Source organism: Streptomyces sp. NPDC048523, assembly GCF_043199815.1.
In the GTDB taxonomy this organism is placed as follows: Bacteria; Actinomycetota; Actinomycetes; order Streptomycetales; family Streptomycetaceae; genus Streptomyces.
In genome coordinates this window covers 57,672-172,440 of the sequence record NZ_JBICWQ010000001.1, presented here as the reverse complement: position 1 = coordinate 172,440, position 114,769 = coordinate 57,672, and the positions used below count along the sequence as shown (strand labels likewise).

The 114,769-nt window shown below is 69.9% G+C and carries 96 protein-coding genes and 8 pseudogenes (2 of these 104 only partly in view); 73 read left to right on the top strand and 31 right to left on the bottom strand.

Going from position 1 to position 114,769, the window contains the following annotated elements:
• Together ACGFWE_RS00735 and ACGFWE_RS00730 are read right to left on the bottom strand one after the other, a co-directional pair.
• A protein-coding gene (locus ACGFWE_RS00735; protein ID WP_352385542.1) for an amidohydrolase family protein crosses the window boundary here: on the bottom strand, window positions 1-139 show its 5' portion. 1,043 nt of this gene lie to the left of the window's left edge; the window shows 139 of its 1,182 coding nt (coding positions 1-139); it begins with the start codon at window positions 137-139; its stop codon lies off the left edge, out of view.
• 124 nt (window positions 140-263) lie between these two features.
• Entirely contained in the window at window positions 264-1,067 is an 804-nt protein-coding gene (locus tag ACGFWE_RS00730) for an FCD domain-containing protein (RefSeq protein WP_352385544.1), read from the bottom strand.
• 178 nt (window positions 1,068-1,245) lie between these two features.
• Here ACGFWE_RS00730 and ACGFWE_RS00725 point away from each other — a divergent pair, with 178 nt between their 5' ends.
• Together ACGFWE_RS00725 and ACGFWE_RS00720 are read left to right on the top strand one after the other, a co-directional pair.
• Entirely contained in the window at window positions 1,246-2,085 is an 840-nt protein-coding gene (locus tag ACGFWE_RS00725; RefSeq protein ID WP_393596880.1) for an enoyl-CoA hydratase-related protein, read from the top strand.
• On the top strand, window positions 2,082-2,672 hold the full coding sequence (locus tag ACGFWE_RS00720; protein ID WP_393596878.1) for a DUF2889 domain-containing protein: 591 nt from the start codon (window positions 2,082-2,084) through the stop codon (window positions 2,670-2,672). The genes ACGFWE_RS00725 and ACGFWE_RS00720 overlap by 4 nt, the downstream gene beginning before the upstream one ends.
• 153 nt (window positions 2,673-2,825) lie before the next feature.
• On the opposite strand, the gene ACGFWE_RS00715 is transcribed toward ACGFWE_RS00720, so the two are convergent.
• Window positions 2,826-3,578 carry a DeoR/GlpR family DNA-binding transcription regulator gene (locus tag ACGFWE_RS00715; RefSeq protein ID WP_352385551.1) on the bottom strand — a complete coding sequence of 251 codons (753 nt, stop codon included), beginning with the start codon at window positions 3,576-3,578 and terminating at the stop codon, window positions 2,826-2,828.
• A 364-nt stretch (window positions 3,579-3,942) separates the two neighbouring features.
• Between ACGFWE_RS00715 and ACGFWE_RS00710 the strand changes: the two genes are divergently transcribed.
• The 4 genes from ACGFWE_RS00710 (at window position 3,943) to ACGFWE_RS00695 (ending at window position 8,085) form a co-directional block, all read left to right on the top strand.
• The gene (locus ACGFWE_RS00710; protein ID WP_393596876.1) at window positions 3,943-5,220 is read left to right on the top strand and encodes an ABC transporter substrate-binding protein; all 1,278 of its coding nucleotides are present in this window, start codon (window positions 3,943-3,945) and stop codon (window positions 5,218-5,220) included.
• A gap of 124 nt (window positions 5,221-5,344) precedes the next feature.
• Window positions 5,345-6,229 (top strand): carbohydrate ABC transporter permease, encoded by an 885-nt coding sequence (locus tag ACGFWE_RS00705; protein WP_393598877.1) that lies wholly within the window; start codon window positions 5,345-5,347, stop codon window positions 6,227-6,229.
• Entirely contained in the window at window positions 6,226-7,095 is an 870-nt protein-coding gene (locus ACGFWE_RS00700) for a carbohydrate ABC transporter permease (RefSeq protein WP_352385554.1), read from the top strand. Before ACGFWE_RS00705 ends, ACGFWE_RS00700 begins: the two co-directional genes overlap by 4 nt.
• A gap of 99 nt (window positions 7,096-7,194) precedes the next feature.
• Window positions 7,195-8,085, top strand: a complete 891-nt coding sequence (locus tag ACGFWE_RS00695) for an alkaline phosphatase family protein (RefSeq protein ID WP_393596874.1) — start codon at window positions 7,195-7,197, stop codon at window positions 8,083-8,085.
• Between the two features lie 23 nt (window positions 8,086-8,108).
• Here ACGFWE_RS00695 and ACGFWE_RS00690 read toward each other — a convergent pair whose 3' ends face one another.
• The 3 genes from ACGFWE_RS00690 to ACGFWE_RS00680 form a co-directional block, all read right to left on the bottom strand.
• Window positions 8,109-9,308, bottom strand: coding sequence for an SPFH domain-containing protein (locus tag ACGFWE_RS00690; RefSeq protein WP_352385558.1), 1,200 nt, complete (start codon window positions 9,306-9,308; stop codon window positions 8,109-8,111).
• Between the two features lie 13 nt (window positions 9,309-9,321).
• Entirely contained in the window at window positions 9,322-9,573 is a 252-nt protein-coding gene (locus ACGFWE_RS00685; RefSeq protein ID WP_069760059.1) for a hypothetical protein, read from the bottom strand.
• Between the two features lie 467 nt (window positions 9,574-10,040).
• Entirely contained in the window at window positions 10,041-11,300 is a 1,260-nt protein-coding gene (locus ACGFWE_RS00680; RefSeq protein ID WP_393596871.1) for an acyl-CoA dehydrogenase family protein, read from the bottom strand.
• An 80-nt stretch (window positions 11,301-11,380) separates the two neighbouring features.
• Here ACGFWE_RS00680 and fabG point away from each other — a divergent pair, with 80 nt between their 5' ends.
• Genes fabG through ACGFWE_RS00655 form a run of 5 tightly spaced genes read left to right on the top strand, consistent with a single transcriptional unit; the run spans window position 11,381 to window position 16,856 of the window.
• Window positions 11,381-12,127, top strand: coding sequence for a 3-oxoacyl-ACP reductase FabG (gene fabG, locus ACGFWE_RS00675; RefSeq protein WP_352385563.1), 747 nt, complete (start codon window positions 11,381-11,383; stop codon window positions 12,125-12,127).
• Between the two features lie 22 nt (window positions 12,128-12,149).
• Entirely contained in the window at window positions 12,150-13,400 is a 1,251-nt protein-coding gene (locus ACGFWE_RS00670) for an acetyl-CoA C-acetyltransferase (protein ID WP_393596868.1), read from the top strand.
• Window position 13,401: 1 nt separating this feature from the next.
• Window positions 13,402-14,838: an OB-fold domain-containing protein gene (locus ACGFWE_RS00665; protein ID WP_393596866.1), complete on the top strand. Its 1,437-nt coding sequence runs from the start codon at window positions 13,402-13,404 to the stop codon at window positions 14,836-14,838.
• A complete protein-coding gene (locus tag ACGFWE_RS00660; RefSeq protein ID WP_393596865.1) occupies window positions 14,838-16,046 on the top strand; it encodes an acetyl-CoA acetyltransferase in 1,209 nt (402 codons plus the stop codon). The genes ACGFWE_RS00665 and ACGFWE_RS00660 overlap by 1 nt, the downstream gene beginning before the upstream one ends.
• Window positions 16,047-16,061: 15 nt before the next feature.
• On the top strand, window positions 16,062-16,856 hold the full coding sequence (locus ACGFWE_RS00655; RefSeq protein ID WP_393596864.1) for an SDR family NAD(P)-dependent oxidoreductase: 795 nt from the start codon (window positions 16,062-16,064) through the stop codon (window positions 16,854-16,856).
• Window positions 16,857-16,925: 69 nt separating this feature from the next.
• On the opposite strand, the gene ACGFWE_RS00650 is transcribed toward ACGFWE_RS00655, so the two are convergent.
• Window positions 16,926-19,610 (bottom strand): ATP-binding cassette domain-containing protein, encoded by a 2,685-nt coding sequence (locus tag ACGFWE_RS00650; protein ID WP_393596862.1) that lies wholly within the window; start codon window positions 19,608-19,610, stop codon window positions 16,926-16,928.
• Between the two features lie 128 nt (window positions 19,611-19,738).
• On the opposite strand from ACGFWE_RS00650, the gene ACGFWE_RS00645 reads away from it, so the two are divergent.
• From ACGFWE_RS00645 to ACGFWE_RS00630, 4 genes are read left to right on the top strand one after another with little or no spacing between them, the layout of a single operon-like run.
• Window positions 19,739-20,983: an ABC transporter substrate-binding protein gene (locus ACGFWE_RS00645; protein WP_393596860.1), complete on the top strand. Its 1,245-nt coding sequence runs from the start codon at window positions 19,739-19,741 to the stop codon at window positions 20,981-20,983.
• Window positions 20,984-20,994: 11 nt separating this feature from the next.
• Window positions 20,995-21,720 (top strand): ABC transporter ATP-binding protein, encoded by a 726-nt coding sequence (locus ACGFWE_RS00640; RefSeq protein WP_393596858.1) that lies wholly within the window; start codon window positions 20,995-20,997, stop codon window positions 21,718-21,720.
• A gap of 10 nt (window positions 21,721-21,730) precedes the next feature.
• Complete coding sequence (locus tag ACGFWE_RS00635) at window positions 21,731-23,071, top strand: hypothetical protein (protein WP_393596856.1); 1,341 nt, start codon at window positions 21,731-21,733, stop codon at window positions 23,069-23,071.
• Window positions 23,071-24,447, top strand: coding sequence for an acyl-CoA reductase (locus tag ACGFWE_RS00630; protein ID WP_393596854.1), 1,377 nt, complete (start codon window positions 23,071-23,073; stop codon window positions 24,445-24,447). Before ACGFWE_RS00635 ends, ACGFWE_RS00630 begins: the two co-directional genes overlap by 1 nt.
• Before the next feature lie 350 nt (window positions 24,448-24,797).
• Here ACGFWE_RS00630 and ACGFWE_RS00625 read toward each other — a convergent pair whose 3' ends face one another.
• Window positions 24,798-25,847, bottom strand: a complete 1,050-nt coding sequence (locus ACGFWE_RS00625; RefSeq protein ID WP_352385582.1) for a LacI family DNA-binding transcriptional regulator — start codon at window positions 25,845-25,847, stop codon at window positions 24,798-24,800.
• Window positions 25,848-25,946: 99 nt separating this feature from the next.
• Here ACGFWE_RS00625 and ACGFWE_RS00620 point away from each other — a divergent pair, with 99 nt between their 5' ends.
• Genes ACGFWE_RS00620 through ACGFWE_RS00600 form a run of 5 tightly spaced genes read left to right on the top strand, consistent with a single transcriptional unit; the run spans window position 25,947 to window position 33,508 of the window.
• Window positions 25,947-27,254, top strand: a complete 1,308-nt coding sequence (locus tag ACGFWE_RS00620; RefSeq protein WP_393596852.1) for an ABC transporter substrate-binding protein — start codon at window positions 25,947-25,949, stop codon at window positions 27,252-27,254.
• The gene (locus tag ACGFWE_RS00615; RefSeq protein ID WP_352385586.1) at window positions 27,251-28,195 is read left to right on the top strand and encodes a sugar ABC transporter permease; all 945 of its coding nucleotides are present in this window, start codon (window positions 27,251-27,253) and stop codon (window positions 28,193-28,195) included. The genes ACGFWE_RS00620 and ACGFWE_RS00615 overlap by 4 nt, the downstream gene beginning before the upstream one ends.
• 8 nt (window positions 28,196-28,203) lie before the next feature.
• Window positions 28,204-29,070, top strand: coding sequence for a carbohydrate ABC transporter permease (locus tag ACGFWE_RS00610; RefSeq protein WP_352385587.1), 867 nt, complete (start codon window positions 28,204-28,206; stop codon window positions 29,068-29,070).
• A complete protein-coding gene (locus tag ACGFWE_RS00605; protein ID WP_393596849.1) occupies window positions 29,070-30,854 on the top strand; it encodes a DUF2264 domain-containing protein in 1,785 nt (594 codons plus the stop codon). The genes ACGFWE_RS00610 and ACGFWE_RS00605 overlap by 1 nt, the downstream gene beginning before the upstream one ends.
• The gene (locus ACGFWE_RS00600) at window positions 30,851-33,508 is read left to right on the top strand and encodes a discoidin domain-containing protein (RefSeq protein ID WP_393596847.1); all 2,658 of its coding nucleotides are present in this window, start codon (window positions 30,851-30,853) and stop codon (window positions 33,506-33,508) included. Before ACGFWE_RS00605 ends, ACGFWE_RS00600 begins: the two co-directional genes overlap by 4 nt.
• A 60-nt stretch (window positions 33,509-33,568) precedes the next feature.
• Here ACGFWE_RS00600 and ACGFWE_RS00595 read toward each other — a convergent pair whose 3' ends face one another.
• From ACGFWE_RS00595 to ACGFWE_RS00575, 5 genes are all read right to left on the bottom strand, one after another.
• Window positions 33,569-34,159 carry a TetR/AcrR family transcriptional regulator gene (locus ACGFWE_RS00595; RefSeq protein WP_393598875.1) on the bottom strand — a complete coding sequence of 197 codons (591 nt, stop codon included), beginning with the start codon at window positions 34,157-34,159 and terminating at the stop codon, window positions 33,569-33,571.
• A gap of 69 nt (window positions 34,160-34,228) precedes the next feature.
• A complete protein-coding gene (locus tag ACGFWE_RS00590) occupies window positions 34,229-35,044 on the bottom strand; it encodes an oxidoreductase (protein ID WP_393596845.1) in 816 nt (271 codons plus the stop codon).
• Between the two features lie 238 nt (window positions 35,045-35,282).
• Window positions 35,283-36,440 (bottom strand): oxygenase MpaB family protein, encoded by a 1,158-nt coding sequence (locus tag ACGFWE_RS00585; protein WP_393596844.1) that lies wholly within the window; start codon window positions 36,438-36,440, stop codon window positions 35,283-35,285.
• A 93-nt stretch (window positions 36,441-36,533) separates the two neighbouring features.
• The gene (locus ACGFWE_RS00580) at window positions 36,534-37,589 is read right to left on the bottom strand and encodes a polyprenyl synthetase family protein (protein WP_393596842.1); all 1,056 of its coding nucleotides are present in this window, start codon (window positions 37,587-37,589) and stop codon (window positions 36,534-36,536) included.
• A complete protein-coding gene (locus ACGFWE_RS00575; protein WP_352385600.1) occupies window positions 37,579-37,863 on the bottom strand; it encodes a polyprenyl synthetase in 285 nt (94 codons plus the stop codon). Before ACGFWE_RS00575 ends, ACGFWE_RS00580 begins: the two co-directional genes overlap by 11 nt.
• Before the next feature lie 246 nt (window positions 37,864-38,109).
• Here ACGFWE_RS00575 and ACGFWE_RS00570 point away from each other — a divergent pair, with 246 nt between their 5' ends.
• Window positions 38,110-38,349 carry a hypothetical protein gene (locus ACGFWE_RS00570; RefSeq protein WP_352385602.1) on the top strand — a complete coding sequence of 80 codons (240 nt, stop codon included), beginning with the start codon at window positions 38,110-38,112 and terminating at the stop codon, window positions 38,347-38,349.
• On the top strand, window positions 38,349-38,726 hold the full coding sequence (locus ACGFWE_RS00565) for a toxin Doc (RefSeq protein ID WP_393596839.1): 378 nt from the start codon (window positions 38,349-38,351) through the stop codon (window positions 38,724-38,726). Before ACGFWE_RS00570 ends, ACGFWE_RS00565 begins: the two co-directional genes overlap by 1 nt.
• 26 nt (window positions 38,727-38,752) lie before the next feature.
• On the opposite strand, the gene ACGFWE_RS00560 is transcribed toward ACGFWE_RS00565, so the two are convergent.
• Complete coding sequence (locus ACGFWE_RS00560; RefSeq protein ID WP_352385605.1) at window positions 38,753-39,220, bottom strand: MarR family transcriptional regulator; 468 nt, start codon at window positions 39,218-39,220, stop codon at window positions 38,753-38,755.
• Window positions 39,221-39,283: 63 nt separating this feature from the next.
• On the opposite strand from ACGFWE_RS00560, the gene ACGFWE_RS00555 reads away from it, so the two are divergent.
• Entirely contained in the window at window positions 39,284-39,652 is a 369-nt protein-coding gene (locus tag ACGFWE_RS00555; protein ID WP_393596837.1) for a VOC family protein, read from the top strand.
• Window positions 39,653-41,015: 1,363 nt separating this feature from the next.
• On the top strand, window positions 41,016-41,351 hold the full coding sequence (locus ACGFWE_RS00550) for a hypothetical protein (protein WP_393596835.1): 336 nt from the start codon (window positions 41,016-41,018) through the stop codon (window positions 41,349-41,351).
• Window positions 41,352-41,457: 106 nt separating this feature from the next.
• On the opposite strand, the gene ACGFWE_RS00545 is transcribed toward ACGFWE_RS00550, so the two are convergent.
• A complete protein-coding gene (locus ACGFWE_RS00545; RefSeq protein WP_393596833.1) occupies window positions 41,458-42,165 on the bottom strand; it encodes a TetR/AcrR family transcriptional regulator in 708 nt (235 codons plus the stop codon).
• Window positions 42,166-42,314: 149 nt separating this feature from the next.
• Here ACGFWE_RS00545 and ACGFWE_RS00540 point away from each other — a divergent pair, with 149 nt between their 5' ends.
• The 3 genes from ACGFWE_RS00540 to ACGFWE_RS00530 all read left to right on the top strand — a co-directional run bounded on the left by ACGFWE_RS00540 (window position 42,315) and on the right by ACGFWE_RS00530 (window position 45,020).
• Window positions 42,315-43,388, top strand: a complete 1,074-nt coding sequence (locus ACGFWE_RS00540) for a medium chain dehydrogenase/reductase family protein (RefSeq protein ID WP_352385613.1) — start codon at window positions 42,315-42,317, stop codon at window positions 43,386-43,388.
• A gap of 116 nt (window positions 43,389-43,504) precedes the next feature.
• A complete protein-coding gene (locus ACGFWE_RS00535) occupies window positions 43,505-44,074 on the top strand; it encodes a nuclear transport factor 2 family protein (RefSeq protein WP_352385614.1) in 570 nt (189 codons plus the stop codon).
• 46 nt (window positions 44,075-44,120) lie between these two features.
• Window positions 44,121-45,020: an alpha/beta hydrolase gene (locus ACGFWE_RS00530; RefSeq protein WP_352385616.1), complete on the top strand. Its 900-nt coding sequence runs from the start codon at window positions 44,121-44,123 to the stop codon at window positions 45,018-45,020.
• A 108-nt stretch (window positions 45,021-45,128) separates the two neighbouring features.
• Here ACGFWE_RS00530 and ACGFWE_RS00525 read toward each other — a convergent pair.
• Together ACGFWE_RS00525 and ACGFWE_RS00520 are read right to left on the bottom strand one after the other, a co-directional pair.
• Window positions 45,129-45,254, bottom strand: a pseudogene (locus ACGFWE_RS00525) (XRE family transcriptional regulator); the annotation flags it as partial.
• A gap of 58 nt (window positions 45,255-45,312) precedes the next feature.
• Complete coding sequence (locus ACGFWE_RS00520) at window positions 45,313-46,584, bottom strand: MFS transporter (RefSeq protein ID WP_393596830.1); 1,272 nt, start codon at window positions 46,582-46,584, stop codon at window positions 45,313-45,315.
• Window positions 46,585-47,076: 492 nt separating this feature from the next.
• On the opposite strand from ACGFWE_RS00520, the gene ACGFWE_RS00515 reads away from it, so the two are divergent.
• Window positions 47,077-47,619, top strand: coding sequence for a dihydrofolate reductase family protein (locus ACGFWE_RS00515; protein WP_393596828.1), 543 nt, complete (start codon window positions 47,077-47,079; stop codon window positions 47,617-47,619).
• A 151-nt stretch (window positions 47,620-47,770) separates the two neighbouring features.
• On the opposite strand, the gene ACGFWE_RS00510 is transcribed toward ACGFWE_RS00515, so the two are convergent.
• From ACGFWE_RS00510 to ACGFWE_RS00500, 3 genes are all read right to left on the bottom strand, one after another.
• Window positions 47,771-48,058: a hypothetical protein gene (locus ACGFWE_RS00510; protein ID WP_393596826.1), complete on the bottom strand. Its 288-nt coding sequence runs from the start codon at window positions 48,056-48,058 to the stop codon at window positions 47,771-47,773.
• A 400-nt stretch (window positions 48,059-48,458) separates the two neighbouring features.
• The gene (locus ACGFWE_RS00505; protein ID WP_393596824.1) at window positions 48,459-49,577 is read right to left on the bottom strand and encodes a fatty acid desaturase family protein; all 1,119 of its coding nucleotides are present in this window, start codon (window positions 49,575-49,577) and stop codon (window positions 48,459-48,461) included.
• A gap of 7 nt (window positions 49,578-49,584) precedes the next feature.
• Window positions 49,585-50,640: a ferredoxin reductase gene (locus ACGFWE_RS00500; RefSeq protein ID WP_393596822.1), complete on the bottom strand. Its 1,056-nt coding sequence runs from the start codon at window positions 50,638-50,640 to the stop codon at window positions 49,585-49,587.
• Window positions 50,641-50,727: 87 nt separating this feature from the next.
• Between ACGFWE_RS00500 and ACGFWE_RS00495 the strand changes: the two genes are divergently transcribed.
• Together ACGFWE_RS00495 and ACGFWE_RS00490 are read left to right on the top strand one after the other, a co-directional pair.
• Window positions 50,728-51,867: a PucR family transcriptional regulator gene (locus ACGFWE_RS00495; protein ID WP_393596820.1), complete on the top strand. Its 1,140-nt coding sequence runs from the start codon at window positions 50,728-50,730 to the stop codon at window positions 51,865-51,867.
• A gap of 143 nt (window positions 51,868-52,010) precedes the next feature.
• Complete coding sequence (locus ACGFWE_RS00490; protein ID WP_352385630.1) at window positions 52,011-52,349, top strand: thioredoxin domain-containing protein; 339 nt, start codon at window positions 52,011-52,013, stop codon at window positions 52,347-52,349.
• 61 nt (window positions 52,350-52,410) lie between these two features.
• Here the strand turns inward: ACGFWE_RS00490 and ACGFWE_RS00485 are convergent, their stop codons facing one another.
• Window positions 52,411-53,172: a hypothetical protein gene (locus ACGFWE_RS00485; protein ID WP_393596818.1), complete on the bottom strand. Its 762-nt coding sequence runs from the start codon at window positions 53,170-53,172 to the stop codon at window positions 52,411-52,413.
• A 298-nt stretch (window positions 53,173-53,470) separates the two neighbouring features.
• On the opposite strand from ACGFWE_RS00485, the gene ACGFWE_RS00480 reads away from it, so the two are divergent.
• Complete coding sequence (locus ACGFWE_RS00480) at window positions 53,471-54,640, top strand: MFS transporter (protein WP_393596816.1); 1,170 nt, start codon at window positions 53,471-53,473, stop codon at window positions 54,638-54,640.
• 183 nt (window positions 54,641-54,823) lie between these two features.
• Here ACGFWE_RS00480 and ACGFWE_RS00475 read toward each other — a convergent pair whose 3' ends face one another.
• Window positions 54,824-55,234 (bottom strand): cupin, encoded by a 411-nt coding sequence (locus ACGFWE_RS00475; RefSeq protein WP_352385636.1) that lies wholly within the window; start codon window positions 55,232-55,234, stop codon window positions 54,824-54,826.
• Between the two features lie 218 nt (window positions 55,235-55,452).
• Between ACGFWE_RS00475 and ACGFWE_RS00470 the strand changes: the two genes are divergently transcribed.
• The 5 genes and pseudogenes from ACGFWE_RS00470 to ACGFWE_RS00450 form a co-directional block, all read left to right on the top strand.
• A complete protein-coding gene (locus ACGFWE_RS00470; RefSeq protein ID WP_352385638.1) occupies window positions 55,453-55,956 on the top strand; it encodes a MarR family transcriptional regulator in 504 nt (167 codons plus the stop codon).
• Between the two features lie 258 nt (window positions 55,957-56,214).
• Window positions 56,215-58,230, top strand: coding sequence for an AAA family ATPase (locus ACGFWE_RS00465; protein WP_393598873.1), 2,016 nt, complete (start codon window positions 56,215-56,217; stop codon window positions 58,228-58,230).
• A gap of 40 nt (window positions 58,231-58,270) precedes the next feature.
• Window positions 58,271-58,393, top strand: a complete 123-nt coding sequence (locus tag ACGFWE_RS00460; protein ID WP_393596813.1) for a hypothetical protein — start codon at window positions 58,271-58,273, stop codon at window positions 58,391-58,393.
• A 507-nt stretch (window positions 58,394-58,900) separates the two neighbouring features.
• Window positions 58,901-59,332, top strand: a complete 432-nt coding sequence (locus ACGFWE_RS00455) for an ATP-binding protein (protein WP_352385640.1) — start codon at window positions 58,901-58,903, stop codon at window positions 59,330-59,332.
• A gap of 82 nt (window positions 59,333-59,414) precedes the next feature.
• Window positions 59,415-59,513, top strand: a pseudogene (locus ACGFWE_RS00450) (transposase); the annotation flags it as partial.
• A 134-nt stretch (window positions 59,514-59,647) separates the two neighbouring features.
• Here ACGFWE_RS00450 and ACGFWE_RS00445 read toward each other — a convergent pair.
• Window positions 59,648-59,755: pseudogene (locus ACGFWE_RS00445) on the bottom strand (IS5/IS1182 family transposase); the annotation flags it as partial.
• 209 nt (window positions 59,756-59,964) lie between these two features.
• On the opposite strand from ACGFWE_RS00445, the gene ACGFWE_RS00440 reads away from it, so the two are divergent.
• Together ACGFWE_RS00440 and ACGFWE_RS00435 are read left to right on the top strand one after the other, a co-directional pair.
• Window positions 59,965-60,636: a class I SAM-dependent methyltransferase gene (locus ACGFWE_RS00440; RefSeq protein WP_393596811.1), complete on the top strand. Its 672-nt coding sequence runs from the start codon at window positions 59,965-59,967 to the stop codon at window positions 60,634-60,636.
• A 233-nt stretch (window positions 60,637-60,869) separates the two neighbouring features.
• Window positions 60,870-61,379 carry a hypothetical protein gene (locus tag ACGFWE_RS00435; RefSeq protein ID WP_393596809.1) on the top strand — a complete coding sequence of 170 codons (510 nt, stop codon included), beginning with the start codon at window positions 60,870-60,872 and terminating at the stop codon, window positions 61,377-61,379.
• A gap of 13 nt (window positions 61,380-61,392) precedes the next feature.
• Here the strand turns inward: ACGFWE_RS00435 and ACGFWE_RS00430 are convergent, their stop codons facing one another.
• A complete protein-coding gene (locus ACGFWE_RS00430) occupies window positions 61,393-64,002 on the bottom strand; it encodes an alpha-L-arabinofuranosidase C-terminal domain-containing protein (protein ID WP_393596807.1) in 2,610 nt (869 codons plus the stop codon).
• Window positions 64,003-64,119: 117 nt separating this feature from the next.
• Window positions 64,120-65,628, bottom strand: coding sequence for an arabinofuranosidase catalytic domain-containing protein (locus tag ACGFWE_RS00425; protein ID WP_393596805.1), 1,509 nt, complete (start codon window positions 65,626-65,628; stop codon window positions 64,120-64,122).
• A 630-nt stretch (window positions 65,629-66,258) separates the two neighbouring features.
• Between ACGFWE_RS00425 and ACGFWE_RS00420 the strand changes: the two genes are divergently transcribed.
• The 15 genes and pseudogenes from ACGFWE_RS00420 (at window position 66,259) to ACGFWE_RS00350 (ending at window position 81,316) form a co-directional block, all read left to right on the top strand.
• Entirely contained in the window at window positions 66,259-67,308 is a 1,050-nt protein-coding gene (locus ACGFWE_RS00420) for a substrate-binding domain-containing protein (RefSeq protein ID WP_393596803.1), read from the top strand.
• Window positions 67,309-67,714: 406 nt separating this feature from the next.
• Window positions 67,715-68,857, top strand: a complete 1,143-nt coding sequence (locus ACGFWE_RS00415; RefSeq protein ID WP_352385650.1) for a substrate-binding domain-containing protein — start codon at window positions 67,715-67,717, stop codon at window positions 68,855-68,857.
• A 2-nt stretch (window positions 68,858-68,859) separates the two neighbouring features.
• Window positions 68,860-70,461 (top strand): sugar ABC transporter ATP-binding protein, encoded by a 1,602-nt coding sequence (locus ACGFWE_RS00410; RefSeq protein ID WP_393596800.1) that lies wholly within the window; start codon window positions 68,860-68,862, stop codon window positions 70,459-70,461.
• Window positions 70,458-71,477: an ABC transporter permease gene (locus ACGFWE_RS00405; protein WP_393596798.1), complete on the top strand. Its 1,020-nt coding sequence runs from the start codon at window positions 70,458-70,460 to the stop codon at window positions 71,475-71,477. Before ACGFWE_RS00410 ends, ACGFWE_RS00405 begins: the two co-directional genes overlap by 4 nt.
• 60 nt (window positions 71,478-71,537) lie before the next feature.
• A complete protein-coding gene (gene araB, locus ACGFWE_RS00400; RefSeq protein WP_393596796.1) occupies window positions 71,538-73,250 on the top strand; it encodes a ribulokinase in 1,713 nt (570 codons plus the stop codon).
• Window positions 73,251-73,300: 50 nt separating this feature from the next.
• Window positions 73,301-74,818, top strand: coding sequence for an L-arabinose isomerase (gene araA / locus ACGFWE_RS00395; RefSeq protein ID WP_393596794.1), 1,518 nt, complete (start codon window positions 73,301-73,303; stop codon window positions 74,816-74,818).
• 34 nt (window positions 74,819-74,852) lie between these two features.
• Window positions 74,853-75,581 carry an L-ribulose-5-phosphate 4-epimerase AraD gene (gene araD / locus ACGFWE_RS00390; protein ID WP_352385659.1) on the top strand — a complete coding sequence of 243 codons (729 nt, stop codon included), beginning with the start codon at window positions 74,853-74,855 and terminating at the stop codon, window positions 75,579-75,581.
• A gap of 57 nt (window positions 75,582-75,638) precedes the next feature.
• Window positions 75,639-75,743, top strand: a pseudogene (locus ACGFWE_RS00385) (IS5/IS1182 family transposase); the annotation flags it as partial.
• A gap of 557 nt (window positions 75,744-76,300) precedes the next feature.
• Window positions 76,301-77,281, top strand: a complete 981-nt coding sequence (locus tag ACGFWE_RS00380) for a hypothetical protein (protein ID WP_393596792.1) — start codon at window positions 76,301-76,303, stop codon at window positions 77,279-77,281.
• 71 nt (window positions 77,282-77,352) lie between these two features.
• Window positions 77,353-77,844 carry a hypothetical protein gene (locus tag ACGFWE_RS00375; protein ID WP_352385660.1) on the top strand — a complete coding sequence of 164 codons (492 nt, stop codon included), beginning with the start codon at window positions 77,353-77,355 and terminating at the stop codon, window positions 77,842-77,844.
• 813 nt (window positions 77,845-78,657) lie between these two features.
• Window positions 78,658-79,716 carry a YihY/virulence factor BrkB family protein gene (locus tag ACGFWE_RS00370; RefSeq protein WP_393596790.1) on the top strand — a complete coding sequence of 353 codons (1,059 nt, stop codon included), beginning with the start codon at window positions 78,658-78,660 and terminating at the stop codon, window positions 79,714-79,716.
• 175 nt (window positions 79,717-79,891) lie between these two features.
• Entirely contained in the window at window positions 79,892-80,038 is a 147-nt protein-coding gene (locus ACGFWE_RS00365; protein WP_393596788.1) for a hypothetical protein, read from the top strand.
• A gap of 125 nt (window positions 80,039-80,163) precedes the next feature.
• A complete protein-coding gene (locus ACGFWE_RS00360; protein WP_352385666.1) occupies window positions 80,164-80,586 on the top strand; it encodes a phage holin family protein in 423 nt (140 codons plus the stop codon).
• Window positions 80,583-81,050, top strand: a complete 468-nt coding sequence (locus tag ACGFWE_RS00355) for a DUF3618 domain-containing protein (RefSeq protein WP_352385668.1) — start codon at window positions 80,583-80,585, stop codon at window positions 81,048-81,050. Before ACGFWE_RS00360 ends, ACGFWE_RS00355 begins: the two co-directional genes overlap by 4 nt.
• A complete protein-coding gene (locus ACGFWE_RS00350) occupies window positions 81,050-81,316 on the top strand; it encodes a DUF4235 domain-containing protein (RefSeq protein WP_352385670.1) in 267 nt (88 codons plus the stop codon). Before ACGFWE_RS00355 ends, ACGFWE_RS00350 begins: the two co-directional genes overlap by 1 nt.
• A 162-nt stretch (window positions 81,317-81,478) precedes the next feature.
• On the opposite strand, the gene ACGFWE_RS00345 is transcribed toward ACGFWE_RS00350, so the two are convergent.
• The gene (locus ACGFWE_RS00345) at window positions 81,479-82,843 is read right to left on the bottom strand and encodes an MFS transporter (RefSeq protein ID WP_393596785.1); all 1,365 of its coding nucleotides are present in this window, start codon (window positions 82,841-82,843) and stop codon (window positions 81,479-81,481) included.
• Window positions 82,844-82,930: 87 nt separating this feature from the next.
• On the opposite strand from ACGFWE_RS00345, the gene ACGFWE_RS00340 reads away from it, so the two are divergent.
• Window positions 82,931-83,911 (top strand): ArsR/SmtB family transcription factor, encoded by a 981-nt coding sequence (locus tag ACGFWE_RS00340; RefSeq protein WP_393596783.1) that lies wholly within the window; start codon window positions 82,931-82,933, stop codon window positions 83,909-83,911.
• A gap of 138 nt (window positions 83,912-84,049) precedes the next feature.
• Here ACGFWE_RS00340 and ACGFWE_RS00335 read toward each other — a convergent pair.
• Window positions 84,050-84,292 (bottom strand): annotated as a pseudogene (locus tag ACGFWE_RS00335) (hypothetical protein); the annotation flags it as partial.
• Between the two features lie 319 nt (window positions 84,293-84,611).
• On the opposite strand from ACGFWE_RS00335, the gene ACGFWE_RS00330 reads away from it, so the two are divergent.
• Complete coding sequence (locus ACGFWE_RS00330) at window positions 84,612-86,042, top strand: family 43 glycosylhydrolase (RefSeq protein WP_393598871.1); 1,431 nt, start codon at window positions 84,612-84,614, stop codon at window positions 86,040-86,042.
• A gap of 58 nt (window positions 86,043-86,100) precedes the next feature.
• Window positions 86,101-87,552, top strand: a complete 1,452-nt coding sequence (locus ACGFWE_RS00325; RefSeq protein WP_393596781.1) for a family 43 glycosylhydrolase — start codon at window positions 86,101-86,103, stop codon at window positions 87,550-87,552.
• Between the two features lie 16 nt (window positions 87,553-87,568).
• On the opposite strand, the gene ACGFWE_RS00320 is transcribed toward ACGFWE_RS00325, so the two are convergent.
• Entirely contained in the window at window positions 87,569-87,709 is a 141-nt protein-coding gene (locus ACGFWE_RS00320; protein ID WP_393596779.1) for a hypothetical protein, read from the bottom strand.
• 566 nt (window positions 87,710-88,275) lie between these two features.
• On the opposite strand from ACGFWE_RS00320, the gene ACGFWE_RS00315 reads away from it, so the two are divergent.
• From ACGFWE_RS00315 to ykgO, 5 genes and pseudogenes are all read left to right on the top strand, one after another.
• A complete protein-coding gene (locus tag ACGFWE_RS00315; protein ID WP_393596777.1) occupies window positions 88,276-89,916 on the top strand; it encodes a serine hydrolase in 1,641 nt (546 codons plus the stop codon).
• A gap of 136 nt (window positions 89,917-90,052) precedes the next feature.
• Entirely contained in the window at window positions 90,053-90,580 is a 528-nt protein-coding gene (locus tag ACGFWE_RS00310) for a winged helix-turn-helix domain-containing protein (protein ID WP_393596775.1), read from the top strand.
• A 77-nt stretch (window positions 90,581-90,657) separates the two neighbouring features.
• Window positions 90,658-90,820, top strand: a pseudogene (gene rpmG / locus ACGFWE_RS00305) (50S ribosomal protein L33).
• 46 nt (window positions 90,821-90,866) lie between these two features.
• The gene (locus ACGFWE_RS00300) at window positions 90,867-91,127 is read left to right on the top strand and encodes a type B 50S ribosomal protein L31 (RefSeq protein ID WP_393596773.1); all 261 of its coding nucleotides are present in this window, start codon (window positions 90,867-90,869) and stop codon (window positions 91,125-91,127) included.
• A gap of 45 nt (window positions 91,128-91,172) precedes the next feature.
• Window positions 91,173-91,295, top strand: coding sequence for a type B 50S ribosomal protein L36 (gene ykgO / locus ACGFWE_RS00295; RefSeq protein ID WP_352385688.1), 123 nt, complete (start codon window positions 91,173-91,175; stop codon window positions 91,293-91,295).
• A gap of 128 nt (window positions 91,296-91,423) precedes the next feature.
• Here ykgO and ACGFWE_RS00290 read toward each other — a convergent pair whose 3' ends face one another.
• Window positions 91,424-91,603 (bottom strand): hypothetical protein, encoded by a 180-nt coding sequence (locus ACGFWE_RS00290; RefSeq protein ID WP_393596771.1) that lies wholly within the window; start codon window positions 91,601-91,603, stop codon window positions 91,424-91,426.
• 107 nt (window positions 91,604-91,710) lie between these two features.
• Between ACGFWE_RS00290 and ACGFWE_RS00285 the strand changes: the two genes are divergently transcribed.
• The 4 genes from ACGFWE_RS00285 (at window position 91,711) to ACGFWE_RS00270 (ending at window position 98,564) form a co-directional block, all read left to right on the top strand.
• The gene (locus ACGFWE_RS00285; RefSeq protein WP_393596769.1) at window positions 91,711-94,569 is read left to right on the top strand and encodes a SpoIIE family protein phosphatase; all 2,859 of its coding nucleotides are present in this window, start codon (window positions 91,711-91,713) and stop codon (window positions 94,567-94,569) included.
• Between the two features lie 64 nt (window positions 94,570-94,633).
• Window positions 94,634-96,199 carry a sugar ABC transporter ATP-binding protein gene (locus ACGFWE_RS00280; RefSeq protein WP_393596767.1) on the top strand — a complete coding sequence of 522 codons (1,566 nt, stop codon included), beginning with the start codon at window positions 94,634-94,636 and terminating at the stop codon, window positions 96,197-96,199.
• Complete coding sequence (locus ACGFWE_RS00275) at window positions 96,196-97,323, top strand: ABC transporter permease (protein WP_393596765.1); 1,128 nt, start codon at window positions 96,196-96,198, stop codon at window positions 97,321-97,323. The genes ACGFWE_RS00280 and ACGFWE_RS00275 overlap by 4 nt, the downstream gene beginning before the upstream one ends.
• 68 nt (window positions 97,324-97,391) lie before the next feature.
• Window positions 97,392-98,564, top strand: coding sequence for a substrate-binding domain-containing protein (locus ACGFWE_RS00270; protein ID WP_393596763.1), 1,173 nt, complete (start codon window positions 97,392-97,394; stop codon window positions 98,562-98,564).
• Window positions 98,565-98,604: 40 nt separating this feature from the next.
• Here ACGFWE_RS00270 and ACGFWE_RS00265 read toward each other — a convergent pair whose 3' ends face one another.
• Both ACGFWE_RS00265 and ACGFWE_RS00260 read right to left on the bottom strand, forming a co-directional pair.
• Complete coding sequence (locus tag ACGFWE_RS00265; RefSeq protein WP_393596761.1) at window positions 98,605-101,181, bottom strand: SpoIIE family protein phosphatase; 2,577 nt, start codon at window positions 101,179-101,181, stop codon at window positions 98,605-98,607.
• A gap of 147 nt (window positions 101,182-101,328) precedes the next feature.
• On the bottom strand, window positions 101,329-102,267 hold the full coding sequence (locus ACGFWE_RS00260; protein ID WP_393596759.1) for an Ig-like domain-containing protein: 939 nt from the start codon (window positions 102,265-102,267) through the stop codon (window positions 101,329-101,331).
• Between the two features lie 239 nt (window positions 102,268-102,506).
• Here ACGFWE_RS00260 and ACGFWE_RS00255 point away from each other — a divergent pair.
• The 8 genes and pseudogenes from ACGFWE_RS00255 to ACGFWE_RS00220 form a co-directional block, all read left to right on the top strand.
• Window positions 102,507-103,076: pseudogene (locus ACGFWE_RS00255) on the top strand (metallophosphoesterase); the annotation flags it as partial.
• An 858-nt stretch (window positions 103,077-103,934) separates the two neighbouring features.
• The gene (locus ACGFWE_RS00250) at window positions 103,935-105,530 is read left to right on the top strand and encodes an arabinofuranosidase catalytic domain-containing protein (protein WP_393596757.1); all 1,596 of its coding nucleotides are present in this window, start codon (window positions 103,935-103,937) and stop codon (window positions 105,528-105,530) included.
• 94 nt (window positions 105,531-105,624) lie between these two features.
• On the top strand, window positions 105,625-108,072 hold the full coding sequence (locus ACGFWE_RS00245) for an RICIN domain-containing protein (RefSeq protein WP_393596755.1): 2,448 nt from the start codon (window positions 105,625-105,627) through the stop codon (window positions 108,070-108,072).
• 55 nt (window positions 108,073-108,127) lie between these two features.
• Entirely contained in the window at window positions 108,128-109,264 is a 1,137-nt protein-coding gene (locus ACGFWE_RS00240; protein WP_393596753.1) for a ricin-type beta-trefoil lectin domain protein, read from the top strand.
• A 154-nt stretch (window positions 109,265-109,418) separates the two neighbouring features.
• Window positions 109,419-110,822, top strand: a pseudogene (locus ACGFWE_RS00235) (endo-1,4-beta-xylanase); the annotation flags it as partial.
• Between the two features lie 457 nt (window positions 110,823-111,279).
• Window positions 111,280-112,722, top strand: a complete 1,443-nt coding sequence (locus tag ACGFWE_RS00230) for an arabinofuranosidase catalytic domain-containing protein (RefSeq protein ID WP_393596751.1) — start codon at window positions 111,280-111,282, stop codon at window positions 112,720-112,722.
• 118 nt (window positions 112,723-112,840) lie between these two features.
• On the top strand, window positions 112,841-114,331 hold the full coding sequence (locus ACGFWE_RS00225; RefSeq protein WP_393596749.1) for a glycoside hydrolase family 27 protein: 1,491 nt from the start codon (window positions 112,841-112,843) through the stop codon (window positions 114,329-114,331).
• Between the two features lie 30 nt (window positions 114,332-114,361).
• Window positions 114,362-114,769: the beginning of an arabinofuranosidase catalytic domain-containing protein gene (locus tag ACGFWE_RS00220; protein ID WP_393596747.1), read on the top strand. Its footprint extends 1,119 nt past the window's final position; the window shows 408 of its 1,527 coding nt (coding positions 1-408); its start codon is at window positions 114,362-114,364; the stop codon falls past the right edge of the window.

Below are 114,769 nucleotides of genomic sequence, written 5' to 3'. Positions count from 1 at the left end.
TCACCTCCCGCCCGTCCGGCAGGGTCACCGGGGCGACCGCCGAACCGAGAAACTCCTTCGGAAGGTAGCGGGTGAAGGAGTCCCGCTCCTCGTACATGTGCTGGTCGCAGTCGAAGATGGGCTTGCGCTGTTCGGCCATGGCGTCGCCTCCGGGCCCCGGGAACTATTCAGTACGCCTTCTATAATTATCTAACTGATTAGAGAGCGCAAGGGGGAGTGGAGGCGGACCCGCCGTGAGGCGGTCTGCGGCGATGCGGGGCCGGTCAGTCGAGGAGTTCGAGCACCGTCATGGGTCCCGCGGCGTTCACGACGTCGTCCGCGCCGGCGATGTGGCGCTGCCACAGCTTCTCGGCCTCGTCCGCCTTGCCGGCCTCGATCAGGCCGACCATCCGCACATGCGCCCGGTGCCCCTTGAGGGCCTGCGTCTTCTGTGCCTCGGCATCGGCCGCGCCGGCCGTGTACGAGGCGTTGGCCCGGTCGATGATGTTGCGCAGCATGCCGCACAGCAGGATCAGGGTCTGGTTGCCGGTGAGTTCGATCAGCAGGGCGTGGAAGGCGTCCTGCGCGTCGACCAGGGCGAGCGGGTCGTCGAGGACGGCTTTCTCGGCCGCCACCGCGTCGCGCAGCTGCTTGATGTCGTCCGGCGTGTGCTTGGTGGCGAGCTGTCGGGCACAGGGCGGCTCGATGAGGGCCGCGGCACGATAGATGTCGCCCAGCGTGGCGCCCCGGTACTCGAGGATCAGACCGGCGAAGCGGGCGGCGACGTCCGAGTCCGGAGCGCTCACCCGGGCCCCGCCGTGGGCGCCGCGGCGCACCGTGATCAGGGACTCCGACTCCAGGACCCGGAACGCCTCGCGCAGCGTGGGCCGCGAGATGCCGAACTGCTCCATCAGGCCCGACTCGGGGGGCAGCGCGTCGCCGGGCTTCAGCTCGCCGCGTACGATCTGGCGACGCAGGTGTCCGGCGACCAGCTCGGCGGTCTTCGGCACCCGCACCTGACGTCCGACACGGCTGCGGGCGGGGACGGGCACGGTCGCCGTTTCTGCGGTGCGGGCTGCCTCGGCCACGGTGGGCTCCTCGTATAGCTAAATGAATCGTCTTAGTGCATCGAGGGTACCAGGTCAAGCCGTCGGTGATCTTCTTTGTGCGCCATCTGATCTGGTGCATTCGCGGTCCGTTGGTATATAGATGATTCATCTATCTATAAAGCCGGTCCAGCCGACGGATACCGCGGGAGTGACCTCGATGACCGAGAACCCGGCCCCGGAGATCCTCACCGATCTCACCGATGACGGGGTCATGCTGCTGACCCTGAACCGGCCCGAGCGGCACAACGCCTGGACGCTCGAGATGGAACTGCTCTACAACGAACTGTTCGACCGGGCGGAGCACGATCCACGGGTGCGGGCCGTGGTGCTCACCGGGGCGGGGCGCAGCTTCTGCCCGGGCATGGACATGAGCGTCCTGGACGCCGCCTCGTCGGGCGCCCGCCCCTGGCCGACCGGCCAACTGCCCCCGCGCACGCGGCCCATGTCCTTCCCGAAGCCCGTGGTGGCGGCCGTCAACGGCGCCTGCGCCGGCATCGGGTTCAACCAGGCGCTGATGTGCGACGTCCGGTTCGCCGTACCGCACGCCAAGTTCGCCGCCGCCTTCAGCGCGCGCGGACTGGTGGCCGAGGACGGCGTGTCCTGGATCCTGCCCCGGCTGATCGGCTACGGCAACGCCGCCGACCTGCTGCTGTCCTCGCGCCGGATCACCGGCACGGAGGCCCTGGCGATGGGGCTGGTCAACCGCCTGGTCGAACCGGCGGAACTGCTCCCCGCGGCACTCGCGTACGCGACCGAACTGGCCCGCTCGGCCAGCCCGTACGCGATGTCCCTCATCAAACGGCAGCTCGCCGACGACCAGGCGAGGACCTTCACCGACAGCCGCGACCACGCGGCCGCTCTGCTGGCCACGGCGAAACGCGCCCCGGACTACCGCGAGGGCGTGCGCAGCTTCATCGAACGCAGGCAGCCGGAGTTCGCGGGGCTGGGGGAGACTCCGGCCGTGGCCCCGGCGCTGTCGCAGGAGGCGTCGTCATGACACGCTCCGAACTCCCGCTGCACCGCCGCACGATCACCGTCACCGCCTACGCGGAGGGCGGCGACGAGATCTCGGTCGAGGCGGAACTGAGTGATGTGCGCCCCTGGGCGGAGCCGTCGGCCGACGTCGTCCACCGGATGACGCTGGCCGTGCGCGTACGTCTGGCCGACATGGTGATCGTGCACGCCGAGGCACAGATGGGGACCTTCCCGCACGCCGAGTGCCCGTTGATCACCCCGGCGTTCGACGGCCTGACCGGGCTCAGTGTCGCCGCCGGATACAACAGGGCGATCCAGGAGCGGTTCCGCGGGGTGCTGGGCTGCTCGCACCTGCATGAGCTGGCCCGGGTCCTGGGCCCCGCGGTCGTGCAGGCGGCCATCTCGGCGAACGCGGGCCTGCGGTACGCCGGTGAGCAGTCCCAGGGCCCGCGTTCCACGGCGGGCGTGCTGAACAGCTGCCACGTCTGGGCGCCGAACGGAGTGGGCCTGCGCAAGCTGGACGCGGGCTGGGTCCCGGGCATCGGGCCGCGTCCGGTGCCGCCGCTCAGGACCTTCGAGCACCGTGGGCCGGGGACGCCCGGCGCCTGAATGCCCGGGAAGGCCTGCGGTCGTCCCGCCCACCGTGGCGCGCTGACGACTCGGGTGACGGGGAAGCCAGGGACCGGGGGGCGCGGATCTCCGCTCCGGCCGGACCCGGCGGGCACACTGCTGCTCGGTACCCGCCCGCAGGGCGCGGCAGTCTCATACCTCGACCACCTCGACTCCCGCCTCCCGCAGACGGCTACCGGTCTTCTCGTCCACCGGGGCGTTGGTCACCACGACGTCGAGTTCCTCGGGACCGCACACGCGGGCCATTCCGGTGCCGGGGAACTTGCCCGCGTCCGCCACCAGGACCACCTGGGCGCTGGCAGCGATCATCGCCCGCTTGACGGGCACCTCGACGGCGGTGGTGTCCAGCACCTGGCCGTCCGGGCGGACCCCGCTGGTGCCGAGGAACAACCGGTCTGCGTGGACCTGCCGCAGATTGTCCTCGGTGAGGAAGCCGACCAGCGAGCGGTAGTCCCGCCGGACCACGCCGCCCAGCAGGATCAGCTGGACGTCCTTGTCGTCCTGGAGTTCCTCGTAGACGGCGAGGTTGCTGGTGATCACGGTCAGCGAGCGGCCGTGCAGATGGCGGGCCACCCGGTGGGCCGTGGTGCCGATGTCGAGCAGCACGGTCTCGCCGTCCCTGACGAGGTCCGCGCACCAGGCGGCCAGCGCGTCCTTCGCCTCGACCCGGACGCCGGCCACGTCGGCGAACGGGTCGTCCTCGCCCATCACGGGCGCGGCGCCGCCGTACACCCGTTTGAGCAGTCCCTCGTCCTCCAGTTGTACGAGGTCCCGTCGGATCGTGGCCTGACTCGCCCCGACCTTCTCGGCCAGGGCGACCACTGAGAGGGGCCCGTCCGCGCGCAGGGCGCGAAGGATCAGCTGGTGTCTCCGGTCAGCGAGCATGCCGCTGACCATACTCGCGAACTCTTCAAACTCAAGCAAAGTCACGCATGAATGTCTCGATAGTCGCTTGACCCTTGTCAAAGTCGCGCACCGGGTGCACTCTCTTGCGTAATTCAAGCGAGGTCCGGACCCCACTCCGGTCGGCCGAAGCGGATGAAGGCGTACTCCGCCGTCACGGACGCGTCGGCACCGTCTGAGAGGACCAGCTCACACGCCCCGGGTGGCTGAAGGGTTCCCACCACGCCGATGCTCTTCAGCCACCCGGCCCTCCCGTCGCACTCCCTCCATGGCTCATGACTCACAGCGTGCCGGGCATGCCCGGCATGGCCGACGCGCAGAACCCGCCCAGAACTAGGAGAAGATCGTGGATCTTTCCCGCAGACGATTCCTGCAGGCCGCCGCCCTGACGGCCGCCGCGGCCGGCGCCACCGCGGCATGCGGCGGCTCAGGGTCGAGCGGCACCAAGGACGGCAAGGACCTGACCCTCTGGTACTGGGGAGGCGCGCTCAGCGACAAGGTGGTCGCCGAAGCCAAGACGCACTTCAGCAGCCGGATCAAGCTGACCACCGACTCCATCGGCGGCGACTTCAAGCAGAAGCTCACCACCACCCTCGCGGCGGGTGCCGCCGTCCCGGACATCACCGGCATCAAGGGGGAGGACATCGCCTCCTTCCTGCCCAACGGCAACCGTTTCCTGGACCTGAACGACCTGGGCTTCAAGAGCCTCGCTCCCCAGTACCTGGGGTGGAAGACCGAGCTCGCGAAGACCACCGACGGCAAGCAGATCGGTTTCCCGATCGACATCGGCCCCACCGCGCTCTACTACCGCGCGGACCTGTTCGACAAGGCAGGTCTGCCCTCCGACCCGGCCAAGGTCGCTGCCGCGACCAAGACGTGGGACGACTACTTCGCGCTCGGCGCCGAGCTGAAGAAGGCGCTGCCGGGCACCTACCTGATCAACAACCTCGGCACGGTGTTCAACATCGCGGTCGGGCAGGGGACCAAGCGGTTCATCGACAAGAACAACCACTTCGTCGGCGACCAGGACCACATACGCGCCGCCTGGGATCTCGCCGTCCGCCCCTACCAGCTCGGTCTCGACGGCAAGATCAACGACAACACCCACAACGCCGCCCTCAGCAAGGGCACGCTCACCACCGAACTCGGGGCGGCCTGGCACGCGTTGGACATCGAGCAGGCGGCCCCCAACACCAAGGGCAAGTGGCATGTCAGCCCGAACCCGGGAGGACCGGCCAACCAGGGCGGCTCCTACCTGGCCCTGCCCAAGCAGTGCCGCAACCCCGAAGAGGCATTCAAGATCATCAGCTGGATCCTGAGCCCGGCCAACGTCGCCCGCGGCTTCACCGACGCCGCCATCTTCCCGGCCTGTCCTGCCGCTTACGCGATGCCGGCCATGACGGGTCCGGACGCCTTCTTCGGCGGACAGAAGATCATCGAGGTCTTCGGCCCGGCCGCCAAGGCCATCCCGGACAGCTACGAGGCACCCGCCGACGCCGCCGTCATGGCCCCCTACCTGACCGAGCTGACCAACATCGAGGCCAAGGGCAAGAAGCCCGACGACGCCTGGAAGGACGCGGTCAGCCAGGCCAAGCAGATCGGCCAGCGGCAGGGAGTGAGCTGACATGTCGTCACCTCCGGTCACCGGCCCCGCCGCGGTGCCCACACACCGCGGCGGACCGGGCCCGAACCGGTTCCGCCCGCGGCGCACCCCGCCCCCGGGCGCCGTACGGGTCAGACGTCGCGGAGTGCTGTCCCACTGGCGGCAGTACCTGGCGATCTCGCCCTTCTACCTGGTCTTCCTCGCCTTCTCGTTCTTCCCGGTCCTCTACTCGCTGTATCTGGCCTTCCAGCGCTGGGACGGCATCGGCACCATGCACTTCGTGGGCCTGCAGGAGTTCCGCTTCCTATGGAAGGACCCCGTCTTCTGGCTGTCGATCCGCAACACCCTGGTGATCTGGGTCCTGTCCACCGTGCCCACGCTCGTCGGCGCCCTGGTGCTGGCGACGCTGCTGCACTCGGTGCGCCGGTTCAAGGGCTTCTACCGCATCGCCCTCTACGTGCCGAACGTCACCTCGATCGTCGCCGTGGCGATCTTCTTCGGCGCGGTCTTCAGCAACAACTTCGGCCTGGTCAACGCGATCCTGGACACGGTCGGCATCTCACCCGTCCCGTGGCTGAGCGACCCGTGGCTGATCAAAGCGGTCATCGCGCTGCTGATGACCTGGATGTGGACCGGCTACAACATGATCATCTACCTGGCGGGGCTCCAGACCATCCCGAAGGAGATCTACGAGGCCGCCAAGCTGGACGGCGCCGGCGCCGTCCGCACCTTCTTCCAGATCACCATGCCGATCATGCGGCCCATCATTCTGTTCACCGTCATCATCTCGACCATCAACGGCCTGCAGAGCTTCAGCGAACCCCAGATCCTCTTCGCCAGCGAGGCCGCCAACCCCAGCCTCGGCGGCCCCGGCCAGGCGGGCCTGACCACGCTGCTGTACTTCTACCAGTCGGCCTTCGTCAACAACGACTACGGCTACGGCGCGGCCATCGTATGGGCCTTCTTCGTGCTGATCATCGTGCTGGTCCTCATCAACTGGCGCATCGTGCAACGAGGGAGGAAGCCATGACGGCAGCGGGTACGACGCCGAGGGCGACGGAGACGAGACGGTCCCGGCGCCCCAGGGGCCTGAGCGCGCACATCATCCTGATCCTGGCGGTCCTGATCTCGGTCTTCCCGTTCGTGTGGACGATCATCATGGCGACCAACACCACCCAGGACATCTACAAGAGTCCGCCGAAGCTGAGCTTCGGCTCCCATCTGCTGGAGAACATCCGGCACATGCTCAAGACCATCGACTTCTTCGGGTCGATGCTCAACACCGTCGTCGTCGCGTCCGTCACCACCGTCCTGGTGCTGCTCGTCGACTCCCTGGCGGCTTTCGCCTTCGCCAAGTTCGACTTCCCCGGACGCAGGGTGCTCTTCGCCGCGCTGCTCGGGTTCATGATGCTGCCGTTGCAGCTGGGCATCCTCCCGCAGTTCATCCTCGTCTCCAAGATCGGCTGGGTCGGCACACTCAGGGCACTCGCCCCGCCCGCCCTCGCCAACGCCTTCGGCATCTTCTGGCTGCGCCAGTACATCCAGAGCGGCGTACCCGACGAACTCCTCGACGCCGCGCGCATCGACGGCGCCGGGTTCCTCCGCCAGTACTGGAACATCACGTTGCCCATGATCAAGCCGGGATTGTCGTTCCTCGCCATCTACGCCTTCGTCAACGCCTGGAACGACTACATCTGGCCGCTCGTCGTGCTCACCAAGCCCGGCCACGTCACCCTCCAGGTGGCGCTCGCCCAGCTCAATGTCGCCCACAACACCGACTACAGCATGGTCATGGCCGGAGTGCTCATGGCCTCCGTCCCGATGCTCGTCGTCTTCTCGATCTTCGCCCGGGGCTTCATCGCGGGCGCGACCGAAGGTGCCGTGCAGGGCAGTTGAAGCCGTTGCAGGCATCGAGAGAGGTGAGGAATGACGGATGTACATCCCCCGCAGCGGCCGGTGCCCGGTCACAGCACTGATGAGGGAAGGGCGGACGGAGTGAAGCGGGGCAAGGTGCTCGTGGTGGGCCTGGACGGAGTGCGCTTCGACCGGCTGACTCGCTCGCCCTCCACGGCCCCCGTGCTGCACCGACTCATGGCGGCGGGCGCCCACGGCACCAGTCTCCTCCCCTACGGCGAGGTGGACGGGCAGGCGGAGGACGGTCCGTCGACCAGCATGGCCTACACCGACTCCGGGCCCGGCTGGTCGAGCGTACTGACCGGGGTGTGGCCCGACCGCCACGGAGTGACCGGCAACGACTTCACCGGCGCCGACTACTCCCGCTACCCCGACTTCCTCAGCCGCGCCGTCACCGCCCGGCCCGGTCTGCGTACGGCGGCCGTGGTGTCGTGGCCCGACCTGCTCCACCGCGGCACGCTCGGCCCGGCCATCGCCCGGCGGGTACTAAACGACGGCGAGGCGCAGGGCTACGAAGCCGCGGACCGCCTCGCCGCCGACACCGCCATGCGCTGGCTCACGGACGGCGACCCGGACGTGGTGTTCGTGTACTTCGGCGCCGCCGACGAAGCCGGCCATGCCACGGGCCCCCTCAGCACCGCCTACGACCACGCCCTCCTTGCCGTGGACGCCCACCTCGGGCGGCTGCTGGACGCGATCGACTCCCGACGCTCCCACCCCGGCCGCGGTGACGAGCACTGGACGGTGCTCGTCACCACGGACCACGGCCACCTCGACACCGGCGGCCACGGCGGCGACACCCGTGCCGAGCGAGAGGTCTTCGTCATCCTCACCGAACTCGGCGTACCGGGCGGCACCCCGCTCGACACCCCGCGCCTCATCGACCTGGCCCCCACCGTCCTGGACCGCCTCGGGATCCCGATGGACCCCGCATGGGGACTGCAGGGCCGCGTCCTGCCTGGGCCCTGTTAGGGGCTTCTGATCGAGAAACCCACTCAGTCGACGTCGACCCGGCCGTCGTCGCCCTTGTCGTCCTTCCGGGCGTGCAACTGGAGCAGGCCGTTGCCGCTGCCGTTGGCGCTGCTGTCCGTGGGGCGTCGGCCGTCGGGGGAGTCCTGGCCGTTCAGGTTCTGCCGGACCGAGTCCAGGATCGTCAGGCCCTGGGACACCAGGCCGGCGGCGATCTCGCCGAGACCGTCCGCGCCGTTGAGGACGTTGACGTTGGCGCCCGCGAGGCCGCCGGCGGCCTCCTTCACGATCTGCGGGAGCTGGTCGATCAGCATCCGGTCGAGCGCGACCCGGTCGTAGGAGGCCGCGGCCTCCGCCTGGATCTTCATCCGCTGGGCGTCGGCGGCGGCGAGCACCCTGATCCGCTCGGCCTCGGCCTCGGCGGGCTTCACGATCTCGGCCACCAGCTGCTGCTGGCGAAGTTTGGCCTGGCGCAGGGCCAGTTCCGTCTGGGCGTCGAGGACCTCCTGCTGGGCGTGGGCCTGCGCCAGCGGTCCGGCCTGCGAGGCCTTGGCCTGTGCCCGTTCCACCTCGGCCGAGTACTCAGCCTTGACGATGGCGGTCTGCCGGGCGTACTCGGCCTGGTTGCGGGCCGCCACCTGCTCCGCCTCGACCGAGGCCTGGGTGGCCTGGGCCTGGGCGATCTGGGCCTGCCGCTGGATGGCCGCCTTGTGCGGCGCGGACATCGCGTCGATGTAGCCGGTGTCGCCGTCGTCGATCGACTGGATCTGCAGCGAGTCCACGATCAGGCCGATCTTCGCCATCTCGGTCTTCGAGGTGTCCAGGACCTCGGCGGCGAGCTTCTGCCGCTCGGTGACGATCTCCTCGACGGTCATCGAGCCGATGATGGCCCGCAGGTGACCGGCGAAGATCCGGCCGGTCAGCACGGACATCTGGTCCTGGTCGGAGAGGAACCGCTGACCGGCGTTGATGATGCTCTCGTGGTCGTTGCCGACCTTGAAGGCGATGACGGCACGCACGTGCAGCGAGATGCCCTGCCGGGTCACACAGGTCTCGGTGACCTCGGACTCGCACATCGACAGGGTCAGGAAACGGGTCTTTCGGAAGATCGGGAGCACGAACTTGCCGTGCCCCGTCACCACTCGGAACGGCGCGCCCCCCAGTCCCCGCCGGCCCCCCGAGATCAGCATTGCCTCGTCGGGAGCGGGAACGCGGTAACCGAACATGGTCTACTACTCCTCAATCGGCGCCGGCAGGGTCGCCGCCGAGCGCGTCCAATGGATCCGCCCACTCGATGACACCGACCTCGCGACAGCCACGCGACTCGATGACGAGCACGGTCGCTCCGGTGGGCAGGGGATCCTCGGACCAGGCGAGGAAGGTCTCGGATCCGCCTCTGACGCGCACGAGGATCTCGCCGGGACCCGCGGATCCGCGGGTTCCGATGAGTACTGTCCCCGTGCAGCCGATCACGGCCTCGTCCTGCGGCATCACGGCCGTCCTCCATCGTCTGGCCCCAGGATTCAGACGATAGCCCCCCTGGGGCCGGGGGCCCAACGGGCATGACGAACCGGCCCACCACGCTCCGCTTGCCCGGCCTCGGACGCGGTCCACCGCCGGCAGCGGAGGCAGTCCCTGACGCGGTCCGCGGTCGGCGGCGGAGGCAGTCCCTGGCGCGGTCCGCGGTCGGCGGCGGAGGCAGTCCCTGGCGCGGTCCGCGGTCGGCAGCGGAGGCAGTCCCTGGCGCGGTACGAGGTCGCAGCGGGGACAGTCCCCGACGCGTCGACCGCCGGTAGCCGGCACAGCCTCCGTCGCGGTCCACCGCCGGCACCGGGGACAGTCCCCGACGCGTCGACCGCCGGCAGTCGGCACAATCCCCAGCGCGGTCCACCGCCGGCAGTCGGCACAGCCCCCAGCGCGGTCCACCGCCGCAGCCAGGACAGCCCCCCGCCCGGGCCCTAACCCGCCGCTCCCCGCGGCTCGCGCGGCAGCCCCAGGACCTTCTCCGCGAGGATGTTCCGCTGCACCTGGGACGTGCCCGCGTAGATCGTGCCGGAGCGGGCGATCAGGTACGTCGCCGACCAGGACGCCGAGGAGTTCGCGGCGCCGGGGTCGTCGGTGCGGTAGGTGCGCAGGGGCGGGCGGCCGATCGGCACCTGGCCGTGCAGGCCCATGATGTCCATCGCGAGGTCGGTGACCTTGGTGTGGTACTCGCTCCAGTACAGCTTGGCGATCGACGACTCGGGCCCGGGCTCGGCGCCCTTGAGCCAGCCGGTGAGGATCCGGTAGCCGAGATAGCGCATGATCTCGACCTTGGACCAGCACCAGGCGATGCGCTGCCGGATCACCGGGTCCTGGTCCTTGCCGTAGAGCCGGGCCAGTTCGACGAGGCGTTCCACCTCCGCCTTGAAGAGGATCGGGTTGGTCGCCGCCTCCTCCCCGCGCTCCACGCCGAGCAGGCTCTGGGCGACGGTCCAGCCGTTGTCGACGCCGCCCACGACGAGGTCGGAGCGGGTGCGGGCGCCGTTGAAGAAGACCTCGTTGAAGTGCATCTGTCCGCTCATCATGCGGAAGGGCCGCACCTCGACGCCGGGCTGGTCGAGCGGGACGAGCAGGAAGGAGATGCCCCGATGCCGGGAAGCGTCGGGGTTCGTGCGGGCCAGGACGAAGATCCAGTCACAGTGATGGGCACCCGAGGTCCACACCTTCTGGCCGTCGATCACCCACTCCTCGCCGTCCCGCACCGCACGCGTCCGCAGGGAGGCGAGGTCCGAGCCCGCGTCCGGCTCCGAGTACCCCTGGCACCAGGTGTCCTCGCCGCTGAGGATGCGGGGCAGGAAGTGGGCCTTCTGCTCGTCCGTGCCCCAGCGCAGCAGCGTGTTGGCCAGCATCTTCACGCCGAAGGTGTCCTGCGGCAGTCCGAACGGCACTCCGGCCAGTGCCAGTTCCTCCATCAGCACCACCTGGTGGAGCTTGGTGAGGCCGCGGCCGCCGTACTCCTCGGGCCAGGTCAGCGAGAGGTAGCGCCGCTCGGCGAGCAGCCGGCGCCAGGTGCGGGCGAATGCCCAGGCCGGCTCCTCGTCGAGGGCGCCGATGCCCTTCCAGTCCGGCGGCAGTGTCTCGGCGAGGAACGCCCTGACCTCGGTGCGGAACGCCTCGGTCTCCGGGGGATAGCTGATGTCCACCTGCGTACTCTCCTCGTCCGGTCCCGTGCGCACAGCACCTTCGCTGTATTGATTGTTTCAGCATAATAGGTTATCTATTTAAGAGGAATAGCGTCGAGCCAGGGCGGGCTGACATGGGACTGCTGGACGGCCGCAACGCGGTGATTACCGGCGGCGCACAGGGCATCGGCTTCGAGATCGCCGGAGTCCTCGGCGCCGAGGGGGCGTCCGTCGTCCTCGGTGACATCAACGAGGACGCGGCGGCGGAAGCCGCCGAACGCCTCGCCAAGAACGGCGTGGCAGCCACCTCGCTGCGCTGTGACGTCACAGACGAGGGCGAGGTCGCCGCCCTCGTCGCCCACGGCACGGAAATCTTCGGACCGGTCGGCGTCATGGTCAACAACGCCGGGATCACCCGGGACGCGACCCTGCGCAAGATGGCTCTCGCCGACTTCCGCGCCGTCGTCGACGTGCACCTGACCGGCGCATGGAACGGCACCCGGTACGCCGCCGAGGCGATGCGCGCGCACGGCCGGGGCGGCAGCATCGTCAACATCTCCTCCATCGCCGGCAAGGTCGGCAACTTCGGCCAGACCAACTACAGCGCGGCCAAGGCCGGACTCGTCGGCCTCACCAAGGCCTCCGCCAAGGAACTGGCGAAAGCGGGCATCCGCGTCAACGCCGTCCAGCCCGGCCTGATCCGCACCGCCATGACCGAGGCGATGCCTCCGGCCGCCTGGGACGCGAAGCTCGCGGAGATCCCCATGGGACGTGCCGGAGAGCCCGCCGAGGTCGCCCAGGTCGTCCTCTTCCTCGCCTCCGACCTGGCGAGCTACGTCACCGGAGCCGTGGTCGAGGTCACCGGCGGCCGGTACATGTGACCCCTCATGAAAGGCAGTGCTGATGCCCGCCCTCCTGCGTGACGCGGTGATCTGCGAGCCCCTGCGTACCCCCGTCGGCGGCTACGGCGGCGTCTTCCGCGACGTGACGGCGGCCGAGCTCGCCGCCACGGTCGTACGCGCCGTGCTGGAACGTACCGGCATACCGCCCGCAGCCGTGGACGACGTCCTGCTGGGCCAGTGCTATCCCAACGGCGAGGCCCCGGCGATCGGCCGTGTGGCCGCCCTGGACGCCGGTCTGCCCGTGGAGGTCCCTGGACTGCAGATCGACCGGCGCTGCGGCTCCGGACTGCAGGCGATCATCACCGCGGCGATGCAGGTCCAGACCGGCGCGAGCGACCTCGTGCTGGCCGGCGGCGTCGAGTCCATGAGCCAGGCCGAGTTCTACACGACCGGGGTGCGCTGGGGCGTACGCGGTGCGGGCACCACCCTGCACGACCGGCTGGCGCGCGGGCGCGTCACGTCCGGAGGGGCCAACCACCCCGTCCCTGGAGGCATGTTGGAGACGGCCGAGAACCTCCGGCGCGAGTACGCCATCCCCCGCGAGGAACAGGACGAACTCGCCCTGCGCTCCCACGAGAAGGCCGTCGCGGCCCAGCGGGAGGGCCGGTTCACCGACGAGATCGTGCCCGTCACCGTACGGTCCCGGAAGGGCGAGACGGTCGTCGACACCGACGAACACCCGCGCCCCGGCTCCTCGTTGGAGAAGCTCGCGTCGCTGCGCCCCGTGCTCGGCCGCCAGGACCCCGAGGCGACCGTCACGGCCGGCAACGCCAGCGGCCAGAACGACGGCGCCGCGCTCTGCGTCGTGACCCACCCCGAGCGCGCCGCCGAACTCGGCCTGCGCCCGCTCGGCCGCCTGGTCTCCTGGTCCGTCGTCGGCGTACCGCCCGTGACGATGGGCATCGGCCCGGTACCCGCCACCACCCGGGCTCTGGAGCGAGCGGGACTGAAGCTCGCCGACATCGACCTGATCGAACTCAACGAGGCCTTCGCCGCCCAGGTACTGGCCTGCACCCGCGAATGGGGCCTGACCGAGACCGACTTCGAGCGGTTCAACGTCAACGGCTCCGGCATCTCGCTGGGCCACCCCGTCGGCGCCACCGGCGGCCGCATCCTGGCCACCCTGCTGCGCGAACTGGACCGCCGTCAGGCCCGCTACGGCCTGGAGACCATGTGCCTCGGCGGGGGCCAGGGCCTGGCCGCGGTCTTCGAACGGCCGACCGACGCAACCCACGCTCATGGAGGACGCTGACATGCCCGGACTGATCGCATACGGCGCCTACGTGCCGTACCACCGCCTCGCGAGGACGGATGTCGCAGCCGCCCTGGGCGGCAAGGGGGGCAAGGGAACCCGCGCGGTCGCGGGCTATGACGAGGACACCACGTCCATGGCCGTCGAGGCGGCCCGCGGCGCCCTGGACCGTGACGGCCTGCGTGCCCGCGTCAGCCAGCTCTTCCTCGCCACCGCCGCTCCCGCCTACCTCGACAAGACCAACGCCACCGCCGTCCACGCAGCCCTCGGCCTCGACCGGCACGTGCTGGCCGCCGACATGGCCGGCTCCGTGCGCTCCGGCCTCGGCGCCCTGGTCACGGCCGCCCGCTCCCCGGTACCGACCCTGACGGTCCTGTCGGACCTGCGCACCGGCCTGCCCGGCGGCAGCGACGAGGTCGCGGGCGGCGACGGCGCGGCGGCGTTCGTCTTCGGCGGACACCGCAACGGCGCCCCGGTCATCGCGGAGCTGCTCGCCCACGACACGGTCAGCGACGAGATCCTCGACCGCTGGCGGCTGCCGAGCACGCCCGTCTCCCGGGTCTGGGAGGAGCGCTTCGCCGAGGAGATCTACGTGTCCCTCGCCGACAAGGCGCTCACCGCGGCCCTCGACCACGCGGCGGTCGACATCAGCTCGATCGACCACTTCGTGGTCGCCGGGCTGCATGCGCGCGCGTGCGCGGCGGTCCGGCGCACCGCCGGGGTCCGTCCCGAGGCGGTGACCGCGGACCTGGCCGGAGTGATCGGCAACGCCGGTACCGCGCAGCCCGGCCTGCTCCTCGCCGACGTCCTCGACCGGGCCCGGCCCGGCGAGCTCATCGCCCTCGTCGTGCTCGGAGACGGCGCCGGAGTCCTCCTGCTGCGCACCACCGACGCGCTCCCGGCCCACCGCGCGGCCCGCCCGGTCGCCGCCCAGATCGCCCAGGGCAGCGCCCCCATGCCGTACGCCACCTACCTCTCCTGGCGCGGTCTCCTCGACCGCGAACCACCCCGCCGACCGGACCCCGAGCCGCCCTACGCCCCGCCCGCACACCGCCGCACCGCCTGGAAGTACGGCTTCGTCGCCTCCCGTTGCGAGAAGTGCGCCACCCGGCATCTGCCACCGGACCGGGTGTGCACCTCCTGCCACAGCGTGGACGCCATGACCGACGAGCCGATGGCACACGTGCAGGGCACGGTCGCCACGTTCACCGTCGACCGGCTGGCGGCCACGCCGAGTCCGCCGATGCTCGTCGTGGTCGTCGACTACGACGGCGGCGGCCGGTTCCGCTGCCAGCTCACCGACGCCACCGAGGCCGACGCCGTGATCGGGGCCCGGGTGGAGATGACGTTCCGGCGCACGGTCACGGCGTCCGGCGTCCACAACTACTTCTGGAAGGCCCGGCCGGTACGGACGGGCGAGGCTGAGGAGACACGCTGATGGGCTCGCACGGAATACGGGACCGGGTCGCGATCGTCGGCATGGGCTGCACGCCCTTCGGCGAGCACTGGACCCGCTCGGCGGACGACCTGCTGATCGACGCCGTCGGTGAGGCGGTCACCTCGGCCGGCATCACCCTCGACGACATCGACGCCTACTGGTTCGGGACCCAGGCCTCCGGCGTGTCCGGGCTGACCCTGAGCCGGGCGCTGCACCTGCCCCACAAGCCGGTCACCCGCGTCGAGAACATGTGCGCGACCGGCTCCGAGGCGCTGCGCAACGCCTGTTACGCCGTCGCCTCCGGGGCGTACGACGTCGCGATGGCCGTCGGCGTGGAGAAGCTCAAGGACTCCGGCATGTCCGGGCTTTCCGGTACGGCCATCCCGGGCGCGGGTGACGACAGCCGCGGGGAGATCACCGCCCCGGCGAACTTCTCCCTCCTGGCCCCTGCCTACGCCGCCAAGTACGGCCTGGCGGAGGAGGACATGAAGGACGTCATCACCCGCATCGCCTGGAAGAACCACGTCAACGGGGCCCGCAACCCGCGCGCCCAGTTCCGCAAGGAGGTGTCGCTGGAGCGCATCCGGTCGGCCCCGATCGTCGCGGGCATGCTGGGCGTGTTCGACTGCTCGGGCGTCTCCGACGGCTCGGCGGCGGCGATCGTCGTACGTGCCGAGGACGCCTACAAGTACACCGACAAGCCGATCTTCGTGAAGGCGCTGTCCTTCGTCGCCGGTCCGGCGGACGGGCTCCTCGACCCGGAGTACGACTTCACCACCTTCCCCGAGGTCGTCGCCTCCGCACGGGAGGCCTACCGGCAGGCGGGCATCACCGACCCGCGCGCCGAGCTCGCCCTCGCCGAGGTCCACGACTGCTTCACGCCAACGGAGTTGGTGCTGATGGAGGACCTGGGCTTCTCCGAGCGCGGTCAGGGCTGGAAGGACGTCACCAGTGGGGCGTTCGACCTGGACGGCTCGCTGCCGGTCAACCCGGACGGTGGCCTGAAGGCCTTCGGCCACCCCATCGGCGCCTCCGGCCTGCGCATGATGTTCGAGGCATGGCTCCAACTGCGCGGTGAGGCACCGGCCGAGCGGACGGTGAAGTCCGTGGCGGAAGGACGCTCGCTCGCCCTGACCCACAACCTCGGCGGCGGACCGGGCGAGTGCGTCTCGTTCGTGTCGGTCGTCGGCAGTCAACTCACCGAATAGAGAAGGCGGTTCGCCATGGCGCGACTCCAGGACAAGATCGCCGTCGTCACCGGGGCCGCGTCCGGCATCGGCGCGGCCACCGCACGGCGCCTTGCGGCCGAGGGGGCCCACACGGTCGTGGCCGACCTGAACCTCGAGGGTGCCAAGGCGGTGACGGAGCAGATCCGCGCCGCCGGCGGCTCCGCTACGGCGGTCCCGGTCGACCTCGGCGACATCGAGAGCGTACGGGCCATGGTGGCCGCGGCGGTCGAGACGTACGGCGGTCTCGACGTCCTGCACAACAACGCGGCGGCCACCCACCTGGCCGCCCGTCAGGACCTCGCCGTCGCGGAGGCCGATCCGGCGGTCTGGGACGACACGATGCGCATCAACCTGCGCGGGACCATGGTCGCCATCCAGGCCGCCGTCCCGCACATGATCGCGCGCGGCGGCGGCTCGATCATCAACACCTCGTCCGGAGCCGGGCTTTCGGGCGATCTGCGCAACCCGGCGTACGGCGCCTCGAAGGCCGCCCTCATCAACCTGACGCAGTACGTCGCCACCCAGTACGGCAAGCAGGGCGTGCGCTGCAACGCCATCGCGCCCGGGTTCATCGTCACCCCGGCCAGCGCCGGTTCGGCGCACGGGGCGATCCGGGACGCGATGCTGCGCCATCACCTCACCCCGCGCCTGGGGCGCCCCGAGGACGTCGCCTCGGCGGTCGTCTTCCTCGCCTCGGACGAGTCGGCCTTCATCACCGGGCACACCCTGCGCGTGGACGGCGGACTGCTGTCCCACCAGCCGTACGTCGCGGATCTGCGCGACGCCTGACACGACCCCTGCCGCTGCCACCGGAGGCGCTGAGACCAGCGCCTCCGGTTCTCGGCGTCCCGGGGACGCTCAGGCCAGCGCCTCCGGCTCCAGGTCGCCCAGGTAGGCCGCCCGTACCGCCGGATCGCGCCGGACCTCCTCGGGCGTACCGGCGCAGATCCGGCGGCCGAAGTCCAGGACGACGACCTGGTCGCAGACGCTCATCACCATGTCGACGTCGTGTTCGACGAGCAGCACGCCCATGCCCCAGTCCTCGGCGAGCCGCCGTACCAGGTGGGCCAACTCCCGGGTCTCGTCGTCCGACAGGCCCGCTGCCGGTTCGTCGAGGAGCAGTACGGACGGCGAGGCCGCCACCGCGCGGGCGATGGCCAGCAGCCGGCGCTCGCCGTACGACAGGTCGCCCACCGGCCGGTCCAGACTGTCCTGGAGACCGAACTCCCGTACCGCCACTAGGACATGGGCGGGCAGCGGGCGGCTGCCGGGGCGGACCAGGTCGGTGAGGTAGGCCCACCGGCCGGGCCGGTCGCAGGCCGCGTACAGGTTGTCCAGGACGGTCATGTCCTCGAACAGCTCCAGGGACTGGAAGGACCGGCTCAGACCGGCGGCGGCCCGCCGGTGGACCGGCAGCCGGGTCGCGTCCCGGTCCCCGAGGCGCACACTGCCCGACGCGGCCCGGGTGAAGCCGGTGACCGCGTCGATGGCGGAGGTCTTGCCGGCGCCGTTGGGACCGATGAGCCCCACGACCTGGCCCGGCCCGACGTCGAATGAGAGCCCGTCGACGGCGACGACACCGCCGTAGCGGACGGTGAGGTCCCGCACCTGGAGGGGGAGCGGGGCGGCGCGGGTCACGGTCGGGGCAGCCAGGGGCACGTCCTTCGGGACGGTCTCAGGCCGCTTCGGGGGCAGCTTGCGCCCCCGTGTGCCGAGCCCCTTCGCGATGCCGTCCTGGTTGCCCACCAGCGTCAGCACCAGGATGATCCCGCCGATCAGCGGCATCCAGTCGCTGAGGCCGGGCAGCACGAGGTCCCCGAACCGGGCGCCCACCGTGCCCGCGGCGAAGGTCGCGCCGAACAGCGGGCCGACGAGGAAACCGACACCGCCGATGACCGCGAGTCCGAGCGCGGTGATGGAGTTGAAGCTCGCGAAGTCGGACAGGACGACCGAGGTCGAGCGGAAGCCGGTGAGCACTCCGGCGAGCGCGGCGATGGCCGCGGACAGGCCGAAGGCGTAGAGCTTGGCGGCACGGACGTCGATGCCGAGGGCGGCGGCGGCCCGTTCGTTCGCCCGTACGGCGATCAGCCGGCGGCCGGTCCGGCTGCGCCGCACATTGGCGACCACGAGCGTCGCGGCGACGAACAGCACGAGCACCACGGCGGCGTACCGCTGCGGATGGTCGACGCCGGAGATGCTGATCCCGAAGAGGGTCTGCTTGCCCACCGCGATGCCGTCGCTGCCGGGGGTCGTCGACAGGTCGGTGTTCTGGAAGACCATCGCCTCCAGCGTGGTGCCGAGGCCTAGCGTGATGATCGCGAGATTGACGCCGCGGGTGCGGACCGCGGGGAGTGCGAACAGCAGGCCGATCGGCACGGTGCCCAACACCCCGGCCAGCAGGGCGAGTTCGAAGGGCCATCCCCAGTCGGCCGCCGCGTGTCCGGCGAGGAAGGCGCCGGTTCCGGCCAGGGCGTAGGCGGCGAGGGAGACCTGTCCCGCGTATCCGGTGACCACGATGATCGACAGGATGATCAGGGACAGCACCAGGGTGGTGGTGATCGCGTCGGCCCACAGCGGCGTCGCCAGGCTCACCAGGGACAGTCCGGCCACGACGGCGATCGCCAGCGGCAGGGGGCGGACCTTTCCGGTGCCGAGACCCGGCAGCCGGTCCAGGAACGTGCCACGCAGGGGCAGCGCCCGGCCTCGCGCGACCAGCACCAGGGCGATGAAGAGGAAGGGCACCGAGGCGGCGAGCCCGGTGACGTCGGAGCCGAAGCGGGTCAGCTCGGACTGCACGACGCCGATGATCAGGCCGCCCGCCAGCGTGACGGGGAACGAGGAGAATCTGCCGACCAGGGCGGCGGCCAGGGCGCTGAGCAGGAGCGTGGTCAGTCCGGTCACCGACAGGCCGATGACCGGCACGATCAGGATGGCCGTCAGGCCCGCGAGGGCCGAGCCCAGGGCCCAGTTGCCGGTGGCGATGAGGTCCGGCGACCAGCCGAGCGAGGCGGCCGCGCCCTCGTTCTCCGCGACGGCGCTGGTGCCCAGGCCGAACAGGGTGCGCTTGTAGAGCAGATGGAGGAGCACGGTCGCGGCGACCGCGATGCCGATCAGCCACACGCGGTCCTCGGAGACCGTCGCCCCGGCGATCGTGAGCAGCTTGGTGGGCAGCTTGCCCGGCACCAGTTCCAGACCGTCGCCGTAGCGCTTGACGGCGATGGCGGTGAGCACGATGAAGACCGCCAGGGTGCCGACCAGGCGGGCCAGTGAGGACGCGGTGCGCAGCGGGCGCAGCACCAGCAGATGGGTGAGCACGCCCAGTACGGCGGAGGTGAGCACGCCGCACGCGGTGGCGGGCCAGTACGGCACGCCGTGCTGGGCGGCGAGCTCCCACTGGACATAGGCCCCGGCCATACCGATCGCGCCGTGCGCGAAGTTCAGGACGCCGGAGCCCCGGTAGACCAGCACGATGCCGTGCGCGGTGAGTGCGTAGAGGGCGCCGAGCCCGAGGCCGAGCAGCGCGAAACGCAGGACGTCGTCCATCGAGAAACCTCCCAAGGCAGGGGCGAGACAGTGTATTCATTTAAATAATTATGCCGAGAGTACTTCACTAACCACAAAACAGACCCCATGCTGTTCGCCATCTCGACGACGAGCCCAGCGGAGGAACCATGAACCACTCACGCCGACGCAGAACCGCCGCAGCGAGCTGCCTCGCGGTCACCGGAGTACTGCTCGCCGCCGGTTGCGGGGGAGAGGCGTCCGGCAGTTCGAAGGAGGAGACCTCCACCCTGAAGGGCGCACCGGTCAAGGTGATGGTCTGGGCGCCGGAGGACACCCAGGGCAGCGCCCAGCCCGGAGTCCGGCTCACCGCCCAGGCGTACGAGAAGTGGATCAACGCCAACGGCGGCATCAAGGGAGCCCCCCTGAAGGTCCTCACCTGCAACGAGAAGGGCAACCCCGACGAGGCCGAGAAGTGCGCCCAGCAGGCGGTCGCCGAGAAGGTGGCCGCGGTGGTGGGCTCCTACAGCCTCGCCGGCGATCGCTACATGCCCATCCTGCAGAAGGCCGGCATCCCGTACATCGGCGGCACCGGCGTCTCGGCGGCCGAGTTCTCCAACCCGCTGTCGTTCCCGGTCAACGGCGGCACCCCGGTGATCTTCGCGGCCCACGGCCGGCAACTGGTGGAGAACGGCTGCAAGAAGATCTCCGGCGTGCGCTACGACGTGGCCGCCGCCGCCGTCGTCTCGCAGTTCCTCACCGTCGGCGCGGTCTCCGCCGGAGCGCCGGCGCCCAAGGACATCAAGGTGCCGCTCACCGCCACCGACCTCGCCCCGCAGGTCGCCGCCGCGACCAAGGGCAGCGACTGTGTGAGCGTCATCATGGGCACCGCCTCGGGCCTGTTCGTGAAGTCGTACGTCCAGTCGGGCGCCAAGACGAAGCTCGGCAGCGTCGTCGGCAACCTGACCCCGCAGCTCGCCGAGAGCACCGGCGGAGCCGGCGGCCCGCTGGAGGGCGCCGCGATCACCGGCTACTTCCCGCCGACCTCCGACGCCGCCTGGAAGGACTTCCTCGCGGCCACCAAGGGCGACAAGGACATCGACACCAGCAACGGCGCCAACGAGACGACCTGGGTGGCCTTCAAGGTCTTCACCGAGGCCGCCAAGAAGCTTCCGACGATCACGGCGAAGGCCCTGGTCCAGGAGCTCGACACCGCCCCGGCCATCGACACCGGCGGCTTGACCCCTCCGCTGAGCTGGAAGGCGTCCACGGCCCTGCCGATCAAGGGCCTCAACCGCATCCACAACACCACCGCCACCGAACTGACCATCCGCGACGGGAAGATCGAGTGGGCCAAGCCCGGATCGACCTTCGTCGACGTCCGCAAGGTCCTCACGGCCCTGCCGTCCAGCTGAGGAGCAGGCCCGTGCCGGACACCGACGCACCCCTGATCGAAGCACGCTCCCTGTCCGCCGGGTACGGCAGCCAGCCGGTCGTACGCGACCTCGATCTGGAGGTCAGGCCCGGCGAGGTCGTCGCCCTGCTCGGCCCCAACGGTGCGGGCAAGACCACGACCCTCCGGGCGCTCTCCGGCAGCCTCGCCGCCATGGGCGGCGAGGTGCGCTGGCTGGGCGAACCCGGCCGGACACCGCTGCACCGCCGCGCCCGCCAGGGCCTGGCGTACGTCGGTGAGCGGGCGGTCTTCACCCGGCTCGACACCGCGGACAACCTGCGGGTCGGCCGGGTGAGGTCCCAGCAGGCGCTGGAGCTCTTCCCCGAGCTCGAAAAGCGCCTCAGAACCGGCGCGGGCATGCTGTCGGGCGGCGAGCAGCAGATGCTGTCGCTGGCCCGTGCCCTGTGCCGCGAGCCCAAGCTGCTCCTCGCGGACGAACTCTCCCTCGGTCTCGCCCCGCTCGTGGTCGACCGCCTCCTGCGCGCGGTGCGCGAGGCGGCCGACCGCGGCCTCGGCGCGCTGCTGGTCGAACAGCACGTGCGCAAGGTGCTGGACATCGCCGACCGCGTGTACGTCCTGCACCGCGGCCGCGTCACCATGACCGGCACCCCGAAGGAACTGCGCGGCAATCTCGACGCGATCGAGTCGTCGTACCTCGCGCACACCACAGCGGAAAAGACCACGTACGCAACCGATTGAGGTGAACGCTGTGCCAGGCGCACGCGAGCAGATCCGATCCCTCGTCCTCTCCGGCGACACCTTCGACCAACCAGCCGACACACTGAGGGAGTTGCAGCTGGAGGCCGCCCGGGAGACCTTCACCGCCCACCGGGAGCGCGTTCCGCTGCTCCGCACCCGGGCGGCGGAGACCGGCGTGGAGGAGATCACCGGCCTCGACGACCTCGTGCCGCTGCTCTTCTCGCACACCAGCTACAAGTCGTACCCCGTCTCCCTCATCACCGCGGGCCGCTGGGACCGGCTCCTGCGCTGGTACACCACCGTGTCCGCGGTCGAAGCAGGCGACGTCGACATGGACGGCGTCCGCGACATCGACGAGTGGACCGACCGCATCACCGCCGCCGGCCACCGCCCGTACATCACCAGCGGCACGTCGGGAAAGGTCTCGTTCCTCAACTGCGATGCCAGTGACCTGAGTTTCCTGCACGACATCCTGGAGAACCTCACCTGCTGGCCCGACCCTCTGCCGGCGAAACCCACGCGCCGCGGCTATCTGCTCGCACCCGCGAGCGGCCCGATGCGCTCCATCGACGGGTTCCGCGCGCACGCCGACGTCTTCGCCCAACCCGGCGAGACCCGGCTGCTCACCGAGGACGCGATGCGGGTGTCCGAACTGCTGAGCAGCGCGCTGCTGCGCCGCCGGATCGCGGAGGGCGCCGCGACCCCGCAGGAGATCAGCTCCTTCGAGTCCGCCGCCGAGTCCCGTGAGCAGGAACTGGGCGCGGCCATGACCGCGATCGTCGACGACATCGCCGCGCACCGCGACGAGCCGCTGCTGATCGCCGGCATGAACAACCAGCAGTTCACCCTCATCCAGGCCCTGCGCGCCCGTGGCGTGCCCGACGGGAGCCTGCACCCGGACACGCTGGTGCTCAGCGGCGGCGGCAACAAGGGCCGCGCGCTGCCCGACGACTACCAGCAGCAGCTCACCGCCTTCTACGACGGTGTCCGCCGCGTACGCAGCTACGGCATGACCGAGCTCCAGGGCTCCTGCCTCGCCTGCGAGCAGGGCAACTACCACGTGCCGCCCTGGGTGATCCCCCTGGTGCTGGACGAACCCGGCGAGAAGCTCCTGAACCCCGAACAGGGCGTGGTGGAGGGGCGGTTCGCGTTCCTCGACATCTCCCTGGAGGGCCGCTGGGGCGGGCTGATCAGCGGCGACCGGGTCTTCGTGGACTTCTCGCCGTGCGCCTGCGGCCGCCCGGGACCGGCGGTCCTGCCGGACATCCGGCGCTACGGCGACCTCGGCGGCGACGACAAGATCACCTGCGCCGCGACACTCGACTCCTATGTGCGGGGGATGATCCACTGATGAGCGGTACCACACTCGACGACACCACGGCCGTCGTCCACATGGTCAGGGGCGAGCTCGACAACAGCGCCCCGGTCGCCTTCGGCCGGTTCACCGCACCGGCCCTCGACCTGGACCGCCTCGTGTGGCCGCGCTCTGAACCGGGCCCTGCATTCGACGTGCCCGTGGCGGAGATCATCGACCTGCTGGTGGAGACCGGCGAGGCCCTCAAGGCGGACCGCGCGGGCCTGCTCGCCGAAGCCCTGGAGCGGATGGTCCCGGTCAGCCCGCTGCCCGCGGAGGTGCTGGAGCGTGCCTACGCCGTGCTGTGGCGCAGCTTCCAACGCCCCGGCCTGTACGCCCAGATCGACCACGAACTCGGCGGTGCGGACGTGCTCGACGGCTGGCGCGAGGTGCGCCTGCCCGACGACCGGATCGCGGCCACCCGCGCGTTCCCGCCCCGCCTGGTGCACATCATCGCGGGCAACGCACCCGGCGTCGCGGCGATGTCCGTCGTGCGCGGCGCGCTCACCAAGGGCGTCAACCTGCTGAAGCTGCCCTCGAACGACCTGTTCACCGCGACCGCGATCCTGCGCACCATGGCCGCGGTCGCCCCCGGCCACCCGGTGGTGCGGTCGTTCTCCGCGGTGTACTGGCGTGGCGGCGACGAGGCGGTGGAGAGCGTGCTGTTCCGCCCGCAGTTCTTCGACAAGTTGGTCGCCTGGGGTGGCGAGTCCACCATCCGCAGCGCGGTCAAGTACGTCGGTCCGGGCTTCGAACTCGTCTCCTTCGACCCCAAGACCTCCATCTCCATGATCGGCCGCGAGGCCTTCGCGTCCGAGGAGAGTCTGGCCCGGGCGGCCGACGCGGGCGCCGCCGACGCCACGTTCTTCAACCAGCAGGCCTGCGTGGCCAGCCGCTTCCAGTTCGTCGAGGGCTCCTGGGACGACGCCGACCGCTACGCCGCCCTGCTGTGCGAACGCCTTGGCGTGGCAAGGGAGTTCAGCTCGGCCGACGGCCCACGGGTCGGCGCGGAACTGCGCGAGGAGATCGACGTCCTGCGGTCCATGGAACCCGAGTACCGGGTGTGGGGCGGCTACGACGGCCGGGGCCTGGTCATCCGCTCACCGGAACCGGTGGACTTCCACCCCGACGGGAAGATCGTCGACGTGGTCCCGGTCGGCGCACTGTCCGAGGCGGTCGCCCACGCCGGCGTCGCCACGCAGACGGTCGGCGTGTACCCCGACACCCGCAAGGCGGAACTGCGTGACGCCCTCGCCTGCGCCGGCGTACAACGCGTGGTCTCCCTCGGCAGGGCGGGCGGTATGCCGCCGGGACTGTCCCACGACGGCTTCTACCCGCTACAACGGCTCATGCGGTGGGTGAACGACGAGTGACGGCTTCCGAGGCGGTACGGGGCTGTCTGCCCGGCGGCCCATCGCCGGGCCCCGGTCCGGGGCCGAACACCAGCCGCGGGCCGAACCTCGATCAACTGGTCGGTGCCCATGGCCCAGCGCCTCACCTGTCGCAATGCCCACTCCGCCGTACGGGACGACGCCACCCCGTACTACTACCTGCGCAGGCCGCCTGATCCATCTGGAAACGGCAGCCGAGGTCCAGCCGGCAGCCGGTAGCGACAGACCGTCATCGGCCAGGTCCTGGTCGGCCCGCGACCCGGTGTCGCCCAGCCGCCGCCGACCGGACCGAACGCCACCCCGCCTAGTGGACCCGCGCCCGCACAACGGGCTCACCGCGCCGGACGCCGCCCGCTGCTCTCCCGCACCACCAGTTCCGTCGCCACCTCCACCCGCGTCGTCTCCGGCTGCTCCCCGGACAGCAGCCGCAGCACCATCCGGGCCGCGAGCGCCGTCATGTCGGCCAGCGGAGTGCGGACCGTCGTCAGACGTGGGGTCACCCAGTCCGCGAACGGCAGATCGTCGAAGCCGACCACGCTGACGTCGGCCGGAATGCGCAGGCCCAGTTCGGCGGCGGCCCGGTAGGTGCCCAGCGCCTGGTGGTCGCTGCCGGCGAAGATCGCCGTCGGACGGTCGGGCAACGCCAGGAGCTCCAGGGCGTGCTGGTGCGCGAGGTTGTGGGTGAAGTCGCCGTAGCGCACCAGTGCGGCGTCGAAGGGAAGACCGGCCTCGGCCAGCGCCGAGCGGTAGCCGTCGACCCGTGCCCGGGAGGTGAGCCGGCGCTCCGGTCCGCTGATGATCGCGATGCGCCGGTGGCCCAGCTCGATGAGATGGCGGGTCGCGGCCAGTCCGCCGGGCCAGTTGGTCGCGCCCACCCACGGCGTGCCCGGCGCGGGCTCGTCGATCGGCATCACCAGCGCGAAGGGGATGCCCAGCCGGTTCAGCTCCTCGTGCTGCTCGGGCGTCAGTTCGGGCACCACGAGGATCGCTCCGCGCGTGGAGCGGGTGGCCAGCGAGTCCAGCCACTGACGGGCGCGCTTGGTCCGGCCGTGGGTGGAGGAGACGACCAGCCCCATGCCCGCGTCGTGCAGTACGTCCTCCGCCCCCCGGATCAACTCGACCGCCCAGGGGCTGTCGAGTTCGTTGATGACGAAGTCGATCAGCCCGCCGGGCGGCGCCGCGGTGGCCGCCGGGCGGTGTTTCGCCAGATAGCCGTGCTGCCCGAGCAGGCGCTGCACCTTGGCCCGCGTCTCCGCCGATACATCGGACCTGTCGTGCAGCACCTTGGAGACCGTGGACACCGAAACGCCTGCCTGGTCGGCGATTTCGGCGAGGGTGCGCCGTCTTGCCTCACCGGATCCTGTCCGAACCGTTGACGTCATCGGATGAATCTCCTACGTTGCCGGGGCGTCGAGTTTTGCGAAAACTATCGCAATCCTTGGTCGCGGAGTAAGGCTCCTCGGCGAAAAAGGTGGTCCTCCATGAAGAGATGGCGCGTGGCTTCCCTGGCCGCGACCGCGGCTGCGGCTCTGGTGCTCTCCGGCTGCGGAGGCACCGGTGGCGGCGCCGGCGGCGATTCGGGCGGTGGGAAGGGCGAGTTACTGGTCTGGGTGGACAACACCCGGATGCCCGCGGCCCAGCAGTACAAGAAGGCCCACCCCGACCTGAAGCTGCGCATCGTCACCATCCCGCCCGACGCCGGCTACGTGCCCACCAAGATCTCGCTCGCCAACCGCACCAGGAGCGGCTGGCCCGACGTCGCCTTCCTGGCCAACCCGGCCGAGGCGGCGACCCTCGCCAGCGAGAAGTTCGGCTACGCGGCCCTGCTCGACGACCTCGTCCCCCAGTCCGTCCGCGACGGCTTCACCCCCGGCGCCCTCGACACCTGCACCTTCGGCGGCAAGACGTACTGCCTGCGCAACGACATCGCCCCCACCGTCCTGTGGTACGACGCGACACTGATGAAGCGCTACGGCTACCAGGTCCCCAAGACCTGGGCCGAGTACCAGCAGACCGGTCTGAAGGCGGCCGAGGAGCACCCCGGCACCATCGTCGGAGCCGTCAACGGCAAGTACGGCGCCGGCATCTACTTCGGCAGCAGCGGCTGCGCCACCCGCGACACGCTCAGCCTCACCGAGGTCCACATCGACCTAACCCAGGCGAACTGCACCCGGGTCGCCGATCTGCTCCAGCCGCTCGCCCGGAAGAAGGCCGTCACCACAGTCGTCCCCATCGACCCGGGCTTCGCCAAGTTCGGCAAGGGCGACAAGATCCTGATGCTGCCGGCCCCGGCCTGGTTCGGCGACTTCATGTTCGCACCCGCCTTCAAGGTGCCCAAGGGCCGCATCGCCGCCGCCCCCATGCCCACCTGGCCCGGCGAGAACAAGCCCTACGCCGGACAGGTCGGCGGCGGCGCCTTCCTCGTCTCCGCACACGCCGGCGAACGCACCAAGGACGCCGCGGACCTCGTGCGCTGGATGACCACCGACGTCAGCCTCCAGGCGAAGCAGCCGACCTACCCCGCCTTCACGGCAGCCGCGCAGAAGTGGGGCGAGGCCAAGTCGAAGGACCCGTACTACGCCTCCGACCCGATGCCCGCCCTCGCCGCGGCCGCGAACGCCCTGCGTCCCGGCTTCGGCGCGGTCCGCTTCGAGGCCGACTGGCAGACCAGCTTCAACGACACGCTCGTCAAGGCGGTCGACTCGGGCGGCAACCTCCGTAACGCGCTGGCGAGTTGGCAGGGCAAGCTGGAGGCGGCGGCCAAGACCACCGGGTACACGGTCGGATGAAGACGCTCACGACACCCCGCTCGCCCGCCGCCGCGCCCCCGACGCCGGTGACACCCCGCCGCCGGCGCCGCCCCTCCCGCCGAGCCGCCGTATGGATCCTCGTCGGCCCGTACGCCGTGTTCCTCGTGGTCTTCGGGCTCGCGCCCGCCGGATACGCCCTGTGGACCTCGTTCGTCGACAACGGCTCCTTCACCGGCGGGCGCGACTGGGTGACCGTGTTCGAGGACTACCGGCTCGGCGACGCTGCCGCCAATGTGGCGACCTATCTGCTGCTCTGGCTGCCGATCCTGCTGCTGACCGTCCTGTCCCTCGCCTTCACCCTGCACGCCCGCCCCGGCCGCACGACGAGCGCCCTCCAACTCGTCTACTACCTGCCCGGCGCGGTCACCGGCTCGGCCGCGGCCCTGCTGTGGCTGTTCATGGTCAGCCCGGACAGCAGCCCGTTCTCACCCCTGCTCAAGTTGCTGGACGTGCAGAGCGCCACGGACGCGCTGTCCGGCGGCAGCGTCATCGCCGTCCTCACCGTGATGGGCGTCGCGGTGCACGCGGGCGGCTGGATCGTGGTCCTGTACGGGGCGCTCAACGCGCTCCCCAAGGACGTCCTGGAGGCCGCGCAGGTCGACGGCGCCTCGGCGTGGCGGACCATGTGGCACGTCAAGCTGCCGATGGTCCGCACGTACGTCGCCTTCGTGCTGATCTCCAGTTTCGCCTCCGGCAGCCAGGTGTTCGTCGAACCGACCGTGCTGTCCACCGGCGCCCCCGGCCAGATCAGCCCCACCTGGTCCGTCAACCAGCTCGCCTACACCTACGCCACCCAGGACGGCGACTTCGGCAAGGCAGCCGCGCTGTCCCTGGCCATGCTCGCGGTCGGGGTGCTGGCCGCCTGGATCGTGATCACCCGCACCCGTATGTACGCCACCGACTCCTCCGACTCCCGGTGAGTGAGGCGATGACCGCTCTGTCACGCGGCGCCCGCGCCCTGTTCCTGCTCGGCGCGGCCGTCTTCTTCGGACTGCCCCTGCTCTGGCTGCTGCTCGCACCCACCCGCACGGCCGACGACCTGACCACCGGCTCACCCCTGGGGTTCGGCTCGCTGGGCAACGTGGGCGACGCCTGGTCACACCTGACGTCGTACAACGACGGCCAGATCACCCTGTGGATCGGCAACTCGATCATCTACGCGGCGGCCAGCGTGGCCCTCTCGCTGCTGCTGTGCGTCCCCGCCGGCTACGCCCTCGCCAAACACGACTTCGCCGGCCGCCGAGCCCTGCTCACCCTCTCCATCGTCACGATGATCCTGCCCCCGGCCGCGCTGGTGCTCCCGCTGTACCTGGAGATGTCGGCACTCGACCTCACCGGCACGGTCTGGTCGGTGATCCTTCCGCTGTCCTTCTACCCCTTCGGCGTCTACCTCGCCTTCCTCCACTTCCAGGCGAACCTGCCCGACAGTCTGCTGGACGCCGGACGCGTCGACGGGGCGAGTGAGCTGCGGCTGTTCTGGTCGCTCGCGGTGCCGCTGGCCCGCCCCGCCATCGCGCTGATCGCCTTCTTCGGCTTCGTCCGCTGCTGGACCGACTTCTTCCTGCCCTTCGTGATGCTCTCCGACGACCGCACCTTCACCCTTCAGCTCGGCCTGATGTCCCTGCTGCAGTCCACCGGCGCGGTCAACAACTCCAGCGGCTTCGCCGACCTCGACATCCACCAGCCGGAGGCGGCCCTGGCCGGACTCGTGGCCTGCGCGCCACTGCTGATCGGTTTCGTCCTCGCCCAGCGCTTCCTGCGCACCGGGCTGCTGGCCGGGGCGGAGAAGGGCTGATGGGCGAGGACGCACGCACTGAACTGGCCTCCCAAGTAAGCGACTTGGTGCACCCCCTGGTGCCCCGCTTCAGCGCGGGCCGGGCGCGCGTACGGCTTGGCGTGAACACCGCGATCCACGACGACACGGCCGCCGAACTGGAGGCGTTCGCCCGGCCGTTGTGGGGCCTGGCGCCCCTCGCGGCGGGCGGACAGGCCGTACCGCACGCCGAGTTGTGGGTCCGGGGACTCGCCCACGGCAGCGATCCCGCGCACCCGGAGTACTGGGGCGAGCCCGTCGACCACGACCAGCGCATCGTCGAGATGGCCGCCATCGGCTTCGCGCTCGCCCTCGCCCCCGAGCAGTGGTGGGACCCGCTGACCGGCCCCGAACGCGACCGGCTCGCCCGCTGGCTGCTCAGCGCGCTGCCCCGGGAGACCACCGACAACAACTGGCTCTTCTTCCCCGTGCTGATCAGCCTCGGCCTCGACCGGGTGGGGGTGTCCTACGACCGTTCGCTCATCACCACACGCCTCGACCGACTGGAGACCTTCTGGCTCGGCGACGGCTGGTACGCGGACGGCCCCACCGAGCGCCGCGACTACTACGTCCCGTGGGCCATGCACTTCTACGGCCTGCTGCACGACACGCTCACCGGCGGCGACCGCTTCAAGGACCGGGCAGCCCAATTCGCCGGTGACTTCCGGCACTGGTTCGCCGACGACGGCGCCGCCGTCCCGTACGGCCGCAGCCTCACCTATCGCTGGGCGCAGGCCGCCTTCTGGGGCGCGCTGCCGTTCGCGGGCGTCGACGTGCTGCCGTGGGGCGAGGTGAAGGGATACCTGCTACGGCATCTGCGCTGGTGGCAGGGGCGGCCGGTGACCGGACCCGACGGGCTGCTGTCCATCGGGTACGGCTATCCGCAGCCCGCGCTGGCCGAGCAGTACAACGCGCCGGGCTCGCCCTACTGGTCGCTCAAGGCGTATCTGCCGCTCGCGCTGCCCGAAGAGCACGCGTTCTGGACCGCGAAGGAGGAACCGGCACCCGCCGCCCTGCCCGCGGTCAGCGCCCAGCCGCACGCCGGGGCCGTAGTGATGCGCACGCACGGCGACGTCACCCTTCTCGCCGGGCGCCAGCACCACCCGTGGGTACGCCACGGCGCCGAGAAGTACGCCAAGTTCGCGTACTCGACCCGCTTCGGCTTCAGCCTGCCGAACGGCACGCTCGGCCTCGAACAGGGCGCGTACGACTCGATGCTGGCGCTGAGCGACGACGGCGGGGCGCACTACCGGGTCCGCGAGGAACCGGCCGCCCACTACGTCAGCGGCGACACGGTCCTCAGCACCTGGCACCCATGGCCCGACGTGGAGATCACCACCTGGCTGACGGCCGCCGCGCCCTGGCACGTGCGTACCCACCGCGTCCGCACCGCGCGCGCCCTGCACACCGCCGAGGGCGGCTTCGCCGTCGACCGGGACGCGGGCACCGACCGCGAGGCCGGACCGGGACACGCACGAGTGTCGGCCCCCGCGGGCGTCACCGGACTGCGAGACCTCGACGGCCGACGCGAGGGCGAGGTCGTCCACTGCCTGCCCGGCACGAACGTCCTCGCCCGACGCACCGCCCTGCCCGTACTCGTGGGCCGACTCCCGCCCGGCGAGCACTGGTTGAGGTGTGCCGTGCTCGGTGCCCCGGCCGGGCACGAAGCGGACACGGCGTGGCGAGAACCCCCGCCTCTCACCCATGGGACGCCCCTCGCACACCCCCCGACCACCGCACATCCGACGACTGGAGACGGGACTTGAGACTCAGACATCTGTCCGTACTGGCCGCCGCGGCCGCGCTGCTGACCACCCCGGTGCAGGCGCAGGCGGCACAGCCCGGCCACACGTACCACGTCGCCCCCCGGGGCAACGACCATGCCCGCGGCACACAGGCAAGCCCTCTGCGCACCATCGGCGCGTGCCTCGACCGCGTCCGCCCCGGCGACACCTGCCTGATCCACAAGGGCACCTACCGCGAACAGCTCACCCCTCCTTCCGGCACCGAGGGCGCCCCGGTCACGATCGCCGCGTACGGCGACGGCCCGGTGACCGTCGACGGAACGGAAAAGGTGACCGGCTGGAAGGACGCGGGCGGCGGACTGATCGCCGCCGACACCGACCTGCCGCCCGACCCCGACTTCAACGCGGTGTTCCTGGACAACAACCGTGCCGCGGAAGGCCGTTGGCCCAACTCAGGGACCGATCCGCTGAACGCTACCTGGGCCGAGGCCGACACCACCTCCACCGACCAGCACATCGACGACACCGACCTGCCCGACGCCGACTGGACCGGAGCCACCGTGCACCTGTGGGCGGGCTCCAACCCCTGGGCCCAGCAGACCGGCACGGCCACCGCCGCGGCACCCGGCAAGCTGGACTTCAAGGGCGGCAACTACCGCTGCACCCCGCTGTGCATGGGCAACCAGCCCTACCGCAACTACTACCTCGTCGGGTCGAAGGCCGCCCTGGACCAGCCGGGGGAGTGGTTCTACGACAGGACCGCACACCGGCTCTACCTGGTCCCCCCGAAGGGCGGCATCGCCGGACACACGGTGACCGCCAAGCACCGGCTGTGGGGCGTCGACCTGAGCGACAGCTCGTACGTCACCGTGCGCGGTCTGAACCTGTGGGGCACCTCGCTGCGAACGGGCAAGTCCAGTACGGGAGTCGTGATCGACCGACTCCGCGCCACGTACATCTCCGAGTACTCCACCCTGCCCATGCCGCCGGACGGCGACCTCGCGATCGAGCCGGCCGAGGGCCACATCGTCGCCTCCCGCATCCTCGACTCCGGCGTCCAGATCCTCGGCAGCGGCAACACGCTGAAGAACAGCGAGATCGCGCAGTCGGCCGGTGACGGCGTCCTGGTCCGCGGCACCGGCAACACCGTCACCAACAACTACATCCGCGACGTCGGCTGGATGGGCAGCTACACCCCCGGCATCGAGATCAACGGCAACGGCCACACGATCACCCACAACACGATCCGCCGCACCGGACGGGCGGCCATCGACACCGCCTACCAGATCAACGGCACCGAGTACCACGACAACCGCATCGCCTACAACGACATCTCCGAGGCGATGCGCACCTCCCGCGACGGTTCACCCTTCTACGTGTGCTGCTACCTGAACGGCACCGGAAGCTCCATCGACCACAACACCGCGCACGACTCCAGCGGCCAGAACGGCTACTACGTCGACAACTACTCCGGCCACTTCAAGCTGCACCACAACGTGGCCTGGAACACCGGCGCCCGGGGCGTCTACTTCAACGGCCACACCGGCCCCAGCATCGCCAACGAGGACCACAACTCCAGCTACGGCGTGGGCATCGGTACCGCCTCGTCCGCCCTCGGCGGCGCGACGGACGCGTCCGGCTCGTACTTCAGCAACATCATCGGACCCAAGCCGGTCACCGCGACACAGACCGGCGACCCGCTGCCCATCGTCCGCTCCAACCTGATCAGCGCCACCCCCGGCTACACGGACGCCGTCAACGGTGAGCTGTGGCTGACGCCCGGATCGCCCGCCATCGACGCGGGCGAGGTGGTCGACGGCATCACCACCGACACCCTGGGCGCGGCTCCGGACCAGGGTGCCTACGAGTACGGCGCCCCCATCTGGTCCACCGGCTGCGACCTGCCCGGCTGCCGGCAGCGGGTACGGCACGGCAACTGGAGCGCCACCGCGAGCGACGGCACCGACGCGGCCGTCACCGTCGACGGCGACATCAACACCCGCTGGACGGGCGCCGCTCCACAGGCCGCCGGCCAGTCCCTGACCGTCGATCTCGGCGAGAGCAAGACCTTCAACCGACTCTCCCTCGACGCGGGCCGCGACACCGGCGGCCGCCAGCCGTACGGCTTCACGGTCTCCGTCAGCGGTGACGGCACGCACTGGGGCAAGCCGCTCGCCCGCGTCTCCGGCCGCTCCTTCACCCAGGACGCGGTGTTCCCCGCGCAGACCACCGCCCGCCACATACGGATCACCCTCACCGCGAGCGGCCCCACGCCCTGGGTCGTCAACGACATCCGGCTCTACGGCGACGGCCGCGACGCCACCTCGACACTCCAGGCCGAAAAGGCGACGACTGTACGGGGGGCGGGGCGCGGCACGGCGGCCACCGGGATCCTCGACTCCGGCGACTGGGTGGCCTTCCGCAAGGCGAACATCAGCGGAAAGCACCTCACCGTGCGGCTCGACTCCTCCTGCGCACGGGCCTGCTCGTTCCAGCTGCGCCTGGACGCGCCGGACGGTCCAGTGGCCGCGGTCCTGCCCGTCACGGGTACCGGGAACTGGCAGGAACTGTCCGTGCCCCTCAAGCGCGAGGTCACCGGCGCGCACGACCTCTACCTCGTGGCGAAGGGCACTGGCAGGGTCGCCGCGCTCGACTGGCTGACGATCAGGCCCTGACACACGAGGGCCGGACCGGGCCGGGCGACGGGACACGGAACCCCGCCGCCCGGCGGCTCTTCAGCCGTTCTGCTCGGCGTCCAGAAGTGCGAGGGCGTTGCGGATGCCCTGTTCGAGGAGTCGGTCGGCGAGTTGCCGGTCGGTCAGGGCGCGGGAGAGCTGCAGTGTCCCGGCCATCATGCCGAGGAGGCTGAGTGATTTCAGACGGGCCGAGGACGGGTCGTGGGGTGCCAGGCGGGCAGCGAAGCCGTCGATGAGGGTCAGCGCGCCTTCGGTGTACGCCTGCCGGGTGGGATCGGTGGAGCGTGTGATCTCGTCGAGGAGGGCGGCGTTGGGGCAGCCGTCCTCGATGTTGTCGCGCTGTTCGGGGGAGAAGTACCAGCGAATGATCTGTTCGAGACCGGCACGGCCGGGTGCCGCGTGGGCGACGATGTTCTCGTGCTGGGCGCGCATCTGGTCGGCGACCGCGGTGGCGACGAGGTGGTCCTTGGAGGGGAAGTAGGCGTAGAAGGTGCCGTTGGTCAGGCCCGCGTCCTTCATGAGCGTGGCGATTCCGGAGCCGTCGATGCCGTTGCGCTTGAGCCGGCGGCCGGCCGTCTCGACGATGCGCTGCCGTTTCTGCTGTTTGTATTCTTTCGGGTACCGCACGATGTGTTCCTCTGTCGCGGCCGGGCCTGTAAGGAGTGTGGGACAGTTGATCGGCTGCCCGTGAGGTGAGTGTCAGTTCGGCATCCGGTTGAACCTGCGTACGATGCGGTCGAAGATCCGGGCCGGCAGGACGCGGTGGAACACGCTGATGCCGGCGGCCGTCTTACCGGCGGTGCGCCGCAGTGTCGGGTTCTTGTCGGTGGCCGCCGCGACGATCACCTTGGCGATGGTGGCGGGATCGTCGCCGCCGCTGGTGTTCTTCGCCAGGACCTCGTCGAACGTGCGCCGTCCCGACGCGTAGAGCGGCATCGGAGTGTCGCCCTGCATGCTGTGGTCCCCGAACGGGGTGTTGATCGGGCCGGGCTCGACCAGCAGGATCCGGACGCCGTGCTCGCGGACCTCGTGGTCCAGTGACCCGGAGTAGCCCTCGACCGCGTGCTTGGTCGCCGTGTAGATGGCCATGAAGGGGCTCGGGACGAACCCGCTGAGGGAGGAGACGTTGATGACGCGTCCGCGCCGCTGGGCGCGCATGTGCGGCAGGACCGCCTTGGTCATCCGCATGATGCCGTAGACGTTGACGTCGAAGACTTCCTGCGTCCGGGCGACGGAGAACTCCTCGGCGGCGCCGTTGGCACCGACGCCGGCATTGTTGACCAGGACGTCGATACGCCCGAACCGGTCGATCACCTGCTTGACCACGGAGGCGACCGACTCGTCGCTGGTCACGTCGAGGTCGAGGTAGCTCACCCCGGCGGGCGCGCTGACCCGCGCGGTATTGCGAGCGGTCCCGATCACCTCGAAGCCCGCCGCGGCGAAGGCGCGGGCCGTCTGCTTGCCGACCCCCGATGAGGCACCAGTCACAAGTACCACCGGTCGATTTGTCGCCATCACGAGCTCCCTAGGTTCTGGCGTACGCGTGTATGCCTTACGGGCGTAAGCCTTACGGTCATACGACCATAGGGTGATTGTCGGCCGATGGCAAGTGGTCACGAATCAGGCGGTTGGGCGTCGGGGGCTCCGCTAGGTGGCCGGGGCGGACGACCATCAGCCGACAGGACCGTCTGCCGGCATGGCAGCCGTGCGCCCGGCCCATCCGCCTCACCGGGCCCACCTGGGCGGCGGCGTGTCAGACGGTGCTGGGCGGTGGGGTCCACCGGCGGGTGCGGGGGACCGTGCCGGTGATGCCGTAGTCCTTCTTGAGGGTTTCGGGGATCGCGTAGTGCATGACGCGTCCACGGGTGAGGGAGGACAGTTCGAAGACCGTGGTGAGGTGGCCGAGGCGGTCCAGGGCCCAGGCGCCGAGCGGCGAGTGGTCCTCGATGGTCTCCAGGACGCCGAGGAGGTGCGGTACGGCCTTGACCGCGGTGTCCCACGAGGTGCGCGGCACACGGAGCCAGTCGGCGCAGGTGTCGCCGATGAGGTGGCGGATGAGGGCGGAGACGACGGGGTCGAAGAAGGTGCCCGGTACCACCTCCTCGTACAGGTCGATCAACCCGCGGGTCAGGTGGGCGCCCTCCTCGGAGGGCCCCATGTGCCGCACCATGTACAGGTCGAGGAACTGGCGGGCTTCGTCGAGGGTCAGGGGTACGGCGTCCTGGTCGACGCCCAGCATGGCGCCGACGACGCGCCACGCGTAGTAATACGCCTCCGCGCCCTCGGCCGACATGTGGATCCCGAGGCGGTGCAGGCTGTCCAGGACGAGCAAGGAGAAGAACATCTGCCCGCCGATCATGTCCTCCTGGCAGATCGGTGTTCCGTGCACCGCGGTGTCCCAGCGGTTCTCGCGGGCGAGGTGGTGGCGGATGGAGGCGTGCAGGAGGCGTACCTTCTGGGCGGCGGGGATGAAGCGGCTGCCGGCCTCGAAGGCGTCGGGCTGCATCAGATGGACGGTGAACTGCCCGGTCTCCGCCATCCGTTTGGAGGGGTACTTCAGGCCATGACTGGCCGACAGCAGCTTCGCCACGTGCGGGACGACGTAGCAGGCGGGCATGGCGGCGAAGGACAGCGCGGTGGAGATGTGCACGTTGTTGTCGATGAAGAAGAGCCGTGCTTGCTCCATCTGCGCCCAGTCCACCCAGGACGGCGGGGTGCGGGTGGCTTCGAGATACTCGCGTGCGACGTCGGGCAGACCGTCCGGCAGGGGAGCGCCGGCGGTGGAGACGTAACGCATCAGGGTGTTGAACGTGCCCACCTCCCCGCGTGCGAAGAGCTCGGCGACGGTGGCGTCGGCGAGTTCGTCCCCGGCCCGCCGCAGGGCGTCCAGTGATGCCTCGGTGTAGGCCATGGCAGGGTTCCTCGTCTTCCTCTGGAGGTCCACGACAGCCGGGAGGGTCGGCTGCCCGGGGCGCCACGAGCCCGTGCCGCCCTGATGGCAGGGTCAGGAAAGGCGTACCGCCGCGGAATGGGCCAGCGCGGACAGTCCGTGGGCGGCGGGCGCCGGCAGATCCAGTTCGTGGAGGGCGCCGAGAGCCTCCTGGACCCGTGCCCGGATCATGTGCTCGATGCGGTCGGGCGCTTTGAGTCGGCGCATCACCGCGCGCACCGCGTCCAGCCCCTCCCCGTCCAGGTCGTTGCGGCCCAGCAGCGAGTGCAGCACCGCGCGTTCCGCGTCGTCGGCGAGCCGCCATGTCTCCGCCAGCAGTGCCGTGGGCCGCCGGCCGCGCACATCGTCGGCATTGGCCTTACCGGTGAGCTCGGGATCTCCGAACAGCCCGAGCAGGTCGTCCCGGAGCTGGAACGCCTCGCCCAGCGGCAGCCCGTACGCGGAGTAGCCCTCGCGCAGCCGCATGCCCGCGCCGGCCAGCGCACCCCCGATCAACAGGGGCTGTTCGACGGTGTACTTGGCGGTCTTGTACCGGATCACCTTCAGCGCCGCCTCGGTGTCAGGACCGGCACCGGTGCGCAGAATCTCCAGACACTCACCGGCGATCAGCTCACGGGCCATCACCGCCCACAGCGGGCGGGCCCGGACGAGATACGCGGCGGGCACACCGCTGGTGGCGAACAACTGCCCGGCCAGCGCCATCAGCAGGTCTCCCACCAGCATCGCGAGCGACCGTGCGGCGGCATCGGCGTCCGGACGAGCCCCTAAGGCCCCGCGCAGGGCGACATGCGTGGTGGGCCGCCCGTGCCGCAGCGGGCTGTCGTCGATGAGGTCGTCATGCACAACCGCGGCGGCGTGCACCAGCTCCATCGAGGCTGCCGCCCGCACGAGTGCGTCACTGTCCGGCTGTCCCACCGCCCGCCACCCCCAGTAGCAGAACGCCGCCCGCAGCCGTTTGCCGTCCGCGACCGCCGCCTCCAGCCCCTGGGCCACGGCGCCGAGCATCGGGTCGACGGCCGCGAACTCATCGGCCTCCCGGGCCACGAACCCCCGCAGCACCTCGTCCACACGGGCCTTGAACGCGGTCGGCTCCCACCGCTCACACGCCACCGGTGGCCTTCCGGGCCAGGGCGCGCCGGGCGAGGATCTCCAAGTGTGCCGGGGGCACGGTCGCGTACCGGTCCAGCACCAGACGGCCACGCGTCATGAGCTCGTGTTCCGCCTCCGCGGCCAGCTCGGTGGCGTCCGACCGGCGCAACAGCCCTCGTACCGTCCCCAGGGCCGAACCTACGGTGCTCACCGCCAGATCGGCCAGTCCGGCAGCCAGCAACAGTGCCTGCCTGTCGCTGTTCGAGCCTCCGCGCGGTCCCGTTTCTCGCGTCACGCCATCCCCCTCATCGCCGTGCGGCCCTGGGCGCACACCGCCCTTCCGAGCATCCCGGCATGCGCGCTGCGACCGGGGAAGAACTCACGATCGAGTGATCCCTCCGCTCTGCAGTGCGGATCCGGGGGAGGGCGACGCCGAGCTGCCGGCCGAACCGAGCGGAACCGAACCGCTGCTCGCCCGGTCTCGCAGGGCGGCTGTGCTGACGGTTCACACACTCGGTACCTACTAGGTACCATCTCGTGTATGCCATCCCTGAACGTGCCGTTCACCGAGGAAGAGCTCGAAGGCGTCCGCGCGGCTGCGGCCGCCGAGGGCAAGAGCCTCAAGCAGTACCTGCACGACCTCGGTGTCCGCGAAATGCAGCGCAAGCAGTTCATCGCGGGCGCGAGCGCCTGGGCCGACCGGCTGCGTCAGGAGTTCGACGACGCCTTCCCGGACGAGGTTCCCCCCGCGGAGCGCCCCGGCGGGGCCGCGGCCGCCTGATGCACCTCCATATCGACGTCTCCTGGCTCCTCGACGTCCAGGAGACCGCCCTCGGCTCCGAGGACATGTCGGTCGCCGACTACTCCGCCCTGGTCGCGGCTGTGGCCCGGCACAGGACCAAACTGCCCACCCTCCGGGCAGCCGACCCGGATGCCGCGTGGCGGGCGGCCGCGCTCATGCACACGATCGTGCGCCTGGAGCCGCTCCCGCACCGCAACAGCCTGTACGCCGCGTTCGTCGCGGCCCAGTACATGGACCAGTCGGGCGAGGGCATCGACCCGCCGTACGGCGCACTGTCCGACCTCGTGCGCAAGATGCGCGATGCCCGGCTGCGCGTTCCCGAGGTCGCCGAGCAGCTGCGCTCCTGGAAGATCTGACCAGCGGACCCCGGCCTACCGAAGAGCTATGCACCGGTCTTGTCATCATTGTCATCGCGCAAGGACCGGATCATGCTCTGCAGGATCCGCAACGCCCCCGACTGCTCGGCCTCGGTCAAGCCGGCCAGCATTCTGATCTCGACGGACCGGACCGCCACGCTCGCCTTTTCGAGCACCCGCCGACCGCGAGGCGTGAGCCGTGTGGGAAGAACCTTCCCCACCGGGGCTGCCTCGGGCCTGGTCACGTAGCCCTCGCGTTCCAGGGCCTGGAGCAGCACGTTCATCGACTGCCGTGTCACGAACGCGCCCCGCGCGAGCTCGGAGTTCGACAAGCCCGGTCGCTGAGCCAGCAGTTCGAGACAGGAATAGCGCGTCACGCTCATCCCGAGTGGCCGCAGCACGTCCTCCATGGCTGAGCGCAGGGCGCTCGAAGCCTCCTTCAGCAGGTAGCCCAGTGATTTGTCCAGGTCGACCCCGGCGTGGTTTTGACTCATGTCAGGATTCTGACATACCTTGACCCGTGTCAGGAATCTGACACGAAGAGAAGGAGCATCCTCATGCCCGCCACCGGCCCCGACTTCATCTCGCTCCAGGCGCGCGACCTCGACGCCTCGCAGGCGTTCTACGAGCAGTACCTCGGCCTCGTCCGCTCGCAGGCCGGACCTCCGCACGCCGTCGTCTTCGAGACGAAGCCGATCGCGTTCGCACTCCGCGACGTCATTCCCGGCACCGATCTCGCATCCGTCGGCCGGCCCGGCATCGGTGCCGCGATCTGGCTGCACGCCACAGACGTCCAGGACATTCACGACGCGCTCGTCACCGACGGTCACACGATCGTCTCCGCACCGATCGACGGCCCCTTCGGCCGGACCTTCACCTTCGCCGACCCCGACGGCTACCACATCACCCTCCACGACCGCGCCTGACGGGTGGCCGGCCTGTCGGCGCGGTGTGTCCTCGGCTTCAGTGGGTGGGTGAGCGTTTCAGCGGGCGAACCGATCGCGGAAAGTCAGCCGACGCCGGCGTCGACGCTCCGTGGGAAGACCACGGCCGCAGCAAGCTGCAGTACCACCAGCAAGATCGTGGTCCAGCCCGCTCCGCGACGATCGCGTCGGTCTTGTCCCCGGAGTGACCAAGAGCGTCGGAAGGCCGATCAAGGCCACCACCGATGGGGCGGCGAGCAGCCAGGAATGGTCGGCCAAGGCCCATGGGGTGGCCACCCACGCGACGAGTTCCGTCGCAAAGCGCAGGGCAGGCGTTGCGCAGTCGTCCCGGTCCGAAGTTGTTTCGCCACCAGTGACTTGGTCACCCGCGGACGTATCCACGGCGCGGGGTCCGCCGCCACGGTCGGGCACAGCCCGTGACTCCCGCGCGTGCCCGGACGCACAGCGGGCCGTGGGACGGCTGGGGTGTACGCCGTTCGCCATTCATGGTCCGGGTGGCCGGGGAAGCGGTGGGTTCTTCACGGGACAAAGATGCCCGTGGTCGGATGGGGAGGAGCCGGTCGGGTGTCCCGCCCGCCTGGTGGCCGGTCGGTCGGGCGCGGCTTGGGCGGTCCGTCGCGGCGGGCACAGACGACAGCTCACGCAGTGCCGCCTCGCGGGTCGAAGAATCGGTCGGTCAGCCGTCGAAGCGGCGTACATCAAGCGCCATGCCGGTCGGGGCCTCGGTCGGCATGGTGAACGCCTTCTCCGCCACGTCCAGCCGCGTCGACGGCCAGGATGAAGTAGACGCCGGAAGTCGACACGTGAACGCTCCGCAGACTTTCCCGGAACGGCGTCTCAGGGCCTTGGGCAGGCTGCGGGCGCAGTTCAGGTCGCTCTGCCGATGTCACCGGCAGCGCCTGACACCCCGGCCTGCCTCAGTGCGAGCGCGACCAGGGCAGCGTCAACGCTCCGCGAACGCTTCCCGGACCGGCGCCGATCGGCCCGGTCCCGCCCCTTCGGAGGCCATTCACCACGAGCGACCACCCTCCGCCCCGCCCCGGTCCGCCTTCCCTCGCGTTTGACCGCGGCTTCCTCGTTCGACGCTCTGGCCGCCGACCCCCGTACGGACACCGAACGGCTGCCCGGTCGGTAGGGCCCGTGCCGATGGGTACTCGGCGGATCCCCGCGGATGGGTCTGCGGCGACAGGCGTGCTGAGGGGGCGGCTGCAGGGCGCGGGGCGCCGATGCGTCTTGCCACCGGCGCAGCCGCCGGATGCTCCAGCCCGACGACGCCGACCCGGCCGCCGACATGCCGTTGCCGCTTCACAAGACGCACCCAGGGCTCACAGAAAGGGAACTCTCGATGACGAAGAACCAGGAAAACCCGCACTCCGGTCAGCAGGCGGAACAAGCCGCCCGGGAAGCCCGTCAGGCAGAAGAGGAACGGGCGGAATCCCAGCCGTTCAGCTATCCGTACCCGGAGCGCCGCGCGAACGTCCGGGCCACCCGCCACATCACGCGGGAAGAGGCTGACGCGGACGTCACTCCAGGAGTCCCGGGCGGTTACGGCAGCACCGGGGGCGGTCAGCCAGGGGGTAGCGCCGGTATCAACCCCGACCGCGAAGGCACACTGGACCCGTCCGAGTACGCGGACACGATCGGGGCCGGAGACGTCGCGGACGAGCCCGACAAGGACTGAGTGCTCGGACCGGGCCGGCCGAGTCGCGCGCCTGCCCTGCAACAGCAGGGCAGGCTGGGGCAGGCAGGGCCGGTCGTGAACGGCGGCGAGCGGACCGTGCGCGCCCTCAGGAGCCGTCTGGTTCCAGTGACCGGACGGCGTTCTCGATCTCCGAATCGATGAGCCGCTGGGCCTCCAGGGGACTGTTGTCGAAGACGCCGGTGAGTTCGAGGCTCACGATGCCGTGCACCCGCGACCAGATCAGGAGGGCGGCGCGGGCGGCGCGCGGTGACGTGTCCGGCCGCTGCTGGGAACGGGCCCACTGCCGCAACTGCCCGTCGAGCGCGCGGTCGCCGGTGCCGGTGCCGCCGTCGGTCGGTGGGCTCCCCTGCACGGCCGTCAGCAGGTCGATGAGCAGCGCCATCGCCTGGTCCAACGGCGTCTGTTCCGTGACCTCACCGGGCAGGTCCCCGGCCCGCTCACCGAAAAGCATCCCGTAGCGACGCCGATACCGCAGGGCCCAGTCCCGGTACGCGCCGACCAGCTGCCGCAGTCGCGCGCGAGGCGCCCGCCTGCTCCCTTCCACCGCCTGGCTCATGGCTGCCACGAGCTGCTCGTAGGAGAGCGTCACCAGGTGGGCCACCAGCGCGTCACGCGACGGGAAGTAGCGGTAGACGGCCGGTGCGGACATCGCCATGCCCCGGGCCAGCGCCGCGATCGACAGGGCATGGATGCCCTCCGCGTCGATGATCGCGAACGACGTGTCCTCGATCTCCTTGAGAGTCTGCGCCCGAAGCCGCTCACGCCTGCTCATGGTCTGCGGTGGGTTAGTCATAGTCGCATCGTAAGGGACCTTCGAAGTCAGGTCAGGTCATTCCTTCTGTTACGACCCGTAGCTCATTGCTTGACAAGCTCTGACGGTCAGACACATAGTTACGGTCATTAACAGAGTGACGAAGATTCGCAGAGTTTGAGGAGTTGGCCATGACCGAGTTGAACGCCGCCACCGGGACCACCACGACCGTCACCGAGGTGGTACTGCCGGGCAAGGTCGCACCGACCGGCCTGCAACTGGTGCGGCGGGCGCTGCCGGTACCCGACGCCGGCCAGGCGCTGGTGCGGGTCGAGTCGACCGCGGTGTCCTTTGCGGAAAGCGCGATGCGCCGGGGCCGCTACTACGGCCAGCCCGCGTTCCCGTTCGTGCCCGGATACGACCTTGTCGGCGTCGTCGAGGCCGTAGGCCCCGGAGTGGACCGCGCCCTGGTCGGCCGCCGGGTCGCCGCGCTGACCAAGACCGGCGGCTGGGCCACGGCCGTACTGCTGGCCGCCGCCGACCTGGTCGAGGTGCCCGACGGAATCGACCCGGACGAGGCGGAGACGCTGATCGTCAACGGTCTGACCGCCTACCAGATGCTCCACCACAAGGCGAAAGTGCAGGCCGGGCAGACCGTCCTCGTGACGGGCGCCGCCGGGGGAGTGGGTTCGATCCTGGTCCAGCTCGCCCGGAACGCCGGCGCCCACGTGATCGGCACGGCGAGCCCGCGTCATCACGAGGCGCTGCGCGCCCTCGGTGTGGAGCCGGTCGACTACCGTGCCCCCGACCTGGCCGCCCGCGTCCGCGCACTGGCCCCCGACGGCGTGGACGCCGCGTTCGACCACCTCGGCGGCGCGAGCGTCACCCACTCGTACCGACTGCTCAACCGCACCGGCACGCTGGTCTCCTACAGCATCGCGGCCGCGCTCGACGGGACCCGCCCGATACTGCTCGACTTCCTGCCCCTGCTGGCCAAACTGGCGTTCTGGAATCACCTGCCCACGCGCAGGCACGCGAGCTTCTACGACATCTGGGCGGGCGCCGGCAAGCCGGACTCGGCCAAGCGTGAGGCGTTCCGGGACCGGACCCGTACGGATCTCACCCACGTCCTCAACCTGCTGCGCGACGGTGTGCTCACCGCACAGATCGCCGCACGCTTCCCGTTGGCGGAGGCGGCCGCGGCACTGGAACTGGCCGAGTCGTCCACCCGCACGACCCCCGGCAAGGTCATCCTCACGCCCTGAACGGCCGAGCCCGGACGGCGACTCGAACGAGTACCTGAAGAGGCTACTTGAATGAGTTATCTTATTGAGCTGTAATCTGGGGTGGTGATGCGCGCCGTACCCGTGAGGAGACCAGCATGGGCCGACTTGGAGCCTGGACGCCGACGACGCTCGAAGAGCGACTCGACCGAATGGAATCGCTGGCCGAGATCCGCCAACTCCCCTACCGGTACGCGCTGGCGCTCGACTCACGGGACATGGACGCCGTCGCGGACCTGTTCGTGCCCGACGTGCGGGTGGGACGCGACGAATCCGGCCGCGCGGCACTGCACCGCTGGTACACCGAGGCCATGCAAGCCTCGCGAACCACGATCCACCAGGTGACCAACCACATCGTGGACTTCGACGACGCCGACCGCGCCAGAGGCGTCGTCTACTGCCGGGACCAGCTCGAACGGCCCTCCACCGGCCACTGGGAGGTGGGGGAGTTGCAGTACTGGGACGACTACCTGCGCGTGGACGGCGAGTGGTGCTTCCGACGGCGGAAGTTCCACCGCTGGTACCTGACCGACGCACTGTCCAGACCCGCACACGGCACCGGCGTGAACGACGGCAGCGACCCGCTGGGTGCCCGCCCGCTGCCCGAGTCCTTCCCGACCTGGGCGCCGTACTGGAACTCCGCCGACAGCCACGCTCCCCAAGCCTGACCGCCCATGCTCCCGACGCGCGGCTGACACCGCTAGCGTTTGAGCCATGACCTTCACCCGGCTCTCCGTACGCAGCGGCCCACTGGATGTCGGTATCGAGACGGCGGGGCCCGAGGACGGTTGGCCCGTCCTCCTCCTGCACGGGTTCCCCTACGACCCACACTCCTTCGAGCCAGTCGCCACCGAACTCGCGGGCTCGGGAATTCGCATACTCGCCCCCTACCTGCGGGGATTCGGAGCAACCCGCTTCGCCTTCGAGTCGACGCCGCGCTCGGGCCAGCAGGCGGCGGTCGGCCGGGACGTGCTGAACCTGGTGGAGACTCTCGAACTCGAGGCGCCGATTCTCGTCGGGTACGACTGGGGTGGCCGCGCGGCGTGCGTCGCGGCGGCCCTCCGCCCCGATCTCATAGGGGGAGTGGTCGCTCTCGGCGGCTACTCCATCCAGGACATCGCCGCATCCTCTCAGCCGACGGCGCCGCTTGATGAAAGCCGTGACTGGTACCAGTACTACTTTCATGGCGAGCGCGGACGCGCCGGCCTCGCCCGCTACCGCCGGGAACTGGCCCACCAGCTTTGGCGCGAGTGGTCGCCGAGACGCGCGATCGCCGACGCGGATTTCGAGCGGGCGGCGCCGTCGTTCGACAACCCCGACTTCGTCGAGGTCGTCATCCACTCCTATCGGCACCGGTTCGGGCTCGCGCCTGGTGATCCGCAGTACGAGGATGATGAGCGCTTCCTGGCCCGCCTCCCGACCGTCGACGTGCCCTCGATCGTCCTCGACCCGACCGAGGACCCCGCGCTGCACCCCCGCCCGCGTGAGCAGCACCTCGCCCGGTTTCCGCACCTGCTTGACTACCGACGTATCGACAGCGGCCACAATCAGCCTTTCGACGCTCCCGCAGAGGTAGCAAGCGCGGTGCGCGAGTTGCGTGCCTTCCTGAAATGAGAGGGGAGGAGCCGGCCGCTGTCGTCGACCGGGTTTCGCTCCACCTTGCCCCAGGGAAGGCCCAGCGCCACCAAAGTGGCCGTCGAGCAGACGTGAGAGCAGTCGGAGTCGTTCGCTGTCGGGGCTGCCGTCCTCGGCGGTGAGGACGATGAGGACCGGGCCGCAAGCGCCGGGGATCGGGTAGGCGTCCCAGTCCAGGTTCAGTTCGCCGACGAGTGGGTGGTTGACGCGCATACGGCCGCGGCGAACGCAGTCCTCGGCAGGCTTTGCAGCAGGCCGACCCATTCGGTCCTCACGTGTCCTTGCCCACGCTTCCTCCCCGCATCCGGGCCACGGGCGCGGGGCCGCCCGTGGCGGTGCTCGCCGTCCATCGGCTCAGGCCTACGGCGACCGCGGTGACGGCAGCGCAGGCGCACCCCACGGCGAGGAAGCCGTGCGCCGTGAACAAGGGGGCGAGGGCGGCGGCACCCACGGCGACGGCGAGATTGGTCGCGAGGCTGTAGAACGCCAGGATGGTGCCCCGGTGATGCTGTGAGCATTCGCTGAGCAGCGTGCTCAGCAGGGTGACGACCAGGCTCTGGAGAATGCCCCAGCCGAAGAGACACACCGCGAGCGGCGCCGTCCAGTGGATGAGCAGCGGCACGCCTACGAGGGCGGGCACCAGCCCTGCCAGGGAGGCGGTCAGCACGCGCTCCTTGCCCAGCCGGTCCGCGAACCTGCCCGTGACGGAACTTGAGGCGAAACCGAGCCCGTACAGCAGGATCATGACGCCGGTCAGGGAGCTTCCGGAGCCGTAGCGGTATTCCAGCGCGGTACCGAGGAAGGTGTACATGCCGTACCAGCCCAGCATCACCAGGAAGGTCGCGAGCACGTACGCCGGGACACGTGGTGTCAGGAAGGCCCGTGTCGCCGACCGTGTCCGTCCCGCCGACGGCCCGGGGGTTTCCTCCGGCTCGGTGCCGTCCTCCGCGCTCGGCTGGCGTTCGCCACCGGTGCGGAGCATCGCCGACAGGACGAGAGCACCGAGCAGCGACAGCAGGCCGAAGGTCCACCGCCACCCCAGCCACTGCCCGATGAAGGACCCCATCGGAACGCCCAGCACCAGCGACAGCGACCAACTCGAGACGAGGATCCCCATGGCCTTGGCGCGGTGCAGGTAGGGGATCCGGTCCCCGACGAAGGCGTAGGCAGTGGGCACGAACGCTCCAGCCGCCAGGCCGGCCAATGCCCTGCCGGTGAAGAACAGGCCTGTTCCGGTGGCGCACGCGCAGAGCACCGTGCCCACGATGAACACCGCCATCCCGACCGACAGGCTCAGCCTGCGTGACACCCGGTCACCCAGGGGCGCGAAGACCAGCGCGCCGAGAGCGGTCGTGGCGCCGTAGACACTGACCGAAAGCGCCATGACGCCGACCGTCGTGTCGAACGATGCGGCCATGCGCACCAACAGCGGTGAGACGACCAGCTCCTCCGAGCCGACGGTGAAGATTCCAGCCATCAGCCCGAGGACCGCCAGCAGGGGGAAGCCGGCCCGGTCCCCGCGCTTGCCGTTTTGGTACGACACTCCAACAAAGCCCTTCCCTCGCCGCGTGCGGTCTGTCAGTGGATCGAGTCCGCTCTCATCCCACAGGCAGGTCACCTACCCGCCGTCGACCGGGATCTGCTGCCCTGCCAGAATCCGTGTGCTGCACGGCCACGTCGTGAGGGGCGTACTGGCTCGAGTGAGCGGTGTCTTCAGCGCCCGACTCCTCGCCTACCTCTTCGAGTGCTCCGCGACTGCGAGAGCACGGGACCGTGACAGATCGTTTCCCGTTGAGGTGCAACGCGGTGGCTCGCCCGACACCGTGGCCGGTAGCGGGGCGGGATGAAAATGCTGAGCGACGACGTCCCATCGGGCATTGAAGCCCTGGTTCGGGCAATGAGGAGCCGTCGAAGTAGGTGCGATCGGGGCGCCGATGAGAAATGGCGCCGACAGTCGTCTCAGTACGGTCCGATGAACGCGGGGCGCGCATCAAGGGAGAGCAACGAGATGAGACCACTGCGATATTCGATCAACGTGACGCTCGACGGCTGCTGTCATCACGAGGCAGGGCTCCCCCCGGACGAGGAGTCGATGCGCTACTGGACCGCTGAGATGGAGCGAGCCGATGCCCTGCTGTTCGGCCGGGCGACCTACGAGATGATGGAGTCGGCATGGCGGAAGCCGGCCACGGGCACATGGCCTGAGTGGATGGATGAGTGGCAGATCCCGTTCGCCGAGACCATCGACCGGGCGAAGAAGTACGTCGTGTCGAGCACGCTGAGCGGGGTCGATTGGAATGCCGACCTGGTGCGAGGCGACTTGGGGCAAGCGGTTCAGCGGCTCAAGCAGGAGTCAGGCGAGGGCCTGTGGGTGGGCGGCGTGACACTCCCCCTGGCTTTGGCAGATCTGGGACTGATCGACGAGTACGAGTTCGTTGTTCAGCCGGTCCTTGCCGGACACGGGCCGACGTTGCTCGCCGGTCTGCGCGGGCGCATTCAGCTCGAGTTCGTGGACCGCCGTGAGTTCCGGTCGGGGGCGGTAGCCCAGCGATACCGGCCCACGCGAGTTACGGCTTGACGTGAGGTGTCCTGGCACGTTGGCCGCTCCCTCGAGAGCACCGCCATCATCGACCGGCACGTACGCCCACCTTCGTCGTGGACTCCATCTTCCGCCGTCGCTCACCGAGAGCAGGCCTGAGACGGTTGTCGCCAGTCTGTCGCGGACGGGTCTATCGCTGGGGATGGTCCGAGGGAGGCAGGCGCTTGAGCCACCGCTTGGCGAGCGGATAGGCGGCCGCAGCGGCGAGGACTCCCGCGACGCTGGTGGCTGTGTGCTCGAAGTCGGGAAGCAGATGGCCGACAGGTTCGAAGAGCAGCACTTGGGCGCACCAAAAGGCCGCGAAGCCCGCGAACATGCCTCCGGCCGACTCCTTGGTCCACCGCCTCCTGTCCGCAGGAACGGGTGCCGGCGTCCGGGAGAGCTGACCGTTCGGTGGTGGTGCGAAAGCGTTGGTCACGCTCACTGTTGTAGACCGTCGTTGATCAGTACGACAAGGGAGATGGCGTTTTCGGCGATCGGGGCCGGCTCAGGCGCTTGAAGGACTCCGGGCGCGAAGAAGGTGGCGGCTGCTCGGACGGCACTCCGAGGCGCACCGGACGTAAGGCGGGCGGCGGGAGTCCAGCCTTCTGCTGCGCTGCCCGGAGTCGTCGTCCGTCACCTGGACTCGCCGTGACCCTCCTCGGCGATGCGGACCGAGGTGGTGGGAGAGTGGCCCGCCCGTGGCGGTCGGAGACGCACTGCAACACCTCGCCGTAGCTGTGCTCTGAACTCCGTCGCGGTCGCCCACCATCCGCCAGAGATCTCGCCGCCCGGCGGTGGCACCGGGACGGCCGAGAGATCTGAACCGATACCGGGAATCAGGCGGCGACGAGCTCCCGCTCGCGGTCCGGCGTTTCGACCTTGGGCTTCTTGTTCGGCAGCGAGAGCCGGAAGACCTTGTGCCACGCGGAGAACACCTGCTTGGGCAGCGGGCCGGTGACGTAGTCGAGCTCGTACTTCTCGAACAGCGCGCGCACCTTCACCGCGACCTCGGCGTACCGGTTGCTCGGCAGGTCCGGGAACAGGTGGTGCTCGATCTGGTGCGACAGGTTGCCGGTCATGAAGTGCATGGCCTTGCTGCCGCTGATGTTCGCCGAGCCCATCATCTGGCGCAGGTACCACTGGCCGCGTGTCTCGCCCTTGATGGAGCGGCGCTCGAAGACCTGCACGCCCTCGGGGAAGTGCCCGCACATGATCACCGAGTGGGACCAGATGTTGCGGACCAGGTTCGCCGTGAACGTGGCGGCAAGCGTGGGGAGGAACGACGGACCCGACAGCAGCGGGTGGATCACGTAGTCCTTGAGCACCTGCTTGCGGATCTTGCGGCCCACGGCCCTGGCCCGCGCGCGGAACTCCGGGTTCTTGCGGCAGCGCTTGTCCAGGTTCTTGCCGAGCTCCAGGTCGTACGCCGCGATGCCGTACTCGAAGAAGCAGGCGTTGAGGAAGTTCCACAGCGGCTGGCCGAGGTGGATCGGGTGCCACTTCTGGTCCTCGTCGACGCGCATGATGCCGTAGCCGAGGTCGTTGTCCTTGCCGATCACGTTGGTGTACGTGTGGTGGAGCTCGTTGTGCGAGTGCTTCCACTGCTCGGCCGGCGAGACGTGATCCCAGTCCCAGGTGGTGGAGTGGATCTTCGGGTCCCGCATCCAGTCCCACTGGCCGTGCAGGATGTTGTGGCCGATCTCCATGTTGTCCATGATCTTCGCCACGGACAGCCCGGCGGTGCCGAGCAGCCACGCGGGCGGGAAGATCGAGAACAGCAGTACGCCCCTGCTGACCAGCTCGAGCTTGCGCTGTGCCGAGATGACCTTGCGGATGTAGGCGGCGTCTTTCTCGCCGCGGGCGGCAATCACCTCGTCGCGGATCGCGTCGAGTTCCCGGCCCAGCTCCTCGATCTGCTCTGCGGTCAGGTGGGCGGTGGGGTCGATGGCGGTCAAGGTGCTCCTACCGGTCGATGTCGCAAGGGCCCGCCGCGGCGGACACGCAGGTCTGGATGAGGACGCCCGGCTCGGCCTCGGTGATCTCGCCGGTGCGCAGGTCGCGGACGGCGCCCGCCTTGAGCGGCGTGACGCAGCCGAAGCAGATGCCCATGCGGCACCCGGACGGCATGAGCACGCCGGCCTCCTCGCCGACGTCCAGCAACGGCGTGGCGCCGTCCGCGTCGACGGTCTTGCCGGTGGTGCTGAACGTGACCTCGCCGCCGTCGCCGGCGACGACGATGCTGGGGCGGAAGCGTTCGATGTGCAGGCGCTCCGGGACGCCGTGCTCGCTCCAGTGCTTCTCGGCGGCGTCGAGCAGGCCCGTGGGCCCGCAGGCCCAGGTCTCGCGCTCGGTCCAGTCGGGCACGAGTTCGGCGAGACGGGCGATGTCGAGCTGGCCGTCTGCGTCGCTGTGCACCTCGGTGAGCCGCAGCTTCTTGTCCGCGACGAGGTCGTGCAGTTCGTTGCGGAAGATCACGTCCTGCGGCCGTGGCGCGCAGTGGACCATGACGACGTCGTCGAACTCGGTGTCGCGCAGCATGCCCATCACGGGCGTGATGCCGCTGCCGGCCGTCAGGTAGAGCACCTTGGCGGGCCTGGCCTGCGGCAGCACGAAGTCACCGGTCGCCTGGTCGAGTTGGATCAGCGTGCCCGGTTTCGCTCTACGGACCAGGTGGTTGCTGACCTTGCCGTCCGGGATCGCCTTCACGGTGATCGTGACGCGGCCGTCCGGGCGGTTCGTCGGCGAGGTGATGGAGTAGGCACGCCACAGGCGCACCCCGTCGACGTCGACCCCGATCCGTACGTACTGACCGGCCGTGTGACCGCGCCAGCCCCGTCCCGGCCTGATCACGACAGTCGCGGCGTCATCGGTCTCGGGGTGCACGGCCTCGATGCGCCCACGCAGGTCAGCGCCCGCGCGCAGCGGGCTGACCAGGTCGAGGTAGTCCGACGGCAATAGCGGCGTCGTGACCATCTCCAGCAGTTTCCAAGCCCTGCTGCGGAGGGCTGTACTCGTCATGACTCCAGCTTGCTGCGCCTCAGGGCGTAAAGTCCTGACCGTAGGACGTAAATCTGGCTGGTTGAATTGTTCGCAGGGAACAGAAACGTGAGCCATGCAATCCAGAGGGCCAGCGAACTGGCCCTGAATGAGACGACGGTCACCGCACTTCGGGCGGCGCTGAAGACCACCGCCGACGAAGTCGTCCAGGCGATCATCGACGAGGTCCCCCCCTACGCCAACGCCCTCTCGGGCAGCATGGGCGGCACCATCCGCCGAGCCGTCCGCACCGCCCTGGGCCACTACCTGGACCTCGCGAGCGGAAAGACCAAAGGCGTGGACGCCGGTGACGCAGCATACGAGCTCGGCCGCGGCGAGGTGCGGGACGGCCGTTCGATGGACGCCCTGCTCAGCGCCTACCGCGTCGGCGCCCGCGTGGCCTGGCGATGCCTGGCGGCGGGTGCCGTACCGGCAGGCCTGCCCGCCGCCGAGGTGGCCAAGTTCGCCGAGCTGACCTTCGCCTACATCGACGAGCTCTCCGCCGCGAGCGCCGCGGGCCACGCCGACGAACTGGCCGCTCGCGGCAGGGACCAAGAACGCCACCTGGAACACCTGGCCCGAGACCTCCTCGCCGGCGCGAGCCCGGACGCGCTGCTGGCCTCCGCTCAACGGGCCGGGTGGCAGCCTCCGGTTTCGCTGACCGCGGTCCTGCTGCCCGCCGCCCAGGCCCGCCCTGCCTACCGCGCTCTCGACCCGAGCACCCTCGTCCTCGACGATCTGCCGGACGCCACCGGTGTGCTGCTCGTCCCCGATGCCGACCGATCGCATCTCCTGCGGCAGCTGACCGACCGCACCGCCGTGGTCGGCCCGCCCCGGCCATGGACTCGCGCGTCCGCCTCGTACGCCCGAGCCGTACGCGCGCGCCTGCTCTCCTCCGACATTCGCGACACCGAGGACCACCTGCCCGAGCTGGTGCTCAGCGCCGACGGGGACGCGTTCGCAGACCTGCGCGCCCGAGCCCTCGCACCGTTGCGGGCCCTGCCCGACGCGACCGCACGGCGGCTGGAGGAGACGTTGCGTGCGTGGCTGCTGCACCAGGGCAGGCGGGATGAGGTGGCGGCGGCGCTGTTCATCCATCCCCAGACAGTCCGGTACCGGATGGCGCAGGTGCGGGAGCTGTTTCCGGATCTCGCATCGCCGCACCGCGTTCTCGAACTGACGCTGGCGGTCGGTCTTCGGGTCGGCTGACGCGTACGCCGACCTCCACGACCGCGTCCGCGAGCGGCCCCAGGACCCCGGGGAGCTCGTGGGCCTGCCACACCGCGCGAGGGATGGTGGGGATGCGGGGGATGATGGGGACGCAATGACGGAACGTGAGGCCAGGAGCTTCCATGGCGATGCGGGTTCACCGACCCCGTGAGGACGCGGAGTTCGATTTCATCCTCGGGATGAGCGCAGTTCCGGTCCTCGCATACTTCACCGGGACTTGGCCCAAGGCGATCGAGCCCTGCCGGGTGATGGACCTCGTCGTGGGTGGCATCGCCGACGACTACACGGGCCGCCTGACGGTCGTCCGCACCGACATCACACGTTGTCCGGCCGCAACCGAGCGATACGGGATCACGGGAGCCCCGTCCTGCGTCCTGCTGAAGGAGGGAGAGGCGGTGGCGCACGACACGGGGCCCATGACCGTCGCCGAGGTGCGGAAGTTCCTGGACGGCCACCTCTGAGCGGCCGCCGCGGCGCGCGGCCGCGACGCCCGTCGCGTCGCTACACGGTGCCGTTCGGGGATCAGTAGCGGTGGCCGGGCCAGTGCGGGTCCTCCCAGCGGTCGGGACCGGTGACCCCGAGCAGCCGTATCCGGTGAAGCAGTTCTTCGGACACACCGATGGCACGTAGCCGAGTTGGAGCGTGGCGAACCAGCCAGACAGTCAGCTCGGCGCGCATCTCTTCCTCGTTCTCCCAAGCATTCCAGGGCAGTTGGTCACCGAGCAGGTCGTACTCCCACTGTGCCGCCGCTTCGGCCAGGTGCTGGTCGGCCGCGGGGCCGGTCACTGCTTCCCAGGTGCGGAGCCACGGGCTCAGGGCGCCAGATGCCTCGGCGCTCACTATGAGGACCTCGTGCGCGGGTACGGCGGGATCCGGATCGGTGAGCGTGTACGCCCACCAGGCGTGCAGGAACTCCTCGACTGCCGCGGCCTGTCCAGCAGGCCACCGCCGCCAGTGGCCGAGTGCGAACGAGCGCCCGACCGTTTCCATGCCGAAGAGGGGCTCGATGTGCCCGTGGGCCAGGGCCGTGGCGAACTGGGGCAGGATCCTGCGGAGGACGGATGCGTGGTCGCTCCAGTCGATGGCCTCCCATGTGCGTCGCAGGAGGTCGGGGTCCAGCTCCGTGTCCGCCACCTTGAGCTGGGCAAGATCTTCCGCGCTGCCCCAGTGGCAGTCGCAGTTGTGCTCGTCGGGGTGGGCGGTCATCCCCCGGAAGGTGGCTGCCAGGCCATCCAGTGCGGCGTCGAGGCGAAGTCGGGCGCGGGATGGGTCGAGGTTCGTCATGGACGTTCGCCTTCGAGGACTCCGGGAGTTGACACCGCCCGAAGATCACCAACTTACCGGGGCGGGCCCCAGCCCGCCATCAAAATGACGGTGTTCTTCGCTTCCGTACGCCGTTCCTCTACGCTCAAGGAGGTCATCAACTGCCACATGACATCTGCCCGGTGACGGAGTCGGCGTGGGGTGCGCGTCCCCGCTCCACGCCACCAACTGGACGGCTTCAGGCGCAGCCACGGGTCGGCACATCAGGACGCCGACGACCCCGTTGGCGCGTCCCGCCGGGCGGCGAAAGGGATGCGCCGTGCCTTCGGCTTCGGCGAACTATCGCACTCTGCTGCGCACTTCGGGTGCCGCGGCGTTCTTCCTTCCCTCCGTTGTCGGGCGGGTGGGCCTCGCCATGACAGGGATCGGCATTGTCTGGCTCGTGCACGCACGCACCGGGTCGTATGCCGCTGCGGGTCTCGTCACCGGCGGGTTCGCTGTCGCGGACGCCGTCGCCGGGCCGCAGATCGGGCGCCTTGCCGACCGGTTCGGGCAGACACAGGTGCTTCCCTGGGCGCTGGGCGCACACGCGGGGGCCGTGGCACTGCTGCTCACCGGCGCCGTTCCGGACCTCGTTGCGGGAGTCCTCGTCGGGGCAACGCTGCCCCAGCTCAGCGCCCTGTCCGCCGCTCGCTGGTCCGCCCTGCTCTCCGGCGAGCGGGCGGCCGCACTGCCCACCGCCTTCGCCTTGGAGGCCCTTGCCAACGGCGTGTCCTACCTGGCCGGTCCCGCCCTGGTGAGCGTCCTCGGTGCGGCCGGCCGCCCGGGCGTCGGCGTACTGCTCGCCGCCACGCTCGTCGTCGGCGGCGGGCTCGCCCTCGCCGCCCAGCGTCGCACCACGCCGCCCCTCACCGGTCACGCCGAACGCCGGCACGCCGGACGCGCCCTGCTTCGCGCCGCATTCCTACGGCAGGTCGCGCTCGGCCTCACGCTCGGGGTGTTCTTCGGCGCGATGCAGGTGTCCGTCACCGCATACGCCGTCGAACGCGGCACACCGGACGCGGCAGCCCTGCTCTACTTCGCCTCCAACTGCAGCAACCTGGTGGGAGGTTGGACCTACGGAGCATGGCGTCACGGCGGCTCACCCCGACGCCACCAGGCCGCGGCCGCAGCCGGCCTCACCCTCGCGAGCCTCCCGCTGACCATCCTCGATGCACCCCTCGCGATCGGCGCCACCCTCGCCCTGACCGGACTCGCAGTCCCCGTCCTGCTGATCGTCACTACCGTGCTCACCCAGTCGTCGGTCCCGCGCGCCGTCCTCACCCAGGCGTTCACCTGGGGCAGCTCCGCAAGCGCCGCAGGATCAGCGGGCGCAGCGGCGGTCGCGGGACGGGTTGTGGATGCGGGCGGTGCACACGGCGGCTTCGCCGTGGCGACGGGGGCCACGGTGGCGATGACGGTCCTGGCGCTCGGCGGTCTACGGGACTGATCAACAGCCGAGGACGACGACCTTGACACGGGCCGGAGGAGGGCCACGTCCGCGAGCAGGCGGGTGGGGTGCCCATGTCCGACGTCGGCGCAGGTGACAGCCAGGGACACCGGGCTCCTCATGGCGGTGCTCATCCCGGCTTCGTGTTCATGGCTTCTTCCCTGCGGCCGGGCTGTCGTACCGTCACCGGGGAGGGCCGAGGACGACATCGCCGGACAGTTCTGCGGCTTCGGCGAGCAGCTGCATCGGGATCTCGAAGCCCTGTGGGGTGTCGCGATGAGCAGGAGGTCCGCCTTCTCGGAGGTGATGCGGTAGCCGTGGGGGATCCGGCGGGCAGGAAGACGATGCCGAGCTCCCATCACTCGTGCTCCTCGTCACCGGCCCACACCAGCGCCGAACCGACAGGAGCAGGAACACCTCGTCCTCGTTGTTGTGCACGTGGATCGGCGGTGCCTCGCCCTTGCTGACGTCGAAGCGGCCGACGGTCAGCTGCCCACCGGTCGCCTCGGCGTCGAGCAGCACGCTGAAGACGCTTCCGCCGATCCATTCGAACTGCTGCTGGTCCTCACGTTGGGCGAGGTAGGGGATGCTCATGGCCGATCCCCGGGGATAGGTGGGCGGTGGCGCCGTCCTCCTGTTCGTAACCCTGCGCCGCGCCAATGCCCGATCTCCATGCTCTGCGGTGCTCAGTCGGGCGCGACGCTGCCTGGACCCCGCGCTCACCAGGTCCCGGCTCTCCGTTCCGGCGCCGCCTGTGGTGGCCGGCAGCCGACACGCCACACGCTTCGAATTCGAAGCAGTAGACTTCGGTCATGCCTGATTCACCGCCGTCGCTCGACCCCGTGCAACTCGGCGCCTACTTCGACCTCATCGAGGTGACCAGCCTGCTCCGGCACGCGGTCGAGCAGCAGCTGCGCGAGGCCGGCGACCTCAGCTATGTGCAGTTCCAGCTGCTGGCCCGCCTCGGGGACTCACCGACGGGCAGTCACCGCATGACCGACCTGGCCGACGGCGTCGTCTACAGCCGCAGTGGCCTGACCTACCAGGTGGATCTGCTCCAGAAGGAGGGCCTGGTCGTCCGAGCTCCCTCGCCGGACGACGAACGGAGCATCACCGTCACCCTCACCGATGCCGGGCGTGCGCTGCTTGCGAAGGTGCTGCCGGGGCATGTCGAAGTGGTCAGCCGCCTGCTGTTCGAGCCGCTGTCGCGCGACGACGTCAAGGCCCTCGCCGGTCTGCTGGCTCCGGTGCGCGACCACATGCGCTCGACGCCGCCCCGCTCGGCCGCGCCTCGCCGCCGCAGAGCCGGAGCGTGAGGATTCCACCCAGACCATGCAGGTAGGGATACGGCACGTCCCGCTCGACTCAGTGGCAAGGGAAGCGACGAGCCACGCCGAGGACAGGGACTGACCCGCAGAACCCGCACGGCGCCGAGTCGATGCTGCCCAGACTTCCGAGCGGCGCCTCCCGTCCCGGGATGCTGCTCCGCGCTCGGTACCACTCACTTAGAAAGCGCTTCATCGAACCGATCTTCGACGGCAAAATGGGCCTGACGAAAGGAGCCCGGATTGGGTGTGGTGGGTTTGGTGGATCGGCTGGCGGAGGCTCGGGCCGGTGCGTTGGTGGGAAGGGAGCGGGAGCGGGGGGTGCTTGACCGGATGCTGTCGGGGGCGCGGGATGCTCCGCTTGTGGCGTATCTGCACGGTCCCGGTGGTATCGGGAAGTCTTCGCTGGTGCGCTATGCCGCTCGGCAGGCGGAGCTGGCGGGGCGCCGGGTGGTGCGTGTGGATGGACGGTTCCTGGACGCGGATCCGCGCCGGCTGGAGGAGGCGGCCGCTGCGGCGTGCGTCGAATCCGGTGTGGTGCTGCTCATCGACACCTTCGAGCAGTGTCAGCCCCTGGAGGCGTGGTTGCGTGAGAGTTTTCTGTTGCGGCTTGCCGACCGGGTGATCGTGGTGGTGGCCGGCCGGACTGCTCCCGACGCCGAGTGGTCGCTGGATCCCGGGTGGGCGCAGCTGTTCACCGCACTGCCGATGCGGTCGCTGGATCCCGCCGAGTCCGATGCGCTGCTCGCGGCGCGGGGTGTTCCTGCCGAGCAGCGCGGTGCCTTCGTGGCCTTCGCGGGGGGCAGCCCGCTGGCTCTGTCGTTGGCCGCCTCTGTGCCCCCGGCCGCGCCGGGTGCGCCGTGGGAGCCCACGGGCGACACCTTGACGAGCTTGGTGGAGCGGCTGGTGGGTGACCTGCCCAGCGCCGTCCATCGGCGCGCCCTTGAGGTCGTTGCGCAGGCGTATGTGACCCGCGAGCCGCTGTTGCGCGCGGTGCTGGGTGACGAGGACACCCATATGGTGTTCTCCTGGCTGCGTCAGTTGCCGTACATCGAGGTCACACCGGAGGGGCTGTACCCGCATGATGCGGTGCGGGCGACCCTCGAGGCCGACCTGCGCTGGCGGGATCCCGAGCGCTACGACGATGTCCGCGCCCGCGTCTCGCTCGCCGGTCTGCAGGCCGTGCGGTCCGCCACCGCCGACGACGCGCTCTTACGCATCGCGGAGTGGATGTTCCTCTTCCGCGACCACGACCGTCCGGACAACCTGTACGACCACCGCAAGCACCCGCACATCGAGGACGCTCTGCTGCGGCCCGACGATGTGCCCTCTGTGCTGCGGATGGCCGAGGAGGCCGAGGGCCCGGCGTCGGCGGCCGTGGTCGCGTACTGGCTGCGCCGCCAGCCGGAGGCCTTCCGAGTCCACCGCTACACCGGCTCCACCACACCTGTTTCGTTCATGGCGATCCTGCGGCTGGAGGCAGCGCTGCCCGAGGACCGCGCCGTGGACCCGGTGATCGCGGCGGTCTGGGACCTCGTGGAGAGGGCCGCTCCGCTGGGAGCGGGTGAGCACCTGGGCATCCGGCGCTTCGCGGTGCAGCCCGGCGGGCGACAGCGGCCCTCGCCCCTGATGGAACTCAGCAGCCGGCGCACCATCGCCGAGGAGATGAGGAGCCACGGACGCGCGGTGACCTTCACCGTCTTCGAAGACGCCGACCGGTGGGGACGCTACCTCGCCGAGGCGGGCATACAGGAAGTCGCGGCCGTTGACGTCGGCGGCCTGCGACAGCACGTCTTCGGCCGGGACTGGCGACAACAACCAGTGGAGGAGTGGGTGCAACACTGGGCGCGCACCGCACTCGCGCCCCTGACGACATGGCCCGCAACCGCCCCCGTGAGGGGCCCGGGCGATCAGCTGCCGCGCGCCGCGTTCGAGGAAGGCGTGCTGGAGGCGCTGCGCACCTGGCACACCCCGCGCGAATTCGCGACCAGTGTCCTGGTGCGTTCCCATCTCGTGGCGCCGGGTTCCCCCGATCCGGTCGCGGAGCTGCGCGGCGCCATCACCACCGCGCTCGACGCGATACAGACCGACCCGGCGGGCGTCAAAGCCCACGAGGCCCTCACCACCACCTACATCACAGCCCCCCGCACCCACAAAGCCGCCGCCCGACGACTCGGGGTGCCCTACGGCACCTACCGACGCCACCTCGCCCTCGCCAAGGAACGCCTGATCGAACAACTGCTGCGCCCGTCACCGGAGGGCTGAGGCCATCGCGGTTCCGCCGTTCCGAGGGGCGATGCCCTCGGTGAAAGCGCGTATGGCCGAACGCCGCTTCGGCACGTGTATCGTCGAGGCCGCCCGCGCGGCCCTCGCCGAGTCCCACCACGTCCACCTCAACGAGATCGCCAAGTGCGCCGGCATAGGCTAGGGGACGCTCTACGGGAACTTTCCCAACTGTGAAGCGCTCCTCGCGGAGGTCTGCCGGCGCGACGTCGAAGAACTCGTGACCGCCGCCTCTGCTCTGCCGACGGAACACGAGCCCGTGGAAGCCTTGCGTCACTGGCTCGACCGGATGATCGACTACGCCGAGATCAAGTACGGCGTCCTGGCAGCACTTGAGCCGGCAGCGTGGCACCGAACCCGATCGAAATCGCGGACTGGACTGGGACGAATGGGAAGCAAAGGCACGGCCTTTGATGAACGTCGTCCTCGACGGCCTTCGACGTCAGAACGCGGACCGGTGAGGCGGCACAGCACGGAGCACAGGAAGCCCGCGCGGCGTCGCGGTCACCAGTGCGCCGCCAGTGGCGGTGCGGTTGCGGGGCTGCCGACGCCGTTCGGTGGCCTGCAGGTTCACTGCCATGCCTGTCGACACGAGGGCCGGGTACACGGTGCGTGACGCGATTTTCGTGGGCCAAGGAGAGGAAGTCGGCCAGTGGCGGTGAAGGCGATGGGGTGGGCGCATTCGTTCCCCGTGTCCGAAGGAGTGCGCGTCGGCCGGGAGTGGACGCGCAGGCGTCTTGAGTCGCTGCCTTGGACCGCTGCCGAACCGGACACGGTGGACTCCATCGTGCTGGCGGTGTCCGAGCTGATCACCAATGCGCACATCCACGCGCACAGCGACGCACACCTGGTCCTCACCTGGGACGGTGACTGTCTTCAGGTGAGCGTCCACGACGAGGACCCGTCGCTGCCGCGGCAGCGTGAACCGGAGCAGGGCGCGGTCTCCGGCCGCGGAGTGTCCATCGTGGGCAAGCTCGCCGATGAGTGGGGGACGAGGTGCCAACGGCACGGCAAGACAGTCACGGCATGCTTCCGCCCAGCCGATCCCGCTGCCGCCGCCGGCCTTGAGGAGGGCCGCAGTTGATTTCTTGCGGACTTCCCCATCCCCGACGAGGACCTCACGTGGATGGTGACCGAGGCGTCGCTGCAGCCTGCGGGTCGTAGCGCGGGCCGGTCGGCGTAATCCACGCCAGGTCCTTGAGGGCATCGTGTTCAAGTTCCGTACCGGGATGCCCTGGAGGGGTCTGCCCGAGCGGTTCGGGCCCACGCGGGCTCGGGCGCCCCGCGGCGGGCTGACCAGCAAATGCACCTGGCCTGAGATGGGCAGGGTCGGCCGCTGCACTTCACAGCCACGACCGGCAGCCGCCTCCGTGGCAGGCCGACGACTCGGCCACGGCCGGGATCCGGTCAGCTGCACCGCGAGCGGGATGCCCTGGCTGTTGGTGATGATGTGGTGATTGCTGCCCAGGCGTGCGCGGTCGACCGGGCCGGGGCCGCTTTTGGGCCCCTGCATGCGGCCCGGACGAGCGAGGAGACTCATCCCGCCAATGGTCCAGGACGCCTCACCTGTTCCGGACCGTGCGCCTCGCTGTTCAGGGGGCCGCCGTTTGCCGGTCCGGCAACTTCGCGTGCGAATCGGCGCAGGTACGAGCACCATCGACAACGCGCCCGAGTGGGACGGCGTGGCACAGCATCACGAGCAGCGGGAGGCATCCGGTGTCAGGACACCACGAGCACGGCCGAAGCGCCGAGCCCGACGAGCAGGCGGCCGCCGAGATGTTCGAGCCGTCGGCTTGGGACGAGCGGTACGCGGGACAGGAGCGGTTCTGGAGTGGCGAGCCCAATCCGCAACTCGTCGTCACCGCTGGTGAGCTCACCCCTGGCACAGCGCTGGACGTCGGCTGCGGAGAGGGGGGTGACGTGGTCTGGCTGGCCGGACAGGGCTGGCGGGTGACCGGCGCCGACTTCTCGCCCCAGGGCCTGGCCCGTGCCGCCCGCCACGCCGAGCAGGCCGACGTGGCCGATCGGGTCGACTGGTGGCAGGTGGACGCCAGGACCTTCGAGGCCGGCGACCGCTCGTACGACCTCGTCACCACCCATTACCTGCACGCCCCGGACGGGGGCATGGTCGACGTGACCCGCCGCCTCGCCGCGGCCGTCGCCCCCGGCGGCTTGCTCCTGGTAGTGGGACATGCGCCGTCGCCCGAGTTCACGCACCTGTCCGAGAGCCACCGCAAAGCGATGTTCCTGGCCGCGGAACTGCTTCCCGGCCTGCCCGACGACTTCGAGCCCGTCGTCGTGGAGCAGCGCTCCCGCACGCTCAAACGGGAGACCGGACCGGTCGAGGCCGAGGACTCGGTCCTGTTGGCCCGCCGCGCGGAGCGCTGAGCCCCCACTGCCCCGAGGGAGAACAACTCCGCCTGCGTTCCCTGAAACGGCGGCCGGTGCCGGGGTCGTCGGAAGGCCGCCGTAGCGGAGCCCGGTCTGCCCTGGACCCTGGCAGACCGGTTAAGCGGACCCGGATGAAGACCACGTCGTAACGAGCTGGGCCATACAGACGTTGTAGTCGCCGGCCGCGTGGGCCGACCACCCCTCCGCCGCCCACCTTCCCGCCGCCCGCGATGCCGACTCCGCCACGGAGGCACCGCACCAGCGCGATCGTGATCGGCTCGGCCGCCGCCGTGATCGCCGCGATCGTCACCACAGGCGTTGTCGTCGTGCGGCCCACGAACGACGACGGCAAGCCGGCCGGCGTCGCGGCGTCGAGCGTCCCGGACGCGGGCGCCGTCAGCCCCGTCATGGAGCCGGACCCGGAACCGACGTACGCCGACATCGACGCCGACAGCTTCTCGATCGACCTGCGCACCACCGCGCGACACTGCTTCGGATCAGCGGGCTGCAACGTGACCGTGGAACCCGAGCTCACCTACCTGGGCAGCAGCGGGGACCTCGACCCGGACGCCGTCCACGAGATCACCTACGAGATCCACGGCGACGAGTCCGGGCCGGTCATCCAGACCGCCGAGCTGACGGATCAGACCAGCCTCAGCTACAGACCGTCTCTGATCAGCACCGCTTCGGCGAGCAGCACAGCGCTCTCCGTGGAGATCACTGACATCCAGCAGCGTTGAGGCGGTACAGGTATCAGGCCAAGGTGAGTTCCAGGACCGTGACCGAGAGCGGTGGCAGGGTCGTCGTGAACGTCGGTCCTGCTCCCGTTACTCCCGTCGTCTTGGGGACGAGTGTCGTCGGCTCGGTCAGGGTGTTCGTCGCCGTCGGTGACGGGCCCGTCAGGACCGTGGCCGTGGCGTTCCTCCTGACCCCCTTCGCCAAGCCGTGGAGCTCCACCGGCACAGCCACCTTCTCCGTCCCGTAGTTCACCACCGCGAGGTACAGCCGCTTCCCGGAGCGCGTGGCCACCGTCGCCAGGCCCGGCAGCGCGCGTGCCGTGGCCGGCAGGACCGTGTCTCCCAGGTTGCTCGTCAGCATCTGCTGCGCCCAGTAGCTGGGGGAGACGTAGCTGGTGAGGTTGTCGTAGGCGATGAGGTTGGTGGCCCAGACGTTGTTCTTCACGTGGGAGAACAAGGGTGCGTAGCACTCCATCAGGACCTGGTCGGAGTTGCGGATCAGGCCGGCCAGCCAGGACGCGTCGCCCAACGCCGCGTTGAGGTCGGGGGTCGGGCGGCCCTCCTGCGCGGCCCACTCTCCTACGAACACCTTCGTCGAAGCGCGGTCCCTGTTGTCGTACTTGTGGGTGGCGGCCTGGGCTGCGGACGGGGCCAGGTAGTAGTGCTCGTCGATCAGGTCCGGGGTGCGGCTCGTCACCGTCGTCGTCGCGATCAGCTTCAGGTGCGGGTACTTCGCCTTGATCGCGTCGTGGAAGTCCGCGAAGCGGGAGTCGTACGAGCCCGATCCGTCGAACCAGTCCTCGTTGCCTATCTCCACGTACTCCAGGGGGAACGGCTTCGGGTGGCCGTCGGCCGCACGCCGGGCGCCCCAGGTGCTGGTGACCGGACCCGTCACGTACTCGATCTCGTCCAGGGCGTCCTGGATGTACGGCTTGAGCGCGTCGCCCGTGACGTGTTCGCCCTGCAGGGCGTAGCCGGCGAAGACGGCCAGGACGGGCTGGGCCTTCATGTCCTCGACCCAGTGCAGGTACTCCATGAGGCCCAGTCCGTCCGTGGACCAGTAGCCCCACGCGTCGTCCATGTGGCCGGGGCGCTCCCAGACCGGGCCGATCGTGTTCTTCCAGTTGAAGCGGGTCGCGATCGTGTTGCCTTCGAGGAAGTTGCCGCCGGGGAAGCGCAGGAACTTCGGCTTCAGGGCGACCAGTTTCTCCATCAGGTCGACGCGCAGGCCGTTGGGGCGGTTGTTGTAGGTGGGCGGGAAGAGGGAGACGTGCTGGAGCCACAGCGTCTCGCCCGCGGCGGTCGGGTCGGCCGTGGTGACGGTCAGCCTCGCGTCGCCCGTCACCGGGGCGCCCGCACCCGTGCGCAGGGTCAGTTCGAAGGGGCGGTCGGGGAAGGCCGTACCGATGTGCGCGATCCTCGCGGAGGCGTACACCGTCGCTCCGTCGGCCGACTCGATGGACACCGTGAGGGGGCCGATCCGGCGTGATGCCTTGGCGAAGAGGCGGGCCGTGTAGGTGGTTCGGGGGCGGACCGGGATGCCCCAGAAGCCGTCGTTCGCCACACCGGCTCGGCTGCCGGCCCCTGTACCGCTCGGCAGTGTCACCTTCAGGGAGCGGTTCAGCGCCTCGTTCAACGGCGTGGCCGTGTCCAGCGTCAGTGTTGTGCCGCCCACCACGGACCAGTGGACCGGTGATGTGTCGCTGGCCATCATCGAGCGGTTCTGCACCAGTTCGGCGTAGATGCCGCCCTCGCCGGAGTGGTTGATGTCCTCGAACATCAGGCCCGGGAGGATGGGGGAGACCGCGTGCGCGGGATTCGCCACGTCCACGCTCAGCAGCGGTGTTGTCGACTCCACCGGGACGCCGGCCAGCGTCGCCACCTGGTCCGAGGTGAGGGCGGTCGGGAACAGCTGTACGTCGTCGATCAGGCCGTGCCACTGGTCGACCTGTCCACCGCCGTACAGCGCGCGGCCGACCGCGGTCGCCCCTGTGCCGGCCCAGCCCGCGGTGTAGGCCGTCTCCCCTTCCAATACGCCGTTGACGTACAGGCGGGTGACACCGGCCGCGGCGTCGCTGACGCCGACCAGGTGGGTCCACGTGCCGGCGGTCGGGGCGGAGGCAGCTGCCGCGACGGCGGCTCCCTGGGTGGCGTCGGACGCGAGGCGGGCGAAGGCGAAGGTGCCGGTGTCGTCGCGCAGTCCGAGGTAGAAGGCGCTGACCACCGTGCCGTCGATGCTGACCGCGGTCTGGTAGCCGCCCAGCTGGGCGAGGTTGACCCAGGCGGCCACCGAGAAGGCCTTCGAGGTGTCGACGACCGGCCCGGACGCGGTGGCGTTGCCACCTGCCGTGAGGCTCAGGCTGTGGGCGCCGACCTTGCCGGTGTCCCAGCCGGCCGCGCCCTGGAGCGTGGCGGTGTGGGCGTTGCCGGACGCGTCGGCGGCGGTGGTGCCGGCGCCTTCGTCGAAGCTCCAGTGCGCGGCCGCGGCGGGGAGGGCGACGGGAGCGGCCACGGCTGCGGGAGCGGCGGCAGCGGGGACGGACCCGGCGAAGGTCCCGGCCAGGGACGTGACACCGATGGCGGTCAGGACGGTCCTGCGGGACGGTCCGGCGGCTTCTGAGGGCATGCGCAGTTCCTTCGTGTCAGAGGTAACCGGGTGAACCCGGATGAACCGATGAAGCGCGGGCCCGTCGGCGGCGGGAGGGGGAAGGCCGACGGGCCCGCGGCGACCCGACCGTTCAGGTCAGGGCGCGATGTTCCACTGCTGGCACGCGTTGTCGAGCTGCTGCCACTGGCGGACCGCCGTGCCGTTGGTCGTTGCGCAGTTCGCCACGTCCAGCGCCATGCCGGTGTTGACGTTGGTGATCGTGTAGTGGCTGCCGAACTTGGTGACGTCCCACTGCTGGCAGTTGTTGCCGAGCGAGGCCCACAGCTGGACGGCCGTGCCGTTGCTCTGCCCGCAGTTCTTGTCGTCCAGGACCGTGCCGCTGTTGACGTTGCTGATGGTGTAGTGGCCGTTGCCCGCGCTGGCGAACTTCCACTGCTGGCAGGTGTTGCCGAGCGAGGCCCAGATGTCGATCGACGTGCCGTTGGCGGTACCGCAGTTGACCGCGTCCAGGACCTTGCCGGAGTTGGCGTTGGTCAGGCGGTAGGCGGTGCCGGCGACCGGGAAGTTGGCGGCCGGGGTGGTGTAACCGACGGAGGTGATGTTGGCCTGTACGGCGTTGTCGGCGGCGTCGGTCGGGTAGCCCGAGGTCATGACGCCCTCGAAGAACGAGCCGTCCGAGCCGTTGCTGTTGTCACCGCCGGTGCCGAGGACGATGGCGCCCTCCAGGTGCATCGGGGTGTATCCGCCGAGGTTGGGGAGCGCGCCGTTGTACCAGGTGGTCAGTGAGCCCGATTGTGCGTTGCCGCCCTTGATCGCGTAGGTCGTGGTGCCGTTGTTCTTCTCCAACGCGGTGACGAACTCGCTGGAGTTGCCCTTGTTGTTCGAATTCGAGCCGTTCCCTCCGAAGAAGAGCCCGTTCTCCAGGTCCGCCTCGACCCAGGGGCCCGATCCGGCGCCGGAACACGAGAACCAGCACTCCGTACCGAAGTTGATCGCGTCCATGTGGCCGTTGCCGGTGTCGTTGCCGGACGTCTCGGCGTTGCCGTAGTCGAAGCAGCAGCGGTTGTTCACGTGGTGGCCGCTGGTGACCATGTACGCGCCCTCGGGGGAGCTGCCGGTGGCGATGCCCGTGGTGCTGTTGTCGCGGTAGCCGACGCCGGCGGACACGAAGACGCCGTACGCCGCGTGGCCGCCGACCGTGACCGGAAGGGCGTCGGCGATCGCGCCGACGTCCTGGCCGCCGTTGCCGCCGGGCCCCTCGATGGTCAGGTCGTTGTGGTTCGCGCTCTGGTCGTAGATCTTGGTGATGGTGCAGGTCGTCCCGGAGCAGAAGGAGTCCTGCGCCGCTGCGTTGGCGTAGCCGCCGGCGCTCAGGACGCCGATGTTGGTGGTCGCGCCGTCCGAAGCGCGCTTGACCTGGTAGAGCGAGCCGCCGTAGGAGGCGTAGAGCGCCCGCGTCGTGCTGTGTGCCGCGGCGCACGGGGTGCCCGCGGAGGCGTAGATGTCACAGGGCAGGGACGTGGCGGCCGCTGCTGAGCCCGCGGTGCCGACGACCCCGGCCAGGATGCCCCCGACGAGCGTGAGGATCGCGCCCAGAGTCAGCAGGAGCCCTCTCCGGCGCGAGCCTCGCACTCGACTTATCACTCGGCCTGTCACTCGACCGACTCGACTCGTTCGACCTGTCACGGTGAACCTCTTCCGTCGTGCGTTCTTCTCGTCCGGCGCTGTGTGCTCCGGGAGAGCGGAAATGTGGGCGCTAACATCTCGGGCCCTCGGAGATCGGCACACATGCGAGCCGGACAGGAGGGCGAGGGGAGGGGAGGGGAGAGCCGGACTGGGCGATCCGCAGATCGAGCAGCGTCGTGGGGAGTGTCTGCTGGTCAGGGCGGCGGATGGGTCCGGAGTGGGTGACTTGTGCGGGTGCCGTTCTCGTGCGGTCGGTGAGTTGGACGGCCGCTCTCGTGGCACCGTCTTTTTACGGCCGGATGAATACGGGGTCAACACGGTCGAACAGTCAAGAGTGCGGAAACAAAAGCTGTGCCGTCTGTTTACCCGGGCACGCGGCGATGCCGGAACGGACGCTGGGCCGATCAATAACTCCAGGTCAAAGGGCTCTTTGCCAGTGCGTCGAAGTCCCGAAAACCGGTGATCGAGGGGCCCGAGTTGCCTTGCCCACGGGGAATGTGTGCGCTAACAATTCGGTCAACGGCGTGCCGCTCCCACCGGAGAAGCAGCTGATCGACAACGACACGACGGTGTGTGAGGAGGCGGGACATGGACGGCGATCGCGCACCGGTGATGGCGGACGTGGCCCGGATCGCGGGAGTCTCGCACCAGACCGTCTCCCGGGTCCTCAACGACCACCCCAACGTCCGGCCCCGCACCCGGGAACGCGTGCTGGCCGCCGTCCGCGAACTCGGCTACCGGCCCAACGCCGCCGCCCGCACCCTGGCGACCCGCCGCACCCGCACCCTGGGCGTGATCAGCTTCAACACCACGCTGTACGGCCCCGCTTGCATGCTCTACGGCATTGAGCGGGCGGCCAGGGAGCACGACTACTTCGTCACCGTGGCGGCGGTCGGCACACTCGACCGGCATTCGGTGCTGGACGCCGTGGACCGGCTGCGCGACCAGAACGTGGCGGGGATCGTCGTCATCGCGCCGCAGACCGCCGCGGTGGGCGCACTGGCGAACGTGCCGGCGGACGTGCCCCTGGTCGCGGTCGGCTGTGGCACGCACACCGCGCTGGTCTCGGTCGCCGTGGACAACGAGGCGGGTGCCGAGCTGGCCACCTCCTACCTGCTCGACCTCGGCCATCGCACGGTGCACCACCTGGTCGGGCCGCGTTCCTGGCTCGACGCGCAGGAACGCGAGTCCGGCTGGCGTGCCGCCCTGGAGAAGCGGGGGGCTCCGGTGCCCGAACCGTCGGCCGGCGCCGACTGGACGGCTCGTACCGGATACGAGCACGGCCTTCGGATCGCCGCCGACCCCGAGGTCACCGCGGTGTTCTGCGCCAACGACCACCTGGCCCTCGGTCTGCTGCGGGCTCTGCAGCAGGCAGGGCGCCGGGTGCCGGAGGACATCAGTGTCGTGGGTTTCGACGACATGCCGGAGACCGAGTACTTCGGCCCGTCACTGACCACCGTCCGCCAGGACTTCGACGAACTCGGCCGCCGCGCCCTGCGCGCGCTGATCGAGCTCGTCGGCGATCCGGACGCCGGGATCCCGGCGTCCGGTGACAGACCCCACATCGTCATCCCGCCCAGCCTCGTGGTGCGGACCTCGGCGACCCGCCCGCGACCTCGAACGGAAAGTCCGACATGACCCGCCCTTGTTAGCACTCCGGTACCAACTCCCTTACCAGCACGCCCTGTTGTGACCCGCGTGCCGTTGGGGCAGTCGATGCGCCGACCATGAGCGATCGGCCGTGACGTCCCCGACACGCGCAAGGACTCCACGCCGGTCCACCGCCCCAAGCGGTCGGCCTCTTCATGATTCTGACGTTTTGTCAGGCAACCCGCGTCCCGGCCGCGCTCACGTCGATGAGCCCCCCCCGCCCGGCGACTACGGCGCCCTCCGCCACGTGCCGCTTCCCAGTGGCCCCCACACCTGCCCCGTCTCCCCGGCACCGGCATGCCCATGAACAGGTGTGCGTTCCCCGCGTTCCCACCCATCCCGAGACACCAAACAGACACGCCAACCAGACACGCCAAGAAGGGCGCTGATTCCCATGCTCCGCACCAGAAGGTCCCGCACCCTCGCCACCGCGACCGCCGTGCTCCTCTCGCTCGCCGCCGCGGGCTGCTCCAAGAGCGCGGGCGGCTCCGACGCGTCCAGCTCGGCCGGTACCAAGGCCGCCGCCCCGGTCGCGCTGGCCGGCTCGGTCACCTTCAACCAGACGAACCTCGCCAAGCTCGACGCGGCGCTGAAGTCCGCACTGGCCGGCAAGGACCTGTCCAAGGTCGACATCGCGATGGTCGTGAACGTGGCCGCCGACTACTGGAAGGCCGGGCAGGTCGGCTTCCTCAAGGGCTGCTCCGACCTCGGCATCGCGAAGAGCAAGTGCACCTACTTCGCCCCGCCCGGCGGCAAGCTCACCGAGCAGAACTCGGAGCTGGAGACCCTGCGTTCGCAGGGCGTCACCGGCTACTCGATCTCGGCCATCGACCCGACCTCGGCCGCGGGCACCATCCACACCGACGTCCAGAAGGGCATCGGCGTCCTGGCGATCGACTCCCCGCTGCCGGGCACCGACGCCGCCTCGCTCTACCTGGGCACCCCGAACTACACCGCCGGCTTCCAGGCGGGCACCGCGATGAAGCAGGTGCTCGGCGGCAAGGGCAAGGTGGCGATCCTGGTCGGCTCCCTCACGGCCTCCAACGCCACCCAGCGCATCGCCGGCTTCGAGGCCGCGCTCAAGGGCACCAAGATCACGGTCGCCCAGAAGGTCAACGACAACCTCCAGGCCAGCACGGCGACTTCGGACGCGGAGACCATCCTCGCGAACAACCCGGACGTCAACGGCCTGTACGGCGTCTACTCCTACGACGGTCCCGCGCTGGCCCAGGCGGTCACCTCGGCCGGAAAGACCTCGTCCGTGCACATCGTCTCCGACGACTCCGACGCCCAGACGCTGAAGTTCATCAAGTCCGGCGTGATCTCCGGGACCGTCGTGCAGATGCCGTACCAGCAGGGCTACACGGGGGCGTACATCCTGGCCGCGGAGAAGGTGCTGGGTAAGGACAAGACGATGGCGCTCGTCAAGCCGTACCTGGAGAAGGACGGTTCGACCCTGAGTTCCGGCGTGGGCCTGGTCACCAAGTCCGACCTGGGCGCGTACCAGTCCCTCGAGTCGCAGCTCGGGATCGGCTGAGCATGACGGCCACGAAGAACGTCCCGGACGACGCCCAGGACGACGTCCCGGACAACGCCCCGCACCGCGCGGTCACCGCGCGGCTGCGGGCGGTGCACAAGTCCTACGGCCCGGTGCGCGTCCTCGACCTGCCCGAACTCGACCTCTACGCCGGCCAGGTGATCGGCGTGGTCGGCGAGAACGGCGCCGGGAAGTCCACACTGATGGGCACGCTGGCCGGATCGGTGCACCGGGACGGCGGCGAGATCCTGATCCACGGCGAGCCCCTCGCCGCCGGGTCCACCGAGGCCGCGGGACAGCTCGGCATCGCCATGGTCTCCCAGGAGTTCCCGCTGGTCGGACAGCTCTCGGTGGCCGAGAACCTGCTCCTCGGCCGCCGCCCGCGCCAGTCGAAGCGACGGCTGCTGGTGGACCGTACGGCACAGCGGGCCGAGGCGAAGGCGATGCTCGAAGAGATCGGCCTGTCCGCCGAGACGATCGAGGTGAACCGGGAGGTCCGCACCCTCCCGGTGCCGACCCGCCAGATGATCGAGATCGCCAAGTCCTGGGGCCGCGAACCCAAGCTGCTGATCCTGGACGAGCCGACCTCCTCCCTGGGACCGGTCGAGGCCCGGATGGTGCTGGGCCTGGCCCGCCAACTCGCCGACCGCGGCGGCACCGTGCTGTTCATCGGACACCGCCTCGACGAGGTGCGGGAGATCAGCGACCGTGTCCTGGTCCTGCGCAACGGCAGGCTGGTCGCCGACCTCGAACCGGCCGAGGCCAGTGAGGAACGGCTGATCCGGGAGATGGTCGGCGGCGAGGTCGCGCAGGGCGAGCCGAAGGCTCCGCCCGCGACGAGCCCGGTCCTGCTCCAGGCCGAGGGCCTGACCGCGGACGGCCTCGGACCGGTCGACCTGGACGTGCGCGAGGGCGAGATCCTGGGCGTGGCCGGGCTGATGGGCTCGGGCCGCAGCCGCCTGGTCCACACGATCGCCGGCGCACAGCCCTCGACCGGCGGCCGGATGCTGCTCGGCGGCACGCCCTACCGGCCGCGGGGCGCGGGTGACGGCGTGGCGGCCGGGATCGCGCTGATCCCCGAGGACCGCAAGGAGCAGTCGCTCGTCCTGTTCGCGTCCATCCGGGCGAACGTCGTCGTCTCGGTGCTCAAGCGGATCAGCACCCGCGGTCTGCTCGCACCGGGCCGGGAACGCGCCGAGGCACGGAAGATCACCGAGAACGTCAACGTCCGGATGCAGTCGGTGGAGCAGCCGATCGGCTCGCTGTCCGGCGGCAACCAGCAACGCGCCATCTTCGGCCGGGCGTTCGCCGCCGAACCACGCCTGCTGCTGCTCGACGAGCCGACCCGTGGCGTGGACGTGGGCGCGAAGGCGGAGATCTACAAGCTGATCGACCAGGCGGCGGAGCAGGGCATGGGGATCGTGGTCGCCTCCTCCGAGCTGGAGGAGCTGCTGTGGATCTGCCACCGCATCGCGGTGATGAACCACGGGCGGGTGGTCACGGTCATCGACCGGGCCGACGCCACCAAGGAGCGGATCATGACGGCCGCGGCCGGCACCGCTCCTGCCGACAACCACCACGTGACGAACGGAGTTACAGCATGAGCGCGCAGAGCACGCTCGTCCCGAACGAGGTCGCGCCGCGCTCCCGTTCGGCCGCATCGACCCTCGCCCGCAGACTCGCCGCCTCCCCGGAGGCCGGTGTGATCATCGCCTGCGTGGTGGTGTTCGTGGCCATCGCCGCCAACGCGGAGACGTACACGGCCGTGGGCAACCTCCAGGTGATGGGCCGCGACCTCTCGCAGGTCGGGATCCTCGCGATCGGTGAGGCACTGGTCATCCTGACCGGTGGCATCGACCTGTCGGTGGGCGCGCTGGCCGGTCTGGCCGGCATCCTGGCCGGCTGGATGAACGTCAACGAGGGCCTGCCCGCCCCCCTCGCGATCCTGCTCACGCTGGTGATCACCTCCTGCGTCGGTCTCTGGCACGGCGTCATGGTCACCCGCCTCAACGTCCCGCCCTTCGTGATCACCCTGGTCACCTACACCGTCGCGCAGGGCACGGCGCTCGCGATCACCAGCGGCTCGCCCATCAACAACCTCGACCCGATGTTCAGCAACCTGAGCCAGTACTACCTCGGCGAAATACCGGTCCCCGCCGTGTTCTTCGTCGGCGCGGCGGCCGTCGCCTGGTTCGTCCTGGAGCGCACTTACGTGGGCCGCCAGATCTACGCGGTCGGCGGCAACAAGGAGGCCGCCCGGCTGGCCGGCATCCCGACCGCGCGCCGGATCACCTCCACCTACGTCGCCAGCGCGGCCCTCGCCGGTCTGGTCGGCATCCTGGTGATCGGCCGTATGAACGTGGCCGACCCCTCGGTCGGCGCCGGCTGGGAACTCACCGCGATCGCCGCCGCGGTGGTCGGCGGGATGTCACTCTCGGGCGGTGAGGGCCGTATCGCGGGCATCGCGGCGGGCGCGATCCTGCTGGAGTTCATCACCAACGGCCTGCTCGCCCTCAAGGTCAGCCCCTACGACCAGCAGGTCGTCCAGGGAGCGGTCCTCGGCGTCGCCATCCTGCTCGACCGGGCGCGCGCTCGTTACTTCGGCAGGAGTCGGAGTTAGGACGTCGGGCTGGTGGACTTCGCCGACCCTTCGCTCGCATTTCTTCGAACCTGGATCGATATGCCGAACACCCGAGTGTGGAGGAGGCCGCCGGTGAACGCCGGACAAGAGACAGCCACGAACCCCGAACCCTGCGTCGTAGGAGTCGACTTCGGGACGCTGTCCGGACGGGCCGTGGTGGTCCGCGTGCGGGACGGCGCGGAGTTGGGGACGGCCGAGCACGAGTACCGGCACGCGGTCCTGGACCGGGAGCTGCCGGACGGTACCGTGCTGCCCCCGGACTGGGCCCTCCAGGTCCCGTCGGACTACGTCGACGTGCTCCGCCACGCGGTGCCGGCAGCGCTCGCGGCAGCCGGTGTACGCCCTGAGCAAGTGATCGGCATCGGAACGGACTTCACCGCCTGCACAGTGCTCCCCGTACTGGCCGACGGCACGCCCCTGTGCGAGCTGTCCGAGTACGCCTCCCGCCCGCACGCCTACGTCAAATTGTGGCGCCACCACGCCGCCCAGGCACAGGCCGACCGCATCACCGCACTGGCGGCCGAACGGAAGGAGCCGTGGCTCCAGCGCTACGGCGGGAAGATCTCCTCCGAGTGGGAGTTCGCCAAGGCCCTCCAGGTGCTGGAGGAGGACCCCGAGATCTACGACCGCACCGAGCGCTGGGTGGAGGCGGCGGACTGGATCGTGTGGCGGCTGTGCGGGACGTACGTCCGCAACGCCTGCACCGCCGGCTACAAGGGCCAACTCCAGGACGGCAGCTACCCCTCCCGGGCCTACCTGGCGGCGCTCAACCCCGGCTTCGCCGACTTCGTGACGGAGAAACTGGAACAGCCGATCGGCCAACTCGGTGGCCTGGCAGGCGGGTTGACGGCCGAGGCGGCGGCCTGGACCGGGCTGCCAGAGGGCATCGCGGTCTGCGTGGGCAACGTCGACGCCCATGTGACGGCACCCGCGGCGGGTGCCGTGGAGCCGGGCCAGATGGTGGCCATCATGGGCACCTCGACCTGCCATGTGATGAGCTCCGACCGCAACGAGACGGTGCCCGGCATGTGCGGCGTCGTCGACGGCGGCATCCTGCCGGGCCTGTGGGGCTACGAGGCCGGGCAGAGCGGGGTCGGCGACATCTTCGGCTGGTTCGTCCGTACCGGGTTCCCGGCGTCGTACGCCGAAGAGGCCGCCGCCCTCGGCCGCGACGCCCACGAACACCTGACGGCTCTCACGGCCGGGCAGCGGGTGGGTGAGCACGGACTGATCGCGCTGGACTGGCACAGCGGCAACCGTTCCGTCCTGGTCGACCACGACCTCAGCGGTGTGATGGTCGGCCTGACACTGTCCACCCGCCCCGAGGACGTCTACCGCGCCCTGCTGGAGGCCACCGCCTTCGGCACCCGGACCATCATCGAGGCGTTCGAGACGTCCGGGGTGCCGGTCGGCGAGCTGATCGTCGCGGGCGGCCTGACGAAGAACGCGCTGCTGATGCAGATCTACGCGGACGTCACCCGCCGCCCCCTCGGCGTCATCGGCTCCGCCCAGGGCCCGGCCCTCGGTGCGGCGATGCACGCCGCGGTGGCGGCCGGGGCGTACCCCGACATCCAGGCCGCCGCCCGGTCCATGGGCAAGGCCGACCGCGGCGTCTACCAGCCGGACCCCGAGCGCGCCGCGGCCTACGACCGCCTCTACGCCGAGTACCGGCTCCTGCACGACTACTTCGGCCGCGGTGCCAATGAGGTCATGCACCGGCTACGGCGTCTGCGCGCCGAGGTCTCCGCCTGAACGGCCCCAACTCCCTTACTCAGTAGCCCCCTTCGAAAGGAACCGTCGTCATGACCGCTCCCGAAATACCGTCCGCCGGCCAGGAGATCTGGTTTCTCACCGGCAGCCAGGGCCTGTACGGCGAAGAGACCCTGAACCAGGTCGCCCACCAGGCACGGAAGATCGCCGAGCGACTCGACGCGGCCGAACCGATCCCCCTGCGGATCGTGTGGAAACCGGTGCTCACCGACGCGGACTCGATCCGCCGACTGTGCCTGGAGGCCACCGCCTCGGACACCTGCGTGGGGGTGATCGTGTGGATGCACACCTTCTCCCCGGCGAAGATGTGGATCGCGGGCCTGAGCGCCCTGGATCGCCCCGTGCTGCATCTGCACACCCAGTACAACCTGTCGCTGCCCTGGTCGAGCATCGACATGGACTTCATGAACCTCAACCAGGCCGCCCACGGGGACCGCGAGTTCGGCCACATCGAGTCCCGGCTCGGCATCGACCGCAAGATCGTCGCCGGACACGCCACCGACCCCCGTGTGATCCGGCGCGTCGCCGCCTGGACGAGAGCCGCCGCGGGCCGCCAGGCGGCGCGCACGCTGCGCCTGGCGCGCTTCGGCGACAACATGCGCGATGTCGCGGTCACCGAGGGCGACAAGGTCGAGGCGCAGATGCGGTTCGGGTTCTCGGTGAACACCTACGGGGTCAATGACCTGGTGGCCGTGGTCGATGCCGTCGAGGACAAGGCGGCCGCCGAACTCGCCGGTGAGTACGTCGAGTCGTACGACGTGGTCCCCTCCCTGCGCCCGGGCGGCATCCGCCACGACTCCCTCCTGTACGCGGCCCGTCAGGAACTGGGCCTGCGCACCTTCCTGACCGAGGGCGGCTTCACCGCCTTCACCACCAACTTCGAGGACCTCGGCGGCCTGCGCCAGCTGCCCGGCCTGGCCGTCCAGCGCCTGATGGCGGACGGCTACGGCTTCGGCGGCGAGGGCGACTGGAAGACCTCCGCGCTGCTGCGCACGATGAAGGTCATGGGCCAGGGGGAGTCCGGCGGCACCACGTTCATGGAGGACTACACCTACCACCTCGGCCCGGGTGTCCCGCGCATCCTGGGCGCGCACATGCTGGAGGTCTGCCCCTCGGTAGCTGCCTCCCGCCCGCGCTGCGAGATCCACCCGCTGTCCATCGGCGGCCGCGAGGACCCGGTCCGTCTGGTCTTCGACGCGGCCGAGGGACCCGCCGTCGTCGTCGGCCTCTCGGACCTCGGCGACCGCTTCCGGCTGACCGCCAATGCCGTGGACGTCGTAGGCCCCAGCGAGCCCCTGCCTCAGCTCCCCGTGGCCCGGGCGGTGTGGAAGCCGCGCCCGTCACTCGCGGAGTCGGCCGAGAGCTGGCTGCTGGCCGGCGCCCCGCACCACACCGTGCTCAGCTCCGCCGTCGACCTCGAGACCCTGACCGACTATGCCTCCATGACCGGCGTCGAACTCCTCACCATCGACGAGCACACCACCACCGACCAGTTCGCCAAGGAAATCCGCTGGAACGCCGCCTACCACCGACTTGCCCAAGCCCTGTGACCATGACCGACGGCCGCCTCGAAGGAGACGAACGATGACCCTACGAGTCCGCGACGGCCTGCGCGAGGAGGTCCTGAGGGCGAACCTGGCCATCCCGCAGGTCGGTCTCGCGACCCTGACCTGGGGGAACGTGAGTGGAGTCGACCGCGAGGCGGGAGTCTTCGTCATCAAGCCGTCCGGTGTGCCCTACGAGGAGCTCGCCCTGGACCACCTGGTGACGGTGAGGCTGTCCGACGGCGCGGTCGTGGAGGGTGATCTGCGCCCCTCCACCGACACCGAGACCCACCGCTGCCTCTACCGTGCCTTCCCCTCCATCGGCGGGGTCACCCACACCCACTCCACCCACGCGGTCGCCTTCGCCCAGGCCCACCGCGACATCCCCGTCCTCGGCACCACCCACGCCGACACCTTCAACGGACCCATCCCCGTCACCCGCGACCTCACCCCCGAGGAGTGCGCGAAGGACTACGAGTACAACACCGGCGTCGTCATCGTGGACCTGTTGGGGGAGGAGGACCAGAAGGCCGTCGAGGTCCCGGCGGCTCTTGTGGCGAACCACGGCCCCTTCACCTGGGGTGCCACCGCCCGCAAGTCCCTGGAACACGCGATCATCTGCGAGGCGGTCGCCGACATCGCCCTCCACACCCTGTCGCTGAGCCCGACCGCCCCACCACCGCGTCATCTACTGGAACGCCACTACACCCGCAAGCACGGACCCGACGCCTACTACGGCAACCCGGACATGCCCACGGTTTCCGGATGACCACCGCGCTTCGGGGCTGGGTCGTGCCCCTTTGACGCTCTGGTCGGAAGATCGGATATGCCCTTCCGATGGGTGATCACTGATGCGATGCGGGATCGGATCGCGCCCTTGATGCCGGCCGATCCGGTCCGTGGACGGCGGTGGGCCGGCCACCGCCGCACGCGATGTCCGCGAAGCCGAGGGTCCAGGCCGGCAGCCGTCGGCCTGCGTGCTGGACTCCCAGGCCACCAAGACCTCCGCCGATGTCCACCTCGCGGATCAGGACACGGACGCCGGGACACGGATCATCGGACCCGAGCATCACGAAGGCCCGGGTGGACGCGGGCTGCGCGCCACCGCCATCGACCACGGCGCCCGCCTCGGCATCCACGCCCACCCCGTCCAACGCCCGTCCGGTGCCCGCGGGTTCGCGATCATCCCGAGACGGTGGACCATCGCGCGCAGCATCGGCTGGCTCATGCACCGCCGACGTCTCGCCCGCGACTATGAACGCCACTCCCGCAACAACCCCAGAACACGACGTGCACCGAGCCCGGCAGCCCCGTCGGCTCCCGTGAGGACGCAGCGCCGGGCGTACTGGAAGACGGTGCGTGCGCCGCCGTCGTATGACTCCAGGTGCAAGAAAACAAATCCACGGTCCACGTCATACGGACGTGCCTTCCAGGGCGTCAACGGTGCGTAAGAGCAGCCCAGTTGGACTTCGCCCGGGAAGGATGCCGATGAAGCGCGCCGACGCCTCACGCTGGACGGTGGTAGCGATTGGACGCAGCACAGCACGCGCGACCGCCACGGTGGGTGTGATCGCCGCACTGGCCTGCCTCGCCCTGACCGGCTGCACGGCAGACACCGACGCGGCCCAGCGCACCTCACCGGCCGCCCGGGTCAAGGCCGCCACAGTCGGCGAAGACCTCACCCTCGCGCAGGAGCTGCGGATCGCGGATGCCGAGCAGCGCCTGATCAAGCGGTGCCTGAACCGGCAGGGCTTCACGTACTGGGAGGCGGAGCGGCCGAGTCTGGAGGAAAGCCGGACGCTCGGCTATGTGGCGGACGATGTCGCCTGGGCCCGCAAGCACGGGTACGGCAGCCGTATCGCGGCCAAGGAAGACCGCGCACGGCTCACCAACCCCAATCTCGTCTACCGCAAGGGCCTTTCCGAAGAGCGGCGCAAGGCGTACGACGACGCTCTGGACGGGGGGATCGACGCGCCGGAGATCACCGCGGAGCTCCCGAACGGTGCCACCATCAGCCGACAGATGGGCGGATGCGTGGCCGAGGCCGAGAAACGGCTGTACGGAGATCCGAAGGCGTGGTTCCGGGCCAACAAGATCGCCTCGAATCTGCAGCCGCTCTACGTCCCCCAGGTGATGCGGGACAAGCAGTTCGTCGCGGCGCTGCGCGTCTGGTCGACGTGCATGGAACGCGCGGGCCATCCCTACAAGGACCCTGGAGCGGCACGTCAGGCAGCGAAGGAACGGGCGTTGCGCAGCACGTCCGACGAGACGTTCGCAACCGAGCGACGGCTCGCCGTCGCCGACGCCACCTGCGCCCGCACCGCATCGCTGGCAGCCATCGGCAAGGAACGCGAGAAGCACTACGTGAACGCCTTGCTCGGCCGGTACGGCCAGGCGCTGGACACGAGCCGCCGTATCGAGCGCGAGGCATACGTCCGGGCGGCAGGCATCGTCGGCCCCCGGACCTGACCCACAGATTTCCACGCTGGTCCAACAGAGGACCGGTGCGCCTCAAACGAGGCAGACAAATAGGGAGAATCATGCGAAAGTTCGCTTCAGCCGCCGCAGTCATCGGGCTGGCGGCACTCGGTCTGGCGGTACCGGTCACCTCCGCTCAGGCCTCGGTCCAGGGAGCCGGTTGCAACGCGAAGTGGCCGGGACGGGACGGGTACGTCCGCGCCTGGGCCGACCCCGACTGCCAGGGCACCCTGCTCGGTGCAACCCAGGGCAACGACGCCAACTGGTCCGACAACGAAGGCCCGTTCACCAGCGGTGACCAGAACCAGGCCTCGTCCGTCATGAATAGCGGAACGATCGGCGGCAAGGACGTCGTAGCCTTCTACTACCTTCCCGGACAGAGCGACGTGAGCGGGTACACCTGCCTCGCACCGGGCGAGAAGTACGCCGACAACCTGACCGACAACAGGTTCCAGAGGCGCGACGGCAGCACCGTCGGACCCGTGGACGACAACATCATGTCCCACGTGTGGGTCACCGCCACCGCCTGCGCCTCCAACTCCTGGCTCACCTGACCTGACATGTCACTCACGCCCGGGGGCGCCACCGCCCCCGGGCCGCCCCCACTCGGCGGACCACGCCGCGCCGGCCGGCTTTCCCGGGCCCGGGGCCGCCAGGGCGGTCGGGGTCGGACAGGTAGGACCATACGAAGAGCTGTGCCGGGAGCTGGGCGCCTGCGCTGTCATGTCGGTGGGCCGGTCCGTCCCATTCGACAGCACGACCAGGTCCAGGACGTCGTCCGGAGGGAGCCGCAGTTCGCGCTCGTCTTCCCACGCGGCACGTTCGGGAGTCCAGAATCCCGGCGCACCGCGCTGCGACCGGTGCGAGCCGCCCTGGGCTACCTCGGGCCAACCGCGCACGGCTGCCGTCATCGCACTGGAGCGTGATGACCGCAGGCGCATCTGCCGGATCGAGCCCGCACTCCTGGAGGGTCTCTGGCGTGCCTTCGACCTCGCCGATGCCCGCCCCGACCTGCTGCACCAGGAGCTGGCCGACTCCTGAACGAGGTTCGAGCCCAGAGCGTCCTTCCCGCGCCGCCGAGCTCCAGAGGCTCTGTCCATCCTCGGGCGCATCGACACGATCTCCAGCGCGGCGTTCTTCGCCGTTGGCGGTGCAGGCGAGCGCCGGACGCGGCGTCGCCGTCGTCGCCGAGCAGTTCGCGGCCGGCGTCGACGTAGTCGGTGAGCTCGGCCCAGACGGCAGGGGTGGTCGGTGCGCCGTGGCCGGGAAGGATCGTGCCGTACTCGGTCTCGGTGGCGAAAGCGAAATATTGTGATTTGTGGTGAATTAGGGGTGTGAGGGCACGGGCGCCCGGCTACCCGGACTCCATGGTGCGGACTATGAAACGGCATGGAAGGCACGACAGTCACGCGGCGACCGACCAGGAGGCCGGGGCCGGGCGGGGGACGCAAGCCGGGCCAGGTGAGCAGGTGGAGCGGCAGGCGCCGGACACTCCGACGGATCTGCCCAAGCGCTCCTGGGGGGCGGTGCTGAAAGGCACTTTGAAGGAGTTCAAGAAGGACGAGCTGACCGACCGGGCGGCGGCGCTGACCTACTACGGGATCCTGGCGCTGTTCCCGGCACTCTTGGCGCTGATCTCGCTGCTGGGGATCGTCGGACAGTCGGTGACGCAGCAGGTGCTGGACAACATCCAAAAGCTCGCCCCGGGTGCGGCGCGCGACGTCCTTACCAACGCGGTCAAGCAGATGCAGGGCAACGCCGGCATCGGCTCCGTCATGGCGATCGTGGGTCTGGTACTCGCGGTGTGGTCGGCGTCCGGATATGTCGCCGCCTTCATCCGCAGTGCGAACGCGGTCTACGACGTCCCGGAGGGTCGCCCGGTGTGGAAGGTGCTGCCGGTGCGCGTCGGCGTGACCGTGGTGCTGATGGTCCTCGCGGTGGTCAGTGCGGTGATCGTGGTGTTCACCGGGGGTCTGGCTCGCGAGGTCGGCACGGCGCTCGGTGTCGGGGACACGTTCTTGACGGTGTGGTCGATCGCGAAGTGGCCGGTGCTGGTCCTCCTCGTCACGCTCATGATTGCGATCCTGTACTGGGCGACGCCGAACGCCCGGGTGCGCGGCTTCCGCTGGATCACCCCGGGCAGCTTCCTGGCACTGATGATCTGGATGGTCGCCTCGGCCGCCTTCGCGCTGTACGTGGCGAACTTCGCCTCCTACAACAAGACCTACGGCACGTTCGCCGGAGTGATCATTTTCCTGGTGTGGCTGTGGATCACGAATCTGGCGATCCTGCTGGGCCTGGAGTTCGACGCCGAAATGCACCGCCAGCGCGCCGTGGCCGGCGGTCACCCGGCCGGGAAGGAGCCGTACGTGCAGCCGCGGGACACCCGTAAGTGGGACGAGGAAGACCGCCGCCGCCTCGACTGAGGCGGCGGACCGCCGCGCCGGGCCTCACCCCGGGCTCTGGTCAGGCCGGTGATCGCGTAGGGCCGCCCTGGCTGCGACAGGCAGCGCCCGCGGTGCAGGAAGCGGCCGAGCACGAGCACGCCAATCTCCGGCGGGCGGCAGCCGCAGCGATGGCCGCCTTCGGCGGGTGGCGGCCATGAAGGCGGCACAGGTGCTGTCGCTGTCCGACGCGGTCGTCAAGCCGCTGTACCAGCGGCGCCGCGCGCCCGCGGAGTGCGTGCCGCAGGAGGATGTGGCCGCTCAGCGCGTGCACAACCCTCCGACGTGGCCGCCGGAGCAGTGATCGGACTGGCCGTGGCCACCCTGGTCCGGGGTGCCCGTCATCTGCCGTGGTGACGGGCGGTGATGCGGGGCGGCCGGGGTACTCGGCAGCAGGTCGGACGGTGGGATGAAGGAAGGTGAGCACTCATGACAGCAGATGGTCCTGCCCGCGCCCCGGGCAGCAGCGCGCAGGAACCGGTGGGCGAACTGGTCCAGCGTGCCTCGCAGCAGCTCTCCCAGCTGGTCCGCGACGAGATGCGGCTGGCGCAGGCGGAGATGACCGAGAAGGGCAAGCGGTTCGGCAAGGGCGGCGGCCTGTTCGGCGGCGCCGGCCTGATGGGGGTGCTCACCCTGCAGGCCCTGGTGGCCACCGTGATCGCCGCACTCTCGCTCGTTATGGACGTGTGGCTGGCGGCGCTGATCGTCACCGGCGTGCTGGCAGCCGTCACCGCGCTGATGGCGGTGCTCGGCAAGCAGCAGGTCAGAAAGGCATCCCCGCCCATGCCCGAGAAGGCGGTGGACGGCGTCAAGGCCGACGTGGCCGAGATCAAGGAGAGGGCACAGCGATGACCCAGGACAACCCGCAGCCGGGCGAAGAGGCAGCGCCTTCCCCGGAGGAACTGCGCAAGCAGGTCGAGGCGACCCGTGAGGAACTCGGCGAGACCGTCGAGGCGCTCGCCGCCAAGACCGACGTCAAGACGCGCGCGGCGGAGAAGACCACGGCCGTGAAACAGCAGGTCACCACCAAGACCACACACGTCACGGCCCAACTGAAGGACAAGGCCACGCAGGCGGCCCACGCGGTGCAGGACAAGACCCCCGAACCGGTGCGCGCCAAGGCCGCCGCGGCCACCGAACAGGTACGCCACCAGGCCGTGCACCTTGGCGAGCTGGCCCGGGACAAGGCGCCGCAACCGGTGCGGGAGAAAGCCGACCAGAGTATCCAGGCGGCCCGCGCCCACCAGGCCCCGCTGCTCGCCGCAGCCGGCGCACTCATCGCGCTGTTGCTCATCCGCCGCGCCCGGAGGCACTGATGAAAGCCTCGAAGATCGCCTACAAGCCGGTCGGCCTGGCCATGGGCGCCCTCAGCGGCGTCCTGGCCGGCGGACTGTTCAAGCAGGTCTGGAAGAAGCTCGGACATGAGGAAGACGCCCCGGACTCCACCGACGAGCACCGCACCTGGCGCGAGGTGGTGTCGGCGGCCGTGCTGCAGGGAGCGATCTTCGCCGGTGTGAAAGCCGTCGTCGACCGTGGCGGAGCCACCGCCACCCGCCGCCTGACCGGAACCTGGCCCGGCTGACGCGCACAACGAGGTGGCAGGGCCGAACCGTACTCCCGTGAGTGTGCGCCATGCCGCGGCAACCCGGCGTCGGGGCAATCTCCTCCCCGCGGGATGTCGTCAGGTCTGGCTCCGCCCCGGTAGCTCAGGCCGTGAGCCGCCACGAATCTGCCCTGCCTCGGGTCATCGGTCAGTCTGCCGGCGTCGAGCGCGCTCAGCAGCTCGTTCGGGTCGGTGTCGAGGCCGACTACACGCATGCTGTTCGCCGCCGTTCTCTGATCCCGTTGGGTAGTCCGGGACGGGGACCGGGGAGGCGGGCCGGTGCCAGCAGAGAATCCAGCCCGCGGTAAGCGCCGCCGCGCCGCCTGCCAGGGCGATTGCGCCGCCTGTGCCGATGCCTGCGGCCACCGAGCCGAAGCAGGCCGGCCCGACGCCCTGCAGCGTCATGCTGCCGGAGCCGAGCAGACCGAAGGCCTGACCCTGGCCATCCTTTGGCAGGGCGTCCAGGAACGGCCGTTGCAGGCCGAGACCGTAGGCGAATCCGAAGCCGCAGAGCAGCAGCAGACAGGACGAGACGCCCACCCCGGGTTCGGCGGCGAAGCCGAGCAGCGGCAGTCCCATCAGCGCGATCAACGGGACTACCAGTCGCTCCCGGGTGAGCGGCCGTAGGAGTCGGCCCACCAGCAGGTCACCGACCAGCATGCCGACCGGCAGACAGCCCATCAGCACCGCGTACCGGCCGGGCGCGAAGTGACGTCCTCCGGCGTAGGCGACGATCAGGCCTTCCGCGCCCGCTACGAACGCGGGCGGTAGCCACTGGGCCAGCATCAGCCGTCGCACCGTGTGTCCGCGCAGCAGCAGGCCGGCACCGTGCACGCTTGCCCGGACGGCCCCGCCATCGCCCCGAGTGCTGCCGGGTGTACCGCCGAACTCTCCGGGCTGCAGCCGCGGTAGCCGCATGCGGATAGCGAGGGCGCAGCCGAGGTAGAGGGCGGCGCTTACCGCGAGCGCCCGGTGCGGGCCGAGTACCGCGACGGCCGCACCTCCCAGCGCCAGGCCGAACAATTGCGCGCCGGAGGCAGCGATGTTGTTCAGTGAACGGCCCAGTACATAGGCGTCGCCCTCCAGCGACTGCGCGACCAGCCGACTCGACGCGCCGTGAAACACCGGTGTGGCGAGGGCGACCAGCGCCACGACACCGAGGCTTGCCGCGATCGGCATCCGCACCAGGGCGGGCAGCAGGGCGGCGAGGCACGTCAGGGCGTAGCCGCCGGTGATGAGCGCGCGGGGCGGCAGTCGGTCGGCCAGTGAGCCCAGCAGCAGTGAGCCGAACAGCTGCGGGATGAAGCCGATACCGAAGGCCAGTGCGCTCAGCAGCGCGGAGCCGGTGGCCGAGAAGACCAGCACCGAGAACGTGGTGATCCGCAGCGCGTCCGCAGTGATCGCGACGGTGCGGGTTGCGAAGAGCAGCCGGAATCGCGGCTCGGCCAGCACCTCCCGGTAGGTGGCACGGTGGTTGCCCTGCGCGGGTACGGCGGTTGGGGTCATGGCGTTCAGCCTCGCCGTGTGCCCACGCCGCTCACCAATGATTCGTCGCTGGACGAATCAAACAGACGCCCGGGATAGCCTGGCAGGGTGCTGCGCTTCGAAGTCTCGGTCGAGGACCTGCTGCGCAGCCGCTTCGCGCTGTCGCCCGCACTGGACCTCTGCTTGCTGCTGCGCTCGCTCGCCGGCCACGACCGGCCGCTGCCGCGCGCCTGGGCCGCCCGGCTCCTCCCGGCCTTTGAACGGCTTCGCCGCGAGACCGAACTGGATGCCGCCCTCGCCCTGCACAACCCGCAATCCGGGCCGAACTTCGTCGCCCCGCCTCCGCGCGGCCTCAACCAGACCTGGGCGGACGACCTGGCCATGATCCGGGCCACACCGCTGGAAGCGGCCCGCCACGAATTCGTCCCCACTGCGGTCGGCCCGTCTGCCCGTCATCCCCACGTACGCGCTGTGTTGGACTCGCCGGACGCCGTCTCCAGGATCGCCGAGGCGATGGACCAGGCGTGGCACGAGCTGCTCGCCCCGGACTGGCCGCAACTGCGCGCGATCTGTGAGCGCGATGTCGTGCACCGGCTGAGTGTGATCGGCGAACACGGATGGGCCACGACCATCGAGAGCCTGCACCCGAGCATCGCCTGGCAATCCGGCGGCATCGAGATCGGCCACTTCCCCCAAGTCGGAACAGTCCGCCTAGTCGGCGACGGGCTCCTGCTGATCCCTTCGATCTTCGTCGGGAACATCGCCGCCCACCTGGAAGACCCCTGGCCCAGGACGTTGGTCTATCGTGCCCGCGGCACCGCCGCCCTGTGGGGCGAACAGGAGACCGTCCCCCAACCGGACGCGCTGACCGCTCTGGTCGGCCGGGCCCGGGCCCGGCTGCTGGTGGCGCTGGACGCCCCGGCCAGCACCAGCCACCTCGCGCGAAGCCTCGCCATGGCACCCGGCGCGGTAGGAGACCACCTCGCCATCCTGCGAGGCGCGGGACTGCTCGTCCGCGCCCGGTCCGGACGGTCGGTGCTCTACCGGCGTACCCCGCTCGGCGAGGCACTGGTCGCCGGTTCGGGCTGAGGGCTCAGATCGGCACGCGAGTGCTGACGGACCTACTCGGTGTCCGCTGTCGTTGCGGCGATCGGGCAGGTGAGGTTGACGGACATAGGGAGCATCTTCTTCGCGGGTGACGTCGGCGGCGAGTTGGAGGGCGGCGGCGAGTTGGCGGTTGTCGACGCCGTCGAAGAGGTGGCTGTCGTGGATGAGGAAGCGTGGCCGCAGCCGTGGCGGTGGGCGAGGACGGCGAGGGTCAGGTCGAAGCAGAAGATGACCATGCTGCTGATGGCGCGGCTGTCGTCGCTGCGGAGGTGGGGGTGGATCTGGAGGCTGTTGGGGCCGGCTCCGAAGGCGAGGCAGGCCCCGCGGCCCTGTCCGTAGAGGCGTTGGGCGTACTGGGAGCACAGCAGGGTTGCCTCGGCGGTCTGCTCGACGCGTTCGTCGAAGTCCGTGGTGACGGCTTGCTGTAGCTGCAGCGGTGGCGCAGTCTCGGAGCGCTGACAGGCCGCATCTCGGTGCGGTTCACGGGATGAAGTCACGCAGGCGAAGTGCATGTGACGAAACCGTTGACGGAATCATTACCCCCGCTTATCTTCTGATCGAGTTTGCGAACAGCGTTCGAAATTACGGACAGGGACGGTCCCGCATGCCAAAGATGTCAGAGCAGCCCCCCGCCAGACGCCACAGGTCCCTCATCCTGTGCGTGCTCGCCGTACTGATCGCCATGGTGTCGGCGACGACCCCGGCCACCGCCGCCGAGGGCCGCCCGTACACCAACCCGATCAAGTCGCAGAAGGGCGCCGACCCCTGGCTCGAGTACTACGACGGCAACTACTACCTGGTCACCACGTCCTTCACCGGTGTGCTGACCATGCGGAAGTCGCCGACCCTGGCCGGACTCTCCACCGCCGCCAGCGTCCAGATCTGGAGTGACACCACCCCCACCCGCAACACCAACATCTGGGCACCCGAGATCCACTTCTTCGACGGCCACTGGTACCTGTACTACTCCGCGGCGCAGAGCGGTGTCGCCTGCTGCGACTCCCAGCGCACCCACGTCCTGGAGAGTGCGGGCACCGACCCCATGGGCCCGTACACCTACAAGAATCAGCTCAGCGGCTCCAACCTCACCCCCGGCGGCTGGCTCATCGACGCCACCGTCCTGCAGAACAACAACAAGCTGTACCTGATCGGCAGCGGCTACATCAACGGCAGTCCGCAGAGCCTGGTCATCGCGCCGATGAGCAACCCGTACACGCTGGCCAGCAGCACCTTCACCGTCATCTCCAGCCCCACCGCGAGCTGGGAGACCTCGGGGGCCGCGGTCAACGAGGGACCCGAGCCGCTCTACCACGACGGCCGCACCTTCCTCACCTTCTCCGCCAGCTACTGCCAGACCGCGGACTACAAGCTGGGCCAGCTGGAACTGACCGGCACCGACCCGCTGAACCCCGCCTCCTGGACGAAGAAGTCCACGCCGGTCTTCCAGCGCAACGACGCGGCGAGTGTCTACGGCCCCGGCCACAACGGCTTCTTCACCTCGCCGGACGGCACCGAGAACTGGATCGTCTACCACGCAAACGACACCGCGAACGGCGGCTGCGGCAACGGCCGTACGACGCGGGCGCAGAAGTTCACCTGGAACGCGGACGGCACGCCGAACTTCGGCACCCCGGTCGCGCTCGGCACCACGCTGCCCGGCCCCTCGGGCGAGACGGCGACGACCCCGACCGCGTACACCCTGGTGAACCGCAACAGCGGCAAGTGCCTGGACGTGGAGGGCGGCAACACCACGGACGGCACCAACATCTTCCAGTGGAGCTGTACCGGCGGCGCCAACCAGAAATGGCGCGTCGAGGACCTCGGGAACGACACCAGCCGACTGGTCAACGTCGCCACCGGCAAGGTCATGGACACCGCGAACTGCGCGACGGCCGACGGCACGGACATCTCCCAGTGGTCCTGGCTGAACAACAACTGCCAGAAGTTCCGACTGGTCTACACGGCCACCGGCGACTACGTGCGGATCGTGAACGAGAACAGCGGCAAGGTCGCCGACGTCGCCAACTGCGGCACCACGAACGGGACCGACGTACGGCTGTGGACCTGGCTGAACAACAACTGCCAGCAGTGGCGCCTCGTCCCCACGACCTGACCGCCCTCCGCATCCCCGCATCCCCGCATCCCCGCATCCGCAATCTGGAGCAACTCCCTTGAGACGCAACGCCGTACGGCTGCTCGCGGCCGTCCTCTTCGCCCTGGTGGGCTGTCTCGCCGGGCCCGGCACCGCCGCCCACGCGGCCGTGCCCGACTCACCCGCCGTGACCTACACCAACCCGATCGCCGAGAAGCGCGCCGACCCGCACATCTTCAAGCACACCGACGGTTACTATTACTTCACCGCGACCGTTCCCGAGTACGACCGCATCGTGCTGCGCCGGGCGACCACCATCCAGGGCCTGTCGACGGCCCCGGAGACCACGATCTGGACCAAGCACGCCAGCGGCGTGATGGGCAACCACATCTGGGCACCGGAGATCCACTACATCGACGGCAAGTGGTACGTGTACTTCGCCGCCGGCTCCACCAGCGACCAGTGGGCGATCCGGATGTACGTCCTGGAGGGCACTGGCGCCAACCCGCTCACCGCGACCTGGGCCGAGAAGGGCCAGATCAAGACCACGTGGGAGAGCTTCTCCCTCGACGCCACCACCTTCGTCGTGGGCGGCGTCCGCTACCTCGCCTGGGCCCAGCGCAACCCGGCCGAGAACAACAACACGTCCCTGTTCATCGCGAAGATGGCCAACCCCTGGACGCTCACTGGCACTCCGGCGGAGATCTCCCAGCCCACGCTGTCCTGGGAGACGGTCGGCTACAAGGTCAACGAGGGTCCGGCGGTGATCGAGCACGGCGGCAAGGTCTTCATGACCTACTCGGCCAGCGCGACCGACGCCAACTACTGCCTCGGTATGCTGACCGCCTCGTCGACGGCCGACCTGACCAGCCCGGCGTCCTGGACCAAGGGCTCCCAGCCGGTGTTCAGAACGAGCGAGGCGACCTCGCAGTACGGGCCGGGCCACAACTCCTTCACCGTCTCCGAGGACGGCAAGTCCGACGTCCTCGTCTACCACGACCGCAGCTACAAGGACATCACCGGCGACCCGCTGAACGACCCCAACCGCCGCACCCGCGTGCAGAAGGTGTACTGGAAGGCCGACGGCACCCCCGACTTCGGCATCCCGGTCGCCGACGGAGTCACCCCGCAGCGCTTCTCGTCGTACAACTTCGCGGACCGCTTCATCCGCCACTTCGACTACCGTGGCCGCATCGACGCCAACGTCAGCCCGCTGGCGGACTCGCAGTTCCGTGCGGTCACCGGCCTGGCCGGCAGCGGCACCGTGTCGCTGGAGTCGGCCAACTTCCCCGGCTACTACCTGCGGAGCAACGCGAGCTTCGAGATCCGGCTGGAGAAGAACGACGGCACGGCCCAGTTCGCCTCCGACGCCACCTTCTCCAAGCGGGCGGGTCTGTCCGACTCGGCCGGCGTCTCCTACGAGTCGTACGGCTCACCCGGCCGCTACGTCCGCCACTTCAACTACCTGCTGTACGTGCAGACACCGACCACGGCCACGGACCGGGCGGACGCCACGTTCTACGCCCAGTAACACCTGCGGACGGCTCTCACCGGGGCCGCGGACCGGTGGCGAAGGCAGCCTCGAAGGGGCGCTCGTCGACCAGGCCGCGGCCCCGGGGCGGGCCGTTCAGTACCGTGCGTACGGCGGTCCGGTCGGAGGAGACGAGGACGCCGGAGTGGTCACCCATGACCAGGCACCCGGTAGTGGCAGCCGTCGTCGGGAGTGTGCGGACACGCCCCCCACACGTCGAACGGGTCGAGCAGGTCGTCGCCCCGCCGGTCGACGCGGTGGACCTCGGCGTCGGAGGCGTGTCGCGTCGGACCTGCACCGAACGGGCCGAGCCCCACAGGGCACCCGGGTTGACCCGGTCCGGGTGGATCTCCAGCAACCACGCCGAGTGCCTCCAGTCGCCCGCTGCACGCCGTGGCCCCGCGTCTGCCGTGGTGGGCGGGCGCGGGGCCGTTGGTGGGTGTCTCAGCGGGAGGTGAGATTCCAGAGGTGTCGGCGGTGCCGTTGTCGGTCCACGGGCCTCCTCGTTGCCGGGTGCCATGCGGTGATCGTTCATACCATCCACGATCGGCCCTGGCACGGGGCCGGAGCGGCCCTTTCTCCAAGGGGTGCGGTGAGGCAATCGATCGCATGTTTGCAGGCGCCGGAGAATTCACAGTCGGGCGAGCGTGACGGCGCACGCCGGATACCCGAACGGCCTGGCAGGGCGCGACGAGTGCCGCGGGAGAGGTTCCCATGGAACACATGTCCCGACTCGACACCGCATGCCCCCGCTCCTTTCGCTCCGCCGCGGCACTGGGCCTGGTCGCGGCGCTGGCCGTCGGCTGTACCGGTTCCGATGCCGGCACCACCGCCGCGGTCGGCCGTGCGGCCGTCGGGACGTCGCCGCTGCCCACCGTCCCACCCGCCCAGCCACCGTCACAGCTCACCCGGGCCGAGGTCGAGACCGCGGTGGGCCGGCTGGACGACGTCGTACGGGACGCCATGCGCCGCACCGGTGTGCCCGGAGTCGCCGTGGGCGTGGTGCACAACGATGAGGTCGTGTATCTGAAGGGGTTCGGCTTGCGGAACGCGGGCACGAAGGACCGGGTCGGACCGGACACCGTCTTCCAGCTGGCCTCGGTCTCCAAGCCCATTGCGTCCACCGTGGTCGCCGCGGCCGTGGGCGAGAAGACCGTCGGCTGGGACGACCCGGTCGTCGACCACAGCTCCGGCTTCGCGCTGAAGGACCCGTGGGTCACCCGCCATGTCACGCTGGCCGACCTGTTCTCGCATCGCAGCGGACTGCCCGACCACGCCGGAGACGTCCTGGAGGACCTCGGCTACGACCGCTCGTACATCCTGGACCACCTCCGCTACGAACCGTTGGCTCCCTTCCGGGCCCACTACGCGTACACCAACTTCGGGCTGACCGAAGCCGCGGTCGCCACGGCGCGAGCGGCGGGGACCAGCTGGGAGAAGCTGTCCGCCGACAAGGTGTACCGGCCGCTGGGGATGAACTCCACCAGCTCTTCCTTCGCCGACTACGAGAAGGCGGACAACAAGGCCGACCTGCATGTGAGGACCGGGGACACCTGGCGTGCCGAGCATGTGCGCGACGCGGATGCCCAGAGCCCGGCGGGCGGGGCCAGCTCCACGGCCCGGGACATGACGAAGTGGCTGCGTCTGCAACTGGGCAACGGCACGTTCGATGGGCGGCAAGTCGTCGACGCCGATGCGCTGGAGCAGACCCACGTGCCCCACATCGTCTCCCAGCCGCCGCACTCGCCCGCGGGCAGGACCGGGTTCTACGGGCTCGGCTGGAACGTGAGCTACGACGACCAGGGCAGGCTCAAGCTCGGCCACTCCGGCGGCTTCGCGCTGGGGGCGGCCACCAACGTCGCGTTGTTGCCCTCGGAGAAGCTTGGCATCGTCGTCCTGACCAACGGAGAGCCCGTCGGCGTGCCCGAGGCGATCTCCGAAACGTTCCTCGACACCGCGCAGACGGGCGGACCGACCCTCGACTGGCTGAAGTTCCTCGGGCCGATCTTCCAGCAAGCCCTGCAGGGGGAACACTCGAAGGTCGACTACAGCAAGCCTCCGGCCTCGCCCGCACCCGCCAAGGCAGACAGCGCCTACACCGGAACGTACGCCAATGACTACTACGGCCCGCTCACCGTCAGCGCCCAAGGTGGCGAACTCACCATGCAACTCGGACCCAAGAAGCAACGGTTCGTCTTGCGCCACTACGACGGTGACACCTTCAGCTACCGCACCACCGGCGAAAATGCCGTCGGCCTGTCCGGCGTGACCTTCACCGTCGGGTCGGGCGGACGCGCTGACAAGGTTCGGGTCGAGAACCTCGACACGAGCGGTCTCGGCACCTTCACGAGGAACGACCACTGAGGGTCGGCCTGGGGTGACGGTGATCTCGTGGGTGGGTGTATCCCTGTGTCATGCGGTATCCCGGTGGGGGTGGCCTGACCGCGAAACGGGTGCGGAGTCCCTTCGGGCCATAGGCCCGTAGGGACAGCCATCCAGGATGAAGCCGGGCTGGCGCGAGTGGCTGGCCCTGAAGTTGGAGAAGGGGCCGACCGCACACGGCTGGGTGGAAGACCAGCGGTGGACGCCGGCCCGAATCTCCACGGTGATCGCTCGACGCTCCCATGTCCGCTTCAGCCCGGCGCAGACCTGGCGCGTCCTGCACCGGATGGTGGACGGTGCAGATCCCGGCCCGCCGGGCCGCCGAACGCGACGAAGACACCGTGACCGGCTGGATCAAGGAGACCTGGCCACGGGTGGAAAGGCGTTGAGGGGCCAGGACGCGTGGCGAGGCCACAGGCCCTTGCCGCCCTGGACGAGGTCGCCGAGCGGGACCTCGTACGCCAGGTCGCCTCCACGCGAACAATTCCGGTTCCGCCATCCGCTGGTGCGGGCAGCGGTGTGTCAGGAGGCGGGCGCCGACTGGCGGATCGAGGCGCACACCCGGGCCGCGGACGGCCTGGCTCTGCAAGGGGCACCGCTGACGGCCCAGCCCTGCGGTTGCTGCGGCAGCCTGATTCGGGAATGACGCGCTGGACGGCCTTGTTACCACCATTGCATGACATGACCGAGTCAAAGCACTCGGTGGTGGTGGAAGGAGTCCTCATGGCACGCAGCACCACGCGGCCCGTCGTCACGCTCAGGTCGACGGCCGGCACCGGAGTCACCTACGTGACGCAAGAACCGTCTGACCAACCCCGACCGGCTGGTCGTGCGCAAGTACGACCCGGTGGCCGACAAGCACGTCCTGTTCCGCGAGCAACGCTGACACCCGCCTCGGTCGGCGACCGAGGTTTCGCAAGGAGGCACCACCCATGAGGTCCGGCATTCACCCCATCTCCCGCCCCGTTGTCTTCCGCGACCGCGCGACGGGCTTCCAACTGCTCACCCGCTCCACCCTCGACACACAGCGCACGGTGGAGTGGGAGGACGGCACAACGTACCCGGTCGTCGACGTGGACATCTCGTCCGCGAGTCACCCGTTCTACACCGGCGCCTCGCGGGTCGTGGACACCGCGGGTCGAGTGGAGCGCTTCGAGCGACGCTACGGCCGTACCGCGCCCGTCCGTCTCTGACGGCCGAGCAGTCCGACCCCTGCAAGACCCGGCAAGGAGGCCGCCATGAAAGTACGCAAGTCGCTGCGCTCGCTGAAGGCCAAACCCGGCGCTCAGGTGGTGCGCCGACGCGGCGTGACCTTTGTGATCAACAAGAAGGAGCCCCGCTTCAAGGCTCGCCAAGGCTGACGCCACCGCGCAGCACCTCAGCGGCCCGGCACCGTGCTCGCGGTGCCGGGCCGCTGCCAAAATGCACGGCAGGGACTGAGGCCCGGCTTCGGCCATGCGTACCAGCGTGCCGACGGCGATCTCGCGCATCACGTTGACCAGGGCGGTGCCGCCGGCGATGTGACGGCCGGCGTCTTGCGGCCCGCGTCGAGGGTTTGCCGGGTGTCGGCAGCCGAGGAGCAGACGGTGCAGTCGACGCCGGACATGATCTGGCCGGAGGTGCGGTAGCCGCACGGGAAGGCGTCCTGCGGCGCCCGTCCGGTTGTCATGGCTGAGGGGCCTTACGAACCATGACGGGCGTTCATAATCCCCGTATCCTCGTCAATGCCCGATAATTTCGATATATGGATTATCCAATGTGTGAGTGAGGCGGAGCGTGGGTCGGTCCGGTGGTGAACCGATACCGACGGGGCGTGCGACAGACGGCACGAGGCCCGCCAGCTTCCGTGTGCGGTTTCTGCAGGGGGAGCAGGTCGAGGGGGGTGTCCGGACGTCGATCCTGCGCTCCTGGCAGCGTTGCCGGTCCCTGGGACTGTCGCCGGACCAGAACGACCTTCCTTTCCGGGAGGATTTCGATCCGGACGGCCGACTCGTCCACGCGTCCGTGCCGGTGCTCGACCGGCTGCAGGCCACATTCGCCGGCAGCGCCATGAACATCTCCGTCGCCGATGCGAGCGGGACGGTTCTCCTGCGCCGTTTCGGAGAGATGTCGCTGGCCCGAAGCCTCCCTGCGATACAGAGCGTCCCGGGGTTCGTGTTCGCCGAGCACGTCGCCGGCACCAACGGCATCGGCCTCGCCCTGGCGGAGCGGCAACTCATCCGGGTCTACGGTGCCGAGCACTTCGCCGAGCGCTCCCAGGGCAGCGCCTGTCGCGCGCTTCCCGTCCGGGATCCACTCAGCGGCCGCATCGAGGGTGTCCTGTGCTTCGGATATCCGCGCAGCGTCGAGGACCCGACGCTGGACCTGGTGATACGCCGGGCGGCCGGGGCCATCGAGCGGCGGCTGCTGGGGCAGAGTTCCGCGCGTGAGCGCGCTCTGCTGCGGGCTTACCAGGACACCGCGGCCGAAGTCGCCGGCCGTTACCGCAGCGTCGGCGTGGATGAACTGGCATTCGAGCTGCACCCCCGGGACCAGGCGATCATCATGGAGAAGGCCGCCGAGCTGATCTCCCGCGCGCAGCGGGCCGCAGTGGACGTGCCCCTGTCCGACGGCCGTCATGTCACGCTCGTGAGCCGTGCGATGACCACTGCCTCCGGCGTGGAGGGCATCGCCATCGAGGCCGTCCTTCCCGCCCCCTTGCAGAGCGAGCCTTTCACCGTGCCGCACCATGTCGACAAGCCGGTGGGCCTCCCCGCCGAGCCTGCCGCCACCTCCGCTGCCCTGGCGTCAGGCGCCGTTCCCGGCCTCGTGGTGCCCGGGCATCTCTCCGTGACGGTATCCGGCCAGGTCACCACGGTCGGCGAAGGCGTCACGACCGCCGATGCCGACGGCACGACGTCTGGTCACCCTGACTCCCCGCTTCCCGCGCGAGGGCTCGTGATGGTGGGGGAGCCGCACGTGGGGGCGTACGCCCTGGCCGCGCGACGACGCCTGGAACTGCTGTCCGAGGCCAGTGCCCGCATAGGCACCAGCCTGGACGTGCGCCGCACCGCCGAAGAACTCGCCGAGACGGCGGTGCCGCGACTGGCCGACTTCGTCACCATCGATCTGCCCGAGCCCGTACTGCGCGGTGAGGAGTCCGCGTCTGCCCGCCGTGACCTGCGCCGTACCGTCGTCCACGGCATCCGCGCCGACTGTCCCTTCCATCCCGTCGGCCAGCAGATCGACTACGGCCCGACCACCCCTCAGTCGCGGTGTCTGACCAGCCGCGAGGCAGTGCTGGAACCGGACCTCAGGGCCGCCGCGGGCTGGCTCCCGCAGGACCCGGAGCGCACCGCCCAGCTGCTGGGCCACGTCCACTCCCTCATCGCGGTACCCCTGGTCGCCCGCGGCGTCGTCCTGGGCGTCGTCACTTTCTACCGTGCACAGGACCCCACTCCCTTCGGGGACGACGACCGCTCGCTGGCCCAGGAACTCGCCACCCGCGCCGCCCTGTCCATCGACAACGCCCGGCGCTACACGCGTGAACGCAGCATGGTCCTGGCCCTGCAGCGCAGCCTGCTCCCGCACGGCCTGCCCGACCAGGACGCCGTGGAGGTCGCGCATCGCTATCTGCCCGCCGAATCCGACGTCGGCGGAGACTGGTACGACGTCATCCCGTTGTCCGGCACCCGCATCGGCCTCTTCGTCGGCGACGTCGTCGGCCACGGCATGCTCTCCGCCGCCACGATGGGCCAGCTTCGTACCGCCGCACGCAGCTTCGCCGAGCTCGATTTCCCGCCGGACGAAGTCCTCACCCACCTCGACAACCTCGTGGGACGCCTGGACAGGGAGGACCCCGCTTCCGACGGGACCGGAACCATCGGCGCGACGTGTCTGTACGCCGTCTACGACCCGACCTCGCAGCAGTGCACCATGGCCCGCGCCGGTCACCCGCCGCCCGCACTGGTCCACCCCGACGGCCACGCGTGGTTCCCCGACCTGCCCGCCGGGCCGCCCCTGGGCCTCGGGGGCCTGCCCTTCGAAGGCGCCGAGATCCACCTCCCGGAAGGCAGCCAACTGGTCCTCTACACCGACGGACTCATCGAGGACCGGCACCGCGATGCCGATGTAGTCCTCGACCAGCTGCGCGGGGTCCTGGCCCACCAGCCGGAGCGCTCACCCGAGGACACCTGTCAGGCGGTCCTGGACACCGTGGCTCCGGCCCATCCGTACGACGACGTCGCTCTGCTCGTCGCCCGCACCCACGCCCTGGACCCCGGTCGGATCGCCACCTGGGAGCTGGCCGCCGACCCGGCCCTCGTCGGAGAGGTCCGCGGTTCCGCCACCCGACAGCTGGCCGACTGGGGGCTCGACGAGGCCGTGTTCGCCGTTGAACTGATGCTGAGCGAGCTGGTCACCAACGCCATCCGGCACGGTGCCGGACCCATCCGGGTACGGCTGCTCCACGGCCGTACCCTGATCTGCGAGGTCTCCGACACCAGCAACACCGCCCCGCACCTGCGCCGGGCGGCCAGCACCGACGAGGGCGGCCGCGGACTGTTCCTCGTCGCCCAGTTGGCACAGAGCTGGGGTACCCGCTACACCCCGGAAGGCAAGGTCATCTGGGCCGAATGCGGGCTCGACGGCCCGTGAGGTCCGAGCGGGGCGGCTGAGCCGTCCGGGATTGCGACGGTTCGCAAATGTCCGCTATCTAGACATGTGTCCGGCTAGCATCGCCCATGACAGTCGGGAACAATCGCCAAGCCCATCACCGGAGACGTCCGTGGAACCTCTGGTCCGCGTCCGCGGCCTCGCCAAGCGGTTCGGCGGTACCCTCGCGCTGGCCGGGGTCGATCTGGACGTCCACGCCGGCAGCGTCCTCGCCCTTCTCGGACCCAACGGAGCCGGAAAGTCGACGCTCATCAAGGTCCTCGCCGGCGTCCACCACGCCGACACAGGGCGGATCACCGTGGACGGTCACCCGCTCGGCAGCCAGGCCGCCTCTCGCAGCATGTCCTTCATCCACCAGGATCTCGGTCTGGTGGACTGGATGACGGTCGCGGAGAACATCTCCCTGACCGCCGGCTATCCGCGGCGCGCCGGACTGATCTCCTGGCGGCGGAACCGGGAGCGCTGCATCGAAGCCCTCAGCATCGTCGCCGGGCACCTCGACCCCGACGCACCGGTCGCCGGGCTCGCCCCGGCCGAGCGTTCACTGGTCGCCGTCGCACGAGCCCTGGCGGCACAGGCGAAGCTCATCGTCCTCGACGAACCGACCGCCCGCCTCCCCGCCGCGGACTGCGCCCGGCTGTTCGGTGTCCTGCACACCCTGCGCGACCGGGGCCACGGCATCCTCTACGTGAGCCACCGCCTTGACGAGGTGTACGAGGTCGCCGACACCTTCGCCGTCCTGCGCGACGGCCGTCTCGTCAGCCACGGCGCACTCGCGGGCCGGAGCCCTGCCCGCCTGGTGCACGACATCGTCGGTGAGGAGCCGACCGACCACCACCGCCTCAGGGCCCCGGCCCGCGGCCCGGCCGTCCTGAGCCTCGACGGAGTACGGACTGCCAGTGCGGGACCGGTCAGTCTGGAGCTCAGGACCGGGGAAGCCCTGGGCCTGGTCGGCCTCTCGGGCGCCGGACACACGGACCTCGGCCGAGCCCTCGCGGGTTCCCGGGCCCTCCACGGGGGACATGCCCTTCTCGACGGTCGCCCCTACCGCCCCCGTACGGTCGCCGACGCCGTCGCCCTCGGTGTCGCGCTCGTGTCCGGCGACAGACAGCAGGAGGGCTGCCTCGCTGACCTGACCGTGCGGGAGAACCTCCTCGCCAACCCCCGTGCGCAAGGCGTGCCCGCGCTGCGCTGGATCAGCCCCCGCCGCGAACGCGCCGAGGCCACCCGCCTGATCGAACGGTTCTCGGTGCGCCCCCGCGACAGCGAGGCCCCCGTCGCCACCCTGTCCGGCGGAAACCAGCAGAAGATCATGATCGGCCGGTCGCTCCGGGCGGGCCTGCGTCTGCTCGTGCTCGAGGAGCCGACCGCGAGCGTGGACGTCGGCGCCAAGGCAGCGATTCACCGCCTGCTCGACGAGGCACTGGCCGACGGCCTCGCGGTTCTGCTCATCTCCACCGACTTCGAGGAGGTGGTGGATGTGTGCCGACGTGCCCTGGTCTTCGTCCGCGGGGCCGTGACGGCCGAGCTGAGCGGTCCGGACCTCACCGTCGCCGGGCTCACCCGGGCGGCTTCGTCCATGCCACCGCGCGGAAGCGTGCCGAATCCGTGACCGCCTCGCCCCCGCCCGTCCCCTCCTCGCCCCGGCCGAAGGGACCCGGCCGACGAGGCAGGCCGAGTCGCCCGGCCCGCCTGCGCGGCCCGGGCGGGCACCTCATCGGCGCCTACGGCCTCCTGGCCCTCACCGCCCTGCTCTTCCTGATCTTCTCCCTCACCCTGCCGCGCACCTTTCCCACCCGGGACACCGTCGACTCGATCCTGTCCACCCAGTCGATCCCGGCCCTTCTCGCGCTCGCCGCCATGGTCCCCATCGTGACCGGCGCGTTCGACCTCTCCATCGGCTACGGCCTCGGCCTGGCGCACGTCATGGTGATGCAGCTCGTCGTCAACGCCGGGTGGCCCTGGCCGCTCGCCTGCCTCGCGGTGATCGCCGGAGGGGCGGTCGTGGGCGTCCTCAACGGCGTCATCGTCGAGTTCGGCCGGATCGACTCGTTCATCGCCACTCTCGGGACCGGCAGCATGATGTACGCCGTGACCGGCTGGATCACCGGCGGCGGCCGGATCGTTTCCGGCCCGCAGGGCCTCCCGGCCGCCTTCACCGACACCTACGACTCCGAGTTCCTGGGCCTTCCGGTCCCCGCCTTCTACGTGCTCGCCCTCGCCGTCGGCCTCTGGCTGGTGCTGGAGCGGCTGCCGCTCGGCCGGTACCTGTACGTCGTCGGCTCGAACCCGCGCGCGGCCGACCTCGTCGGCATCCCGACCCGCAGGTACCGCATCTACGCGTTCGCCGCATCGGGGCTGATCGTCGGCTTCGCCGGTGTGCTGCTCGCCGCCCAGCAGCAGATCGGCAACCCGAGCGTCGGGCTCGACTACCTGCTGCCCGCCTTCGTCGGTGCCCTGCTCGGCTCCACCGCGATCAAACCCGGCCGCCCCAACGCGATGGGCACCCTCGTCGCCGTCGCCGTCCTCGCGGTGGGTCTGACCGGCATCGCCCAGATGGGCGCCGACTTCTGGACGGTCCCACTGTTCTACGGCGGCACCCTGCTCATCGCCGTCGGCCTGGCCGGCTACTCCGCGCGCCGCCTGCGCAGCGGCACCGTCCGGGCCCGCGACGCGCCCGCCGTACCACCGTCCTCCCCGACGCGGGAGGGCGGTGCGACACCCACCTCTCCATGAATGACGTCATGGGCACCACCGGAGTGCTTCCGACCACATCCTCCCGCTCATCCCCGCGAGGAGCTCCCGTGCACCGCAACCGCACCGCCGCCCCCGGCCCGCTCAAGACACGGTCCGTCACGACCGCCCTGCTGGCTCTGGCTGCGGCAACCGTCCTGGCCGGCTGCGAACGCGGCTCGTCGAGCGGCGACCCAGAAGGTTCCGACACGGGTCCGAGCGGCTGCCCCGCGGTCCACGCAAGAGCCCGGGCCGCCGTCGGACAGGCGCAGAAGACGGCCGTGCCCTGGAACGGACCGACGAGCGGCCCGTCCGCGACGTCCGGCAAGACCATCGTCTACGTTGCTCAGACCATGACCAATCCGGGAGTCGCGGGCGTCGCGGAAAGCGTCAGGGCAGCCGCACGGGTCATCGGCTGGAACGTCCGGGTGATCGACGGTGGCGGTACCCCGGCCGGCATCGAGGCGGCGATGAGCGAGGCCGTGACTCTCAAGCCCTCGGGCATCCTCATCGGAGGCTTCGACCCGGGCTCCACCTCGCAGCAGGCCGCGCGGGCCGACGCGGCACGCATCCCGCTCGTCGGCTGGCACGCGGTCGCTGCCCCCGGACCCAGTCGGCGGCCCCGGCTCTTCACCAACGTCACCACCGAGGTCGAGGACGTGGCCCGGGTCAGCGGGCAATGGGTCATCGCGAACTCCAACGGCCACGCCGGGGTCGTGGTCTTCACCGACGCCTCGATCCCCTTCGCCAGGAACAAGTCCGAGTTGATCAGGAAGGAGCTCGCCACCTGTCCGGGCGTGAGACTGCTGGCGTACGAGAACATCCCCCTCCCGGACGCGAGCAGCCGCACCCCGCAGGAGATCTCCTCGCTCCTCGCCCGCTTCCGGAGCAGGTGGACCCACTCCGTGGCCATCAACGACCTCTATTTCGCGGATGCCGCCCCGGCGTTCCGCGCGGCCGGCACGAAGGGTTCCGGGCCGCCCTTCAACATCGGCGCGGGGGATGGCGACCCCTCGGCCTTCCAGCGCATCAACGGCGAGCAGTACCAGGCGGCCACGGTGCCCGAGCCGCTGTCCTTGCAGGGCTGGCAGATCGTCGACGAGTTCAACCGCGCCTTCTCCGGCCGTCCCGCCAGCGGATACGTAGCCCCGGTCCACATCACCACGGCCGACAACAGCCGCGGTGCCACGACATGGGACCCGTCGGGCTACCGGGAGGCGTACCGGAAGATCTGGGGAAGGTGACAGCGGCGCCATTGCCGAGTCTTCGCCCAGCTCGCACCGGTCATGGCTGCGGACCGAACCCAGCACCTGTGGACGGTGGTTCCGCGGCCGTCTCCGCCGACGGGGCGTACTCGGTGAGCAGGAGCGCGATGTCGTCCATCCTGTCGGGGGACCGGCAGGCATCCTGCAACAGCCCGTCGGCCAGATCCTCCAGGCGGCCCCCTCCCCTGCGGGCCAGCGAGATCCGGAGCCTGCCGATGTCGGCCACGATGTCGGAGCCGCGCCTCTCGACGAGCCCGTCGGTGTACAGGACGAGGACCGATCCGGGCACGAGGTGCATCCGCGCCTCCGGATAGTCGGGCATCGCCTCCACGCCGAGCAGCGGGCCGCCCGGTACGTTCAGGATTTCGGCGTGTCCGTCGGGCAGACGCAGCAGGGGCGGGCAGTGGCCCGCGCGGACGATGCGCACGACACCCGAACGGGGATCGAAGAGGGCGTAGCAGCAGCTGGCGAGCAGTGCGGGATCGAGGTCCAGATGGAGCCGGTTGGTACTGGCGACGACGTCACTCGGCCGATGGCCGGCGGTGACGAAAGCCCGCATCGCGCTGCGCAGCTGACCCATGGCCGCCGCGGCGGCCACGTTGTGTCCCTCGACGTCCCCGACGATCAGCGCGACCTCGTCGCCGACGGGGATGACGTCGTACCAGTCGCCTCCGATGTCCATCCCCCTGGTGCCCGGGACATAGCGCCCGGTGACGCGGAGGCCCGGCAGCGTGGGCAGCCGGTGGGGCAGCAGCCCGTTCTGCAGGCCGCGGGCGAGGGCGAATTCGGCGTCGTAGAGCCTGGCGCGTTCGAGGGCCTGGGCGATCAGGCCGCCCAGCGCGGTGAGCACGCCACGCTCCTCGTCGGGGAACCGGTGGACGTCGTCGAAAGCGAGCATGCAGGCGCCGACCGGGCGGTTGGAGGCGATCAACGGCAGGAACGCCCAGGAGTTCGAGCGGCCGACCAGAGTCCCGGGATACGTCTCGAGGAGCTCCTCCCGGGTCTCGACGAACAGCGGGGCCCCGGCGGTCAGCGCGTCCGTCACGGGCAGTCGGGCATGCAGCGGGGTCCCTTCGAACGCAGCGAGAAAGCGCTTCGAGTAGCCGCGCTGCGCGAGCAGATGCAGGCGCCGCTCCTCCACGACGGCCATCGCCAGCTTCTGGCCGCCGAAAGCGGGCAGAAGCTGATCGGCGACGGCGTCGAACACTTCGTGCGCGGTGACCGCTCCGGTGAGGGCGCTGCCCAGCTGGAGCACACGGTAGAGGGCTCCCAGACGGGGAGCCGTGGGCGCAGGTGACAAGGAGACGGGCGGGCCATCCTCCGCCACGAACGTCCCGGGTCCGGCCCCGTCGGGCAGCGGCTGCCGCACGTGTGCCGCCCACCCCGTCATGCCCTGCCCGCCGGGGTGCAGGGAGAAGACGAGCCACTCGTCGGGTGGACGGCGGACCAGGAAGGAGACCGGTTGCTGGGAGACCACGGCTGCCCGGTAGCGGTCCTCGTACACGGGATCGGCCAGCCAGGGCAGCACGTCCCAGGGCCGTTGGCCGAGCAGTTCTTCCTGACGGACCCGGAGCAGACTCTCGAGACTGTGGTTGGCGTAGGTGACACGTCCGTCCGGGGAGAGAGCGAAGAAGCCGTCCGCGAGCCGCTCCAGCGCGGCCATGGCAGCCATGCCGCTTCCGGAGTCGAGCACGGCGCCGACCAGGTGTGACGCCGTCTGTGGTTCGAGCGGGTTCTCGGGCACCCGGCCCCACAGCTCGACGGTGTGAAGCCTCCCGCCGCCGTCCCGGATGCTCACGCAGTGCGCGAGCACATGGCCCTCCTCGACCGCGGCACGCGCGGCGGACCGGAAGCCGGGCAGGTCCGCCGGTTCGATTCTGGCCGCCAGGGTGGCCATGCGCCCGTCGAACTCGCGGGGCGCGATACCGAAGATCGCGCACAGCTCGTCGTCGGCCGTGACGGCTTCGGTGTCGAGGTTCCAGTCGAACAGGCCCACCCGTATCAGCGGAGCGGACGGCATCGGGACCACCACCGGAGCCGTCCGTTCGTCCCATGCGCCGAGCTGTCGGTGGGCGCTCAGACCGGCGAGTACGGTGCCCAGACGGTCGGCCGCGGAGCGCAGCTGCCGGCGCTGCGCCCTCGACAGCCCCGTCCGGTCGGCCCCCGGCGTCCACAGCACGGCCATGGCCCCGAAGGTCCGCCTGCCCGCTCGCACGGGCACCGAGGCAGAGCCGAACGGGTAGGGCACCGCGACCGAGAGCTGGGGGAAGCGCCGCATCGTCTCCTCCGCGTCGGCCAGGTGGACCATGCGCCCCGAGCGGTATGCCTCCGCCACCGGAATGCGGCTGTCGACCGGGATCCGGCGCCACCCGCCCAGGAGGGAGGGTGGCGTCCCGCAGGCCGCGGCCAGCACCAGGGAGCGATGGTCGCCGGAGAGCAGGAACACGCTCGCGGCATGCGCGCCGGTCACCTCCGCGGCGCTGACGGCGGCGCCGAGCAGCGCGTCATCACGCTCGGGCGCTTCGCCGGCACGTGTGGTGCCGAACGGGTACGAGCTCGATGCCTCACCGTCGGCCGACACGTTGCCCTCGATCACCCTGGGATGCTTTGTTCCATTTTAGGCTGGATTGCGGCTCGCTGTGGCCGGATCACAGCAAGTCTGCTGCCGCCGGGCGGGGCGACGGTCCGTTCGTGAGCCACGGGGTGGGAGTGGCTGTCGGGGCGCACGCCGCACCGCGGTGCATCACAGGGCGGCGGTCGTGCCCTCCCCGGAGGCGCTGCCCGCGAGCCACTGGTCCCATCCCAGGTTGAAGTCGGCGTAGCCGTTGTCGGCCGGGGCCTTGCCGCGGGGTGAGCCGGTGATGGTGATGGGGTCGCCCTGCTTGACCTGACCGTAGAACCACTTGGCGTCCGCCAGGGACAGGTGGACGCAGCCGTGCGAGCCGCGGGCGCTGCCGCTGCCCGGGTTCGGGTCGCCGGTCGAGTAGTGGACGTAGGTGCCGGACTGGGTGAGGTGGATGTCCCAGGGCAGTGTCAGGTCGTAGTAGTTGGGGCTGCCCTTGTCGCAGCTGATACCGACGCTGCAGGAGGTCATATGGACCTTCTCTTGCTTGTCGATGACGGCCATAGTGCCGTCCCACGTCGGGTACTCGGCGCTGCCCGCGTTGATCGACAGGGTGCGCACCGGCGCGCCGTTGCGGGTCACCTTCATGGTGTGGCCGGTCACCGAGACATCCGCGCGAACGTCGTCACCGATCTTGAAGGTGTGCGTGTAGCTGTGTACGCCGTAGCGTCCGTTGCCGTTGCTGACCCCCTTCATGTCGGCGTCGATCTTCACCGTCGTACCGGAGGGCCAGTACGTCTTCGGGCGCCAGTCGGCGCGCCGGTCACCCATCCAGTGCCAGGCGCCGGCCACCGTCCGGGAGGCGCTCACCTTCATGTGCTGTTCCACTGTGGCCCGTGCCTTGGCCGCGACCGGGTTCGTGAAGATCACCGAGATCGGCATGGCCACGCCGACCGTGGTTCCCGTCTGTGGAGTGATCGTCTCCAGCAGCATCGGCGGGCCCGCGGGTGTCGTCGGTGACGGAGAGGTGCTCGCGCCCGGCTTTCCCGACGCCTTGGCGTCATCCCCGCCCGCCTTGTCGCTGCCGCCCCCGCCACAGGCGCTAGCGCCCACCAGCATCACGCCCGTGACACATGCGATCCATATGCTGCCCTTGCGCCGTCCCACGAACTGCCCCGGTCTTCTAGCTGTTCGGCCCTGACGGGCCCGTCTTCCTGTCAGACAGGGACGGGGCGGGTGGCAGTTGCATGTGTCGCGTAAAACGTGTCCCAAGACTCGGGTCTGCTTCGCCATCAGTCTGGCGCTGCTGTCGATCGGCCTGTGGCAGGCTGTACGGCTTCAGGGAACGCTGGTCGTTCTTACGGCCCGCCCTGACCGTAGTCGGCGTCGGCGGGAGTACGGACCGGATCCGCGTCGTCACCTGGGCCGTCCTCGGTGCAACCGCCGTACTGCTCGCCCGGGCCCGCGCCGAGACCCGTCCCGTGCCGCGCGTGCGCCGGCCAGAGGTGCAACTCCCGCGGCTGGGTGCCGGGTTGGGCGACCTCCGCGTCGTCCTCATCACCGACACCCACTACGGCCCGCTCGATCGCGCCCGCTGTCGGCGGGGGTGTGCGAGAGCGGTGAACACCATGGAAGCGGACCTGGTCTGCCACACCGGCGACCTCGTGGAGGGTTGGATCGACCTGATGGACGAAGTGGGCCGGCAGCCGCTGCGCACCGCCACCTGCTGCTCGAACGCGGAGGCCACACACGGACTGCCCGTCCTGCCAGCCCGCGTTCACCGACCGGGCGGCAGCCGCAGGCATCGACCTCCAGCTCTCCGGGCCCACCCACGGCGGCCAGATCTGGCCATGGCGCGACCGCGTCCGCCTCGATCAGCCCTCGCCGGGTTCAGCCACCACGGACCCCGCACCCTCCTCCGCACCACGGCCGACGCCTCCGCCGGGAGCGGTCCGCAGGTCGAAGGACCGCGGCATGGGACGAAGGCCAGGCCGACGCGTCTCGCACAGGACGATCCGAACACCATGAGCCAGACAGCTGGGACCGGGCGGCAACGACCAGGCAGAACCGTCCGTTCCGGGTGCCGCCCATGGACAGACGCGCCGTCCTTGTGCCCCAGCACCGAAGTGCCTCGCTGCCGCACCGAAGTGACGCAGAACCAGAACGCCTGAGCACTAGGAGTACGCAGGGAGCGGCGTCGGGCTGCCGGGCCCGTCACGCGTTCCGCGTCTCACGCGTTGCGGGAAGGCCCGAATCGAATCGGTTCCGCGCAAGCGCTTCGAGAGATGGTACGACCGGCGCGGGGCGGGGGCAATGGCGTGCCGCACGCCGAAGAACGCGCCCAAGGACGGGTCGGGGACCGTCTCGCCGGCTGGTGCGGTGCGCACTGATCCCTCGTCGACGGCTGTTCGGCGGCCGCGCCCCAGGTCAGTGGCATTGCAGGGGACGGCTGGGCGATCGTGGCCCGGCCGTCGGTCCGACTCGCGCGACGCGCCGAGCCGCGTCGGCGTGAGGGCGCACCGCCGCTCGTCCACTGTCACGCCGGATCTGCTCGAGCGGGCCGGCCGACGAGGATCCGGGGAGATCGGCGATCGAACCGATTCGGCACCCGGGCCGGACGGAGGAGGTCGGGGCCCTTGACAGCACTGCGGAATCGGGAGCACCGTCTCCCCCCGAAACCTCTCTGCAATCCCACTGAAAGATCGGCACCTTCAAGCGCTTCCGCATTTGTCAGCGCCACCAGCACAGAACCCGACTGGGTTCCGCCGACAGGGTAGGGAGATCGGATGGGAACGACAGGTACGAGACGTCACGTGCTGTTAGGGCGTGGTGGCGTCCAACGTCTGCTCGCTGCGGTCCGGCGCCGCGGAAGGCCGGGAAATGGGCCGGACCAGGCGTCTGCCTGTTCGTGGGAGCGCTCCCGCACCTCTCGGCCGAAAACATTCGCCAGGGCGGGGGCCGCAGCCGTGCTCGCCGTCGGCGCACTGGCCGGTGCCACGGCCACGACCGGGACGGCCCGGGCCGCCACGTCCGGACCGTGTGATCTCTACGCGGCCGGCGGGACGCCCTGTGTGGCGGCACACAGCACGACGCGAGCGTTGTACGCCTCGTACAACGGGCCGCTCTACCAGGTCAGGCGCGCCTCGGACAACACCACCCGCAACGTCGGCGTCCTGAGTGCGGGCGGCACCGCCGACGCCGCCGCGCAGGACTCGTTCTGCGCGGGGACGACCTGTCTGATCTCGATCATCTACGACCAGTCCGGTCGCGGGAACAACCTCACCCAGGCGCCCGGCGGCGGCGCCGCGGGTGGTCCCGACAACCTCGCGAACGCGACGGCCGCGCCCACCATGGTGGGCGGTCACAAGGCCTACGGCGTCTTCGTGGCACCCGGCACGGGATACCGCAACAACCACACCAACGGCATAGCGACCGGGGACGACCCCGAGGGCATGTACGCGATCTTCGACGGCACGCACTACAACGGCGGCTGCTGCTTCGACTACGGCAATGCCGAGACGGACAACAACGACGACGGCAACGGCACCATGGAGGCCATCTACTTCGGCAACATCAAGGTCTGGGGCTACGGTGCGGGCAACGGCCCCTGGATCATGGTTGATCTGGAGAACGGCCTGTTCTCCGGGGTGAACCAGCACTACAACGCGAACGACCCGACCATCAACTACCGGTACACGACCGCCATCGTCAAAGGCGGCCCGAACCACTGGGCGATCCGCGGCGGCAACGCGCAGTCGGGCAGCCTGTCCACGTTCTACGACGGTGTGCGCCCCAACGTCGCGGGCTACAACCCGATGCGGAAGCAGGGCGCCATCATCCTGGGCATCGGCGGTGACAACAGCAAGGGCGCCCAAGGCACCTTCTACGAGGGCGTGATGACCTCCGGCTACCCGTCGGACGCCACCGAGAACGCGGTCCAGGCCAACATCACCGCGGCCGGATACAGCAATGCGACCGGCGGGACGGGCACCGGCGCGCTGCACGCGGTGGGCGCGGGCAAATGCCTGGACGTGCCGAACTCGTCCACCACGGCCGGCACGCAGCTGCAGATCTGGGACTGCAGCGGTGGCGCCGGCCAGAGCTGGACCCGCACCTCCTCCAACCAGTTGACCGTATACAGCGGCAGCAGCCAGATGTGTCTGGACGCGTACAACCACCAGACCACGGCAGGCACCAAGGTGGTGACCTGGCCGTGCAACGGCGGTGCCAACCAGCAGTGGCAGCTGAACTCCGACGGGACCGTCACCGGCATCCAGTCCGGACTCTGCCTCGACGTCACCGGCGCCTCCACCGCCAACGGCGCCCTGGCCGAACTATGGACCTGCAACGGCGGCTCCAACCAGCGATGGAGCCTCGGTTGAGCGCCCTGTGCACTTTCCGAGATCTTCCTACCGTCCGACCGGATCGCCATCGGGCGTCCGCATCGAATGCCACCGCCACCACTGGAGGATGACGATGTCCCGAGCCAGAGCGCTCCGCGGCCTCCGGGCCGCCCCCCTGGCTCTGCTCGCCCTACTGGCCGGGAGTCTGCCCACGGCCGGTGCCGCGTTCGCCGTACCGTCCGAGCGCCAGGCATCGGCCGCCGAACTGTACGTGGCGCCGGGTGCGCCCGCGGGCGGGAACGGCACTGTAGAGCAGCCGTTCGCGACGATCGACCAGGCGCAGCAGCCGGCGCACCGGCTCTCGGCCGACGCGGACGTGGTGGTCCACCTGGCCGGTGGCACCTACCGGCTGCCCAAGCCGCTGACCTTCGGTGCCGGCGACGGCGGCCAGAACGGCCACACGATCACCTACCAGGCCATGCCCGGGCAGCAGCCGGTCGTGAGCGGCGCCCAGCAGATATCTGGTTGGCAGGTTCATGATCAGGGCAGCAATATCTGGTCGGTTCACGTCGGCACCGGCGTGAACACGCGTCAGTTGTACGTGAACGGCAAGCAGGCGCCGCGGGCGGCGATCCAGGTACCCCGCGCCGCCTTCACCTTCACCCAGACCGGCCTGACCGTCACCGACTCCTCCCTCGACTACCTGGCCGGCCTCTCGGACCAGAAGCACATGGAAGTCGAGAGCCTCAACTCCTTCACCGACCGCTACGCGCCGGTCCAGTCGATCAGCGGCAGGACCCTCACCATGCAGCAGCCCGCCTGGAACAACAACTCCTGGGGCTACGACACCATCAACGCGCCGTTCGCCGGCGGGACCATGTACCTGGAGAACAACTACGCGTTCCTCAAGCAGGCCGGGCAGTGGTACCTCGACTCATCCACCGGCGACCTGTACTACCGGGCCCAGCCGGGGCAGAACCCCAACAGCCTCGACGTCGAACTGCCGCGGCTGCAGAGCCTGTTGGGCATCAGTGGCAGTTACGGCTCACCGGCGACCGGTCTCGGATTCTCCGGTATCCGGTTCACCGGGACCTCCTGGCTGGGCCCGAGCGGACCCGACGGCTACGCGGACCAGCAGAGCGGCGCACACATCACCGGTGCCTACGCGATGCCCGCCAACTGGCTGAGCACCTGCAAGTCGGGGTGCACGCAGTTCGAGGCCACCCGGAACCACTGGGCGCAGATGCCCGCGGCGGTCCAGGTCTCCGCCGCCACCGGCATCACGTTCTCGGGTGACACGTTCTCCGAACTCGGGCAGGCCGGGCTGGGCGTGGGCAACGACGGCGTAGCCACCGCCTCCGGCACCGGCCTCGGCGCCAACGGGGTCACCGTCACCGGCAACACGTTCACCGACCTCGCAGGCAGCGGCATCCAGGTCGGCGGAATCCAGCCGGACGCGCACCACCCGGCCAACCCGCAGATGACCAACCAGAACATCACCCTCAGCAACAACAAGGTCAGCGGGGTGGGCACCGACTACAAGGAGACCGCGGGAATCCTGTCCACCTACGTCACGAACGCGACGATCACCCACAACCAGTGCGACCACCTGCCCTACGACGGGATCGACATCGGCTGGGGCTGGGGGATGAACGACCCGGGCGGCAGCCAGGACTACGCCAACCGGGGCACGTACAACTACCAGCCGGTCTACAGCACTCCCACGACGCTGAAGAACAACACCGTCTCCCACAACCTGGTCTTCGACACCAAGAACGCAATGTTCGACGGCGGCAGCATCTACAGCCTGTCCGCGGCCCCCGGCTCGGTGATCTCCGACAACTACATGTACGACAACAACCGCACCACCGCGCTGTACCTCGACGAGGGCTCCCGGTACCTGAAGGTTTCCGGCAACGTGGTGCAGGACGCGGGCAACTGGGCGCTCACCAACGCCAACGCCAACAACCACACCGACGACAGCACGTTCTCCGGCAACTGGTACAACGGCGGCAACACGTATGTGGCCACCGGCCCCCCGCACAACAACGTCCTCACCGGCAACGTCCTGGTCGGCGGCACCAACTGGCCCCAGGGCGCCCGAGACGTCATCCAGCAGGCGGGCGTCCAGTCGTCGGGCGGCGGTGGTTTCCCCACCGGCTACCACCGGTTGGTGATCGCCAGCAACAGCCTGTGCCTCGACGTGTACGGCAACTCCACCGGCGCGGGTGCCGCGATCGGCCAGTGGACCTGCAACGGGCAGAGCAACCAGCAGTTCGAGTTCGTGCCGGTCTCGGGCGGCTACGGGCAACTGCGCGCGCAGAACTCCGGACAGGTCGTGGCGGTGGCGGGCGGATCCACGACCGCCGGTACACCGAACATCGTGCAGCAGGCCGCGAGCGGAGCAGCCGGCGCTCTGTGGCTGCCGGTACAGCAGTCCGACGGCTCGTATTCCTTCAGGAACCAGAACAGCGGCCTGTGCCTCGACGCCTACGGCGGCAGCAACAACCCGGGCCAGCAACTGGACCAATGGCAGTGCAAGAACGCACCCGGCACCAACCAGGACTTCACCCCCCGCTGACCAGCTCGCGCACTCGTTCACCCCCACCCACTGCCCGCACCAGTGAGGAACACAGATGAAAAAGTACTGGGCACCCCTGGCCGCCGCGCTGACGGCCGCGTTCGGCGTCGCCACCGCGTTACCCGCGGCGGCCGCCACCGCCACCGAACCGTCGCACTCCGCCGTACGAGCCGCCGCGCCCACCGCCCTGCGGCTGCTGCCCTTGGGAGACTCGATCACCTGGGGCGTCGGCAGCCCGTCCGGGAACAGCTACCGGGGCTTCTTGGCGAGCAAGCTGACGGCCGAGGGGCACACGCTGGACTTCGTCGGCTCGGGGCGCAACGGCACCATGTCCGACCCGGACAACGAAGGCCACTCCGGCTGGCGGATCGACCAGATCGCCGGCATCGCGGACTCCGTGCTGGCCCGTTACCGGCCGAACGTGGTCACCCTGGAGATCGGCACCAACGACCTGAACGGCAACTACCAGATCCCGACCGCGGCCGACCGGCTCCGCGCGCTCATCGACCAGATCACCAGGGCCGCACCCGACGCGACCGTCCTCGTCGGCACCGTGATCATCTCCACCAGCGGCACCGAGGAGGCCAACCGGCCCGCGTTCAACGCCAAGTTGCCCGGGATCGTCCAGGCCGAGCAGGCCGCCGGTAAACACGTACGTCTGGTGGACATGAGCGCCCTGACGGCCGCGGACCTGTCCGACTCCCTGCACCCCAACGACAGCGGCTTCGGCAAGATGGCGGACGCCTTCAACGCGGGGATCCAGGCGGCGGACGCGGCGGGCTGGATCAAGCCGCCGGACTCCACGAGCGGGCAGGTGCGTTCCGGGATCGCGGGGAAGTGCCTGGGGGTGAGCGGCGGCAACAGCGCCAACGGGACCGCCGCCGAGATCCGGTCCTGCGACGGCTCCGCCGCGCAGACGTGGTCCGCGCGCTCCGACGGCACCCTGCGGGCGCTCGGGAAGTGCCTCGACGTCGCCGGCCGCGGTACCGCCAACGGCACCAAGATCGCGATCTGGGACTGCAACGGCGGAACCAACCAGCAATGGCAGACGTACAACGGCGGCTACCGCAACCCCGTCTCCGGCCGCTGCCTCGACGACCCCAACGCGTCCACCGCCGACGGTACGCAGCTGGTCCTGTGGGATTGCAACGGCGGAACGAACCAGCAGTGGACCGCTCTGCCGGTCTCCTGAGCGCGTGGCCCCGCTCCACCGAGGCCCCGTCCCGTGGCCGGTGCCCACTCCTCTAACACCCCCCGCACAAGGAGGTTGATCCTCGATGTCCTGGTTCAACAAGGACCCCCTGCTCCGCAGGGCGCTGGCCTCGGCCACCGGCCTGTTGGCCGGCATGGCACTGGCCCTGACCGGACCGGCGGCGAGTCTCACCGCGCACGCCGCTTCCAGCACACTGGGCGCGGCGGCTGCCGACAGCGGTCGCTATTTCGGTACGGCCGTGGCCGCCGGAAAGCTCGGCGACTCGACGTATGCCACGATCCTCGACCGGGAATTCAACATGATCACCCCGGAGAACGAGATGAAGTGGGACACCACCGAACCGTCCCGCGGCAACTTCAACTTCGGCCCGGCCGACCAGATCGTCAGCCACGCCACCGCGCACGGGCAGCGGATGCGCGGCCACACCCTGGTCTGGCACGGGCAGCTGCCCGGCTGGGTCAACTCCATCAGTGACGCAGGCACCCTGCGCAGCGTGATGAACAACCACATCACCACCGAGATGAACCACTTCAAGGGCAAGATCTACGCCTGGGACGTGGTCAACGAGGCGTTCGCCGACGGCGGCAGCGGTCAGCACCGCAGCTCGGTCTTCCAGAACGTGCTCGGCAACGGCTTCATCGAGGAGGCGTTCCGCACCGCCCGGGCCGCCGATCCCTCGGCCAAGCTCTGCTACAACGACTACAACATCGAGAACTGGACCGACGCCAAGACGCAGGGCGTCTACAACATGGTCAGGGACTTCAAGGCGCGCGGTGTGCCCATCGACTGCGTCGGCCTCCAGAGCCACTTCGGCTCCGGTGGCCCGCCGTCCAGCTTCCAGACGACCCTGTCGAACTTCGCCGCGCTCGGCGTGGACGTCCAGATCACCGAACTCGACATCGCCCAGGCATCGGCGACCGCGTACGGCAACACGGTGCGGGCCTGCATGAGCGTCGCGCGCTGCACCGGCATCACGGTGTGGGGGATCAGGGACAGCGACTCGTGGCGGACGGGGGAGAACCCGCTGCTGTTCGACAACAACGGCAACAAGAAGCCGGCCTACGACGCGTCGCTCTCCGCGCTCGGCGGAGGTACGGGGAATCCGGGCGGAGGCATTGTCTCGGGACAGGTGTACTCGCTGACCGACGTCGCCGCGGGCCGGGTGCTGGACGTGCCGGGCGGCCAGACGGCGAACGGCACGCTCCTGCAGGTCTGGGACGCCAACGGCGGTGCGAACCAGCAGTGGCGGGCGAGTCAGAACAGCGACGGCTCCTACACCTTGACGAACGTCGCCAGCGGGCGGGTGCTGGACGAGCCGGGCGGCCAGACGGGCAACGGCACCCGGATGGAGATCTGGGACTCAAACGGCGGTGCGAACCAGCACTGGCGGGCGAGCGGTAACAGCGACGGTTCGTACACCCTGGTCAACGTCGCCTCCGGCCGGGCGCTGGAGATCCCCAGCGGCCAGACCGGCAATGGGGCGCCGGTCCAGGTCTGGGACTCCAACGGCGGCGCCAACCAGCACTGGAGCTTCAGGTGAAGTGACCCGGCGCGCAGCGCGCGCTCCCGCCCCCGGATCGCTTCGGGGTGATCGGAACGTACACCCGCGTCCGGCACGGCGGCCCTCGCCGGACGCGGGTTCCGGCATGCCCTCAGAACGTTCTGACCAGGCGCAATACATGGGATGGATCAGAGTTCGATTGGGAGTCCCAAGCGTATTGACTCGGTGAGGGAGCTGTGGAATCACTAGGACATGGGATGTCTGAGTGGTTCCTGTGAGTGCTCTCGAGCGCCCACGCGGCCATGAGGCGTCCGGATCCCGCGGCCATGCCGGTGGCGGCGACGGTCCACGAACTTCCCGTTCGGCCAGGCACAGCACCCTCTGTCACCTTCCCCCACATTTCCCGAGGAACAGAATGCGGCCTTCACCCCTTTCCCGTCGGAGTCCTGCGGCTCGCAGACGACGCTTACCGGCGTTCGCCGCCACAGGCGTGATGGCGCTGCTGGCCATGATGCCGGCGACTTCGCAGACCTGGTCCGCACCCGCACCCGACCCGGCGGCGACGCCGGCGCCCTTGGTGAGTTCGGCGTCGGGGCGGTGTCTGGACGTCAAGGGCAACATGGACACGCCGGGAACCGCGCTGGACATCCAGGACTGCGGCAACCAGCCGAACCAGGCGTTCGAGTTCACCTCGGCGGGCGAGCTGAGGACGATGAGCGGCACCCGATGCGTGGACGCCTACGACAACCGGACGGCGCCGGGTACTCCGGTGATCATCTGGACGTGCAACGGGCAGTCGAACCAGGCGTGGCGGCAGAACGCCGACGGGTCCGTCACCGGTGTCCAGTCCGGCCTGTGCCTGGACGTCAACGGGGCGGGCACGGCCAACGGCACCGCGGTCATCCTGTGGACCTGCAACGGCCAGAGCAACCAGAAGTGGACCACGTCGACACCTCCGCCCGCGCCCGGCGGGTCCGGCCCGTGCGACATCTACTCCGCGGGCGGTACGCCGTGCGTGGCCGCGCACAGCACCGTGCGGGCGCTCTACGGGTCGTACAGCGGCAGCCTGTACCAGGTCAGGCGGGCCTCGGACAGCGCGACCAGGAACATCGGCGTACGGGCGGCCGGAGGCTTCGCGGACGCGGCGGCGCAGGACTCGTTCTGCGGGGGCACCTCCTGTGTGATCACGGTCGTCTACGACCAGTCCGGGCGCGGCAACGACCTGTGGTACCAGGGATCGGCCCAGGTTCCGGGATCGAGTCAGAGCAGTCCCGCGAAGGCGACCTCCGAGTCGCTGACCGCCGGGGGCACCAAGGCGTACTCGCTGTACATCAATCCGGGCAACAGCTACTGGCGGGACGGCCATCTGACGGGCGTTCCGACCGGCAGCGCGCCCGAAGGGGCGTACATGGTGACCAGCGGCACCCACGTCAACAGCGGCTGCTGCTTCGACTACGGCAACAGCGAGACGACGCGGAAGGCCGACGCGGCCGGGGCGATGGACGCGATCAACTTCGGCACCGAGTGCTGGTTCGGCGGTTGCTCGGGAAGCGGCCCCTGGGTCCAGGCCGATCTCGAATGGGGCCTGTACTCCGGAGGCAGCCAGTCCTGGAACACCGGTCAGCGGGCCTTCCCCGTCAAGTTCGTCACCGCGATGCTGAAGAACAACGGGACGTCGAGGTTCGCCCTCAAGGGCGGCAATGCGCAGTCCGGCAGCCTGACGACTCTGTGGGACGGCGCGCTGCCCGGCGGATACAGCCCGATGAAGAAGCAGGGCGCCATCGTTCTGGGCAGCGGCGGTGACTGCTGCAAGCCCGGTGGCGGTGCCAACCTGAGCGCCGGCACCTTCTACGAGGGGGCCATCGTCGCCGGCTACCCCTCCGACGCGACCGACAACGCGGTGCAGGCCAACGTCATCGCGGCCGGATACCGCTGAGTCCTTCTGCCCACGGCGTCTTCCGTCGCAACCCGGCCAGGGAGGTGATGACATGTACATGATCATAGGAAGGGTCGGACACCTCTTGCCACCGTTCCCGCGACCGTCCCTGCGCAGGATGTTGGCGTCCGCCTTCTCCGTCGCGCTGTTCTGCGTGGGCGTACCCCCTCGTCTCCCTCGGAACGTCTCCGAATCGCTGATCAAGTCCACCGCGCAGGCGATGCACACCAACGGCATGCAGGCGGCGGGCTACTCCTACGTCAACATCGACGACTGCTGGATGACCCACAACCGCGATTCCGGCGGCCGCCTGGTGCCGGACCCCGCCAAGTTCCCCGACGGCATCAAGGTCACCTCCGACTACGTGCACTCGCTGGGGCTGAACCTGGGGATCTACGAGGACGCGGGAACCGCCACCTGCGCCGGGTATCCGGGCAGCCTGGGGCACGAGAGCACCGACGTCCAGTCGTTCGCGTCGTGGGGCGTGGACTATCTGAAGTACGACAACTGCAACAACAACGGGGTGTCCGCGCAGAGCCGGTACACCGCGATGCGGGACGCCCTGGCGGCCACCGGCCGGCCGATCCTGTACAGCCTGTGCAACTGGGGCCAGGACAACGTGTGGACCTGGGGCGCGGGCGTGGGCAACAGCTGGCGCACCACCGGGGACATCAGCGCGAACTTCGCCGGCATGCTGTCGATTTTCCGCAGCAACGTGGGACTGGCCTCCTACGCGGGTCCCAGCCACTGGAACGACCCGGACATGCTGGAGGTCGGCAACGGCTCGATGACGGCCACCGAGAGCCGCAGCGAGTTCAGCCTGTGGGCGGAGGTGGCCGCGCCGCTGATCGCGGGCACCGACATCCCCTCGGCCAGTGCGCAGACCCTCTCCACGCTGACCAACTCCCGGGTGATCGCGGTCGACCAGGACCCCCTCGGCAAGCAGGGCACCATGGTCTCCTCCTCGGGAGGCCGGGACGTGCTGGCCAACCCTTTGGCCAACGGGGACGTGTCGGTGGCCCTGTTCAACGAGACGGGCTCGACAGCGACCATCTCGACCACCGCGGCCGCGATCGGCAAGACCGGGGCGTCCGCCTACACCCTGACCGACCTGTGGTCGGGAGCGTCCTCCACCACCTCGGGCACGATCAGCGCCTCGGTGCCGGCACACGGCACGGTCATGTATCGGGTCGCGGGCGGCACCAGCGGCGGCGGCACCGGGGCGGTGCACGCGGTGGGTGCGGGCAAGTGCCTGGACGTATGCGACTCGACCACGACCGCCGGCACCCAGGTGGAGATCTGGAGCTGCAACGGCGGCGCCAACCAGACGTGGACGCACTCCGCGTCCAACCAGTTCACCGTCTACTCCGGCAGCAGCCAGATGTGCCTGGACGCCCACAACAACCGGACCACGCCGGGGACGAAGGTGGAGATCTGGACGTGCAACGGCCAGAGCAATCAGCAGTGGACGCTGAACACCAACGGCACCATCACCGGCGTCCAGTCGGGCCTGTGCCTGGGCGTTGCCGGAGGGGCCACCGCCGACGGCACCCTCGCCGAACTGCAGACCTGCAACGGCGGCAGCAGTCAGCGGTGGACGTTGGGATGACTCCGCATTCGAACCCCGGAGGAGGTCTCCATGCTCGAACCAGCCGATGATCGCCGACGCAGGCGAGGGAAAGCCGTGCTCCTGTCCGCCCTGGCGATGGTCCTGATCGCGTTCGGCGCAACGGCGTTCGCCACATCCACAAGGGCCGATGCGTCAACCGTCGTCCATCCGGCGGCCCACCGTGCGGCGGACGTGTCGCTCCCGTGCGACCTGTACGCCGCGGGCGGTACGCCGTGCGTGACGGCGCACTCCACGACCAGGGCGCTCTTCGCGTCGTACAACGGGCCGCTTTACCAGATTCAGCGGGCCTCCGATCACGGCTACCGCGACATCGGGCTGCTCGGTGCGGGCGGGTACGCGGACGGCGCGTCCCAGGTGTCGTTCTGCTCGGGCACGTCGTGCACGATCACGAAGATCTACGACCAGACCGCCCAGCAC

Excerpts from the sequence above, each read along its gene's own strand:
- ACGFWE_RS00725 (WP_393596880.1), top strand. The coding sequence starts at position 1,246 with ATGACCGAGAACCCGGCCCCGGAGATCCTCACCGATCTCACCGATGAC.
- ACGFWE_RS00720 (WP_393596878.1), top strand. The coding sequence starts at position 2,082 with ATGACACGCTCCGAACTCCCGCTGCACCGCCGCACGATCACCGTCACC.
- ACGFWE_RS00715 (WP_352385551.1), bottom strand. The coding sequence starts at position 3,578 with ATGCTCGCTGACCGGAGACACCAGCTGATCCTTCGCGCCCTGCGCGCG.
- ACGFWE_RS00700 (WP_352385554.1), top strand. The coding sequence starts at position 6,226 with ATGACGGCAGCGGGTACGACGCCGAGGGCGACGGAGACGAGACGGTCC.
- ACGFWE_RS00690 (WP_352385558.1), bottom strand. The coding sequence starts at position 9,308 with ATGTTCGGTTACCGCGTTCCCGCTCCCGACGAGGCAATGCTGATCTCG.
- ACGFWE_RS00685 (WP_069760059.1), bottom strand. The coding sequence starts at position 9,573 with ATGCCGCAGGACGAGGCCGTGATCGGCTGCACGGGGACAGTACTCATC.
- fabG (WP_352385563.1), top strand. The coding sequence starts at position 11,381 with ATGGGACTGCTGGACGGCCGCAACGCGGTGATTACCGGCGGCGCACAG.
- ACGFWE_RS00670 (WP_393596868.1), top strand. The coding sequence starts at position 12,150 with ATGCCCGCCCTCCTGCGTGACGCGGTGATCTGCGAGCCCCTGCGTACC.
- ACGFWE_RS00665 (WP_393596866.1), top strand. The coding sequence starts at position 13,402 with ATGCCCGGACTGATCGCATACGGCGCCTACGTGCCGTACCACCGCCTC.
- ACGFWE_RS00660 (WP_393596865.1), top strand. The coding sequence starts at position 14,838 with ATGGGCTCGCACGGAATACGGGACCGGGTCGCGATCGTCGGCATGGGC.
- ACGFWE_RS00655 (WP_393596864.1), top strand. The coding sequence starts at position 16,062 with ATGGCGCGACTCCAGGACAAGATCGCCGTCGTCACCGGGGCCGCGTCC.
- ACGFWE_RS00650 (WP_393596862.1), bottom strand. The coding sequence starts at position 19,610 with ATGGACGACGTCCTGCGTTTCGCGCTGCTCGGCCTCGGGCTCGGCGCC.
- ACGFWE_RS00645 (WP_393596860.1), top strand. The coding sequence starts at position 19,739 with ATGAACCACTCACGCCGACGCAGAACCGCCGCAGCGAGCTGCCTCGCG.
- ACGFWE_RS00630 (WP_393596854.1), top strand. The coding sequence starts at position 23,071 with ATGAGCGGTACCACACTCGACGACACCACGGCCGTCGTCCACATGGTC.
- ACGFWE_RS00625 (WP_352385582.1), bottom strand. The coding sequence starts at position 25,847 with ATGACGTCAACGGTTCGGACAGGATCCGGTGAGGCAAGACGGCGCACC.
- ACGFWE_RS00620 (WP_393596852.1), top strand. The coding sequence starts at position 25,947 with ATGAAGAGATGGCGCGTGGCTTCCCTGGCCGCGACCGCGGCTGCGGCT.
- ACGFWE_RS00615 (WP_352385586.1), top strand. The coding sequence starts at position 27,251 with ATGAAGACGCTCACGACACCCCGCTCGCCCGCCGCCGCGCCCCCGACG.
- ACGFWE_RS00610 (WP_352385587.1), top strand. The coding sequence starts at position 28,204 with ATGACCGCTCTGTCACGCGGCGCCCGCGCCCTGTTCCTGCTCGGCGCG.
- ACGFWE_RS00605 (WP_393596849.1), top strand. The coding sequence starts at position 29,070 with ATGGGCGAGGACGCACGCACTGAACTGGCCTCCCAAGTAAGCGACTTG.
- ACGFWE_RS00590 (WP_393596845.1), bottom strand. The coding sequence starts at position 35,044 with ATGGCGACAAATCGACCGGTGGTACTTGTGACTGGTGCCTCATCGGGG.
- ACGFWE_RS00585 (WP_393596844.1), bottom strand. The coding sequence starts at position 36,440 with ATGGCCTACACCGAGGCATCACTGGACGCCCTGCGGCGGGCCGGGGAC.
- ACGFWE_RS00570 (WP_352385602.1), top strand. The coding sequence starts at position 38,110 with ATGCCATCCCTGAACGTGCCGTTCACCGAGGAAGAGCTCGAAGGCGTC.
- ACGFWE_RS00565 (WP_393596839.1), top strand. The coding sequence starts at position 38,349 with ATGCACCTCCATATCGACGTCTCCTGGCTCCTCGACGTCCAGGAGACC.
- ACGFWE_RS00560 (WP_352385605.1), bottom strand. The coding sequence starts at position 39,220 with ATGAGTCAAAACCACGCCGGGGTCGACCTGGACAAATCACTGGGCTAC.
- ACGFWE_RS00555 (WP_393596837.1), top strand. The coding sequence starts at position 39,284 with ATGCCCGCCACCGGCCCCGACTTCATCTCGCTCCAGGCGCGCGACCTC.
- ACGFWE_RS00550 (WP_393596835.1), top strand. The coding sequence starts at position 41,016 with ATGACGAAGAACCAGGAAAACCCGCACTCCGGTCAGCAGGCGGAACAA.
- ACGFWE_RS00545 (WP_393596833.1), bottom strand. The coding sequence starts at position 42,165 with ATGACTAACCCACCGCAGACCATGAGCAGGCGTGAGCGGCTTCGGGCG.
- ACGFWE_RS00540 (WP_352385613.1), top strand. The coding sequence starts at position 42,315 with ATGACCGAGTTGAACGCCGCCACCGGGACCACCACGACCGTCACCGAG.
- ACGFWE_RS00535 (WP_352385614.1), top strand. The coding sequence starts at position 43,505 with ATGGGCCGACTTGGAGCCTGGACGCCGACGACGCTCGAAGAGCGACTC.
- ACGFWE_RS00530 (WP_352385616.1), top strand. The coding sequence starts at position 44,121 with ATGACCTTCACCCGGCTCTCCGTACGCAGCGGCCCACTGGATGTCGGT.
- ACGFWE_RS00500 (WP_393596822.1), bottom strand. The coding sequence starts at position 50,640 with ATGACGAGTACAGCCCTCCGCAGCAGGGCTTGGAAACTGCTGGAGATG.
- ACGFWE_RS00490 (WP_352385630.1), top strand. The coding sequence starts at position 52,011 with ATGGCGATGCGGGTTCACCGACCCCGTGAGGACGCGGAGTTCGATTTC.
- ACGFWE_RS00485 (WP_393596818.1), bottom strand. The coding sequence starts at position 53,172 with ATGACGAACCTCGACCCATCCCGCGCCCGACTTCGCCTCGACGCCGCA.
- ACGFWE_RS00475 (WP_352385636.1), bottom strand. The coding sequence starts at position 55,234 with ATGAGCATCCCCTACCTCGCCCAACGTGAGGACCAGCAGCAGTTCGAA.
- ACGFWE_RS00470 (WP_352385638.1), top strand. The coding sequence starts at position 55,453 with ATGCCTGATTCACCGCCGTCGCTCGACCCCGTGCAACTCGGCGCCTAC.
- ACGFWE_RS00435 (WP_393596809.1), top strand. The coding sequence starts at position 60,870 with ATGCCGACTCCGCCACGGAGGCACCGCACCAGCGCGATCGTGATCGGC.
- ACGFWE_RS00430 (WP_393596807.1), bottom strand. The coding sequence starts at position 64,002 with ATGCCCTCAGAAGCCGCCGGACCGTCCCGCAGGACCGTCCTGACCGCC.
- ACGFWE_RS00420 (WP_393596803.1), top strand. The coding sequence starts at position 66,259 with ATGGACGGCGATCGCGCACCGGTGATGGCGGACGTGGCCCGGATCGCG.
- ACGFWE_RS00415 (WP_352385650.1), top strand. The coding sequence starts at position 67,715 with ATGCTCCGCACCAGAAGGTCCCGCACCCTCGCCACCGCGACCGCCGTG.
- ACGFWE_RS00410 (WP_393596800.1), top strand. The coding sequence starts at position 68,860 with ATGACGGCCACGAAGAACGTCCCGGACGACGCCCAGGACGACGTCCCG.
- ACGFWE_RS00405 (WP_393596798.1), top strand. The coding sequence starts at position 70,458 with ATGAGCGCGCAGAGCACGCTCGTCCCGAACGAGGTCGCGCCGCGCTCC.
- araB (WP_393596796.1), top strand. The coding sequence starts at position 71,538 with ATGCCGAACACCCGAGTGTGGAGGAGGCCGCCGGTGAACGCCGGACAA.
- araA (WP_393596794.1), top strand. The coding sequence starts at position 73,301 with ATGACCGCTCCCGAAATACCGTCCGCCGGCCAGGAGATCTGGTTTCTC.
- araD (WP_352385659.1), top strand. The coding sequence starts at position 74,853 with ATGACCCTACGAGTCCGCGACGGCCTGCGCGAGGAGGTCCTGAGGGCG.
- ACGFWE_RS00380 (WP_393596792.1), top strand. The coding sequence starts at position 76,301 with ATGAAGCGCGCCGACGCCTCACGCTGGACGGTGGTAGCGATTGGACGC.
- ACGFWE_RS00375 (WP_352385660.1), top strand. The coding sequence starts at position 77,353 with ATGCGAAAGTTCGCTTCAGCCGCCGCAGTCATCGGGCTGGCGGCACTC.
- ACGFWE_RS00370 (WP_393596790.1), top strand. The coding sequence starts at position 78,658 with ATGGTGCGGACTATGAAACGGCATGGAAGGCACGACAGTCACGCGGCG.
- ACGFWE_RS00365 (WP_393596788.1), top strand. The coding sequence starts at position 79,892 with ATGAAGGCGGCACAGGTGCTGTCGCTGTCCGACGCGGTCGTCAAGCCG.
- ACGFWE_RS00360 (WP_352385666.1), top strand. The coding sequence starts at position 80,164 with ATGACAGCAGATGGTCCTGCCCGCGCCCCGGGCAGCAGCGCGCAGGAA.
- ACGFWE_RS00355 (WP_352385668.1), top strand. The coding sequence starts at position 80,583 with ATGACCCAGGACAACCCGCAGCCGGGCGAAGAGGCAGCGCCTTCCCCG.
- ACGFWE_RS00350 (WP_352385670.1), top strand. The coding sequence starts at position 81,050 with ATGAAAGCCTCGAAGATCGCCTACAAGCCGGTCGGCCTGGCCATGGGC.
- ACGFWE_RS00345 (WP_393596785.1), bottom strand. The coding sequence starts at position 82,843 with ATGACCCCAACCGCCGTACCCGCGCAGGGCAACCACCGTGCCACCTAC.
- ACGFWE_RS00330 (WP_393598871.1), top strand. The coding sequence starts at position 84,612 with ATGGTGTCGGCGACGACCCCGGCCACCGCCGCCGAGGGCCGCCCGTAC.
- ACGFWE_RS00320 (WP_393596779.1), bottom strand. The coding sequence starts at position 87,709 with ATGGGTGACCACTCCGGCGTCCTCGTCTCCTCCGACCGGACCGCCGTA.
- ACGFWE_RS00315 (WP_393596777.1), top strand. The coding sequence starts at position 88,276 with ATGTCCCGACTCGACACCGCATGCCCCCGCTCCTTTCGCTCCGCCGCG.
- ACGFWE_RS00310 (WP_393596775.1), top strand. The coding sequence starts at position 90,053 with ATGAAGCCGGGCTGGCGCGAGTGGCTGGCCCTGAAGTTGGAGAAGGGG.
- ACGFWE_RS00300 (WP_393596773.1), top strand. The coding sequence starts at position 90,867 with ATGAGGTCCGGCATTCACCCCATCTCCCGCCCCGTTGTCTTCCGCGAC.
- ykgO (WP_352385688.1), top strand. The coding sequence starts at position 91,173 with ATGAAAGTACGCAAGTCGCTGCGCTCGCTGAAGGCCAAACCCGGCGCT.
- ACGFWE_RS00290 (WP_393596771.1), bottom strand. The coding sequence starts at position 91,603 with ATGACAACCGGACGGGCGCCGCAGGACGCCTTCCCGTGCGGCTACCGC.
- ACGFWE_RS00280 (WP_393596767.1), top strand. The coding sequence starts at position 94,634 with ATGTGTCCGGCTAGCATCGCCCATGACAGTCGGGAACAATCGCCAAGC.
- ACGFWE_RS00260 (WP_393596759.1), bottom strand. The coding sequence starts at position 102,267 with ATGCTGGTGGGCGCTAGCGCCTGTGGCGGGGGCGGCAGCGACAAGGCG.
- ACGFWE_RS00250 (WP_393596757.1), top strand. The coding sequence starts at position 103,935 with ATGGGAACGACAGGTACGAGACGTCACGTGCTGTTAGGGCGTGGTGGC.
- ACGFWE_RS00245 (WP_393596755.1), top strand. The coding sequence starts at position 105,625 with ATGTCCCGAGCCAGAGCGCTCCGCGGCCTCCGGGCCGCCCCCCTGGCT.
- ACGFWE_RS00240 (WP_393596753.1), top strand. The coding sequence starts at position 108,128 with ATGAAAAAGTACTGGGCACCCCTGGCCGCCGCGCTGACGGCCGCGTTC.
- ACGFWE_RS00230 (WP_393596751.1), top strand. The coding sequence starts at position 111,280 with ATGGCGCTGCTGGCCATGATGCCGGCGACTTCGCAGACCTGGTCCGCA.
- ACGFWE_RS00225 (WP_393596749.1), top strand. The coding sequence starts at position 112,841 with ATGTTGGCGTCCGCCTTCTCCGTCGCGCTGTTCTGCGTGGGCGTACCC.